Raw genomic sequence first — 109,990 nt, 5'->3', positions numbered from 1 at the left:
ACGACTCGGGGCTGATGAAGCCTTGGCGCGCCGCGAAGAAGCTGCCGGCAAAGCCGGCGAAGGCGGCGCCGATGGTGAAGGCGGTCAGCTTGATGATGGTGGGGTTGAGGCCGAGCGACTTGCAAGCGATCTCATCTTCACGCAGCGCCTCCCAGGCGCGGCCGAGCGGCATGCGCAACAGGCGGTTGATGACAATCAGAGTCACGATCACCAGCACCAGCGCCATCAGGTAGAGGAAGATCACCTTGTGGTTGGCGTTGTAGGCGATGCCGAAAAACTCGTGGAAGGTGCCGATGCCGCCGTCCTTGACGGTGCGGTTGAACTCCAGCCCACCCAGGCTTGGCTTGGGGATCCCCGAGATGCCGTTCGGGCCGCCGGTCAGGCTGGTCAGGTTGTTGAGCAGGATGCGGATGATCTCGCCAAAGCCCAGGGTGACGATGGCCAGATAATCCCCGCGCAGTCGCAGCACCGGGAAACCGAGGAGGAAGCCGAAGGTGGCGGCCATCAGACCGGCGATTGGCAGGCACTCCCAGAAACTCAGGCCAAAGTAGGTGTTGAGCAGGGCATAGCTGTAGGCGCCGACCGCGTAGAAGCCGACATAGCCGAGATCGAGCAGGCCGGCGAGCCCCACCACCACGTTGAGGCCGAGCCCCAGCATGATGTAGATGAAGGTGAGGGTGGCCAGATCCACCGCTCCGCGCGAGGCGAAGAAGGGGAAGGCGATGGCGCCGGCCAGCACCAGCACCGCCATGCCGTTGTAGAGGCGTGGCGCCTCTTCTTGGCTCGGCAACACAAACATCGGCACATGGGCGTGGCTGCGTCTGAACAGGCCGAGGATCTGGCTACGAAACAGTTGGAAGCCAAATACCAGGGCGGCGGCGCCGAGCAGCCAGCCGAGGGAGACCTCAAGGCGGCTGGCCACCACCAGGGTGGTGCCCTCGGCTTGCAGTCTGAAGCCGAGCAGCCAGAAGGAGAGCACCAGCAGCACCAGGGTGGCGACGCAGGCGTGGGTGAATTGACGCTTCATCATACCTTTTCGACCTCCGGGCGACCCAGGATGCCGGTGGGCATGAACAGCAGTACGCCGATCAGCAGGGCGAAGGCCATCACGTCCTTGTATTCGGTGCTGAGGTAGCCGGCGGTCATCGCCTCGACCACACCGAGCAGCAGGCCACCGAGCACGGCGCCGGGAATGCTGCCGATACCGCCCAGCACGGCGGCGGTGAAGGCCTTGAGGCCGGCCATGAAGCCGATGTAGGGGTTGATGACGCCGTAGTACATGCCGAGCAGCACGCCGGCCACGGCCGCCAGAGTGGCGCCGATGACGAAGGTCACGGCGATCACCACGTTGGTGTCGATGCCGAGCAGGTTCGCCATCTTGATGTCTTCGGCACAGGCGCGGCAGGCGCGGCCCATGCGCGAGCGACCGATAAACTGGGTCAGCACCAGCATGGTGATGAAGGTCACCACGAAGATGATGAGCTGCATCCAGGAGAGGGAGGCCTGGAAGCCATGATCGCTGCCAATCTCGATCCCGCCGCTGATGAGGGAGGGGATGGCGATGTCACGCGACCCCTGCGCCATGCGCACCAGGTTCTGCAAGAAGATCGACATGCCGATGGCAGAGATGAGGGGGATCAGCCGGTTACCACCGCGCAAGGGACGATAGGCGACCCGCTCTATGGTCCAGCCGTAGCTGCCGGTGATGATGATGCTGATGAGGAAGGCGGCGCCAAGCAGCAGCACAGTGCTGTCGATGCCCATCATCATCAGGGTGGCCATCACCATGAAGGCGACGTAGGAGCCGATCATGTAGACCTCGCCGTGGGCGAAGTTGATCATGCCGATGATGCCGTAAACCATGGTGTAGCCGATGGCGATCAGCGCGTAGGTACTGCCTATGGTCAGGCCGTTCAGCAACTGCTGAACAAAATACAGAAGGTGTTCGGACATACTGCGTTCCCTGTACGAGCCCGATCTTAAAAGAGGGGGTGACTGCTGCCACCCCCGTGTCGATGCTTATTTGATCTGGGTGGAGGTGCCGTCGGCGTGCCATTCGAAGATGCCGAACTGGAACCCTTCCAGATCCCCGTTCTTGGCCCACTTGAGCGGCCCCATCACGGTCTCGACCGGCGTCGCCTTGAGGGCAGCGGCCACGGCGGCCGGATCCTCATCGCCCGCCTTGGTGATACCGGCGGCCAGCGCTTGCACGGCGGCATAGGTGGTCCAGACGAACGGGCCGGAGGAGTCCTGGCCCTTAGCCTTGAAGGCCTCAACCAGCTTGGCGTTGGCCGGCTCCAGGTCATACTTCTTCGGCAGGGTGACCAGCAGCCCTTCGGAACCCTGACCTGCGATGGCCGAGATGTCCTTGTTACCCACCCCTTCCGGCCCCATGAACTTGGCCTTGAGCCCCTTCTCAGCGGCCTGGCGCAAGATCAGGCCAAGCTCAGGGTGGTAGCCACCGTAGTAGACGAAGTCGACGTTCTCTTTTTGCAGTTTGGCGATCAGGGCGGAGAAGTCCTTGTCGCCGGCGGTGATCCCTTCATAGGCCACCACCTTGACGCCAGCCTTGTCGAGCGCCGCCTTGACGCTGGAGGCAATCCCTTCACCGTACTGCTTCTTGTCGTGGATGACGGCCACGTTCTTCGGCTTGGCGGTCTCGATGATGTACTTGGCCGCGGTCGGGCCCTGGTCACTGTCGAGGCCGATGGTGCGCAGCACCAGCTGATAACCACGCTCGGTGATCTTGGGGTTGGTGGAGGCGGGGGTGATCATCAGGATGCCCTCGTCCTCATAGATGTCGGAGGCCGGCAAGGTGTTGTCGGAGCAGAGGTGGCCGACCACGAACTTGACGCCATCATTGACCACCTTGTTGGCGATGGCCACGGCCTGCTTGGGGTCGCAGGCATCGTCATAGATGACCGCCTCGATCTGCTTGCCATCGATGCCGCCGGCCTTGTTGATCTGTTCGACCGCCATGCGGCCGCCGGTGAACTCCATGTCGCCGTATTGGGCTACGGCACCGGTAACCGGGCCGGCGATGCCGATCTTGATGGTGTCGGCAGCCATGGCATAAGAGGATGCGCCAAACAGGGCCAGAGAAATGGCGGCGCGAATGGCTGATTTGCTCCAATTATTCATCGATTATTCCTTTAATCAGTGGATTATTTCGGGTCCGGCCGACATCCTCGCAGGTCGGACATGTCCCATGTTCTATCACTCCTACGACCCGTCTCACAAGTGGTTCAAGATGCTGTTACCGCTTGATTACTGCACAATAATTTGGAGTTAAATACTGTGTTTTTTGATTATTTTTAATTATTAATCTGTCTAGGTTCATATTAATTAAATGTTAATGCGGTGCGGAGTGGGCGATACCAGATAAAAAGCGGCCGGATTTTGGTCTGATAATGCTCTCATTTTGCCCAAAATCTGTTTGCGCAAATCCGGGCCTCGGACTAGATTGGCAACTTGCAAAAAATGCGTAGCAGATACGCCGAATTTCAAGCCTTTATGTAGGAAATCTGCTACTGTTCCGCCTTTGACAGACAGGAGACAGAGATGGCCACAATCAAGGATGTCGCAGCCAGAGCCGGCGTATCCATCTCCACCGTCTCACATGTGCTCAATCACACTCGCCGGGTTAGCGAAGACGCGACCCAGAAGGTGCTTGAGGCGGTGGCAGAACTGAACTACGCACCGAATTCGGTGGCGCGCAGCCTCAAGGTCAATTCGACCAAAACCATTGGCATGCTGGTCACGACCAGTGCCAACCCCTTCTTTGCCGAGGTGGTGCAGGGGGTGGAAGCCTATTGCTTCGAGCAGGGCTACAGCCTGATCCTCTGCAATACCGAAAACCAGCCGCCGCGTCAGCGTCATTATCTGAAGATGCTGATGGAGAAGCGGGTCGATGGCCTGCTGGTGCTGGGGACCGACATCGATAACACCCTGCGCGAGATGCTGCGCAGTCACAAGAGTGTGCCGCAGGTGGTGCTCGACTGGGGTACCGAGTGCGATTTTGCCAACGTCATCAACGATAACGCCCGCTCCGGTGCGCGTATGGCAACCCGCTACCTGCTCGAACAGGGTCACACTGACATTGCCTGCATCACGGGCCAGCTCGATAAGCAGACTACCCAGCAGCGCCTCGACGGGGTGCGTGATGCGCTCGGTGAGCAGGGTCTCTCCTTGACCGAGAGCCGTATCTTCGAAGGGGACTACGAGAGCCAGAGTGGCTTTGATCAGATGCAGCAGATCCTGGCCTTGACCCCGCGCCCGACCGCTGTGTTCGCCTTCGACGATCCGATGGCCATCGGTGCCATCTGCGCTGCTTGGGAAGCCGGTGTCAAGGTGCCGGACGATATCTCTGTCGTGGGTTATGACGACGTGGAGATGGCGCGTTTTGCCAGCCCACCGCTCACCACCATCCGTCACCCCAAGGCTGAGTTGGGTCAGTTGGCGGTGAAGCAACTGATGAGCCGCATCCGCAACAAGGAGTTGTCCGTCGAGTCGGTGACGGTACAGCCGGAACTGATTATTCGCCGTTCAGTCAAAGCCCGCCGTTAAGGCGGGCTTTTTCATGGTCAGTAGTTGATGCTGACGTACTCCACCTCGTCGACCCCCATCCCCGCCTTGACGTATACCGTCAGCACGAAGAAGAAGTTGGCCAGCAGGTTGGCAAACCGCCCCAGGATCGGATCCCAGCTCACACCGTTCTCTTCAAGCCGCACCAGCAGGCGTACCACCTTTTTGGCGCCACAGCGGCACAGATGCAGGGTGGGCACCGGCATGGGGCCGCGTGGTAGCACGAAACCGGTGACCCGGCCGTGGGTGGCTGCGTTGTAGTGATCGTAACGCCCCTTGAGCCACGTTAGATCGTCTTCGAAAATGCCGAGCCGTCCGCGCACCGATCCATTGAGGTTGTAAATGAGGCGTTGCAGCCGGTCGAGATCGGCCTGCACTTCGTCAAAGCCGGTCGGCAGTTGCGCCATCACCACCCCTACCTGGGAGCAGAGCTCGTCGGTGGCGATCTCGTAGTCACACTGCCACTTGGTCTCATAAATGAAGGGATAACAGAGTTCGCGCAGGTCGCGGGGGCGTTTCGGGTTCATGTGTGGCGGCCGCAGGTGGAGGGGCAGCCAGTGTGCCAGCGCCGGGCGGCGCTGGCAAACCGGGTCAGCCGAGCTGATGCAGGGCGTTGAGCAGGCGTTGGTTGAAGCCGTTGAAGCGTTGTACCTGGCTGTTGTCGTGCCCCTGGGCGGCGAGCACGGTCTGGGTCAGGTTTTGCTGGCTGGTGGGGGCGATGTTTGCATCGGCCTGCTGCTGCCAGTCCTTGAGCCGGGGCAGGTAGTCGGCCAGTGGCTTGAGGGCATCTTGCAGCGAGTTGCCCTGGTAGGCGGCGCTCAGCTTGCTGTGCTGCTTGAGCTTGAGGCTGAAACCGACCAGCTGGCTGTCATCGAGCTGTAGCTCGCCCACCTTGCCCATCAGTTGGTCGAGGTTGCCCGCGAAGAAGCTGCTGCCCAGCTCGTCGATATCCTTGACCAGTTTACCGATGGCGCTCATCTCGGTGTCGCTGAGATCCCCTTGCAGCGAGAAGCTGAAGCTCTGGCTGTTTTGGAAGCTCACCTTGCTGCCCCGGTCGCCTTGGCTGCTCTTGAACTGCCAACTGTCGCTAAAGCGCAGCACCACCTTGTCACCTTCTTTGGTTTCGATCTCGAGGGTGCCTTGCTGGCGGTTGGCCATCTTGGCGGCGCCGACCTCGCTGCTGGAGACGTCACCGAAGAACTCTTTCTCGAACTGGTCGAGCCCTTCTTGGATCAGCTTGTAGCTCTGGTCGATGCCGGTCTTGATGTCTTCGTTGTCGGTGGCGTAGCTGCCGAGCATCTTCCTGGCCTCGGCAAAGCCCATGTCGACCCCCTTGCGGGCCTGCTCCATCATCTTGGTCAGCGCATCGTCCTCCTTGCCATCGGCGCGGGCAGCCCCGAGCCGGCCGGTGACAAACTGCAATACGTTCTTGGCCACCTCTTCGTAGTCGAACAGGGTCTCAGGGGTCACCTCTTCGGCCTGCTTGGGGGCCTGGTACTTGCCCCCATTGATCTCGAGGCTGAACTGCAATGCCTGTTGCACCAGCACCTGTGCCCACTTGGGGCGGCTGTTTAGGGAGATATGATCCTGTTGCTCCTGGGTATCCTGAGGACGGGCCGCACTGCGCTGCGCCGCATTCTGGGCCACATCGGCCTTCTTCAGTTGACCCTGTCCTATGCTGTCGATTTGCATGCCTATTCCTCCACACATGCCCGGTATCAGGTTATCGGCCTGAGTGGATAATTCTTGACCAAAAAAACTGGACAACCGTCGATGGCCTCTTAAAATCGCCCCTTCGGGTTTGCCCCCGCTCCGTTTCCGGCTTCGTCCATGAGGTATTCGATGAGTCACACCCCGGCTGCCTACCAGCAGCAGCTCGACGCCAAGGCCGAGCGCCTGCGTGCCCTGTTTGCCGCCTTTAACCCGCCCGCCCTCGAGGTGTTCGCCTCGCCGGCCGAGTACTACCGCATGCGCGCCGAGTTCCGCGTTTGGCACGAAGGGGATGATCTCTACCACATCATGTTCGACCAGGAGACCCGCCAGCGGATCCGGGTCGATCACTTCCCGACGGCGAGCCGGCTGATCAACGATCTGATGCCCAAGGTGATTGAGGGCCTCAAGCCGCACCCTGTGCTGCGTCGCAAGCTGTTCCAGATCGACTACCTGTCGACCCGCTCCGGCCAGGTGATCGTCAGTCTGCTCTATCACCGCAAGCTCGATGAGCAGTGGCAGGCCGCTGCCGAGGCGCTGCGTGCCGACCTGCGCCAGCAGGGCTTCGATCTGCAACTCATCGGTCGGGCCCACAAGCAGAAGATCTGCCTAGAGCAGGACTTCGTGGATGAAGCGCTGGAGGTAGAGGGGCGCAGCTACATCTATCGTCAGGTGGAAAATAGCTTCACTCAGCCCAACGCCGAGATTAACCAGAAGATGCTGACTTGGGCGCGCGACGTGACCCGCGCCAGCGAGGGGGATTTGCTCGAGCTTTACTGTGGCAACGGCAACTTCTCCATCGCCCTGGCTGAGAACTTCGAGCGGGTGCTGGCGACCGAGATCGCCAAACCGAGCGTGGAGTCAGCCCAGTTCAACATTGCTGCCAACGGCATCGACAACCTGATCATCCTGCGCATGTCGGCCGAGGAGTTCACCATGGCGATGCGCGGTGAGCGCGAGTTCAACCGCCTCAAGGGGATCGATCTCTCCGACTACCGCTGCAACACCATCTTCGTCGACCCGCCGCGCGCCGGACTGGACCCGGCGACCGTCAAGCTGGTGCAGGAGTACGACCACATCCTCTATATCTCCTGCAACCCGGAGACCCTGCAAGAGAACATGGCGGTGCTCGGTGAGACTCACGAGATCGCCCGCTTCGCCCTGTTCGACCAGTTCCCCTGGACCCATCACATGGAAGCCGGCGTCTACCTGCGCCGCAAGGGCTAGGTCACGAGACGACACAGAGAGGGGCTGGCGCCCCTCTTTTTATTGCTGCCCCACCCAAACGCACCAGATCAACAGCGCAACGCTAGGAAGAGGGCCGACGCCGTGGCCAAGTCCGGCCAGATCAATGAGGCGTATCGCTCTTCAACCTCACTTGCCGCACCGCAGGGTCGCCACTTATGCCCAGATGAACTTCTTTATTGAGGTGCAGCCAGGTTCGAGCCTGCCGGGAACAGAGCATGAATCTGCATATTGGGCCGCAGCGGTGAAATATCACCGACCAGTGGTGTGACAACCCGTCGGCACTATTTCAGGCCGAGGCGCTGGGCCATGCGGTGCAAGTTGGCTGGGTCGAGCCGCAGCCGGCGGGCGGTGGCGGCCCAGTTGCCCCGTTCTGCCTCCAGTGTCTGGCGGATCAGCTCGCGCTGGAACTGCTCGGTTGCCTCCTTGAGCCCTTGTTGTGGCAGTCGCACGGGGTCAGGGCCGGCCAACGGCGCTGCCGGTTGGTCACCGAGTGCCAGATGGGCAGGGCGGATCACCGCTGTGCTGCCCCCCTGCTCGGCGCGTGCCAACACGGCGGCGCGGTGGATGGCGTGCTCCAGCTCGCGCACGTTGCCCGGCCATGGGTGGGCGGCGAGGCGTTGCAGGGTGGCCGGTTGCAGCGAAAGCGACTCCAACCCTAAGGTGGCGCGGCAGCGCTCGGCAAAATAGCCAGCCAGCAGGGGAATGTCCTCGCTACGCTCGCGCAAGGCGGGTGCATGTAACGGGAAGACGCTCAGGCGGTGGTAGAGATCGGCGCGAAAACGCCCAGCGATCACCTCCTGCCGGAGATCCCGGTTAGTGGCGGCGAGAATGCGCACGTCCACCTTGAGCTGGGTATCGTCCCCGATGCGTTGCAGATCTCCATACTGCAACACCCGCAGCAATTTGGCTTGCAACGGTAGCGAAAGCTCACCTATCTCGTCGAGAAACAGGGTGCCCTTGTCGGCCAGCTCAAACTTGCCCGCCCTATGGTGCACGGCGCCGGTAAAGGCCCCCTTTACGTGGCCGAACAACTCACTCTCGGCCACTGAGTCGGGCAGGGCGGCGCAGTTGAGGTAGATAAGCGGCTGCTTGGCGCGCGCCGAGCCTCGGTGGATGGCGCGGGCGATCAGCTCCTTGCCGACCCCGGTTTCACCGAGGATCAGCACGTTGAGATCGGAGGCGGCCACCACGGCGATCTCCTGCTTGAGCTGTGCCATGACCGGCGCCTCACCGATCATCTCGTCGCTCTCCCCTTCATCGGCCGCATCCTCCACCCTGGCAAGCGGGGTTGGATGCTGGCGTGCCAACTGCTCCATCAGTAGGGCGTTGGTGAGCGCGGCGGCGGCCAGCGCGCCGATGAGGCGCAGCTCCTTGTCCTTGATATCGTCGAACTGGTGCGGGTTGAGACCATCAATGGTGAGGGCGCCGATCAGGGTGTGGTTGCTCAGTAGCGGTAGACCCACACAGGCATGCACCTTGAGGGCATCATGGCCGGGGATCAGACCGTCATAAGGGTCGGGTAACGTGCTGTCGGTGGGGAAACGCACCACGTCGCCGGCACGGGCGATAGCCTCGAGGCGCGGGTGTTCAGTGACCCGGAAGCGGCGGCCAAGCACATCGCGGGAGAGGCCGTCGATGGCCAGCGGGACGAAGGTGCCGTTCTCATAGCGCAACAGCGCCGAGGCATCGGAGGCAAGCAGCTGGCGCACGCTGTGGATGAGACGCTGGAAGCGATCCCGGTGGGAGATGCCGTGTTGCAAGTCGAGGGCGATGCGGACGAGGGTATCGGTCGAGAGCATAATGGTCGTTATGACAATGTGATTGTGATATTGACCATAGCTAGGGATGGTTTAAATGACAATGCATTAAAATTAATTTGTTTAAAAACATGTAATTAAGTTATGGCACGAGACTTGCCCTTTCTCCTTCAGAGCGCACGATTCATTTTCGAAGGAGAGCAAGATGTCTATTTTGGTCAAAAACAACATTCACTGGGTTGGCCAACGTGATTGGGAGGTGCGCGATTTTCACGGCACCGAGTACAAGACCACCAAGGGGACCAGCTATAACAGCTACCTGATCCGCGAGGAGAAGACGGTACTTATCGACACGGTCGATCACAAATTCAGCCGTGACTTCGTGCTGAATCTGGCGGCCGAGATCGATCTCGCCTGCATCGACTATGTGGTGATCAACCATGCCGAGGAGGATCACGCTGGCGCCCTTTCCGAGCTGATGGCGCGCATTCCCGGTACCCCCATCTACTGCACTCACAATGCCATCGACTCCATCACTGGCCACCATCACCACCCGGAGTGGAACTTCCATCCGGTCAAGACCGGCGACAGTCTGGATCTCGGTAACGGTAAGCAATTGGTGTTTATCGAGACCCCCATGCTGCATTGGCCCGATAGCATGATGACCTACATGACGGGGGATGCGGTGCTGTTCTCCAACGACGCCTTTGGCCAGCACTATTGCGATGAGCACCTGTTCAATGACGAGGTGGATCAGACCGAGCTGATGGAGCAGTGCCTGCGTTACTACGCCAATATCCTCACCCCGTTCAGTCCGCTGGTGACCGCCAAGATCAAGGAAGTGCTCGGTTTCAACCTGCCGGTCGACATGATTGCCACCTCCCACGGCATCGTCTGGCGTGATGACCCGGCCCAGATCATCCGCCAGTACCTGGCTTGGGCCGACAGCTATCAGGAGGATCGCATCACCCTGTTCTATGACTCCATGTCCAACAACACCCGCATGATGGCGGACGCTATCGCTCAGGGGATCACCGAGGTTGACCCCGGTGTGGCGGTGAAGATCTATAACGTGGCGCGCCACGACAAGAACGAGATCTTGGCTCAGGTGTTCCGCTCCAAGGGGGTGCTGGTGGGCTCCTCCACCATGAACAATGTCATGATGCCCAAGGTGGCGGGCATGCTCGAAGAGATCACCGGCCTGCGTTTTCGTGGCAAGCGAGCCTCGGCGTTTGGCAGCTATGGCTGGACTGGCGGCGCGGTGGATCGGATCCAGACCCGGCTGATGGACGCGGGATTTGATATCAGCCTCTCTCTCAAGACCAAGTGGCGGCCGGATGGCTCGGCGCTGGCCGAGTGCCGCGAACATGGCCGCCAACTGGCGCGTCAGTGGGCGTTGCACCCGCTGGAGGCGCCCCGCCCGATCACCACAACTCAGGTGACGCCCGTTTCTGCGATGCCCGCTGCCGTGACGGCGGCGCCGCAAGCCGCCCCGGCGGCTGAATGGGACGACGATCAGGCCATGCTCTGTACCGTGTGCCAGTGGGTCTATGACCCGGCCCAGGGGGAGCCGGATCAGGGGGTGATACCGGGCACCCCTTGGGCGCAGGTGCCTGACAGCTTCCTCTGCCCCGGCTGTGGCATCGGCAAGGAGGTCTTCGAGCCGTGCGGCAAGGCCGAGGAGGCAGCATGAGCGCCGGTATCGTCATCGTCGGGGGTGGCTTTGCTGCCCAGCAACTGGTGCGTACCCTGCGTAAACGTGACGGGGCGGTGCCGATCCGCTTGGTCACCGCCGACAGCGGGGACGAGTACAACAAGCCGGATCTCAGCCATGTCGTGAGCCGGGCCAGCAGTAGTGCCGCCATGGTGCGCCTGCGTGGCAGCGAGTTTGCCGAGCAGCAGCGCATCGTGTTGCAGCCGCACTGCCGGGTGGAGGCCATCGATCGGGAGCGCGCCTGCCTGCGTACCCCCCAAGGGGAGATCCCCTACGGGCAACTGGTGCTGGCGACCGGTGCACGGGCACTACGTCCGGATATGCCCGGCAGCGAGCTGATGGTCACCCTCAACAGCCTGGCCGAGTATGCTGCCGTCGAGACGCGGTTGGCGCGGGCCCGCAGGGTGATGGTGCTGGGAGCGGGGTTGATCGGCTGTGAACTGGCGATGGATCTCGCCAGTGCGGGGCGGGAGGTGACCTTGGTCGATCTTGCCCCGAGTCTGCTGCCCTCACTGCTGCCGGCCCCACTGGCCCAGCCACTGCAACAGGCGCTGTTGGACGTCGGGGTCACACTGCGGCTAGGGCAGGGGATCGCCAGGCTCGATGCCCATGATGAAGGGGTGTTGGCCACCCTGACCGGGGGAGAGAGGAGCGAGCAGGATCTGGCGATCGCGGCTATCGGCCTGCGCCCGAACATCGAGCTGGCGGCGGCTGCCGGGCTGGAGGTGGGGCGTGGCATTCGGGTCGATGCCCTGCTGCGTACCAGCGATCCGCGCATCTTCGCCCTGGGGGACGGGGCGCAGTGGCAGGATCAGTGCCTGCCCTTCCTGCAACCCATAGTGCTGGGGGCCAACGCCCTGACGGGCACCCTGCTCGGCCACCCCACTGCGCTGGCGCTGCCGCCCATGCTGGTCAAGGTCAAGACCCCCGGTTATCCGTTACAGTTGGCCGGTCGAACCTTGGGCGAGGATCTGCGCTGGCAGATCGAATGGGACTGTCGTGGTTTGCAGGCGCGTGCCGAAGATGGCGCGGGTCAGGTGTGTGGCTTCGTGGTCGGCGGCGATCGCATGAGTGCCGCCTTCCCCCTGCTGCGCGAGCTGCCGCGCTGATCTGTTTCATCATCCATCGGCCGGGTGAGCCCGGCCCATCGAAGGAGAATGTCCATGTCCATGTCACTCATCCCCGCCCACTGGGTCGTTCGTCGCTCCACCCCCTTTTTCACTCGTGACAACGTGCCGGCAGCCCTGCTGACCCACCACAATACGGCGGCCGGTGTATTCGGCCAGCTCTGCGTGATGGAGGGGACGGTCACCTACTACGGCTTTGCCGACGAGCAGGCCGAGCAACCCGAACGGGTGCTCACCATCCGCGCTGGCGAGTTTGCCACCAGTCCACCTCAGTACTGGCACCGGGTTGAGCTATCGGAAGATGCCCGTTTCAACATCCATTTCTGGGCCGAGCAGGCCGAGTCGGATCAGCCGCTTTTTCACAGCCGCACGGCCTGAGAGGGGATCATGGCCAGTTTTGCTGAACCCGAGCGCCTGAGCCTGGTCTTTGACTCGGCTGAGCGCGAGCAGTGGCAGCGCAGCAGCGCCATCCTGGCACGCATGGCGCTCCCTCCCGATGCCGTGGTGGCCGATCTGGGGGCCGGCACCGGTTACTTCACCCAGCTGCTGCTCGAACAACTGCCGAAAGGTCGGGTGCATGCCATCGATAGCGAGCCGGCGATGGTGGACTATCTCGGCCGCCGCTTCGCCGGTGAGGGGCGGGTCAGCGTGCACCAGAGCCAGCCTGATGATCCCTGTCTGCCCGCCGGGGTTAGCCAGTTGCTGGTGGCCAATGTCTATCGCTTTATCGCCGCGCGCGGGCCGTTTCTGGCCCAGTTGCACCGGCAGATGGCCGTCGACTGCCGCGGTTTGCTGGTGGATCTCCACTCGCCCCAGGCGGCCGTCTCGGCAGAGCAGGCCGCCGCCGAGGTGACGGCGGCGGGATTCGTGGTCGACGAGCTGGAGTGCCGCACCTGTCCACACCACTATCTGCTGGCTTTTCACCGGCCATGAGCGGGCCAGATCAAAATAGTCGCCTGAAATGTCAGTTATGCTGCCGGCACGCTGTGAACGGGTGAGGAGGCGACGTGACCGGGATTGAGGCGCTGACGGTGGCGGCCGGGGTGAGTGCCCTGTGGTGGGGATTGCTGCGCCAGCGCGGCTGGGGGGGCCGCGTCGCCGCCCTGCTGGTGATGGCGGCTTGGGCTGTGGCGGCCGATGTGTGGCTGTGGGGCGCGCTGGCGTGGGTGACGCTGGTCGGCTGGGGGTGGCGCCGATGGCACCCGCATACGGGCTCGCCACGGGGGCAAGCTGGGCGGCTGCGCGAGGGGATGCGGCAACTGTTGCTGCTCTCTTGGACGCTGGTGGCGGCCCAGTACCTGCTCTATGTCTGGCAGCTTGGCCGTGGTGAGACGCCGCTGCTGGCGCGCCCTGATATCGTCGATGCCTTCTTGCCGATTGCCGGCGGCCTTGGATTGCGGGCGTGGGGAGCGCTGGGTCTCACCGATCCGCATCACCCCGCCGCGACCGTCACCCTGCTGGTCATCTCCCTGTCGGCCCTGCTGCTTGGGCGCAGTTTCTGCGGCTGGGCCTGCCCGCTCGGGCTCATCGGTGAGTGGCTGCACCGGCTACGCAGCCGCTGGCTGCCGGGGGAGTGGACGCCACCGCGCTGGCTCGACATGCTGCTGCGCGCCCAGAAGTGGCTGGTGCTGGGGTTCTTGCTCTTCATTATCTTGCTGGCGGTGCCGACGGCGGCGCTGCCCGGTTATCTTGCCAGCTCCTATCATCAGGCGGCCGACATGAAGATGGGCGCCTTCTTCTTCACCCTGACGCCACTGGCGGCCGGGTGCCTGGGTTGGGTGCTGCTGCTCACCGTGACCTTCCGTCAGGGATTCTGCCGCTATCTGTGCCCCTATGGCGCCTGGCTTGGCCTGCTCGCTGTGGTGGCGCCCCTGCGCATCCGTCGTGATAAGTCGCGCTGCCTGCGCAGCCAGGGTCATGACTGTGACAAGTGCAGCCGGGCCTGCCCGGCCCGTATCGAGGTACATCAGGTCATCGCGGTGCGCAGCCTGGAGTGCAGCGACTGTCGCCGCTGCATGGCGGCCTGCCCGAGCCGGGCCAATGCGCTGCACCTGGGGAGTGCCCGCCGGCGTCTGGGCGCCCCACTGCAACTGGCGCTGCTCTGCCTGTTCCTGTTTTTGCTGCCGCTGCTGGCCGATGGCCTGCTCGATCTCTGGGTCAGCCAGACCCCGCTTGCGGTGCGCCGGCACCTGCTGGCGCTGTTGCCTTACCTCTCCCATTGAGGCAAACGGGGTGAGCGAGGCATTTGCCCGCAGCGAAGGAGCAGGGTAAAGTCCCCCGACCCGGCCTAGCCGGGGGGATGGTCGGGCTGTACAGGTCGGGTTGTCCTGTCGTGTGCTGAACTGGTGCCTGCCCTGGCGCCGGCATGCCGACGGCAAGCGGGCCGCAGCCAGGGTGCTGGCGGCCCCCGGACGGACGGGCAGGGGCCCGCCGCTCCGCTTTCGAATCATCCGTCGTGGGGAAACGTTATGGAACACAAACCATCCTTGGTGGGCGGGGCATGCATCATTGCCGGCGTCTGTGTGGGAGCCGGCATGCTGGGGTTGCCGAGCGCGGGCGCGGGGGCATGGACTCTCTGGTCCATGTTCGCGGTGACGCTGACCATGGTGGTGATGACGGTATCGGGCTGGATGCTGCTCGAATCCTACAAGGGTTATCCGCTTCGCGTCTCATTTGATACGGTCACCCGCGATCTGCTGGGCAAGAGGGTCAATGCCCTCAACAACCTGAGCGTCTATTTCGTCGGCGGCATCCTGCTCTATGCCTATATCACCTCGTCGGGGCTCATCATCCAGGAGATGCTGGGGCTGGAGAGCCACTGGGGCTCGGTGCTGTTTACCCTGTTCTTCTCCGTCGTGGTGTGGCACTCCACCCGGGCGGTCGACCGCATCTCGGTGCTGTTGGTGATCCTGATGGGGCTGAGCTTTGCGTTCGGCATCTCGGGCATGTCGATGAACGTTCGCCTCGATCTGCTGCTCGATCGGATCGGCAGCGAGACCCACTACGCCCCTTATGCCCTCGGCATGTTGCCGGTGGCGCTCACCTCGTTCGGCTATCACCACTCGGTCTCTTCGATGCGGGCCTACTACGGCGAGGAGCGCCGCGCCAGCCGCGCCATTTTGGGGGGCACCGCCATCGCGCTCACCTTCTACCTGATTTGGCTGGCCAGCGTGTTCGGCAACCTGCCGCGCAGCGAGTTCGGCCCGGTGATCGAGCAAGGGGGCAATGTCGATGCCCTGCTCAAGGCGCTTGGCTCGGTGATCGAGTCCAAGGCGGTGGCAAGCGCCCTCAACGCCTTCTCCATGGCAGCCATCCTCTCCTCCTTTATCGGGGTCGGGCTCGGGGTATTCGACTATCTGGCCGATCTGTTCCAGTTCGATAACAGCCGAGGTGGCCGCGCCAAGTCGTGGGCCGTCACCTTCCTGCCGCCGTTGCTGCTCTCGCTGTTGTTCCCGTTTGGCTTCTTGGTGGCCATCGGCTATGCCGGCGCCGTCGCCACCCTGTGGACCTGCATCATCCCGCCGCTGCTGGCGTGGAAGGTGCGCCGCATGGGGAACAAGGAGGGGTTCCGTGCCCCCGGCGGGCTCCTCATGATAGTGCTGGTGATCGCCTTCGGCGTGCTGACCGCCGCCTTCCACCTGCTCAACATGGTCGATCTGCTGCCGGTCTATAAGGGCTGAACGCTGATAAGCTGATACAAAACGGCGCCTCGGGGCGCCGTTTTTGTTTAGGGAAAACAAATTGTCTGGGATGGCACACTATTCTATTACGTTGTTTAATTTACCCTCGTTAAGGCGACCTAATACCCTATATGTAATTTTTACATCATTCGTTATTACGTGGGGATGGGGGTGCCAGCAGTATGGCTGACTAGAAAGGATATTTTGGCTATGTGATTGGAGGGGAAACCCTAAAGTAACGTGTGTCATAGGGTTAATGATCACTAATGGCAATATGACTAATCTGGCGTGTCTTGCCGGGCTCATTGAGATCACTATTTTTGTCACGGAATGCTATGTGTATGTAAGATATTTCATCATTGCAAGTTAAAAATATAATATATCAATGGAGTCGATTGATATTGATAGTTAACTCTATTATATTTCTGCCAGATTTAATCTATAGGTGGATAAAATGAAAGTCAGTATCTCTGCGGTATTAATTACGGCCCTTCTTGGTTCCGGTGCGGTTCAAGCCTCTACCACCAACTGGTATGTTGGTGGAAAGGCCGGCTGGTCAAAGTTCCATAATGTCGATATGGAGCCGGCATTCAAGTATGGTGGTGATGAGGCGGACTCTGATGATGTTAGCTTTGGTGCCTTTATGGGTTATCAATTCCATAAAAATGTGGCAGTAGAGCTTGGCTATGATTGGCTAGGACAATACAAGAAAGAGAGCGTCTGGTCTGAAAGCAAGGTGAGTGCTCAGATGTTGCAAGCTACAGTTCGTCTGTCTGCCCCAATGAATTCAGAAGTGGATGTCTATACCCGTCTTGGCGGTGCGATGACCTGGACTGAACACAAGCTCTCTTCTATTGTCGGTTCGGCATCTCATGATGAAAATAAGGCTGCATTTGTAGGGGCCTTGGGGATGCAATACGCAATTGATAATAACTGGTCTGCTCGTATTGAATATCAATATGTCACCAAGCTGGGTGATTCTGATGTTGAAAACGGTGGTGTGTCCATGAGTAACAGCACGGTATCCATGGGGATGCTCTACCGCTTCTGAGCTTTTTAGTTCATCAGCATTGCTATCACATCTTGATAAGATAAAAACGGCGCCTTAGTGGCGCCGTTTTTATATCGGTAAACCCGAGTTTGATGTGTGTTGGCCGGGGTGATGATCCTGAACGCAGAGAAAGGCACGCTGTACACAGTGACCGAGCGCATGTAATCAGAAATATCGGCGAGGTTGTGATTCGGTGGGGGCTCGGCTTTGTTTTATGGTGGTTGTAATCGTTGGGCTTCGTAAAATCAGCCCAACCTACCACAGCCTGTATATCGGCGTAGGTTGGCGCTGAGCCTTGCGAAGCCCAACATACGAGATTCAATATCTCTCCAAGACTTTATATTGGCGTTGTTTCCCAAATCGATGCAGCTTGAATGGAACTAACAGAGGACTTGGTGATCTGATCACCACCATCCTCTTCAAGTCTGCATTATGGGCAAGTCGCTTCACCCCATCACCAATTGGCCTAAATACAACAAGTCTTTGATTAACCGAGGTTCACTCACCTTCTGGGTTGATGCCGAAGTCATGAACAACTGGCTCTACCACGACCATCATGGGCGGCGGGGCCGCAGCCAGCTTTACACTGACCAGACCATCTGTACCTTCCTGATGCTCAAGGGAATTTTCAACCTCACTCTGCGGGCTACTCAGGGACTATTCGACTCCCTGTTCGAGTTGATGAATGTGCCGTTGTGCGCACCGGACTATAGCTGTGTCAGCAAGCGGGCCCGCACGGTGACCGTGACCTATCGGCAGCCCAGCAAGGGGCGCATCACCGACCTGGTTATCGACTCGACTGGCCTGAAGGTGTTTGGCGAAGGCGAGTGGAAGGTTAGAAAACATGGCGCTGAGAAGCGGCGAGTGTGGCGCAAGTTGCATCTGGCGGTAGACCCGGTGAGCCACGATATCGTGGCGGCGGAAGTCTCGCTGGAAAATGTCCATGATGCTGAGGTGTTGCCCACCTTGCTTAACCCTCTGCGGCGTAAGCTGGGGCGTGTTTATGCAGATGGCGCCTATGACAGCAAGGCCAGCCATCAGCTTATCTCGCGCAAAGGGGCGATAGCCTGTATCCCGCCTCGCAAGAGTGCGGGGCTCTGGAAAAAGGGGCATCCAAGAAATGAGGCTGTGCTGGTGATGCGCAAGGAAGGGTTGGCGCACTGGAAGAAGATATCGGGGTATCACCGTCGCTCGCTGGCAGAGACGGCGATGTACCGGTTCAAACAGTTGCTGACGGGGAAAATCAGTCTGCGTAACTACAACGGTCAAGTGGGAGAGGTCATGGCCTACGTGTGTGCGATGAACAAACTGAATACCCTTGGCCTACCTGTCAGAAAGCCCCGAGTGTAGCGCTCACCCTGGGCTGGGAACGTCATGACTTGCTGGCTGATTTGGGAAACAACGCCCTTTATATTTAACAAGCTCAGTTGAAGAACCGTTACATTCTTAGTTGGCAATAAAAAACGGCGCCTTTCGGCGCCATTTTTAATATCACTTACCCAACCTAGATCACTGCAACAGGGAGATATCCGCCACTTGCAGGAACAGGTTGCGCAGGTTGTTGAGCAGCGCCAGACGGTTGGCCTTGAGGGCTTCGTCGTCGGCCATCACCATCACCTCTTCGAAGAAGGTGTCGACCGGCTCGCGCAGGGCGGCCAGACGGGTGAGGGCGGTCTGATAGTCACCGGCGGCAAACAGGGGGGCCAGTTCGCCTTGCAGTTCGGCCACCTGGGTGGCCAGCGCCTTCTCGGCGGCATCGACCAGCAGCTCCGGCTTGACGGTAGTCGGCAGCTCGCCTTCGACCTTAGCCAGGATGTTGCTCACGCGCTTGTTGGCGGCAGCCAGTGCCAGAGCGGCATCCAGGGTGCGGAAGTGGCTGACGGCCTTGACGCGGCGATCGAAGTCGAGCGGACGGGTCGGGCGACGGGCCAGTACGGCCAGCACCACGTCGGCGCCGATCCCTTCGTCCTGATAGGCGGCACGGAAGCGCCCCAGCATGAAGTCGACCACGTCGCTGACGACGGTCTTGTTGGTGAGCTTGTCACCGTAGACGCTGACGGCCTCTTCGACCAGCTCCACCAGATCCAAGTCCAGTTGCTTCTCGGTCATGATGCGCAGGGCACCGATGGCGGCGCGGCGCAGGGCGAACGGGTCCTTGTCACCCTTGGGCAGCATGCCGATGCCGAAGATGCCGGCCAGGGTGTCGAACTTGTCGGCCAGCGCTACGGCGCAGGAGACCAGGCCGGACGGCAGGGCATCGCCGGCAAAGCGCGGCATGTACTGCTCGTTGAGGGCCAGAGCCACTGCCTCGGCTTCACCGTCGTGGCGGGCGTAGTGCATCCCCATGACACCTTGGGTGTCGGTGAACTCGCTCACCATGTTGGTCAGCAGGTCGCACTTGGAGAGCAGGCCGGCGCGCTGGGCCTGGGCCACGTCGGCGCCAATCTTGGCGGCGATAAAGCCGGCCATGGCTTCGATGCGGGCGGCCTTGGCTCGCACGGTGCCGAGCTGCTGCTGGAACAAGACAGTCTCGAGGCGCGGCAGGTGGTCGGCCAGCTTCTGCTTGAGGTCGGTCTTGAAGAAGAACTCGGCGTCGGAGAGACGGGGGCGCACCACCTTCTCGTTACCGGCGATGATCTGGCTCGGATCTTTCGACTCGATGTTGGTGACGAAGATGAACTTGGGCAGCAGCTTGCCGCTCTTGTCATAGACCGGGAAGTACTTCTGGTCACCCTTCATGGTGTGCACCAGTGCCTCGGCCGGCACGGCCAGGAACTTCTCTTCGAAGTTGGCGGTCAGCACCACAGGCCACTCGACCAGGGCAGTGACCTCTTCCAGCAGGTCGTCGTCCAGATCGGCCACGCCACCGCAGGCGGCGGCAGCGGCTTCGACGTCCGCCTTGATCTTGGCCTTACGCGCCATGAAGTCGGCCATCACCATGCCCTTCTCCAGCAGGATTTGCGGATACTGGCTGGCGTTGTCGATGGTGAACTCGCTCTCACCCATGAAGCGGTGGCCGCGCAGGGTGCGGGCGGAGTCGATGCCCAGGATGTGGGCCGGCACCAGATCCCCATCCAGCAGCAGGGTCACGGTGAACACCGGACGCACGAACTGGATGGTCTTGTCGCCCCAGCGCATCATCTTGGGGATGGGCAGCTTGGCAAGCGCTTGGCTAACCAGTTCGCCCAGCAACTCTTTCGCCGGACGACCTTCGATCTGGGCGGTGTGCACCAGCCACTCACCCTTGTCGGTGACCAGACGCTCGGCCTGATCGACCGTGATGCCGTTACCACGGGCCCAGCCTTCGGCGGCCTTGGTCGGCTTGCCGTCGGCATCGAACGCCTGCGCCACGGCCGGGCCGCGCTTCTCGACGCTCTTGCTTGGCTGATCGCTGGCCAGCTCGCTCACCTTCAGCGCCAGACGGCGCGGGGAGGCAAACCACTCGACTCCGGCGAAGGCCAGATCGGCCTTGGTCAGCTCGCTCTTGAAGTTGTCTGCAAAGGCTTCAGCCAGGGAGCGCAGGGCCTTGGGGGGCAGTTCGGCGGTGCCGATCTCTACCAGAAAAGTATGTTGTGCCATGTCCGTTCCTTAACCTTGCTTGTTCTCTGCGCGCTGACACATGGGAAAGCCCAGCGCTTCGCGGGAGGCGTAATAGGCCTCGGCCACCGCCTTGGTCAGGGTGCGAATGCGCAGGATGTAGCGCTGACGCTCGGTGACTGAGATGGCCTTGCGGGCATCCAGCAGGTTGAAGGAGTGAGCGGCCTTGAGGATGCGCTCATAGGCCGGCAGCGGCAGCGGTTTTTCCAGTGCCAGCAGGGACTGGGCTTCCTTCTCGTACTGCTCGAAGCAGTGGAACAGGAACTCCACGTCGGCGTGTTCGAAGTTGTAGGTGGACTGCTCCACTTCGTTCTGGTGGAACACGTCGCCATAAGTGGTCTTGCCGAGCGGGCCGTCAGACCAGACCAGGTCGTAGACGCTGTCGACGCCCTGGATGTACATGGCCAGACGCTCGAGGCCATAGGTGATCTCGCCGGTGACCGGCTTGCACTCGAGGCCGCCCACCTGCTGGAAGTAGGTGAACTGGGTCACTTCCATGCCGTTGAGCCACACTTCCCAACCCAGACCCCAGGCACCCAGCGTCGGGTTTTCCCAGTTGTCTTCCACGAAGCGGATGTCGTGGATCTCGGGGTCGAGCCCCAGCTCTTTCAGGGAGCCGAGATAGAGTTCCTGAATGTTGTCGGGGGAGGGCTTGATGATCACCTGGAACTGGTAGTAGTGCTGCAGGCGGTTCGGGTTCTCACCGTAGCGGCCGTCAGTCGGACGGCGGGACGGTTGTACGTAGGCGCAGGCGATGGGCTCGGGGCCCAGGGCGCGCAGGCAGGTCATGGGGTGGGAGGTACCGGCACCCACTTCCATATCCAGCGGCTGAATGATGGTACAGCCCTGGCGGGACCAATAGTCCTGCAGCTGCAGGATCAGGCCCTGAAAGGTTTTGACATCGAATTTTTGCATAATTTTTTTCGCGCGAAATGAAATCAGAGCAAGATTTGCTGAATGTGAACCGAAGGAGTATACCGCCTGGCATGGTCGGATAATAGGCGAAATTACAGGGGATTAGTGTGATGACGCTGCGCCGGGCCTGGGCGGGAGGGGGAGCCGGCACTCGCATGTCCGGGTTGGAGCCGGTAGATTGGGGCGAGATGAAATGAGAGGAGTGAGGAAATGGAATTGCGTTGCGCCTGGGTGACCCGTGACCCGGCCTACATCGAATACCATGACAAACAGTGGGGGCGACCGGTCTACGATGCCCGCGAGCTGTTTGCCAAACTCTGCCTCGATGGCCAGCAGGCGGGGCTGTCGTGGATCACCATCTTGAAGCGCACCGAGAGCTACTATCGCGCCTATGCCGACTTCGACCCGGCACGTATTGCGCAGTTCGACGAGCAGGATGTGGAGCGGCTGATGCAAGACCCTGGCATCATCCGCAACCGGCTCAAGGTGCACTCGATCATCAAGAACGCCAAGGCGCTGCTCGCCATGGAGGCCGAGGGGATCGACTTTGCCGATTTCCTGTGGGGCTTCGTCGGGGGCGCCCCCATGGTCAACCAACGCCAGGGCAACGGCGACATTCCGGCGACGTCGCCCGAGTCGGATGCCATGTCCAAGGCGCTTAAGAAACGCGGTTTTACCTTTGTGGGTAGCACCATCTGTTACGCCTTCATGCAGGCGGTGGGGATGGTGAACGATCATCTGGTGACCTGCCCCTGTCATGAGCTGTGTCAGCGTGGCTAGGCGTGCGCTCACTCAAAGGGGGGCCTGAGCCCCCCCTTGTTGGTTGCTGAGTCAGCGACCTTAGCGAATACCGGCCTGTTGCATCGGCTCCCCATAGAGCTTGTCGGAACGAAAGATGTGGTCGAGCAGCCAGTTCTTGAGAAACGCGATCACCTCCAGGCTGTCCTCCTGTTCATCACCGCTGTGTTGGGCCAGTAAATGGCCCAGTTCATTCAATAATTTGGCATGTTCCTGCTTGTGACGTTGCAGGCCGGGGTAATGGGCCTGCTCCATGCCCCTCTCTTCATCGGCAAAGTGCTGGCGGGCCAGAAAGAGAAGTTCACTCAGCCTTTGCTCCCGCACGTGTGAAGGGGCCCTCTCTTGCACGGCCTGGTAGATCCGGTTCATGGCGTTAAACAGCCCTTGATGCTGTTCATCCATGCTCGGCACATGGACGGAGAAGCTGTCGTTCCAATGCATCAGATTGCGCTGATCGTCGCGTGCCTCTTGCGCGGTCACCTGGAACTGGCAACTGATGAGCCCAATCTCTTGGTTGGCGTGGTTCATGTCACGGGTCTGGTGGCGGGTTTGCCGTGCCAAGGTCAGGCTCTGGCGAGCAATCTCGGCCACATTCACCACATTACGGTTGGTCTCTTCGGTCACCAAGGCTTGCTGCTCTGCGGCCTCGGCAATCTGGCCATTCATGACATTGACCTGATTGATGACCTCCACGATGGACTCCAGTGTCTGACCGGTGCGCCCCACCTGGGCCACCGCCTGTTCACTGACTTGCTGTGTGGTGAGCATGGTTTGAACGGCGCGCTGGCTCTTCTCTTGCAGGATCTCGATGCGTTGCTGGATATCGATGGTGGCGGCCTGGGTTCTGCTGGCTAATTGGCGCACCTCATCTGCGACGACGGCAAAGCCACGGCCATGAATGCCGGCTCTGGCCGCCTCAATCGCGGCGTTCAGGGCCAACAGATTGGTTTGCTCCGAAATGAACTGGATCACCTGCACGATCGATTCGATTTGGCTGCTTTCATGCTTCAACTGATCCAATTCATGGGCCGAGCGTTCGACATGTTCTGCCACCTGACCCATGAGCGCGACCGCGCTCTCGACCTGATGCTGGCCAATATCGATGTTCCCCTTGGCTTTCGCGGTTTCGAGGCGGGCGTGCTCCGTGCTGTGTGCGATGTGGTGCACGGTCGATGTCATCTTGTTTAGCGCAGAGGCCAGGACGTCGGTGTTGTGTTGCACCTGATTCATGCTGGTCAGCGAGGTGTCGGTGTGTTCCATCAGGGTTTCCATCTTGTCGTGCGTCTTGAACGACACCGACTGTACTGTCCCGATCAGGCTATCGATGTTCTCGAGGAAGTGATTGAAGACCTTGGCCAGATAGGCGTATTCATCGCTCCCCTGCATCGTTAGACGAAAGGAGAGGTCATGGCTGTTCTGGGCAAGCTGCTGTACCTGTTCCATCAGGCTGCTCAGTGGGGTCAGGATCTTGCGTTGTAAGACGAACAGCACCAGCACGACCAGCAGGAGACTGAGGCTCAGGATGAGCCAGGTCTTCTGGTTGAGAGCGCGACTCTTGTGCAATACCGTCTGTTCCAGGTGTTTCAGTTGCTGCTCCTGCCGTTGCAGCGTGTGCGAGATGACTCTGGTGATGCGGTTGGAGAGATCGGTGTATCCCCCCGGCTGGGCCATCAGCTGCTTGCCGGCCTCGACCCCATGCTGCTGGTAGGCGGTGACGATGGCGTGGCCTGCCTCTCGTTGGCGTAGGAACAGGGCTGCCAGATCGTCTTTTAGCTCAGGTAGGGTATCGAGCAGCGCATCAGCTTCGTGGGCATGTTCATCGGCAAGGACCAAGTGCTGCGGGGTGCCGGTAAGGGCGGCATTGAGCCGCCAGCGCTGCTCTTGGGTGGTATGGTGATGCAGATGTTGCAGCTCCAGCAGGTTCTCCGTGTGTGCAATCAACTCTCCGGGCAAGGCCGCTAATTCGTCGGTGAGGCTGCTGCGCCATAGATTGCTCAATACCAAGCTCAGCACTATGGCTGAACTGGCCACCAGCATGATGTGGCGAATAGGGACATTGCGCAGGTGAAAGGACATGTAGTTGATGACTCCAAGTGGCATGCGGGATGAACCGGCCTATGTAAAAGGGCCTGTGGTGCCGAGGCGCTGATGGGGGCAGGTGCCAGGTCGCCACCGACTGTGCGTCAGACAATGGCGTTAAGCTGGGATACAATTCCTGCCCCGGTGTGATAGCCGATCGACTATTTTGAGGGTTTTCATGAATTTCAAAACACTGGTGCCGGCTCTGGCACTCACCATCGCCGTTTCCGGCTGTACCACCAACCCCTATACCGGCGAGCAGCAGACCTCCAAGGCGGTCTGGGGCTCCATGGCGGGCGCTGCGACGGGGGCTGCCGTGGGGGCGCTCTCCTCCAGCAAGGGGGATCGCAAGAAGGGTATCCTGACTGGCGTGGCAGCGGGCGCGGCGCTCGGCGGCGGCATCGGTTACTACATGGACGTGCAGGAGGCCAAGCTGCGTGAGAAGCTGCAAGGCACCGGCGTCAGCGTGACCCGTAACGGTGATCAGGTGATCCTCAACATGCCCAACAGCATCACCTTCGACAGCTCCAGTGCTCAGCTCAAGCCGGCGGGCGCCAACACCCTCTCTGGCGTAGCCACGGTCGTTGCCGAGTTCGACAAGACCCGCCTCAACGTGATCGGTCATACCGATAGCACCGGTACCCGTGAGTTGAACATGAAGCTGTCCAAGCAGCGTGCCGACGCGGTGGCCAACCAGCTGATTGCCAGCGGTGTGGCCGGTTCCCGTATCGTCACCGCCGGTGTTGGCCCGGATCAGCCGGTCGCCAGCAATAGCACCGAAGCGGGTAAGGCGCAGAACCGTCGCGTCACCATCACTCTGACCCCGTTGCAGTGAGCGTGATCCGTGTGCGAATGACGGAGGCCATGCGGCCTCCGTTTTTTTAGACTCGATAGAGTCATCGTTAGCAGATTAGCTTGATCCCCTTCAAAAAAATCGCTAAAGATCTGGCCGAACGCAGATTAATATTTGCATCCCACCCGATGGATCGGGTTATTTTTGGAATGTTGTTTTGTTGTGACAGGATGTCGAGAAATACCCCTTCCCGTTTACATCCTGTCAGTATGCTCTGGCATGCATCCCAATCACGTCTGCCCGCGCTCCCGCGGGGTCATCACTAAAATCACATCAACACAAAGGATGTACACATGAAGGGATTAACCTTGGCCTGCGCTGTTTCCGCTGCGTTATGCGGCTTATTGCCAGGTGCTCCAGTTCAAGCCGCCGAACGTTTTGTCACGATCGGCACAGGCGGTCAGACCGGCGTGTATTACGTTGCCGGCCAGTCCATCTGCCGTTTCCTTAACCAGGGAACCAAGACCCACGAGATCAAGTGCAACGCACCAGCCAGTGGCGGTGGCGTGGCTAACGTCAACGGCATCCGTTCCGGTGAGTTCAACTTCGGCATCATGCAGTCGGATCACCAGTTCAAGGCGCTGAAGGGGGTCGAGCCCTTCAAGGCTGAAGGGGCGATGGAGGATATTCGCGCCGTCTTCTCCCTGCAAAGCGAGGTGTTCACCATCCTGGCGCGCAAGGATGCCAAGATCGCCAGCTTCGACGATCTGAAGGGCAAGCGTGTCAACATCGGTAACCCCGGCTCCGGCCAGCGCGATACTTTCGATGAGGTGATGGCAGCGAAGGGATGGAACAAGTCGGCTTTCAGCCTGGTTTCCGAGCTGAAGCCGGCGGAGCAGGCCTCGGCACTGGGTGATAACAACATCGACGCCATGAGCTACTTCGTTGGGCACCCCAATGGGGCTATCCAAGAGGCCTCGATCACCACCGATACTGTGCTGGTGCCGGTGACCGGCCCCGAGATCGACAAGCTGCTGGCTGAAAAGAGCTACTACACCAAGGCCGAGATCCCCGGTGGCCTTTACAAGGGGAGCCCGGAGCCGACCCCCTCCATCGGTGGCAAGGCGGTGCTCTCGACCAGCGCCAAGACTGACCCGGAAGTGGTCTATCAGTTGACCAAGTCGGTGTTTGACAACCTGGCGCGTTTTAAGCGTCTGCACCCGGCTTTTGCCGAGCTCAAAGAGACCGACATGATCAAGGTGGGTCTGTCTGCGCCGCTGCATGAAGGGGCGCTGCGCTACTACAAGGAGCGCGGCTGGCTGTAACTGCCTGCTGATGGTTTCCTGATGTACTCCAGACTCGCTGCCTCATTAGGGGAGCGAGTCTGGCTTTATGGCTGTCGTCACCGAGTCACACTATGCAACAAGTACAACAACCCGAGGTGCGTTCGGCTGAAGAGCTGATCGCCCAGGATGTGGGTGCCCGCCTACCGCAGGGCAGCATGGGCTGGATCATTGCCGGTCTTGCCCTGCTTTGGTCCCTGTTCCAGCTCTGGATCGCTTCGCCACTCCCCTTCATCGTCGGGGTAGGGGTGCTCAACGATACCGAGACCCGCTCTATTCACTTGGCGTTTGCCATCCTGCTCGCCTATCTGGTGTTCCCGGCCCTGCGTAGCTCGCCGCGGGATCGGGTGCCTCTGCCTGATATCGCCCTTGGCGTCATCGGCGCCCTGGTCGCCGGCTACCTGTTCCTCGCTTATGCGCAATTGGCCCAGCGGCCGGGCAACCTGACCACCATGGATTTCACCGTGGCCTGCATCGGCATTCCGCTGCTGCTGGAGGCCGCCCGCCGCGCCCTCGGCCCGGCTCTGGCCGTCATCGCCTTGGTGTTTCTCGCCTATAGCTTGGCCGGTCCCTGGATGCCGGGGCTGCTGGCGCACCGTGGGGTGAGCCTCAATGCACTGGCCAACCACCAGTGGATCACCACTGAGGGGGTGTTTGGTATCGCCCTCGGGGTGTCCACCAGTTTTGTCTTCCTGTTCGTGCTGTTTGGTGCCCTGCTCGAGCGCGCCGGCGCCGGCCACTACTTCATCCAGCTTGCCTTCAGCCTGCTCGGTCACCTGCGCGGAGGCCCGGCCAAGGCGGCGGTAGTCGCTTCGGCACTGACCGGCGTTATCTCCGGTTCGTCGATCGCCAACGTGGTGACCACCGGCACCTTCACCATTCCCATGATGAAGCGGGTCGGTTTTTCCAAGGAGAAGGCCGGCGCGGTGGAGGTAGCCTCCTCGGTCAACGGCCAGATCATGCCCCCCGTGATGGGGGCGGCGGCCTTCCTGATGGTGGAGTACGTCGGCATTCCGTATGTGGAGATCATCAAGCACGCCTTCCTGCCGGCGGCCATCTCCTACATCGCCCTGCTCTACATCGTCCATCTTGAGGCGCTCAAACTCGGCATGCAGCCGATCGGCAATCGTCAGCCGCGCCCCTGGCTGCGCCGCCTGACCGGGTTTGCCTTTGGCGCCGCCCTCATCAGTGGCCTTTCGATGGCGGTTTACTACGGTCTGGGCTGGCTTAAGCCGGCGCTGGGTGACTATGCCCTGCCAGGGATCGCCGTGCTGCTGCTGGTCACCTACCTTGGCCTGCTCAAGATTGCCGCCAGCAACGCGCCGCTGCCGGCCGAAGATCCGGAGAAGGGGCTCGACGAGTTGCCCCAGACCCGCGCCGTGCTGCTCTCCGGTCTGCACTTCCTGCTGCCGGTGGTGGTGCTGGTATGGTGCCTGATGGTGGAGCGCCTCTCCCCTGGCCTGTCGGCCTTCTGGGGATCGGTGATGCTGATCGCCATCCTGCTGACCCAGCGCCCGCTGCTCAATTGGCTGCGCAACGATGGCAAGCATGACTATGGCTCCTTTACCGATGGCGTGGTGGACTTGCGCGAGGGGCTGATTGCCGGCGCCCGCAACATGATTGGCATCGGTATTGCCACCGCCACCGCCGGCATTATCGTGGGCGCGGTCTCCCAGACCGGGGTCGGCCTGGTGCTGGCGGATCTGGTGGAGATGCTCTCGATGGGCAACCTGCTGCTGATGCTGCTGCTGACCGCGTTGCTGAGTCTCATCCTCGGCATGGGGCTGCCGACCACTGCCAACTACATCGTGGTCTCCAGCCTGTTGGCCCCGGTGATCGTCACCCTGGGGCAGCAGAATGGCCTCATCGTGCCGCTTATCGCCGTGCATCTGTTCGTCTTCTATTTCGGCATCATGGCCGACGTGACGCCGCCGGTGGGACTGGCCTCGTTCGCCGCAGCCGCGGTTTCCAAGGGTGATCCCATCAAAACGGGTCTGACCGCCTTCTACTACAGCTTGCGTACTGCGGCGTTGCCGTTCCTGTTCATCTTCAACACCGACCTGCTGCTCATCAATGTGGACTTCGCCCACGGCGTGCTGATCTTCATCGTGGCGACCATCGCCATGTTGATCTTCGCCGCCGCCACCCAGGGCTATTTCCTGGTGAAGAACCGCTGGTACGAGAATGTCCTGCTGCTGCTGGTTGCGTTCACCCTGTTTCGTCCCGGTTTCTGGATGGACATGATCCATGATCCTTACCGTGATACGGCCCCTGCCGAGCTGGCCCAGACCATGGGCCAGGTAGAGGCCGAGAGCACGTTGCGGCTGCGGATCGAAGGGGAGGATGCGGTTGGCAAGTTACGTCGCTTCACCGTGCTGCTGCCGGTGCCGGAAGGAGAGAGTGGGGCGGCGCGCCTTGAGGCGCTCGGTATCACCCTCTACGAGCAGGATGGTAAGACCCTGATCGACAACGTCACCTTCGGCAGCCCAGCCGCCGATATGGGCCTGGAGTTCGACCAGCAGATCTTAAGTGTCAAGGCGCCGACCGAACGCTGGGACAAGGAGTGGATCTGGCTGCCGGGTCTGCTGCTGCTTGGCGGTATTGTGCTGCTACAGCGGCGACGTCAGTCGGCCTGAGTGGATACGTGAAGAGGAGGCGGCCTGTGGGCCGCCTCTTTCATTGCCAAGGGCTCACAAGGAGGCGGTGATGGCCATTTGTCTGCCAATTGAGTTTTTAGTGAAATAAAAATTTGAGCTGATGTGAAAATTCAAAATAAAAAATCAATAAATTAGCCTTTCACAGTTTCATGAATCCAGGTTTTTGCCGATCTGCCTGCACGCTGCACTGGCTGAGCGGCCAAATTGTAGCGAATTCTGTTACTTCCCATTTTTGAGAATTAAATGTTGATGGCACACAATCCACGCAGTTAAAAATATTGCGTTGATTGGATTGGCGATGGATATCTCTGTAGTTGAGGAAAAATGCCCGGCTGAGGTTCGGTCGAAGGCGGCACGGCGCTGGCAGCGCCATGATACCCAATGGGTCATCAGCCTGTTTGGAACCGCGGTCGGGGCCGGAATTCTGTTCCTACCCATCAACCTGGGTCTTGGTGGCATCTGGCCGCTGCTGCTGGTGGCGGTACTGGCCGGCCCCATGACCTATCTGGCTCACCTCGGGCTGGCCCGCTTCGTGCTCTCGTCATCGCGCCCCGGAGCCGATTTCACTGAGGTGGCCGAGCAGCACTTCGGCGTCGTGAGCGGCCGCCTCATCTCCATTCTCTATTTCCTCTCGATCTTTCCGATCCTGCTCATCTACGGGGTAGGGCTGACCAACACGGTGGAGAGCTTCATGGTGAACCAGCTCGGCATGGCCATGCCGCCGCGCGTGCTGCTCTCGGGCGTGCTGGTGTTCGTCATGGTGGCGGTGATGCTGGCTGGCGAGAAGGCGATGCTGCGAGCGTTTGCCGCCATGGTCTATCCGTTGGCGGCCATTCTGGCGGCTCTCTCCTGTTACCTCATTCCCGAGTGGCGTTGGCCGCAGGGGAGCGCCCTGACCGGCACCGACTTTGCCAAGACCGTCTGGCTGGCGCTGCCGGTGACGGTGTTTGCCTTCAGCCACGCGGCCGCTATCTCGGGCTTTGCCAACGTGCAGCAGCGCCACTACGGTGAGGCGGCCGGGGAGAAGAGCCGTCAGATCCTGCTTAGCACCAGCCTGATGCTGGTGGGGTTTGTGCTCTTTTTCGTCTTCTCCTGCGTGCTGGCCCTCTCGCCCGAGCAGTTGGCGGCGGCTAAGGCACAAAACGTCTCGGTGCTCTCCTATCTGGCCAACGTCACCGACAACCCGGTGATCATCACGCTGGGGCCGTTGATCGCCTTTATCGCCATCACCTCCTCCTTCCTCGGCCATTTCCTCGGTGCCCGCGCCAGCCTGCAAAATCTGCTGGCCAAGCAGGGGTTGTCGAGCGAGCGCGCCGACAAGGTGGGCATCGCCTTCATGTTCTTCGCCATCTGGGGGGCGGCGGTCGTCAACCCGAGCATCCTCGGCTTGATGGAGGTGCTCTCCGGCCCGGTTATCGCCATGATCCTCTTCATCATGCCGGTGGTGGCCATCTACAAGGTGCCGGCGCTGGCCCATCTGCGCGGCCAACGGCTGGCCAATGGCTTTATCTTGCTGACCGGCTCGCTGGCGGTCTCGGCCCTGCTGTTCAGCCTGTTGAAATAGGGCCCAGCCATGCAAAAGAGGCGACCCATGGGGTCGCCTCTTTGTGTGTTGGCAGAGTCGTGGAGCGAGCGCCTTATTCGGCGTCGTACTCCTCGATCTCCTTGCCCAGCGCCTGCATGATGGCGCGCGCCTCGGCTGGAATGCTGTCCGGCTGATCCTTGCGCAGATCTTCGTCGCACGGCAGCGGCTGGCCGGTAAAGGCGTGCAGGAAGGCCTCGCAGAGCAGCTCGCTGTTGGTGGCGTGGCGCAGGTTGTTGACCTGGCGGCGGGTGCGCTCGTCAGTCAGCACCTTAAGCACTTTGAGCGGGATGGAAACGGTGATTTTCTTGACCTGCTCACTCTTCTTGCCGTGCTCTGCATAGGGGCTGACATAGTCGCCGTTCCACTCTGTTCCCATGATCCACCTGTACTGGTTAAGCCGTGAGGCCGAATTTTAACCCTTAAGGAGGGTAATGGCAATCCAACAGCAAAGCCATTTGGACGTCTAGACATGTTGACGGCTTTTGCTGTTTGGCATACTGTGTAGCTTCGCCAGATGGGGCACAGACGAAACAGGGAAGGAGAGTGCAGATGAGTCATCAGGGAACCCACGCCGTACGGGTCGGCATCGAGAGCGACACCCAGCACGGGGCGGTCGTTCCTCCCATCTATCTCTCCAGCAACTACACCTTTGCCGACTTTGGCGAGCCACGTCAATACGACTATGCGCGCTCCGGCAACCCGACCCGCAGCAATCTGGCCGAGGCGCTGGCTGCCCTGGAAGGGGGGGCGGGGGCCGTCATCACCTCCACTGGCATGGGCGCGGTGCATCTGGTCAGTACCACCCTGCTCGCGGCGGGGGATCTGCTGATCGCCCCCCACGACTGCTATGGCGGTACCTGGCGCCTGTTCGAGCACCTCGCCGCCAAGGGGTGCTACCGGGTCAAGTTTGTCGATCTGGCCGATGACAAGGCGCTGGCGGAGGCACTGGCCGAGCAGCCCAAGCTGGTATGGATTGAGACCCCCTCCAACCCCCTGCTACGGGTGGTGGATGTGGCCGCCATCTGCACTGCTGCCCATGCCGCCGGTGCGCGGGTGGCAGTCGACAACACCTTCCTCACCCCCTTCTGGCAGCAGCCGCTGGCGCTGGGTGCCGATCTGGTGGTGCACTCCACCACCAAGTACATCAACGGTCACTCCGATGTGGTCGGCGGCGCCGTGGTGGCGGCCGAGGCCGCCCTGGCCGAGCAGCTCACCTGGTGGGCCAACTGCCTCGGGCTGACCGGCGGGGCATTCGACTCCTACCTTACCCTGCGCGGTCTGCGCACCCTGGGGGCGCGCCTGCGCTGTCATGCCGAAAACACCGAGCAGGTGCTGGCGTTTCTCCAGGCGCAGCCCAGGGTGACCCGCATCTATCACCCCTCCCTGCCCACCCATCCGGGGCATGAGATTGCGCGCCGTCAACAAGCGGGTTTCGGTGCCATGGTAAGTTTCGAGCTCAATCTGGGGGAGGCGGGGATCCGCGCCTTCCTGGCGGCCCTCGAGCTCTTCTCGGTGGCCGAGTCCCTCGGCGGGGTTGAGAGCCTAGTGGCCCACCCGGCCAGCATGACGCACCGCGCCATGACGCCGGAGGCACAGGCGCGCGCTGGCATCAGCAGTCAGTTGCTGCGTCTGTCGGTCGGTATCGAGCACGGCCCCGATCTGGTGGCCGATCTGGCCCGGGCGCTGGCCGTCGCCGAGGGAGTCGCGCAGTAATGGCAGCATTAAAGGGAGAGAGTGCGGTGGCAGAAGCAGTGGGTGTGAAGCGTCGTCATGTACACAAGTTTGGTGGCAGCAGTCTGGCCGATCCGGTCTGTTATCGCCGGGTCGCGGCCATCGTCGAGCAGCAGGTACACGGCAACGAGCTGGTGGTGGTCTCGGCGGCGGGCAAGACCACCAACCGCCTGATCCAGTTGGTGGATCTGGCGGTGGCAGGGGATGAAGCGGCCGCCGAGGCCCACTCCGCCCTGCATGCCTACCAGCAGAGCCTGATCGACGGTCTGCTCGAGGGGGCGCTGCATGACGAGTTGAGTGCGCAGTTGAACGAGGATGTGCGCGCCATCGCCCGCACACTGGAGCAGCAGTTCGATCGCTTCGATCGCAACGGCCTGCTGGCGTTTGGCGAGGTGTGGTCGGCGCGCCTGCTTGCCGCCCTCCTGACCCAGCGTGGTCACAAGACCCTGTGGCTTGATGCCCGCAGCTTCCTGCGTGCTGAGGATGGCCCGCTGATCCGGGTCGATCACGCCCTCTCCAGCGAACTGCTCAAGGCGCGCCTCGCCGAACATGAGGGGCGCATCGTGGTGACCGGCTTCATCGCCGCCGACATGGAGGGGCGCTCCCTGCTGCTCGGGCGCAATGGCTCGGACTACAGCGCCAGCCTGCTGGCGGCCCTGGCCGATGGCGAGTCGACCACCATCTGGAGCGACGTGGCCGGGGTCTACAGCGCCGATCCGCGCCGGGTGAAAGAGGCGCGCCTGCTCGAGCGCCTGAGTCTGGCCGAGGCCAACGAGCTGGCGCGGCTTGGCTCCTCAGTGCTGCATTCGCGTACCCTGCAACCGGTGCAAGACAGTCGTCAGCGCCTCACCCTGCGTTGCAGCTACAACCCGGACGAGGGCTGTACCCATATCCTGCGCCGGGCACCGCGCTCCGGCGGGGCGCGCATCGTCTCCTCGGTCGATCAGATAGCCCTGATCGAGCTCAAGGTGCTGCCCCAGAGCGACTTCGAGCAGGCGGCGGCCATCATCGAAGGCTATCTGGCGCGCCACCGCATTCAACCGCTTACCCTGCAACGCCAGCCGGATCGCCGCATGCTGCGTCTGGCCTACACCCTAGAGGTGGCAAGCGGCGCCTATGATCTGCTGCGCGACTTCCAGTTGGAGGGGGGCTTCACTGGCCTCATCCAGAAAGAGGGCTACAGCCTAGTGGCCTTGGTGGGGGCCGGCGTCACCGATAACGCCGAGCAGTGCCACCGCTTCTATCAATTGCTGACCGAGCAGCCGCTGGAGTTCGTTCAGGCCGCCAAAGATGGCCTGAGTCTGGTGGCGGTGGTGCGCCAGATCGTGCTCGAGCCCCTGCTCATCGCCCTGCACGGCGCCCTGTTCAGCCGTCCGACCCGGGTCGGGCTGGTGGTGTTTGGCAAGGGCAACATCGGCAGTCAATGGCTCGGCCTGTATGCCCGCGAGCAGGCGCGCCTCGAGCGCGAACTCAATCTGGCCCTGACCCTGTACGGGGTCTACAGCTCGGAAGGGGGGCGTCTCGACGAAGAGGGGCTCGACCCGCGCAAGGTGCAGGAGATCCGCCCTGAGCCGCTCATCTGGCCCGAGTTGCTCGGCCAGCTCGAGCAGCACAGCTTCGATGCCTTGATTGCCCTCGATCTCACCGCCAGCGAGACGGTGAGTCGCTACTACCCCGAACTGGCCCAGCTCGGCATCCATATCATCGCCGCCAACAAGTTTGCCGGTGCCGCCGACAGCGAGTTCTACCAGCGGGTCAAGCAGACCTGCCACGACCATCAGGTGCAGTGGCGCTACAACGCCACCGTGGGGGCCGGCTTGCCGATCCAGTCCAGCATCCAGATGCTGCGCCAGAGCGGCGATCGCATCCACGGGGTTTCCGGCATCTTCTCCGGCACCCTCTCCTGGCTGTTCCAGCAGTACGACGGCATCCGCCCCTTCTCCGAGCTGGTGGAAGAGGCGTGGCAACATGGCCTGACCGAGCCCGATCCGCGTGAGGATTTGTCGGGGCAGGATGTGCGTCGCAAGCTGCTCATTCTGGCGCGCGAGGCGGGCTATGAGCTCGACTCGAACGACATCGAGCTGGAGAATCTGGTGCCGGTGCCCCTGCGCAAGGTGGAGAGCGACCAGTTCATGGATCGGCTGCGCGAGCTGGATGGCCCGATCCAGACCGCCTTCGAGAGCGCGAAACGTCTCGGCAAGGTGCTGCGCTACGTGGCGCGTTTCGAGCACGACGGCAAGGCGCGGGTTGGCCTCGAGTGCCTCGAGCCGCATCACCCGTTCGCCAACCTGCTGCCGTGCGACAACATCTTCGCCATCGAGAGCGACAGCTACCGCACCAACCCGCTGGTGATCCAAGGGCCGGGGGCGGGGCGCGAAGTGACGGCGGCTGCCATCCAGTACGACCTGTGGCAGATCTGCGCCTCCCTGTGAGGGCGATGGGGTCAATTGAAAGGGGCGCCGATGGGCGCCCCTGGTTTTTGGCCGATTTCCTTACCCTGATGCATTAGAATCCTTCCATTCATGCTGATATGGCATGCAACGGAGGTGTCATGGATATTCGCGCCCTGCGCTACTTCGTCGAGCTGGTGCGCCAGCAGAGCTTCACCCGCGCCTCGGAGCAACTCTTCGTCACCCAGCCCACCATCAGCAAGATGGTGCGCAGCCTAGAGGACGAGCTGGGCCAGCCGCTGCTCAACCGTGAGGGGCGCCGCTTCACCCTGACCGACTATGGTCAGGTGCTCTATCAGCGCGCCCAGTCGATCCTCGCCGAACTGCACCAGCTTGAGGCCGAACTGGCCGACTTGCAGAGTCTGCAACGCGGCAAGCTGGTGCTCGGCATTCCACCCATGGTCGGCCACGTGGTGGCCGATCTCATCCGCAGCTACCGGGCGCGCTGGCCAGGGGTTGAGCTTTCTATCGTCGAGTACGGCGGGCGGCGCATCGAGCAGGCGGTGCTGGAGGGGGAGGTGGATCTGGCCATCACTATGCTGCCGACCCGCCACGAGGAGGGGCTCGGCGCCCTTGAGCTGGCCGCCTACCCGATGCAGGTGGTGCTGCCGGAGCGGCCCGAGTGGCAGGGCAGTGAACCGCTGCCCATCACGGCGCTGCGCGAGCAGCCGCTCTTGCTCTACACCCAGGCCTTCACCTTGAGCGAGCGGCTCGAGCAGCTGTGCGCCGAGGCGGGCTTCACCCCTCAGGTGGCGGCGCGCAGCAGCCAGTGGGACTTTCTGGTCGCCATGGTGCACAGCGGCATGGGGGTGGCTTTTCTGCCCGAGCCGCTGTGCCAGCGTCTGACCCGCGACGGCCTGCTGATCCGCCCGTTGGCGCCGGCGCTCTCTTGGCGGCTCGGGGTGATCTGGCCGACCGGGCGCTACCTGTCGCGCACCGCCCAGGCCTGGCTCGAGATCTGCCCTCAGGGTTGAAGGCCGAAGGCGTCGCGGGCGGGATCGTAGAGGTAGGGAAGAAAGGGGCGCCCGCCATCGGGCAGGAAGGGGTTGTCGAGGCGGATGAGGCGGCGCTGGCAAAGGCCGGCCGTGTCGATGGAGGCCTGGAAGTGCTGGCGCCACAACTGAGGTAGCGACCCATCCTGCCAGGCCCGGCGCAGCCCGAGCTCGATGCGGGCCAGCTCTTCTTTATGGCTGACGTGGCTGTAGAGCAGGTGAACCTGCGGATAGTAGAGCGCCAGATGCTGCTCGATCGCCAGACCGGGCACCCGTGGCTGATGCGACTGCCACTCCGGAGCTATCTCGTTGATACCGCGACAGAAGAGGTCGACCCGGCCACGGGCCACCATACGGAACATCGCCTCGTAGTTTTCCACCTCATACACAGTCAGACCGGCGTGGCGCAGTATGTCGACATCCTGCCAACCGCGCCCCTGCACGTGACTGAAGGGTTGCAGTTGTGCCAGCGTCTCGACCCGATCGAGTGCGCGTTGGCGTCCAGGTGCGACGAAGCAGACCCGATAGCTGAGGATACCGAGATCAAATGGGAAGGCGGCGAATCCCACCTGTTCCATGCTCTTGTGAGGGGGCCAGCTATCGATGGTCACCAGATGATCGGCAGAGGGTCTCTGCACCTCGAGACGCATCCGCACCTTGTTCATCGGCGGTGCGGTGCGCAGTTCATAGTCACCATAGTCGGCGCGGGTCTTCTCCAATGCCAGTTGCAACGCCGCCCGGTAGTAGCGCAAACGGTCATCATAGGGATTATCCGGGCTGAGCAGGGTAAAGCGGGTGGTGGCCAGCAGTGGCCAAGAGAGCAACAGAAGCAGGAGCAGGGAGTGGCGCATGGTACAGACACCCAAGAGGAAACGCTGCCTCCGAGTATAGTGACCCGCCGTTCCTACCAGAAGAGCTGACCGAGCAGCGGCGCCAGCAGCACGGTCACCATGCCAGCGATCATCATCGCCATGCTCGAGACCACCCCCTCCGAATTGCCAAGCTGATAGGCCTTGGCGGTGCCGGCACCGTGGGCCGAGGCGCCGAACCCCGCCCCCTTGCCGAGCCGGCTGCGGATCGCCAGCAGGGTGAGAACCGTCTCGCCGACTGCCATGCCGATCACCCCGGTCAGCACCACAAACAGGGCGGTGAGATCGGCGTTGCCGCCGACCGAGCGGGTCGCCTCGACGGCGAACGGTGTGGTGATGGAACGCATGGCGAGGCTGCGTTGCAACAGTTCAGGCAGGGCAAACCAGCGCGCCAGCAGCACGCTGCTGGCCACGGCGACCAGCACCGAGGCCAGCACGCCGACCCCGAGCGAGAGCCAGTGGCGGCGGATTAGCTGGCGCTGCTCATAGATAGGGATGGCAAAGGCGACCGTGGCCGGGCCGAGCAGCCACAGCAGCCAGTGGGACTCGGCCATGTAGTCGGCGTAGGGGATGTGAAACAGCACCACCACGGCGATCAGCAGGGTGGGGGCCAGCAGCAGCGGCATCAGCGGCAGGATGCGCTTGCGCCGGTAGAGCCACTTGCTGGCGTAGTAAAACAGCAGGGTCAGGGCGAAGCAGAGCACGCCGAGCAGGGTATCAGACATGGCGGCGGCTCCGGCGGGCGAGGTACAGCTCGAGGCGGTAGAGGCGATCGACCACCAGTGCCGTGGTGCCGAGCACCAGCACAGTGCTCAGCACCAGCACCACCCCGATGCGCCACCCCTCGGTGAGCAGCAGCTCCTGATAATTGATCACCGCCACCACGGCCGGTACGAAGAACAGCAGCATCTCGGCCAGCAGCCAGTTGGCCCCGGCCTTGAGCCAGTGCGGGCGCACCACCTTGAGCAGGATGAGGGCGAGCAACAGCAACATGCCGGTCAGGTTGGCCGGCAGCGGCAGATGCAGGGTGAGCACGGCCAGATCGGCAACCCACCAGATGGCCGCCAACAGGCTGACCTGAAGGGGGATGAGCAGCAGGGGGCGCAAGCGGGAAAGCATGGGGTGAGCCTCGAAATCGTGAACTGGCTCACAGTATAAGAAGTCGCTTAACCGTCGGAAAATGAATTCCAATCATGGATTTCATGCCAATAAGGCATGAAATCAGGTCTCGCGCAGCAGCCGGCCTAGGGTGCGGCAGAGCCGCTGCTGGGTGCCGTTGTCGAGCCCGGCATAGCCGAGCAGCCACCCCTCCCGATCCGGCTGGCCCAAGTAGAACTGGCTCAATGGACGCAGCCCCAACCCGAGCCGATTGGCGGCGCTTGTCCAGCGCGCCTCGCCCCCCGCCGGCAACAGGGCGGTGCACTGCAACCCGGCTCCGCAGTGGATCGGGGTGAGCTGGGGACAGTGTTCGGCCAGCTGGGCTCGCAGCTGATCGCGCCTAGCGCGATAGAGCAGCCGCATCTGGCGCAGATGGGCGGCGAAGTGGCCCCCTTGCAGGAACTCGGCGGTCACCGCCTGCATCAGTTGGTTACTGTGGCCGTCGCTGGTGGCGCGGGCATGGGCAAAGGGAGCCAGCAGGGCGGGCGGCAGCACCAGATAGGCCAGGCGCAGCGAGCCGAAAAGCACCTTGCTGAAGGTACCCACATAGATGACCCGGCCACCGCGATCCAGCCCCTGCAACGAGGGCAGCGGTCGCAGGTCATATTGAAACTCCCCGTCGTAGTCATCCTCCAGCACCCAGGCGCCGTGTCGTTCGGCCTCGGCCAGCAGCGCCATACGCCGGGGCAGGCTCATCGCCATGCCGAGCGGATACTGATGGGAGGGGGTGGTATAGATGAGGCGGGGCGGCGGGTGATCGCCGGAGGGCACGAGCCCCTGCTCATCCACCGGCACGGGATGGAGGTGGGCTCCGGCGCTTTGCATGGCGTGGCGGGCACCGAGATAGCCCGGCTCCTCGAGCCAGACGGTATCGCCCGGATCGAGCAGGAGCTGGGCGGCGAGCTGGATCCCCTGCTGGGAGCTGGTGAGGATCAGCACCTGCTCGGGACGGCATACCAGCCCGCGCGACTGGGCCAGATAGGCGGCGATGGCCTGGCGCAGCGCCGGCAGGCCGGCCGGATCGCCGTAGCGCATCAGCGCCTCGCCGTGCTGGCGCCACTGCTGCTGAAGCAACCGGCCCCACAGCTCGCGCGGGAAGGCAACTGGATCGGCCTGACCACTGGCAAAGCTCGATGCCGGGCCGGTCTCCTCCTGACAGGCCCCCTCGAGCAGGCTGCGTTCGCCGTGCCGCGAAAGGGGGGCGTGCCCGGCCACCGGAGGTGGCGGCGGAGTGACGGCGGCGATGGCCACAAAGCTGCCCCTGCCCACCCGGCGCACCAGATAGCCCTCGGCCTCCAGCCGCCCATAGGCCTGCTCGACCGTGCCGCGTGAGAGGGAGAGATCGCGCGCCAGGGTGCGGCTGGCAGGCAGGCGGCTCCCTTGTGACAGATGGCCGCCGAGGATGGCGCTGCGCAGCGTGCGCACCAGCCGCTCTTGCAGTGGGAGGGTGGGGTCGTGATCGGCAAACAGGGTTGGCAGGGCGCTCATTGGTCCATTCTCTAGAGCGAAATTGGTTCACATTTGTAGACCATTATCCCGGTAGAGTGAAGCCATTCCCCAGACAAGGAGTCACAACATGAGTGCTGTTCTCGCTACTGGCCTGGTGTCACCCGACCTCGCCGCCACCTTCTTCGAAGCCCAACTGGCCTGCCGCACCGATCCGGCCGATCTCGCCGCCGATCTGGTCGCTGGGGTGGCGGGGATCGTGGTCATCGACACCCGCTCCGCCGAGCGTTATGCCGCCGGCCACATCCCTGGCGCCGTGTCACTGCCGCAGCGGGAGATGAGCGCCGAGCGGGTGCGCGATCTCGACCCCGAGGCGGTCTATGTCTGCTATTGCGACGGCATCGGCTGCAACGGCTCGACCCGGGGAGCCTACCAACTGGCGCGCCTCGGTTTTCGGGTCAAGGAGCTGATCGGCGGCCTGCACTGGTGGCAGCAGGATGGCTATCCGCTGGCGCTTGGCACGGCGCCCGGCGTGCTGGTGGCGGAGGTGGAGTGTGGCTGCTGAGATCAACCATTTTGGCCAGCCGCTCGGCCCGCCGGTGAGCGAGTGGCAAGGGGCGCCCTTCCCCGAGCCAATGGTGCTCGCGGGGTGGGGCTGCCGGGTTGAACCACTCGATTTGGCGCGCCACGAGGCGAGCCTGTGGCAGGCGTTCGGTGAGGATGATGGCCGGCTCTGGACCTACCTCAACAGCGGCCCGTTTGCGGGGCGCAGCGAGTGGCAGGCTTGGCTGGAGAGCATGGCGGCGGCGCGCGATCCCCAGTTCTACGCCATCGTGGAGGCGGCCAGCGGCCGCGCCCTCGGGCTGGCGAGCTTCCTGCGCATCGACCCTCAGGCCGGCAGCATAGAGGTGGGCTGGCTGCACTTTGCTCCCACCCTGCGCCGTACCCGGATCGCGACGGCCGCCATGGCGCTGATGATGGCGCGCGCCTTTGGTCTCGGCTATCGCCGCTACGAGTGGAAGTGCAACGCCCTTAATCTGCCTTCGCGGCAGGCGGCGCTGCGTTTGGGGTTTACCTTCGAGGGCGTCTTTCGTCAGGCGCGGGTCGACAAGGGGCGCTCGCGCGACACCGCCTGGTTCTCGGTGATCGACGGGGAGTGGCCGGCCCTGCGGGCCTGTTTCGAGCGCTGGCTCGATGAGGCCAACTTCGACGACGCGGGGCGTCAGCGGCTCTCCCTCTCGGCCCTCACTGCCGCCGCGCGCGGCCACTGAAACGAGCAGGGCGGCCCCGCCCTGCTGCTTATTCGCCGATGGGGGCGATCAGCCAGCCCATCTTCTCCTGCATGTCGCGCGGCGATACCCCGACCGAGAGGCCACGCTTGCCGCCGCTTACCAGCACCCGGTCAAATTGCAGCGCCGAGGCGTCGAGCACGGTCGGCAGCCGTTTCTTCTGGGCCAGCGGGCTGATGCCCCCCACCTTGTAGCCGGTCAGCTTCTCCGCCTCGGCGGGGGCGAGCATCTCCACCTTCTTGAGGCCGGTGGCCTTGGCCAGCTGCTTGAGGCTGCACATGCCGGAGGAGGGGACGATGGCCACCACCGCCTGCTTGTCGTGATGGGCGATCAGGGTCTTGAACACCTGCGCCTCGGGCAAGCCCAGCTGGCTCGCCGCGTGCTTGCCGAAGTCATCGTGGGCCTCGCACTCATAGGGGTGCAGGGTAAAGGGGATCTTGAGCTTCTCGAGCAGCTTGATGGCGGGTGTCATGACGGGTCTCCTTGGGGCAAGACAAGGCCAAATAGTCTGCGCCTGCCCGGCGGGGGTGGCAAGCCCGGCTTATTCCTCGCTGGCGTCACGCCATGCGCGTCTATATATGCGGCGTATTTCCTTTTTACGGCTCGGGTGGGTATGGATGAGTGAGTTGGAATTCCGCGTTGTTAGCAATAAGGCTGTCGCTGTCGCTGTCGCTGTATTTTTATGAATGTTATTATGCATGCCCCTTATAACTCGGTGAGAGGAATCGATCTTGAAGAAAATAGGCGTATTGATATTGCTTGTCGCCTCGGCACTCTATTTTTATATGGGTGAGGATAAGACCAATAAGCTGAATGTTATTGCACAAAATAGAATTCTGGCCGTCGCGATGGATTATGACATTTCTGCCATGGGCGATATCCGTGAACATCACGACATTGATGCGGTCGTGACCGTCAGTAATGCATACATGATGGATGATGAGCATTACCTTGCTGAGGGGGTGTTCCGTCTTGGGGCGGTCTGCAAGAATATCGTCGTTAAATGGAAGAAAGATGCGTTATTTACCCCGGAAAATCGGCTCATCATGAAGAATGAAAAATGTTAGCCATGAGGATAGATGGAATTGCCGTCTGAGGGTGTCTCGGCTCGATTCGGGGCTTTAGATCGTTGCAAAAGGGGATGATTCTTTATCCGACGACATTATTGCAGAATAAACCGTGTGTTTATTTTTCCTGCTTTTCGTCACAGCGATAATCCAAGTGTTGCCTGATATTCCCTTCATCCTATGCCATCGGATAAAGCAAAGGGCGCCAGATTGGCGCCCTTGGTCTATTCGAGGCAGGGGATCCCTATCAGCCGGTGTTGCGCATCCCGGCGGCGATGCCGGCGATGGTGACCATCAGCGCCTGATCCAGCTCGGGGTGCAGTGACTCAGGGTCACGGCGCGAGCGGCCGAGCAGCTCGGCTTGCAGCACGTTGAGCGGGTCGGTGTAGGGGTTGCGCAGCTTGATGGACTCCTGGATCCAGGGTTGGTCATCGAGCAGGCCGCCTTGCGGACGCAGCTTCAGCACCAGCTCGATCGACTCGGCCAGTTCGGCGCGCAGCTGTTGGCCGAGGGGCCACAGCTCCTTGGGTACCAGACGGGTGTCGTAGTACTCGGCCAGCCAGGCGTCGGCCTTGAGGAACACCATCTCCAGCATCTCGAGGCGGGTGCGGAAGAAGGGCCACTGACGGCTCATCTCGCTCAGTACCTCGAGCTTGCCTTCCGCGATCGCCTTCTCCAGCCCCTTCTGGGCGCCGAGCCAGGCCGGCAGCATCAGGCGGTTCTGGGTCCAGGCGAAGATCCAGGGGATGGCGCGCAGACTCTCGACGCCGCCGTTGGGCTTGCGCTTGGAGGGACGGGAGCCGAGCGGCAGCTTGCCCAGTTCCATCTCGGGGGTGGCAGCACGGAAGTAGGGGACGAAGTCCTGATGGCCGCGTACCACGCTGCGATAGTGCTCGCAGGAGACATCGGCCAGCAGCTCCATCACCTCGCGCCAGCACTCCTTGGGCTTCGGCGGGGGCAGCAGGTTGCCCTCCAGCACGGCGCTGGTGTAGAGGCTGAGGCTGTTGATGGCCACCTTGGGCAGGCCGAACTTGAAGCGGATCATCTCCCCTTGCTCGGTCACCCGCAGGCCACCGCGCAGGGAGCCGGGGGGCTGGGAGAGCAGGGCCTGGTGGGCCGGCGCACCGCCGCGACCGACTGTACCGCCACGGCCGTGGAACAAGGTCAGGCGCAGGTTGTTGGCCTCGGCCAGGGCGACCAGGGACTCCATGGCGGCGTACTGGGCCCAGCCGGCGGCCATCATGCCCGCGTCTTTGGCCGAGTCGGAGTAGCCGATCATGATGTACTGGCGGCCTTGGATGTAACCGCGGTACCAGTCGATGGAGAGCAGACGCTCCATGACGGCGGTGCCCGCCATCAGGTCTTCCTGGGTCTCGAACAGGGGGGCGACCGGCATGCGGAACTTGCACCCGGCGGCCTTGAGCAGCAGTTGCACGGAGAGCACGTCGGAGGAGGCGCCGGCCATCGAGATGATGTAGATGCCAAAGGCATCCGGGTCGCTCTCGGCGATCACCTTGCAGGTGTCGAGCACTTCGCGAGTCTCTTCGCTTGGCTCCCAGTCGGCCGGGATCAGCGGGCGGCGCGAGTTGAGCTCGGTCAGCAGGAAGGTCTGCTTGTCCTCTTCGCTCCACTCCATGTAGTCGCCGAGGCCGAGGTGGCGGGTCAGCTCGGAGAGGGCCAGGGCGTGGCGCTCACCATCTTGGCGGATGTCGAGCTTGACCAGATGCACACCGAAGCAGGCCACCTTGCGCAGCACGTCGAGCAGCATGCCGTCGGCGATGTTGCCCATGCCGCAGGCGTGCAGGGAGTGGTAGCAAAGCTCAAGCGGCTCGCGCAGCTGGGCGGTGGAGCGCACCAGATCACGGCTCTCAGTCTGATGACCCTGCACCTTGGCGGTGAGGTGCTCCTTGGTCTCGCGAAGCTGCTCGCGCAGCTCGCGTACCAGGGCGCGGTAGGGTTCGGGATTGTCGCCGACCACGGCGCGCAGCTCGTCGGTGCAGTCGCCCATCGAGAGCTCGGAGGTGAGCTCCTTGATCTCCTGATAGAACAGGTTGATGGCCATCCAGCGGCCCAGTTCGAGCACCTTGGCGGTCACCTTGGCGGTGACGAAGGGGTTGCCGTCACGGTCGCCCCCCATCCAGGAGGTGAAGCGCACGGGGGCAGCATCGAGCGGCAGGCGCACGCCGAGGTGCTGTTGCAGCTGCTCGTCGAGGTGGCGCATGAATTCGGGGATGGCCGGCCACAGGCTGTTCTCGATGACGGCAAAGCCCCACTTGGCCTCGTCGACCGGCGTCGGGCGCTGTTCGCGGATCTCGTTGGTGTGCCAGGCCTGATTGATGAGCTGCTCGATGCGATCGATGATGCGGTCACGCTCTTTGGGCAGCAGATCGGAGAGTTCCAGTGCTTCGAGGCAGTCGTTGAGCTGGACGTGCTTGTGGATCAGGGTGCGACGGGTCACCTCGGTGGGGTGAGCGGTCAGCACCAGATCGATGTCGAGCTCGCGCACGGCGTTGACGATCGCCTCTTGGGAGAGATCGGAGGCCTTGAGCTTGGTAAACAGTTGCTCGAGCGGGTCGGACGCGCCGGTCTGATCGGCGAAGTTACGCGAGATGGTGTGGAACTGCTCCGCCACGTTAGCCAGATTGAGGAACTGGCTGAAGGCGCGGGCCACCGGCAGCAGCTCTTCGTCACTCAGGGTCTGCAAGGTATCGATCAGGGTCTGGCGATCGTTCTCGTTACCTTGGCGGGAGGATTTGGCCAGGCGGCGAATCGTCTCGATCTTGTCGAGGAAGACCTGGCCTTTGTGATCCTTGATAGACTTGCCGAGCAGTTGGCCTAGCAGGTTCACGTTGGCGCGTAGCGCAGCGTATTTCTCGTTCATTCCACATCCTTATTGCTGATGGCTCCGTCGCTTCCGGGCGGAGTCCGCTCATCGACAATGTTGTAATCACACAACATTCGTTCCGTCATCTTATGGGCACAATCTACTCGCGTCTCCTGCGCAAGGTCAAATAACGCCTCGATAGTGAAGATGTATTTAAGTTCCGATTAAGCCCGTGTTCTGTTTTGTAGGTTTTTTACATACAAAAACGCTGGATCAGGTGGCGTAGCACCTGCTTGGTTGGCTCCACGAAGGAGAGATCCAGGTATTCATCCGGCTGGTGTGCCTGAGCGATATGGCCGGGGCCGAGCACTATGGTCTCGCAACCAAGCTGCTGAATAAAGGGGGCTTCGGTGCAATAGTTGACGCTTTCGGCACGCCGGCCGCTGGCCCGCTCCGCCTCGCGCACCAGAACGGCATCGTCTGGGCAGGCATAGGGCGGGATCGGCTCGTGCAAGTGTTGCAGGTGCAGGCAACCGGGCTGGTGGATCTCGATGGGGGAGAGCGCCTCTTTGAGCATGCCCATCAACTCCTCCGGGCCCACCTGCGGGGTGGGGCGCATATCGATGTGCAGCTCGCAGCAGCCGCAGATGCGGTTCGGGCTGTCGCCCCCCTGAATGTAGCCAAGGTTGAGGGTCGGCTGGGGCACGGCGAAGCGCGGATCGGCGTACTGCTCCTTGAGGCGGCGTTGCAGACCGAGGATCTGCCCCATGGCCTGGTGCATCAGCTCCAGCGCGTTGACGCCGTTGGCCGGGTCCGAGCTGTGGCCGCTCTTGCCTGTGATGCGAATGGCCTCGGACATGTGTCCCTTGTGGGCCAGCACGGGCACCAGCCCGGTTGGTTCGCCGATCACTGCGTAGTCGGGTTTGAGCTCGGCCGCCGCCGCGATGGCACGGGCACCGGCCATGGTGGTCTCTTCGTCGGCGGTGGCCAGGATGCGCAGCGGTTTTTTGAGCTGCGTGGGATCGATCTCTTTGAGCGCCTCGACGATAAAGGCAAAGAACCCCTTCATGTCGATGGTGCCGAGGCCATAGAGGCGGTTGCCCTCTTCGGTGACCTTGAACGGGTCCTTGTTCCATGCCCCCTCGTCGAACGGCACCGTATCGGTGTGGCCGGCCAGCAGCAGCCCGCCTTCTCCCTCACCCAGGGTGGCGACCAGGTTGAACTTACCGGGCAGATCCGGCAGGGCGGTGACCTCGATGCGAAAGCCGAGCCCGCTGAACCAGTCCGCCAGCAGGCGAATCACCGCCTCGTTGCTCTGATCCCATTTGGGATCGGTACTGCTGATGGAGGGAATCGCAATGATATTCTTGTAGAGTGAAAAAAAATCCGTGCTGGCCATAAAACCTCCTTGCGCCCCCTCCGGGATTTTGGTAGAACATGTTCATGCACTGCGAGTGAATTTATATTCCATTCATCTCCAGCGATTAAGGCACTAGTTGTAAGGGAAACACCATGTTCTGTCACCTGTTTATCAACCGACGACGCACCAACGCCTGAATCGCCCTCCTATTTTGGGGCGCTTCCTCGTCCCGACATCCTTATGCAGCACCCGCTGCCAAGTTTCACGCTATAAAACGGATCAGGATCCATGCTCAATACCGTTATCGTCGGTGCCAGTGGCTACGCAGGAGCCGAGCTGGCCGCTCTGGTACAGAACCATCCTCAACTGCAACTGACCGGACTCTATGTCTCTGCTGGCAGCCAGGATGCCAACAAGAGCCTCTCCGCTCTTTATCCCCAACTGCTTGGCAAGGTTGATCTGCCGTTGCAGCCGCTCGATGAAGCCGCGCTGGCCGCTATCCCGGCACAGGCTGAGATCGTGCTGCTGGCCACCGCCCATGAGGTGAGCGCCGCTCTGGCCCCCGACCTGTTGGCGCAAGGGGTGACCGTGTTCGATCTCTCCGGCGCCTTCCGGGTGCAGCAGGAGGGGTTCTACGAGCAGTACTACGGCTTCTCCCATGAGGCTCCCGAGTGGCTGGAACAGGCGGTCTATGGCCTGGCCGAGTGGAATGCCGAGAAGATCCCGGCCGCTCAACTCATTGCCGTGGCCGGTTGCTATCCGACCGCCTCGCTCACCGCCCTCAAGCCGCTGATGGCCAAGGGACTGATTGCCGCCGGCAGCCAGCCCATCATTAGCGCTGTCTCCGGGGTCTCCGGCGCCGGACGCAAGGCGGCCATCAACACCAGCTTCTGCGAGGTGAGCCTCAGCCCCTACGGCACCTTTACCCATCGGCACCAGCCCGAGATCGGTCATCACCTCGGCTGCCCGGTTCTGTTCCAGCCGCACCTTGGCAACTTTGTGCGCGGCATCCTGGCCACCATTTATGTGCAGCTGGGCGAGGGGGTGACGCCGGAGCAGGTCGATGCCGCCTATCACGAGGCCTATACCGGCAAGCCGCTGGTGCGTCTGGCCAAGGGGATGCCCTCGATCCGCGGTGTGGCGGGGACGCCTTACTGTGATGTGGCCTGGCAGCAGCAGGGCAATACCTTGGTGGTGTTCAGCGCCATCGACAACTTGCTCAAGGGCGCCGCCTCTCACGCGATTCAATGTATCAACATCAAGTTCGGTTTCGAGGCGGGTTGCGGCCTGCTCTAAGGAAGAATCACATGGAAAAGCAGACTCTGGTTATCAAGCTGGGCGGTGCCCTGCTGGAGAGTGACGAGGCGCTGAGCGCCCTGTTCGCGACCCTCAAGGACTTCCTCGATGAGCAGCACCGCCCTCTGGTGCTGGTGCACGGTGGTGGCTGTTTGGTCGATGACCTGCTCAAGGGGTTGGGGCTCACATCGACCAAGAAAAACGGCCTGCGGGTCACCCCGTTCGAGCAGATCCCCTACATCGCCGGCGCGCTGGCAGGCACGGCCAACAAGCAGATGATGGGCAAGGCCATCGCCACCGGAATTCCGGCGGTGGGGCTCTGCCTGGCCGACGGTGGTCTGTGCCAGGTGACCCAGCTCGATCCGGATCTGGGCGCCGTGGGCGACTGCCAACCGGGTAACCCGGCCCTGCTGCAAGGCATTCTCGGCCAGGGTTTCCTGCCGGTGGTAAGCTCCATCGGCATCACTGCCGAAGGTCAGTTGATGAACGTCAACGCCGATCAGGCCGCCACGGCGATTGCCGAGGCGCTCGGTGCCGATCTGGTGATGCTCTCCGACGTGAGCGGCATTCTCGATGGCAAGGGCAAACTGGTGCCTGCCCTCGACAAGGCCACCGCGCTGGATCTGATGGAGAAAGGGGTCATCGCCGATGGCATGGCGGTCAAGGTAAAGGCGGCGCTGCACGCGGCCGAAACCCTTGGCAAGCCGGTCTGTGTTGCCAGCTGGCGCTATCCGGATCAGTTGCTCAAACTGCTGGCGGGCGGCGCCGTCGGCACCAAGGTCACCCTGTAAAAGGAGCACTCCCATGCAGCATCTTCTGACCGGTACCGAATTCGACCAGGCTCAGCTCCTGGCCCTCATCAAGCTCGGTAAGGCCATCAAGGCCGATCCGAAAAAGTACAGCCAGTCCCTGGCGGGCAAGAGCCTGGTGACCCTGTTTGAGAAGCCCTCTTTGCGCACCCGGGTCACCTTTGACATCGGCATCGCCAAATTGGGCGGCCACAGTGTCTACATGGATCAGCAGAACGGGGCCCTTGGCAAGCGCGAGTCGGTGAAGGATTTCGCCGGCAACCTGTCGCGCTGGTGTGACGGCATTGTGGCCCGGGTGTTTGATCACCAGACCTTGGTCGAGATGGCCGAGCACGGCAGCGTGCCGGTGGTGAACAGCCTGTGCAACCTCTATCACCCGTGTCAGGCCTTCGCCGACTTTATGACCATCTCGGAAAACTATTCAGATCTGAGCAAGGTGAAGTTGGCTTATCTGGGGGATGGCAACAATGTCAGCCACTCCCTGCTGCTGACCGGCGCCATTCTCGGTACCGATGTCACCCTGGTCTGCCCCAAGGGGCATGGCCCGGATGTGCAGATCTTCCAGCAGGCTCAGGCCCTGGCCGCCCAGAGCGGCGCCACTCTGGCGGTGAGCGATGACATCGCGGCGATCGAAGGCTTCGATGTGGCCTACACCGATACCTGGGTATCGATGGGGGACTCCACCCCGATGGAGCAGGTCATGGAGCTCTTCATGCCCTACCAGATTAATCAGGCGCTGCTGGATCGTACCGGCATCCGCCACGTGCTGCACTGCCAGCCGGCCCATCGCGATCTCGAGATCACCTCGGAAGTGATGGACGGCCCCGCCTCTCTGATCCTCGACGAGGCGGAGAACCGCATGCACATCCAGAACGCTATTCTGCTGACCCTGCTGGGCGGCCAACACTGATTTAAATTGTCACGGAGAGAAAGATCATGAGTGGAATCAACAAGATTGTATTGGCCTATTCCGGCGGACTGGACACCTCGGCCATCATCCCCTGGCTCAAAGAGCACTATGACGCCGAAATCATCGCTTTCGTTGCCGACGTGGGCCAGGAGCGTGACGACCTGGAAGGGATCGAGCAGAAGGCCCTCGCCTCCGGCGCGGTCAAGTGCATCATCAAGGATCTGCGCGAAGAGTTCGTCAAAGAGTACGTCTACCCGACCCTGAAGACCGGCGCCATCTATGAAGGCACCTATCTGCTGGGTACCTCCATGGCTCGTCCTGTGATCGCCAAGGCGATGGTGGAAGCGGCCCTGGCCGAAGGGGCGGATGCCATCTCCCACGGCTGTACCGGCAAGGGCAACGATCAGGTGCGTTTCGAAGGCGCCGTGGCCGCCCTGGCTCCGCAGCTCAAGGTGATCGCCCCGTGGCGGTTGTGGGACATGCGCTCCCGTGAAGATCTGCTGGCCTACTTGGAAGCGCGCAACATCCCCTGCAAGGCAACCCTGAAGAAGATCTACAGCCGCGATGCTAACGCCTGGCACATCTCCACCGAGGGTGGCGAGCTGGAGAGCACCTGGAACGAGCCGTCCGAAGCCGTGTGGCAGTGGACTGTCTCTGCCGAGCAGGCTCCGGATCAGCCCGAGTACGTCAAGCTGACCGTCGCCAAGGGCGAAGTGGTGGCCGTGGATGACCAGAAGCTGACCCCGCACCAGATCCTGACCACCCTGAACGAGCGTGCCGGCAAGCACGGCGTTGGCCGGGTCGACATCACCGAGAACCGCATGGTGGGCATGAAGTCCCGCGGTTGCTACGAGACCCCGGGCGGTACCGTCATGGTGGCGGCCCTGCGCGCCGTGGAAGAGCTGGTGCTGGACAGACCGACCCGCGCTTGGCGTGAGAAGCTCGGCGCCGAGTTCTCCCACCTGGTGTATGACGGCCGCTGGTTCACCCCGCTGTGCAAGGCGATCCTCGCCTCCGCCAACGCCATCGCCGAGGATCTCGACGGTGAAGTGGTGCTGAAGATGTACAAGGGTCAGGTCACCGCGACCCAGAAGAAGTCGCCCAACAGCCTCTACTCCGAAGACTTCGCGACCTTTGGGGCCGACGAAGTGTACGACCAGAGCCATGCTGACGGCTTCATCCGTCTCTACACCCTGGCCAGCCGGATCCGCGCCATGAAGGAGCAGAACCAGGCTATCGGTGGTGATCACACTCACGGTTAAGGTGTGACGGGGTGGCCACGATGCGGGCCACCCCCGTAAATAGACAGAGACAGGATCGACGTAAGGAGTAACGAGATGGCACTTTGGGGTGGGCGCTTTAGTCAGGGCGCGGACGCAAGATTCAAGCAGTTCAACGATTCACTGCGCTTCGATTACCGCCTGGCGGAGCAGGACATCCAGGGCTCCATGGCCTGGGCCCGCGCCTTGGTCAAGGTCGGGGTGCTGACCGCCGCCGAGCAGGCCAGCCTGCAACAGGCGATGGAAACCCTGCTGGCCTCGGTGCAGCAGGACCCGCAGCAGATCCTGAGCTCGGATGCCGAAGACATCCACTCCTGGGTCGAGGGCAAGCTCATCGCGGCGGTCGGCGATCTCGGTAAGAAGCTGCACACCGGGCGTTCCCGTAACGATCAGGTCGCCACCGATCTGAAGCTCTGGTGCAAGGCGCAAGGGGAGCTGCTACTCGCCTCCATTACCGCCCTGCAACAGGGGCTGGTCGGTTGTGCCCGGGCGCATCAGCACACCGTGCTGCCCGGCTACACCCACTTGCAGCGGGCCCAGCCGGTCACCTTCAGCCACTGGGCGCTGGCCTATGTGGAGATGCTGGAGCGGGACTACAGCCGGTTGCAGGACGCCCTTAAGCGTCTCGATACCAGCCCGCTCGGCTGTGGTGCCTTGGCAGGCACCGCGTATGCCATCGATCGGGAGGCGCTGGCCCACGATCTCGGCTTTGTCGGGGCGACCCGCAATAGCCTGGATTCGGTCTCGGATCGGGATCACGTGGTCGAGCTGATGCACGTGGCCTCGCTCTCCATGGCCCACCTGTCGCGTCTGGCCGAAGATCTCATCTTCTACAACACCGGTGAGGCGGGGTTCCTCGAGCTCTCCGATGCGGTCACCTCGGGCTCCTCCCTGATGCCGCAGAAGAAGAACCCGGATGCGCTGGAGTTGATCCGTGGCAAGGCTGGCCGGGTGGCCGGTGCCCAGATGGCCATGCTGATGACCCTCAAGGCGCTGCCGCTGGCCTACAACAAGGACATGCAAGAGGATAAAGAGGGGCTGTTTGACGCCCTCGATACCTGGCATGACTGCCTGGACATGGCGGCGCTGGTGCTGGTCGATCTCAAGGTCAACGGCGAGCGCACCAAGGCGGCGGCCCAGGGCGGCTACGCTAACGCGACCGAGCTGGCCGACTACCTGGTGGCCAAGGGCATACCGTTTCGCGAGGCGCACCACATCGTCGGTGAGGCCGTGGTCTACGCCATCGGGGTGCAAAAACCGCTGGAAGGGCTGAGCCTGGACGAGTTCGCCCGCTTCAGCCCGCTCATCGCGGCGGATGTCTATCCGAACCTGGAGCTGGAGGCAACCCTGGCCAAGCGGGTTGCCAAGGGGGGTGTGGCACCGCAGCAGATCGCGGCGGCGCTGGAGGCGGCCGAGGCCCTGTTGGCCGGACGCGGCTGATCCCTTTTCTGTTTTAGCGACGTGGTGGCGGCAACTCTCGGGTTGCCGCCTTTTTTTATTCAGGCCCGGGTGGCGAGCAGGCCGCCGACCCCCTCACCACGACCGCGTGGCAGGGTGGTGGCAAAGGTATCGAGAAAGGCACCGAGATCGGCCGGGCTCAGGTTGAGCTGGCTCTTGAGGCTGGTGTAGGCCTGCTGCAACGCCTCACCTTCGGCGCCTGCGCTGCCGCTGGCCAACTGCTGTTGCAGGGTGCCGACCGCCCCTTGCAGCGATTGCTCCGGGGCCAAGTTTTTAAGCCCCGCCATCAACTGGGTCATGAACTGCTCGATAGCGCCCTGTTGCCCCTCATCGTTGGGGTTGCTGGCGCCGAGCCGGCGAAACAACCCTTGCAGGGTGGGCGCCAGGGCGCGTTCATTGCTCTCGGAGCGGGGGGCGGCCTTGGGGGACTCGGTGTGGCTCGATAGCAAGGTGCCCCCGAGCTTGAGCGCCAGTGAGGCGAGAGGGAGTAGAGCGGTGATGGACATGGCCTCGATCCTCTGAGGAAGTAACCCTCGAACGGTTGCAGTGTTCAGGCCACTTTTTGTCCAAAAAGCTCGCAAGAGACTAACTTGCTGAGCCGCCAACTGATTTATTCCTGCCGGGTGATGCGTGCCACCGCATGGGGGATGTCGCAGGCGGCAAAGTGCTGCAACCAGCGGCGCTGGTGGGATTGCAGCTCGTCGCCCGGCCCCTTCACCTCGACCAGGCAATACTCTCCCTCCCTGAACAGGGCCAGATCGGGTTGGCCGCTACGGTTGCCGCGCAGATCGAAGCTGAGCCGCTCCAGCATGGCTAGCCGCTGGGCGAGGGGGATGGTGGTCAGCGCCAGCTCCAGCAGCTCGCGTGGTAGCCGCTCCCATTCGACCCAAGCGTTGAGGGTGCCTAGCTTTTCGTCATAGCGATCGAGCAGGGCGAGCCAGCTTGCCGGGGTGGCCAGTTCTTGCCACCTCGCGTCGAACTGCGCTTGGCGCCGCTGTATGAAGTTGGCCGAGAACATGTCGGCCGGCGCGCGTTGGTAGCGGTTGAAGAAGACGCCGGGCTGGGGGCTGAAGATGATCTCCCAGAAGGCGAGGCCGAACAGGCCGTTGATGAGGGCGTTCTCACACCAAAACCCCTGCCACCCCTCGGCGGCGAGGGCCTCGAGGGCGGCCTCTTCAACCCGGCCCGGCCAGTCGGGCAGGGTGAGGTGCCAGGTGGGGGGAAGGGGGTGACGGTGGCGCGCCACCTTGTGCCCGCGCTGGCGTGCCAGTTTATCGGCGAGCGGCCGGCGGACCTCGCGCTCCTCTTCATCGAGCGGAGCGGCCAGCATGGTGTGGAGTAAGGTCTCGGCTGCGCCAAGATCGCCTGCCTCCAGCAGCAGGCGCACCTGCCGCTCCCGCGCAGGGGGGCGCTGGCAGGTGCGGTAGAGGGTGAGGGCGGCAGCGGGTTCACCGGCGCGTTCCAGATCCCGAGCCAGCGCGAGACGCAGCCGCTCGTGGCGACCTTGCAAGGCGGGCCACTGGGGTTCGGCGGGCAGTGTCGCCTGCCATTCGCTGGCCGCTGCCGGCCCCTGTGCCTCGCGAGCCTGTTGCCAGGCGTCGTGCCACTGGTCGAGGGCAAGCCTAGTATCGAGCTGGGCGCGGCTCTGGAACAGGCGATCGTCGGCGCCGATGGGGTAGGGCTCGTAGCGGTAGTGGCCGAGATCGAGCAACACAAACTCGGTGAGGCTCTGCTCCCGGTTGCCGAAAAACAGCAGCAGGAAGCGCTCGAGCAGGGGGCGGTCTACGACCTGCAAGGTGCGAAAGGCAAGAGCGGGGAGGGGGGCCTCGGCGAGACGCGCCAGCAACTGATCCTTGCGGGCACTGCGGGGTTGCTCGGGGGCGAGGGCGTGCAGCTCGGGCTTGGTGAGCAGGAGACCGAGTTCGGGCCAGGAGGGGGTGGCGAGCCGGATAAAGCCGGCGTCGGCCAGTTCATCGAGCGGCAGTGCACCGATCTCGGGGTAGTGCAGCTTGTCGGCGCGAAACCACTCTCCCTTGCGTGAAAGCAGGCGCACCAGCAGGCAGGCCGCCGGGTGGGAGAGGGAGGTAAAGCGCGTCAGCCAGCCCCGCTCCTCGGCGATGAGCAGATCGCCATAGCGCTCCTCGACCCACCCCAGCAGCAGGCGGAAGTTGCCGAGGTAGTAGTCGGGGGCCAGCTCAACCGGGCTTGTCATCACGGACGACCTTGCGATAGCGCTTGCCATACTTGAGCTGCTGGATCAGTAGGGCGGCGATGATGAGCGTCAGCCCCACCGGGGTGGCGGGATGGATCTCCTCTCCGACCAGCAGGCGTAGTAGCAGCAGGGAGGCAAACGGCGAGATGAAGATAAGGTTGCTGATGGGGGCCGTGTTGGTGGCGTGGCGCAGAGCCAGTAGCCAGAGCACGAAGGCAAACCCCATCTCGAACAGTCCCACATAGATGGCGCCCACCCACCCCTGCCAGGCGGTCATGTGGAAATCGGCCAGCAGGGCGGTGGCCAGTATAATCCAAGGAATACTGATGAGAAAACCGAGCAACAGGCTGACCACGGGGTCACCCTGGTTGCGGGTGTTGAGGATCCAGTAGCCGGCCCAGATCAGGGTTGAACCGAGCGCCAGCGTGACCCCGAGCGGGCTGTCGAATTGCAGGCCAAAGAGATCCCCCTTGGTGGCGATCACCAGGGCGCCGAAGTAGCCGAGCACGATGGCGACGCCGTCGCGGCGGCGCAGTGTCTGACCGAGGAAGGGGACCGCCAGCAGGGAGAGGGTGATGGCCCAGGTGTAGTTGAGGGTCTGTGCCTGTTGGGCCGGCAGCAGATCATAAGCCTTGAACAGCAGCAGGTAATAGAGAAAAGGGTTGAGGGTGCCGAGGGTTAGGTAATAGAAGGGGCGCGCCTTCAGGTACTCCCAAAGCAGCGCCAGCTTGCCTTGACGAGCGACGATGCCCAGTAGGGCCAGTGCCGAAGTACAGGCCGCGATCAACAGCAGTTGCACCGGTTGGAAGTACTGTAGCGAGAGCTTGAAGGCGGTGGCGACGGTCGACCACATGGCTACGGTCGCCAGGGCGAACAGGTAGGCCTTTTTCTGATCTTTCATGGGGGAATAGACATCCGTGTGATTCCTGCGCGGAACCGGCAGTCTAACAGAGTTGCCATGTCATCAGCAGCGGGAACAAAACTGCACAATATCTGTACTTACCCGGTTGCACCCCCGCTGAAAATCGGTATAATCTTCTGCGCTCTCCCTCGAGGAGAGCCGAACTAAGGTTCGTCTGCCGAGATATTCGGCCATACAGTCCTCCCGATCTGTGGAGGAAACGTTAAAAATCACACCTCTGGCGGGAGTAATCTCGGTCGGGCGGTGTTGATTTATGTTCTTTATATACTCTTGGAGCTCTGGTCCATGCAGAACCAAAGAATCCGTATCCGCCTGAAGGCTTTCGATCATCGTTTGATCGATCAATCCACCGCGGAAATCGTAGAAACTGCCAAGCGCACTGGCGCCCAGGTACGCGGTCCGATCCCGCTGCCGACTCGCAAAGAGCGCTTCACCGTGCTGATCTCTCCGCACGTAAACAAAGATGCTCGTGACCAGTACGAAATTCGTACTCACAAGCGTCTGGTTGATATCGTCGAGCCGACTGACAAGACCGTTGACGCCCTGATGCGTCTGGATCTGGCTGCTGGTGTCGACGTACAGATCAGCCTGGGTTAATTACGGAAAGGGGTTGATAACAATGACAATCGGTCTTGTAGGTCGCAAAGTGGGTATGACCCGCATCTTCACCGAAGATGGCGTTTCTATCCCCGTGACCGTTATCGAAGTTGAAGCTAACCGTGTAACTCAGGTCAAGTCTGTTGAAACCGACGGCTACAACGCTATCCAGGTTACCACTGGCGCCAAGAAAGCCAGCCGTGTAGCCAAGCCGGAAGCTGGCCACTTTGCCAAAGCTGGTGTTGAAGCCGGCCGCGGTCTGTGGGAATTCCGCCTGAACGACGGTGACACTTTCACCGTTGGCAGCGAGCTGAAGGTTGACATCTTCTCTGAAGTTAAGCTGGTAGACGTTACCGGTACTTCCAAGGGTAAGGGCTTCGCCGGTACTGTTAAGCGCTGGAACTTCCGTACCCAGGATATGACCCACGGTAACTCCCTGTCCCACCGTGTACCTGGCTCCATCGGTCAAAACCAGACCCCGGGCCGCGTATTCAAGGGCAAAAAGATGGCTGGCCATCTGGGCAATGAGCGTGTAACCACTCAGAACCTGGAACTGGTCCGCGTCGACGTTGAGCGCAACCTGCTGCTGGTCAAAGGCGCAGTTCCGGGTGCTACCAACGCTGACGTGATCGTTAAACCCGCCGTCAAAGCGTAACGTCTGAGGAGATAGTAATGGAATTGGTAATGAAAGACGCCCAGAGCGCTCTTCAAGTTTCCGAAACTACCTTCGGGCGTGAATTCAACGAAGCCCTGGTTCACCAGGTCGTCGTTGCCTACGCAGCTGGTGCTCGTCAGGGTACCCGTGCGCAGCTGACTCGCTCCGAAGTGTCTGGCGGCGGCAAGAAGCCGTGGCGTCAGAAGGGTACCGGTCGTGCCCGTGCTGGCTCTATCCGCTCCCCGATTTGGCGTTCCGGTGGTGTGACTTTTGCTGCTAAGCCGCAAGATCACAGCCAGAAGGTCAACAAGAAGATGTACCGCGGCGCAATCCGCAGCATCCTGTCCGAGCTGGTCCGTCAGGACCGTCTGATCGTGGTCGAGAAGTTCGCTATCGACGCACCGAAGACCAAGGCTCTGACCGCCAAGCTGAAAGAGATGGAACTGTCCGACGTTCTGATCGTGACCGCTGAAGTCGATGAGAACCTGTTCCTGGCTGCTCGCAACCTGTACAAGGTCGACGTGCGTGATGTTGCCGGTATCGACCCGGTCAGCCTGATCGCTTTCGACAAGCTTCTGATGACTGCTGACGCAGTTAAGCAAATCGAGGAGATGCTGGCATGATCCGTGAAGAGCGTCTGCTGAAAGTTCTGAAGGCTCCGCACATCTCTGAAAAGAGCACCATGGTCGCCGAGCACCAGAACACTATCGTGTTCAAGGTTGCTACCGACGCTACCAAGGCGGAAATCAAAGCCGCAGTTGCGAAACTGTTCGAGGTTGAAGTTGAGACCGTCCGTACCCTGAACATGAAGGGTAAGACCAAGCGCACTGGTGCGCGCGTAGGCCGTCGTTCCGATTGGAAAAAGGCTTATGTGACCCTGAAAGCTGGTCAGGACATCGACTTCATGGGCGCAGCCGAGTAAGAGGAGTTCTGAAAAATGGCAATCGTTAAGTGCAAGCCTACTTCTCCGGGCCGCCGCCACGTCGTCAAGATCGTCAACCAGGATCTGTACAAGGGTAAGCCCTTCGCAGCCCTGCTGGACAAGAAAGAAAAGAGTGGTGGTCGTAACAACAACGGCCGTATCACCACCCGTCATATCGGTGGTGGCCACAAGCAGCACTACCGTATCGTTGACTTCAAGCGCAACAAAGACGGTATCCCTGCCAAGGTTGAGCGTCTGGAATACGACCCGAACCGTACCGCTAACATCGCCCTGGTGCTGTATGCAGACGGTGAGCGTCGTTACATCCTGGCTCCGAAGGGTCTGAAGGCTGGCGACGCCATCGCCTCCGGTTCCGACGCCGCCATCAAGGTGGGCAACACCCTGCCGATGCGCAACATCCCGGTTGGTACTACCGTACACGCCGTTGAGATGAAGCCGGGCAAGGGCGCTCAGCTGGCTCGTTCTGCTGGTGCTTTCGTTCAGATCCTGGCTCGTGAAGGCAACTACGTCACCCTGCGTCTGCGCTCCGGCGAAGTACGTAAGGTGCTGTCTGAGTGCCGTGCCACCATCGGCGAAGTCGGCAATGCCGAGCACATGCTGCGTCAACTGGGTAAGGCTGGTGCCAACCGCTGGCGTGGTATTCGTCCGACCGTTCGCGGTATGGCGATGAACCCGGTCGACCACCCGCATGGTGGTGGTGAAGGTCGCAACAAGGGTATCCAGCCGGTATCTCCTTGGGGCCAGAAGGCCAAGGGCTTCAAGACCCGTAAGAACAAGCGCACCGACAAGTACATCGTACGTCGTCGTAACAAGTAATTGTTAATTTAGAGGAATCACCATGCCACGTTCTCTCAAGAAGGGTCCATTTATTGACCTGCACTTGCTGAAGAAGGTAGAGAAAGCGGTGGAAAGCGGGGATAAAAAACCGGTTAAGACCTGGTCCCGTCGTTCAATGATCATCCCGAACATGATCGGTTTGACCATCGCTGTCCATAATGGTCGTCAGCACGTACCTGTGTTTGTTACCGAAGAAATGATCGGTCACAAACTGGGTGAATTCGCACCGACTCGTACTTATCGCGGTCATGCCGCTGATAAGAAGGCCAAGAAGCGCTAAGGGGTAAATGATGGAAGCTATCGCTAAACACCGTTTCGCCCGTACTTCTGCACAGAAGGCTCGCCTGGTCGCTGATCAAGTACGTGGTCTGCCGGTAGACAAGGCTCTGAACATCCTGGCTTTCAGCCCGAAAAAGGCTGCTGTGCTGGTGAAGAAGGTGCTGGAATCTGCCATTGCTAACGCCGAGCACAACGAAGGTGCCGACATTGATGCACTGCGTGTTGCCACCATCATGGTTGACGAAGGTCCGACCATGAAGCGCATCCGTCCTCGTGCTAAAGGTCGCGCGGATCGTATCCTGAAGCGTACCGCTCACATCACTGTAGTGGTATCCGACGCTAAGGCTGGGAGATAAGCAATGGGTCAGAAAGTTCATCCTAATGGCATTCGCCTGGGTATTACCAAGCCTTGGAATTCTACCTGGTACGCGAACTCCAAAGACTTCGCTGACAACCTGTACAGCGATTTCCAAGTACGCCAGTTCCTCACCAAGGAACTGAAGAACGCTTCTCTGTCCAAGATCACCATCGAGCGTCCGGCCAAGAGCATCCGTGTGACCATTCACACCGCTCGTCCGGGTGTCGTGATCGGCAAGAAGGGTGAAGACGTTGAGAAACTGCGCAAGGCTGTTGCCGCTATCGCTGGCGTGCCTGCTCAGATCAACATTTCCGAAGTCCGCAAGCCGGAGCTGGATGGCAAACTCGTTGCCGACAGCATCACTTCCCAGCTGGAACGCCGTGTAATGTTCCGTCGCGCCATGAAGCGCGCCGTACAGAACGCCATGCGTTTGGGTGCCAAGGGCATCAAGGTGGAAGTTTCCGGTCGTCTGGGCGGCGCTGAAATCGCGCGTACCGAATGGTACCGTGAAGGTCGTGTGCCCCTGCACACCCTGCGTGCCGACATCGACTATGCAACTTCTGAAGCCCACACCACCTACGGTGTGATCGGCGTTAAGGTTTGGATCTTCAAGGGTGAAGTTCTGGGTGGTCTGGCTGCCGTTAACGCCGCCGCTGCTCAAGAGCAAGCTCCTGCAAAGCCCAAGCGCGAAAACAAACGCCGCGGTAAGTAAGGAGATTCGGTAAATGTTGCAACCTAAGCGTACTAAATTCCGCAAGATCCATAAGGGTCGTAACCGCGGTATGGCCACCTCTGGTAACGAAGTTTCCTTCGGTTCCTTTGGCCTGAAAGCGACCACTCGTGGCCGTCTGACTGCCCGTCAAATCGAAGCAGCTCGTCGTGCTATGACTCGTCACGTTAAGCGTCAAGGCAAGATCTGGATCCGTGTGTTCCCGGACAAGCCCATCACCGAAAAGCCCCTCGAAGTTCGTATGGGTAAAGGTAAGGGTAACGTGGAATACTGGGTCGCTCAGATCCAGCCGGGCAAAGTCCTGTACGAGATGGACGGTGTTCCTGAGGCTCTGGCACGCGAAGCGTTCGCCCTGGCCGCAGCCAAGCTGTCTGTTCAGACCACTTTCGTAACTCGGACGGTGATGTGATGAAAGCACAAGATCTGCGCGAAAAGAGCGTCGAAGAGCTGAACCAGGAACTGCTGGCTAAGCTGCGTGAGCAGTTCAACCTGCGTATGCAAGCCTCCACCGGTCAACTGGCTCAGACTCACACTCTGAAACAAGTGCGTCGCGACATCGCGCGCATCAAGACTGTACTGACTCAGAAGGCAGGTGCGTAATGACTGACAAGATCCGTACTCTGCAGGGTCGTGTAATCAGCGACAAGATGGACAAGTCCATCACTGTGGCTATCGAGCGCAAGGTAAAGCACCCGATCTACGGTAAGATCATCAAGCGCACTACCAAGCTGCACGTACACGATGAAAACAACGAGTGCAAGGCTGGCGACCTCGTGGAAATCCGCGAGTGCCGTCCGCTGTCCAAGACCAAGTCCTGGACCCTGGTTGGTATTGTAGAAAAGGCCTAATTTAGGTTCTTGCTAGCCCAAACGGCCCCTGGTGGGGCCGTTTGTTTTTTAGGCTACCTTTTCGAAAATACCTGTGTTATAGTTTCGCGCCTTTCAAAGGCAGCCAGATCCCGAGAGGGATAAGAAGTAAACAAAGCGGAGCACTAAGATGATCCAGATGCAAAGTATGCTGGATGTTGCCGATAACTCCGGCGCACGCAGCGTAATGTGTATTAAGGTTCTGGGTGGTTCGCACCGCCGTTACGCCGGCATCGGCGACATCATCAAGGTTTCTATCAAAGAAGCCATTCCTCGCGGTAAAGTGAAGAAAGGTGATGTGTACAACGCGGTGGTCGTACGCACCCGTAAAGGCGTTCGTCGTCCGGACGGCTCTGTCATCCGTTTCGACAATAACGCGGCTGTGTTGCTTAACAACAACCAGCAGCCGATCGGTACTCGTATTTTTGGCCCGGTGACTCGTGAACTGCGTAATGAGAAGTTCATGAAGATTGTGTCCCTGGCACCTGAAGTACTGTAAGGAGTCGAACGATGGCAGCTAAAATCCGTCGCGAAGACGAAGTAATCGTCCTGACCGGCAAAGACAAGGGCAAGCGTGGCAAAGTCACTCAAGTCCTGGCCTCTGAAGGTAAGGTCGTTGTGGAAGGCATCAACCTGGTTAAGAAGCACCAAAAGCCGGTACCCGCTCTGGGTCAGGCCGGTGGCATCGTAACCAAAGAAGCCCCGATCCACGTATCTAACGTAGCGCTGTTCAACTCTGCCTCTGGCAAGGCTGACCGCGTAGGTTTCCGGATTGAAGACGGCAAGAAAGTGCGTGTTTTCAAATCCACCGGCGAACTTGTGAAGTAATTGGAGTTTAACGATGGCGAAACTGCATGATTACTACAAAGCAAATGTAGTAAATGAACTGAGTAAGCAGTTCGGTTACAAGACTATCATGCAAGTCCCTCGGATCGAGAAAATCACCCTGAACATGGGTGTTGGTGAAGCGATTGCTGATAAAAAACTGCTGGAAAATGCCGTTGCCGATTTGGCAGCCATTTCCGGTCAGAAGCCGCTGGTCACCAAAGCTCGTAAATCCGTTGCGGGCTTCAAGATTCGTGAAGGCTACCCGATAGGTTGCAAAGTAACCCTGCGTGGCGAGCGTATGTGGGAGTTCCTGGAGCGCCTGATCTCTATCGCTGTACCCCGTGTCCGTGACTTCCGTGGTCTGAACGCTAAGTCGTTCGATGGCCGTGGTAACTACTCCATGGGTGTGCGTGAGCAGATCATCTTCCCGGAAATCGACTATGACAAGGTCGATCGCGTTCGTGGTCTGGATATCACCATCACCACCTCCGCGCAAACCGATGATGAAGGCCGTGCTCTGCTGGCTGCCTTTAACTTCCCGTTCCGCAAGTAAGGTGTAGGGTTATGGCAAAACTTTCCATGAAAGCACGCGACGCGAAGCGTGCCAAGCTGGCAGCCAAGTACGCTACCAAGCGTGCCGAGCTGAAAGCTCTCATCGTAGATATGAATGCTTCTGACGAAGCGCGTTGGGATGCTGTTCTGAAGCTGCAACAGCTGCCCCGTGATTCCAGCCCGATCCGCCAGCGTAACCGTTGTGCCATTACTGGCCGTCCGCACGGTTTCCTGCGCAAATTTGGCCTGTGCCGCATCAAGGTGCGTGAGCATGCCATGAAGGGTGAAATTCCGGGCCTGAAAAAGGCCTCTTGGTAAAGAATCTCGGGAGTTAAACTATGAGCATGCAAGATCCGATCGCGGATATGCTGACCCGCATCCGTAACGGTCAGGCGGCTAGCAAAGTTGCGGTTTCCATGCCCTCTTCCAAGCTGAAGGTAGCGATTGCCGAAGTGCTGAAAGAAGAAGGTTACATCACTGGCTACAAAGTAGCTGGTGACGTGAAGCCGGAACTGGAAATCGAACTTAAGTATTTCCAAGGCCAGCCGGTTGTAGAACTGATCCAACGCGTAAGCCGTCCCGGCCTGCGTATTTACAAGCGTACCTCTGATCTGCCGAAAGTAATGGGTGGTCTGGGTATCGCTGTTGTGTCCACTTCGAAAGGTGTGATGACTGACCGTGCTGCCCGTAAGGCTGGCATGGGCGGTGAGATCATCTGCTACGTCGCTTAAGGAGGTAGGAAATGTCTCGTGTTGCTAAGGCACCCGTCGCGATTCCTGCTGGCGTAGAGGTGACTCTGAATGGCCAAGAGCTGACCGTAAAAGGTTCCAAGGGCTCTCTGGTTCGTTCCATCAACGCGGCTGTTGAAGTGACCAAGGAAGAAGGCGTACTGAAGTTTGCTCCGCGTGCCGGCTTTGCCGGTGCCAATGCTCAAGCTGGTACTGCTCGCGCCCTGGTCAACAACATGGTCATCGGTGTTACCCAAGGCTTCGAGCGCAAGCTGCAGCTGGTTGGCGTAGGCTATCGTGCCTCCGTCAAGGGCAATGCTGTTGCGCTGGCGCTGGGCTTCTCCCACCCGGTTGAGCATGCTCTTCCGGCTGGTATCACCGCTGAATGCCCGTCCCAGACCGAGATCGTTCTGCGTGGCGTTGACAAGCAGGTGATCGGCCAAGTTGCCGCGGATATCCGTGCTTACCGCGCTCCGGAGCCCTACAAGGGCAAGGGTGTACGCTATGCCAATGAGCAGGTGCGTACTAAAGAAGCTAAGAAGAAGTAAGGTAACACTATGGACAAGAAAGCAGCTCGTCTCCGTCGTGCTACTCGTGCACGTAAGAAGATGCAGGAACTGGGTGCGACTCGTCTGGTTGTTCACCGTACTCCGCGTCATATCTACGCGCAGGTTATTGCAGCCAACGGTTCCGAAGTCCTGGCCTCTGCTTCCACTGTAGAGAAGGCTATCAGCGAGAGCATCAAATACACCGGTAACGCCGACGCGGCTGCCGTTGTAGGTAAAGCTATCGCCGAGCGCGCCATCGCCAAGGGCGTACAGAACGTGTCTTTTGACCGTTCCGGTTTCAAGTATCACGGTCGTGTAGCCGCTCTGGCTACCGCTGCTCGTGACGCTGGTCTGCAGTTCTAAGGTAGGAGTCGAAGATGGCTAAAATCGAATCTCAAGCCGGTGAACTGCACGAGAAGCTCATTGCGGTAAACCGTGTTTCGAAAACTGTTAAGGGTGGTCGTATCATGTCCTTCACCGCACTGACCGTAGTGGGTGATGGCAACGGCCGTGTAGGTTACGGTTACGGTAAGGCCCGTGAAGTTCCGGCTGCCATTCAAAAGGCAATGGAACAGGCCAAGCGCAACCTGAAGAAGGTAGAACTGAACAATGGCACTCTGCACCACCCGGTGAAGGGTATCCACTCTGGTTCCACCGTATTCATGAAGCCGGCTTATGAAGGTACTGGTATCATCGCTGGCGGTGCCATGCGTGCCGTTCTGGAAGTAGCTGGTGTTCACAACGTGCTGGCCAAGACCTACGGTTCCACTAACCCGATCAACGTGGTTCGCGCCACTGTAGACGCTCTGGTTCACGGTCAATCTCCGGAACAGATCGCTGCGAAGCGTGGTTTGCGCGTTGAAGAAATTCTGGGGTAATGCGACATGGCTAACAAGACTGTAAAAGTAACTCAAACCCGCAGCTCTATCGGCCGCTTGCCCAAGCATAAGGCTACTCTGCGTGGCCTGGGTCTGCGTCGCATTGGTCACACCGTTGAGCTGGAGGACACTCCTTGCGTTCGCGGTATGATCAACCAGGTGTACTACATGGTTAAGGTGGAGGGCTAAGCATGCGTCTGAACACTCTGTCTCCGGCCGCTGGCTCTAAGCCTGAGAAGGCTCGTCGCGGTCGTGGTATCGGCTCTGGTCTGGGTAAGACTGGTGGTCGTGGTGTTAAGGGCCAGACCTCCCGTTCCGGTGGTGGCAAGGTCCGTCGCGGTTATGAAGGCGGTCAGATGCCGCTGAAAATCCGTCTGCCGAAGTTCGGTTTCACTTCTCGCAAGTCTCTGGTTTCCGCCGAGGTTCGCCTGAACGAGATCGCCAAGGTAGAGGGTGATGTGGTCGATCTGAGCACCCTGAAGCAAGCTGGTGTTGTTACTAAGAACATCGAGTTTGTTAAGGTTGTCCTGTCTGGCAACATTGACCGTGCTGTAACCGTTCGTGGTCTGCCCGTCACCAAGGGTGCACGTGCAGCCATCGAGGCCGCTGGCGGCAAAATCGAGGAATAATCAGTACAATGGCTAAGAAACCAGGATTGGATGTTAAGGCACAAGGTGGTCTGAGTGAGCTGAAGAGCCGTCTGCTCTTCGTTCTCGGAGCGATTATCGTATTCCGCGCAGGCTCTTATGTGCCGATTCCTGGTATTGACGCCGCCGTACTGGCCGAACTGTTCCAGCAACAGAAGGGCACCATCATTGAGATGTTCAACATGTTCAGTGGTGGTGCACTTGCCCGTGCCTCTATTCTTGCGCTGGGGATCATGCCGTATATTTCGGCATCGATTATCATCCAGTTGTTGACTGTGGTTCATCCTACTCTTGCTGAACTCAAGAAAGAGGGTGAGTCTGGTCGCCGCAAGATCAGCCAATATACGCGCTGGGGTACGTTGGTATTGGGAACTTTCCAGGCCATTGGTATTGCAACCGGCTTGCCGAATATGATGCAGGGGCTCGTGACTAATCCGGGCTTCGGTTTCTATTTCACAGCGGTTGTGAGTCTGGTTACCGGAACCATGTTCTTGATGTGGTTGGGTGAGCAGATTACGGAGCGTGGCATTGGTAATGGTATCTCGCTGATTATTTTCACGGGTATCGTTGCTGGGCTGCCCCATGCCATTGGCGCTACGGCCGAACAGGCACGTCAAGGGGAATTGCACATCCTGCTGTTGCTGTTGCTGGGCTTGATTGTTTTCGCTGTAACTTACTTTGTGGTCTTTGTGGAGCGTGGTCAGCGTCGTATCGTCGTCAACTATGCAAAGCGTCAACAGGGCCGTCAGGTATTTGCAGCGCAAAGCACGCACCTGCCGTTGAAAGTTAATATGGCTGGTGTGATTCCTGCGATTTTCGCATCCAGTATCATCCTCTTCCCGGGGACCATTACCTCTTGGTTTGGTCAGGGAGAGGGCAAGGTTGCGGATGTCCTGCAGCAGATCTCTATGGTTCTGCAGCCGGGTCAGCCCTTGTATGAGATGCTGTATGCAGCAGCCATTATCTTCTTCTGTTTCTTCTATACTGCGCTGGTGTTTAATCCGCGTGAGACAGCAGACAACCTGAAGAAGAGTGGAGCCTTTATCCCGGGGATTCGCCCGGGCGAGCAGACAGCACGTTACATCGATAAGGTTATGACTCGCCTGACTCTTGCCGGTGCACTGTATATAACCTTTATCTGTCTGGTACCGCAGTTCTTGATGACTGCCTGGAACGTACAGTTCTATTTCGGTGGCACCTCGCTGCTGATTATCGTGGTAGTTATCATGGACTTCATGGCTCAGGTTCAGACCCATATGATGTCTCATCAGTATGGTGATGTCCTGAGGAAGGCCAACCTGAAGGGCTACGGCCGCTAAGGTCGGCGTAGTTACGGAGTTAAGCAATGAAAGTTCGTGCTTCCGTTAAGGCAATCTGCCGTAACTGCAAAATCATCAAGCGTCACGGTGTGGTGCGTGTGATTTGCAGCGAGCCTAAGCATAAGCAACGCCAAGGCTAATTAAGTTACGGTTAGTACTTGCAACAAATAGTTGAGCTGGCTAAGATAGCCAGCCAACTTTTGTTGTGTAATGGTTGACCGCCACGTATCCGCTCACGGGCTTTGTGGTGGTCGTAATCTACTTTATGTAGGAGTGAATAGTGGCCCGTATCGCTGGCATTAACATTCCTGACCATAAGCATGCAGTCATCGCTTTGACTGCGATTTATGGCATCGGTCGTACCCGCTCCAAGGCCATCTGTGCCGCAGCCGGTATCGCTGAGAATGTAAAAATTAAAGACCTGGATGAAGCTCAGGTAGAGACTCTGCGCGAGCAAGTAGGTAAGTACACTGTAGAAGGTGACCTGCGTCGTCAGATTTCTATGAACATCAAGCGCTTGATGGACCTGGGTTGCTACCGTGGTTTGCGTCACCGTCGTAGCCTGCCTGTTCGTGGTCAGCGCACCAAGACCAACGCACGTACCCGTAAGGGTCCGCGCAAGGCTATCAAGAAGTAACGGGAAGGTAGAAAATGGCTAAAACTCCGACTCGTGCTCGCAAGCGCGTTAAAAAGCAAGTGAGCGACGGTATCGCACACGTACACGCCTCTTTCAACAACACAATCGTGACTATCACTGACCGTCAGGGCAACGCTCTGTCTTGGGCCACTTCCGGTGGTTCTGGTTTCCGTGGTTCTCGTAAGTCCACCCCGTTCGCTGCCCAGGTTGCAGCTGAGCGTGCCGGTGAGATGGCCAAAGAATATGGCCTGAAGAACCTGGAAGTCATGGTCAAGGGTCCGGGTCCCGGTCGTGAGTCTTCCATCCGCGCTCTGAACGCGGCTGGTTTCCGCATCACGAACATCACTGATGTGACTCCGATCCCGCACAACGGTTGTCGTCCTCCCAAGAAGCGCCGCGTGTAACGCGTTTCGCTACTTGGTCTAGGATTGTTGGAGAAAGAAGATGGCAAGATATATCGGTCCTAAGCTTAAGCTTAGCCGTCGTGAGGGCACCGACCTTTTCCTGAAGTCTGGTGTTCGTGCGATTGATTCTAAGTGCAAGATTGACACCGCCCCGGGTCAACATGGTGCTCGTAAAGCGCGCCTGTCCGACTACGGTGTTCAACTGCGCGAGAAGCAAAAAGTTCGCCGTATTTACGGCATTTTGGAAAAACAGTTCCGCAACTACTACCGCAATGCTTCCCGTCAAAAGGGGAACACCGGTGAAAACCTGTTGCAGCTGCTGGAAGGTCGTCTGGACAACGTCGTTTATCGCATGGGCTTCGGCGCCACTCGTGCTGAAGCACGTCAGCTGGTTAGCCACAAGTCCATCATGGTCAACGGCCGCGTTGTGAACATTCCTTCTTTCCAGGTTTCCCCTGAGGACGTGGTCTCTGTTCGTGAGAAGGCCAAGAAGCAGGCTCGTATCAAGGCTGCTCTTGAAATCGCTGCTCAGCGCGAAAAGCCGACTTGGGTAGAGGTTGACGCTGCCAAGATGGAAGGTGCCTTCAAGCGCCTGCCGGAGCGTTCCGACCTGTCTGCCGACATTAACGAACAGCTGATCGTCGAGCTTTACTCCAAGTAAAGCTAGCTTCTAAGAGAGGACACAATGCTGGGTTCTGTAACAGATTTTCTTAAGCCGCGGCTAGTTGATATTGAGCAAGTTAGCCCGACTCACGCAAAAGTGACTCTTGAGCCGCTTGAGCGTGGCTTTGGTCACACGCTGGGTAATGCCCTGCGTCGTATTTTGCTTTCTTCTATGCCCGGTTGTGCAGTCACTGAAGTTGAAATCGATGGTGTTCTGCATGAGTACAGCAGCAAGGAAGGTGTTCAGGAAGACGTTCTCGAAATCCTGCTGAACCTGAAAGGCATCGCTGTGAAGCTGGAAGGCAAGGACGAGGTTACTCTGTCCCTGACCAAGTCTGGAACAGGCCCCGTTACCGCAGGTGATATCACTCACGGTGATGAAGTCGAGATCGTAAACCCGGAGCATGTAATCTGCCACCTGACCAGTGCAAATGCTGAAATCAGCATGCGTCTGAAGATTCAGCGTGGTCGTGGTTACGTGCCCGCTTCCGCCCGCGTCCACAATGACGATGAAGAGCGCCCGATTGGTCGTTTGCTGCTGGACTCCGCGTTCAGCCCGATCGTTCGCATCGCCTACAACGTAGAAGCGGCTCGTGTGGAACAGCGTACCGACTTGGACAAGCTGGTCATCGAAATGGAGACCAACGGCACTCTGGATCCGGAAGAGGCCATCCGTCGTTCCGCCACTATCCTGGCAGAACAGCTGGAAGCCTTCGTCGATCTGCGTGACGTAAGCGTGCCCGAGAAGAAGGAAGAAAAGCCCGAGTTCGATCCGATTCTGCTGCGTCCTGTCGATGATTTGGAGCTGACAGTTCGTTCCGCGAACTGTCTTAAGGCAGAAGCTATCCACTATATTGGTGATCTGGTACAGCGTACCGAAGTCGAGTTGCTTAAGACTCCGAACCTCGGTAAGAAGTCCCTGACTGAGATCAAGGACGTGTTGGCCTCCCGTGGTCTGTCTCTGGGCATGCGCCTTGAGAACTGGCCGCCCGCCAGCATCGCTGACGAGTAAATCCAGATTACGGGTTCACAGATTTAGTTAGAAGGATAAGGTCATGCGCCATCGTTTGAGTGGTCGTCAACTGAACCGGAACAGCAGCCATCGTCAGGCTATGTTCCGCAACATGGCCAGCTCCCTGGTTCGTCATGAGATCATCAAGACGACTCTGCCGAAGGCAAAAGAGCTGCGTCGTGTAGTTGAACCGCTGATCACCCTTGCCAAGACTGATAGCGTTGCTAACCGTCGTCTGGCATTCGCCCGCACTCGTGATAACGAAGTCGTGGCAAAACTGTTCAACGAACTGGGCAAGCGCTACCAAGAGCGCGCCGGTGGTTATACTCGCATCCTGAAGTGCGGGTTCCGTGCCGGTGACAACGCTCCGATGGCTTACATCGAGCTGGTAGACCGCCCGGCAGCTGCTGAAGCAGCTGCTGAGTAAGATAGAAAAAGCCGGGCTTGCCCGGCTTTTCTTTTTCCTGCATTTTTTCACACCCGCACACCCGCACACCCGCACACCCGCACACCCGCACACCCGCACACCCGGTAAACCACCTTATTCGTCTATCTACTCGTCGTATCCCGATTCGGTTTGAATCTGGCGCAGAAGGGCCGCCGACAAGCAATGTGAGCTTGACCCCATGAAGGGGCTGCATACGCTCTGCTGGCGTGGCTGGCGTGGCTGGCGTGGCTGGCGTGGCTGGCGTGGCTGGCGTGGCTGGCGTGGCTGGCGTGGCTGGCGTGGCTGGCGTGGCTGGCGTGGCTGGCGTGGCTGGCGTGGCTGGCGTGGCTGGCGTGGCTGGCGTGGCTGGCGTGGCTGGCGTGGCTGGCGTGGCTGGCGTGGCTGGCGTGGCTGGCGTGGCTGGCGTGGCTGACGTGGCTGGCGTGGCTGGCGTGGCTGGCGTGGCTGGCGTGGCTGGCGTGGCTGGCGTGGCTGGCGTGGCTGGCGTGGCTGGCGTGGCGTCAGAAAGGGCCACCCAGTGTGGCCCTTTGATGTTGTTAAGTCTCGGCAGCCACTACCGAGCGAGAGCTGGGTTGTGGCCTGGGTGACTTAAGTAGCAGCATCAAGGCGCTGGCCAGCAGCAGGAACAACCCCATCAGAAAGAAGATCTGGTTATAGGCCATGATAGCGGCATCGCGTTGCATGGTCTGGCTGAGTAGGGCCCTAGCCTGTTCGGCTGCACCGACAGGGTCTCCGCTCTGCATTGCCAATACTTCGGTCGTTTGTATCAGCCATGCCTGGCCTGCCGCACTGCTGGCTGGCAGGGCGCTGGAGATGTAAGTCAGGTGGGTTCGAGTCTCATTGTCGAGCATGGTGGCGATGATGGCGATGCCGAAGGCTCCGCCCAGATTGCGCAGCACGTTGAGCAGGGTTGACGAGCTGGGGATGTCACCCGGGGTGAGGCTGGCAGTTGCGACCATGGAGAGCGGCACCATGATAAAAGGCTGCCCAAGCGCTCGCACGATCAGCGATTCGGTCAACTGTGGGCCGGCAAAATCCATGCTCATACCAGTGTTCATGAAACAGCTGATGGCGAACACCAGAAAACCGAAACTGACCAGATAACGCGGGTCCACCGAGCGAGTGAGCTTGGGCACCAGCGGCAGCACCAGCAGTTGTGGCAGCCCCATCCACATCAGTACCTTGCCAATCTCCAGCGCGTTGTAGTGGTGGATCTGGGTCATATAGAGGGGCAGCACATAGATTGATCCCATCAACGCCATGCCGAGGATGAGATAGGCAAAGCAGGCCAGTGCGAAGCGGGGATTGCCGAGCAATCGCAGATTGACCAGTGGGTGGCGGCGTAGCAATTGGCTGATGACGAAGAACACCATGGCGATAGCCGAGAGCACGGCGAGACGCACAATAAACGCCGAGCCGAACCAGTCTTCCCGGTTGCCCTCTTCCAGCACGACCTCCAGTAACCCCAACCCCATGGCCATGGTCAGAATACCGACCAGATCCACCCGGCGGATGATCTTCCAATCGATCGGCTGGCGCTCCAGTCCGTGGGCTAGCATGGCCAGAACCACTAGGCCGGGCGGCACGTTGAGGTAGAAGATGTAGTGCCAGGAGAGCTGTTCGGTGAGCCAGCCACCCAGCGTCGGCCCGATGGCCGGGGCAAAGGTGGTGCAGAGCCCGAACAGCGCCATGCCGGTGGCCCGCCTCTCCATGGGCAGCAGCATGACGATCAGGGTGAAGGCGAGCGGGATCAGGGCGCCACCGGTGAATCCTTGCAAGGCGCGAAACACGATCATGCTGGCCAGATTCCAGCTAAAGGAGCAGAGCACCGAGGCAATGATGAAGGCGGTGGTGGTCCACAGCAGATAGCGGCGCACACTCAACCCCCGGCTGAGCCAGCCACTAAGAGGGATGGCAATCATCTCTGCCACCAGATAGGAGGTAGAGATCCATGAGCTTTCGCTCAGAGTGGCCGAGAGCGCCCCTTGAATATCTTTCAGAGAAGCGTTGGTGATCTGGATGTCGAGGATCGCCATGAAGGCGCCAAGCAGGCCCCCCAATACGGCGATCCAGTGGCGGCGTGGGACAGGCTGGCTCATTGCTCGGCAGCCAGTAGGCCAGAAGCATCGCTGGCGCTGCGGGTATCGACAGTGACCTCGCTGGAGAGGCCGGGCAGCAATTTTCCTGCCAGCGGGCCCGGTTCGGGAATGTGGATCTTCACCGGTACCCGCTGCACGATTTTGGTGAAGTTGCCGGTGGCATTCTCCGGTGGCAGCAGAGCGAACTTGGCGCCGGTCGCCGGTGCCAGGCTGTCGATGATCCCCATGACGGGCTGATCTGGATAGGCATCGAGTACAACCTCGACCTGTTGCCCTGGCTGCATATGGGCCAGCTGGGTTTCCTTGAAGTTGGCCTCGACCCATACCTCGCGCAGGGGAACCAGACTGGCCACCTGCATCCCTGATTGTACATACATGCCGGCGCGCAGGGCTCGGCGCCCGATGATGCCATCAGCCGGCGCCTTGATCTCGGTATAGGCCAGATCCAACTTGGCCTGTGCCAGCGCGGCCTTGCTCTGGGCGATACGGGCTACCGCCTCCTGTTGTTCGGCATCGAGCACCTTGAGGTTATCGCGGGCGGCCTGTAGGGCGGAGCGCGCTTCCAGTAGCTGTGCCTGGGCCACTTTCTGATTGGCCTGCGCCTCATCCAGGCTGTCTTGGGAGGAGTAGTTATGCTGTTTCAGTTGGGCCAGCCGACTGACCTGCTGGCCAGCGCGCAGAGCCTCGGCCTCGACGGAGGCGACTTTGGCTTCAGCCTGGTGGATAAGACTCAGCTGCTGGGTGCGGGTCGCCTCGAGATGGCTAGCACTAGCCTGCTCTAGCTGGAGCGAGGCTTCGGCCTTGGCAAGGTTGTTGCGAAACTCCCTTTCGTCGAGAAGGGCGATGATCTGGCCGGCTTGCACGCGCTGGTTATCGGTCACCCGTACCTCGCGTACATAGCCGGAGAGACGCGAGCTGATGCCCGTCACCTCGCTCTGTAGATAGGCGTTGTCGGTGTGTTCGAAATAGCGGCCATAGCCATACCAGTAGAGGCTGAAGACGAGGGCGCAGAGCGCCATGATGAGGGCCGCCAGCAGGGGGATCTTCTTCTGTTTGCTCATGATCTGATCCTGTTAATAGAGGCGGGAGGCTATCATTGTCTTGTTTCCCACATTAGTCTGCTCGTTTGAGAAAAACTGTTTCATAGGCAAGACAATGGACCTGAATGCTGCTCTGATTTTCGTCCGCATCGTAGAAAAGGGCTCCTTCACGGCTGCGGCCGCCTCCCTTGGTATGACCAAGGCCACGGTCAGTCGCCGCCTGATCGATCTGGAGAAACGCCTCGGTGTCCGTCTGTTGTACCGCTCTACCCGTCAGTTGACCCTGAGCGAGGAGGGGGAGCACTATTTTCAGCGTTGTAGCAAGGCGCTAGAGGAGTTGGCTGAGGCTGAGCTGCAGTTAAGTGCCAGCCAGCAGGAGCTGACAGGAACGCTCAAGATGGCGGTGCCCATCGAGACGGGGCAGCTGGTGATGGCGCGTATGGTGGCAGATTTCCTGCAAACCTATCCCGGACTCAAGGTTGAGATGGAGCTGACCAACCGGGAGGTAGACCCCATCAGCGAGGGGCTCGACTGCATAGTGCGGATCGGCGAGCCGGCGGACTCCAGTCTGGTGGCTCGCCGATTATGGCGTACCGACCGTCTGCTGTGTGCCGCCCCCTCTTATCTGGCGCGATGTGGCGTGCCGGAACATCCCGAGCAGCTGACTCACCATGAGCGGGTGGCGGTGCGTTCGACGTTTCTACGCGGTAGCTGGGACTTCAGCCGTGGGGAGCAGCGAATTCGCGTCGAGCCTGAATCCCGTTTTCGGGTCAACAATATTACCTGTGCCCGCGAAGCGGCCAAGGCGGGCCTAGGGCTGGCGGCCCTGCCAGCCATGCTGTGCCGGGAGGAGCTGGAGCGTGGTGAGTTAGTAAGCGTATTACCCCAGTGGCGGCTGGAGACAGTCCCCATTTACCTGTTGTTTCCTGAGCGCCGTTTCATGCCACGTAAGCTCAGGGTATTTATCGACTTTATGGCCGAGCATGCACAACGCTATGCGATCGACCGCTTGATCTGAGGAGAGATAATGGAGCAATGGATCAATCTGTATCGAGCCTCGCATGTGCTGGAAGCGCATGCGATCAAGGGGGCGCTGGAGGTTTCGGGGATCCGGGTCAGGCTCAATGGCGACGGGTTGCAGAGCCTCATCGGTGAGTTGCCCGTCGATCTGTTGCAGGTGACGCTGATGGTGCCGGAACACCAACAGCATCAAGCTGCACGGGTCATCGAACGTTATCAGCAGCGTCAGGGCAACGGTTGGCTGTGTGGGCGTTGTGGTGAGGAGAACGGCGCCAACTTCGATATCTGCTGGCACTGCGGCAACGATCCCCAGGAGGAGTAGCCGGGGCTAGCGCTCACCAAGCTCGGGATCATCTCCCGCGTCCGGATCGTGATAGGTGGCCAGATCCAGCTCCCCCTCCCGCTTGGCGATGAGCACAGAGACCAGGATGTCGCCCGATACGTTGACCGTGGTGCGCGCCATATCGAGGATGCGGTCGATGCCCGCGATGAGGGCCACCCCCTCCAGTGGCAAGCCGACCGAGGTGAGCACCAGGGTCAGGGTCATCAGTCCGGTGCCCGGAGCCCCAGCGGTGCCGATGCTGGCCAGCACCGCGATGACGATGATGGTCAGGTAGTCGAACAGATGCAGATCGATGCCGAAGGCTTGGGCCACAAACAGCGCTGTAACCCCTTGGTAGAGCGCGGTGCCGTCCATATTGATGGTGGCCCCGATGGGCAGCACAGTGTTGGTGACCCGCTGGGAGACCCCGAGGCGTTGTTCGGCACATTGCATGCTTAGGGGCTGGGTGGTCGCGCTCGAGCTGCTGGTAAAGGCCAGCGCCTGAGCGTCGAGGATGCTGCGAAAATAGTGCCACGGGTTAAGGCGGGCGAGTAGGAGCAGCATGCCGCTGTAGACACCGAGTACGTGCAGCAGGCAGCCAAGATAGACGGCACCGATCACCTTGAGCAGCGGAAGCAACAGTTCCAGCCCGTAGCGGGCCGCCAGCCACGCCATCAGGGCGCACACCCCATAGGGGGCCAGCAGCATCAACACCTGGGTCAGCTTGTTCATGGCCGCCGCCAGTGAGGCAAACAGCCGCTCGGCGGGCTCGCCCTGCGTGCCGATGGCATTGATGGCCAGCCCCAGCGCCACCGCAAACACCACCACCTGTACCACCTTGCCTTCGGCCATCGCCTGTAGCGGATTCGCCGGCATCAAATCGCCGAGTACCTGTTCCAGGGTGGGGTGACCGGGGGCGATGAAGACGATGGAGTTATGCAGCGCGGCCCCGGTGCCGGGTTCCAGCAGCCAGCCCATCAGCAGGCCGATACAGATGGCCAGCGTGGTGGAGCCGAGATAGAGGCAGACGGCCTTGACGCCGGTGTGATCCAGGTGGCGTTTGCCGAGGGTGCAGATACCGGTAATCACCGAGCAGAAAATGAGGGGCACCATCAGCATCTTGATGGTGTTGACGAACAGGGTGCCGAATGGCTTGAACAGCAATGCCTGTTCCGGCATGCCGAGGCCGAGTGCGATGCCAGCCAGCATGCCGAGCAGGGTTTTGAACCAGAGGGAGCGACGGGTCCAGATCCGCCAGGGTGCAAACACCATTCCTTGGAACTGCATGAGTTGTGCGGAGCCTCGAATTCTGAGCAGGTAAAAAAAGGGCGCCAGTGTAGCGGTTACCCCTGCGGGTTACCAGATTATCGGTAAAGGGAGGGGGTAGAACCAGAACTTGTGGACAAAAAGCAGCGGTTTCTTGGCCTGCATCAAGAAGCAGGGCCGCTGACGGCGCTCTAATGTGCTTCTTAATTGTTTATTTGTGAGGTTGTCATGCCCATGTCGATTCATGGCCACGAAGTGATGCAGATGATGCTCGAACGCGGTGGTCTGTTTACCCGGGAGAGCCTGCGCCAGGCCATCGTAGAGGCGTTCGGTTCCGATGCCCGCTTCCATACTTGCAGTGCCGAAGGCATGGATGCGGATCAACTGATCGACTTTCTGGAGCGCAAAGGCAAGTTCGTTGCTGCCGCAGAGGGATTCCAGACCCGCGCTGATCGTATCTGTAACCACGGTTGACCGTTCAGGTGGGCCGCTGTGACGGCCCCCTCGTCCCCCATTCCCCGAATCTGCTATATTGCCGCCTCTCTTCCTCTGCCGTTGGTCGCGCCATGGACACCTTTTCCGCCGCCGTCATGCTGTTTCTGATCATGGATCCCTTGGGTAATCTGCCGGTCTTTCTCTCGATCCTGAAGCACATCGATCCCAAGCGCCGGCGCAAGGTGATGATCCGCGAGCTGCTCTTCTCGCTGGCGATCATGATGGTGTTCCTGTTTGTCGGTCAGCAGATCTTAAGCTTCCTCAACTTGCGTCAGGAGGCGGTCAGTATTGCCGGCGGCATCATACTGTTTCTCATCGCCATCAAGATGATCTTCCCCGGCCCCGGTGGCGTGACCGGGTTGGCCGCCGGTGAGGAGCCTTTCCTGGTGCCGATGGCGATCCCCATGATTGCGGGCCCCTCGATCCTTGCTTCACTGCTGCTGCTGGCCAACCAGGCGCCGGGGCGGATGCTCGACTGGTCGCTGGCCCTGTTGATGGCCTGGGGGGCCAGTGCCGTCATCCTGATGTTCTACGAGGTGTTCAATAAGTTGCTCGGCGAGCGCGGTTTGACTGCGGTCGAGCGGCTGATGGGCATGCTGCTGGTGATGATTTCGGTGCAAATGCTGCTCGATGGGGTGCACCACTACCTAGCTGTCGTGCAGTAGTGCCGTCGATCTACTACGGGCTAATCAGTCCGAGCAGGGTGTCACGCAACCAGCGGTGGCCGGGGTCTTGCTCACGCCCCTGATGCCAGATCAGCAGGTGCGAGATGCTGTCGAGCCGGATCGGCAGCGGCAGCGGCTCGAGAGGATAGACCTGCACCGCATGCCGGGCGTAGAGGCTCGAGACCGTGACTATCATGTCCGAGTGCATGCCCATGCGCAGCGCCGCCTCGAAGCTCGGCACGCTGGCGGCGATGCGCCGCGCTACCCCCATCTGTAGCAGGCGATAATCGAGCATCCAGCGATCGCGCCCCTCACAGTAGGTCTGCACGTGGGGATGGCTACTAAAGGCGGCCAGATCCCACTCCTCCCGCAATACCGGATGATCGCGCCGTACCAGGCAGGTCAGGTTGTCAACCGCCAGCAACCGCTGCTCCATGCTGCCGGGTAAGTCGTCCATCCGCATGTCCGAATCCTCGCTGTTCTCCCGCACCGTGAAGGCCAGATCTGTACCCCCTTGTGCCATCTTTCCCAGGCTGTCTTGATCCCACTCCACGTAACGCAGGGTGAGTCCGGGGGCGAGGCGGGTCAGGGTCGGCAGGTAGAGGGGGGCGAACAGGGTGAAGGCGCTGTCCATGCTGGCAATGACAAACTCGCGCTCTGAGCTGGCCGGGTTGAAGCGGGGTGGTTGCAGCACGCCATCGAGCCCATGCAGTAGCGGGATCAACTCCTGCTGTAGTTGCAGCGCGCGCGGTGTGGGCTCAAGCCCGTGCGAGGTGCGCAGGAACAGGGGATCGCCGAGGGCATCGCGCAGCCGGCCGAGCGCCTTGCTGACGGCCGACTGGCTCAGGTGCAGGCGCAGGGCGGCCCGGCTGCCGTTGCGCTCTTCCAGCAGCACATGCAGCACGATGAGCAGGTTGAGATCGAGGCGGTTGAGCAGTTCCAGACGCATGGTGGTCTCTCGTGGCAAAGCGAGCCCCCCATGATACGGGAAGCGTGAGGGCTAGGGCAGCGGGATTAATTTTCCATCGCAGATGGCGATTTACTACAGACTTGATTTCGACCAACAATAAAGAGATTTAAATCTGCTACAACAATGCGGTTTTCACTCAAGATGGAGGTCTTCCATGGGACTCGGTGGCATTCATATCTGGCACATGCTGATCTTGCTTCTGGTCGTGGTTCTGGTCTTTGGCAGCAAGCGTCTTGTCGGAGCCGGCGAGGATCTGGGCACCACCATCCGCGATTTTCGCAAGGCGATGCGTGATGATGACGCATCCAAACAATAGGAGTAGACAGCATGTCGGTTGAAGAGAAAGTTCAGGAAACCTGCGACGCCTGTGGTTGCTATGCCGAGATCGGCACCATCATCGGTGAAGGTGATGATGTCCTGGATCTCGAAGTTTCTGCCGCCAGCGAAGCGGACGCCCGCGCCAAACTGGCCGAGTATCGTGCCCTGGCCGTGCAGGTGAGCCCGGAGTCCCGCATCCAGGAACAACTGGAGCAGGCGGAACAAGGGGTGATCCTCAAGGCCCGCATCCAGTTCAGCTGCACCGCTGAAAAATTGATCTTCGAAATGCGCGCTCGCTCTCTGGGCTGAGTCGTTCTTCACGGCAGGGGTGACCCTGCCGTATCGACCCGTCGGCTGTGGGTCTCTGATTCTGGTGGGGCGCCTTCTGGCGGCCCGGATACCCGGTATGACCGGATAGCACGAGGCAAGCAGATGCAGCGATGGGTATGGGTCTGGTTGGCCCTCTTCTCTCTTCCCCTCATGGCCGCGCCTGTCAAACCGCAGGTGTTACCACAACCGGGCGATCTCGATCACATCCTTGAGCAGCGGGTGCTACGGGCGCTGGTGGTCTACGAACGCGGCTTCTTCTTTCTCGACAAGGGACATCAGAAGGGCATTCTGGTGAACCAGTTGCAGGGATTCGAAAACTGGCTCAACCGCACCTATCTGGCGCACGACAAGGTCAAGCTCAGGATTATCTACATTCCGGTGCGCCAGGATCGTTTGCTCGATTACCTCGAGGAGGGGCGTGGCGATCTGGTGGTGGCCAATCTGACGGTGACCCAGGATCGGCGCGACCGGGTGCGTTTCTCACACCCCGTGGTTTCTCCCCTTGAGGAGTGGGTGGTGAGTGCTGACTCACTTCCGGCCTTCAATCGCATTACCCAACTCTCTGGCCGGCGCATCTGGGTGCGGGCCAGTTCGAGTTATCACGAGAGCCTGCGTCGGCTCAACCGCCTGTTTCGTGATCTTGGTCTGCCACCGGTCTATGTCGAGACGGTGCCCGAATACCTGCAAGATGGCGATCTGCTGGAGATGGTGGCCGCCGGTTTGATCCCGCTGACCGTCACCGACAGTTTCAAGGGTCGCCCCTGGTTGGGGACGCTACCCGGTCTCAAGGCCCATCGCCTCATTCCACTGCGCGATCACGGCCATACCGCATGGGCGCTGCGCCCCGATGCCCCCAAGTTGCTGACGGCGGTCAATCGTTACCTGGCGCAGGCCCCTAAAAACCAGCTTTACAGCGATCTGAGCCTGCGTCAGTACCTGCTGCAAAGCGATTCACTGAGCAACATACTGGCACCGGAACGGGTCGGCAGGCTAAACCAGATCCGCCAAGTGTTGCAAAAGTACGCCAAGCGCTATGACCTCGACTGGCTGATGCTGGCGGCCATGGCCTACAAGGAGTCGGGGTTAGACCCCACGGCCCGCTCCCCAGGGGGCGCGGTGGGGCTGTTGCAGCTACTGCCGACGACCGGCAAGGCGGTGAATATCACGGGCGAGAGGCTAGCCTCGCTGGACGGGAATGTGGAGGCGGCCTGTCGCTACCTGCGACACATGCTCGACACCTATTTCAACGACCCCAAGCTCGATCGCCTGAACCGGCATCTGATGGTGTTCGCCGCCTACAATGCGGGGCCGAACCGGATCCAGCGGCTGCGCAGTAAGGCGGCAGCCCAAGGGCTAGACCCGGATCAGTGGTTTGGCAATCTGGATCAGCTGGTGGCCAACGAGGTGGGCCAGATCCCCATCACCTATGTCGGCACCATCTACAAGTACTACGTGGCCTACCGCTTCAGCCTGCAACAGATTGAGGGCAAGCAGGAGGCGCTGCGTCGGGTGCAGTGAGGCGGGGGAGGTCAGGGTGAACAAGAAACCAGGGTGGCGGGGTTTTCTCGCCTGAACCGCGCTGGCGCCGCTCTGCTTGCTGATACATGATGGACTCCGATCCCGACTGCGATGGAGAAGAGGGTGCCGCGGCAAGATGACAATCGTATGGAAGCGGTGGAATGTTCCCTACTCACCGAGCCCGAAGCGGCGCTGGCATGGCGCCGGGCGCTGATCCGCCAGGCGCGCCACGCCATCGATGCCCAGTATTACAGCTGGGCGGAGGACGATAGCGGCAGCCAGCTGCTGGCCGAGCTGCTGGCTGCCGCCCGCCGTGGTGTGCAGGTGCGCCTGCTGGTGGATGACATGTACGTTGTCACCTCGGGCTGGCTGGCTCTGCTGGCCGGCGAGCCGAATGTGGCGGTGCGCCTGTTCAACCCGTTCCGTTTTCGCCTGTGGCGTCCGCTTGCCCTGCTGCTCGAGATACTGCTGCGCTTTCGCCGCCTCAACCACCGCATGCACAACAAGCTGCTGCTGATCGACGGCCGGTTCGCCATCGTTGGTGGACGCAACATGGGTGATAGCTACTTCGATCGCTCTGCCTCCACCGCTTTCATCGATCTCGATCTGCTCTGTCGCGGCATCTTGTGCCGCCAGCTCGAACAGGGGTTTGTGCGCTTCTGGCGCAGTCGCTGGAGCCGCTCCTTACTACGATTGCACCCCGAGTTAGGCACTATGTCTACCGATGAGCGGGCTCGCCGCTGCGCGGCGCTATTGTCATTGACGGGGCAGGAGGGAGAGCCCCCAGCCCCCATCTGGTGGCAGGGGGAGGGGCGGGTGTTGTTTGATGTGCCCGGCAAGGGGATTTTGCGTCCGGGCCGGGTGGCAGGCTGGATCGATCGCGCCTTGCAGCAGGCCGGCCCCCGTTTAGTGCTGGTCTCTCCCTATCTGCTATTACCGCCGCGTTTCATGAGGCGATTGCGACGGCTAGCGCGGCGTGGCTGCGAGATCTCCGTGCTGACCAATTCCATGGCCACGACCGACGTGCCCTTGGTTCAGGCGACCTACGAACAGCAGCGTGAGCGGCTGCGCCGGCTCGGGATCGCTCTGCATGAGTTGCGACCGGACAGAGGGCGCAGCCTACATGCCAAGCTGGTGCTGACCGGATCAGGCGAGATCCTGCTTGGCAGCTTCAATCTCGATCCTCGTTCCCTGTTTCTCAACACCGAGTTGGTGGTGCGGCTGCGCTGTGAGCCCTTGCAGGAAGCCTTGCAGCAGTGGGTGGCCGGTTGGCAGCAGGAGAGCTGGCCTCAGCACAGGCAGGCCCATCCCCCCTTACCCTGCTGGCGCAGGGCATGGCGCTGGCTGGCGGGACGGCTGCCCATCCAGCGCTGGCTTTGAGTCGAAAGGAAAACGTTTGTGCGATATGTCGCAAGCGGTCGTGCGTCATTGGCGGTGCCATGCATGGCACAAAGATGAGGGGTTAAGGTCTACTTCAATGATTTTTAAGGCTATTTTCACTATTTATCACCTAGCGCGTAGATGATGGTGCATGTTTTGTCCAACCCAATGCTTTTTTATACAGGTTGCCCCCATAAGATGAGGGGGCAAGGACAACACGTCTCTCACCTGGGATGTGTTAGGCGTTCCTCGCCCCCCTCGGTGTAGACCGGGATGTTCGTGTCACGGAACGACGCGTGCGGACGGAGCCATCCGGCCGTATTCATCAGGAGCGGGGGGGGGGGAGCGCCAGAAATGGAACATGCCTTTTGCGAGGGGGTGATCGACGATCACCCCGTTTTTTTTGTCTTCAGAAAAGCCGGCTCGCGGTAAGGCTGCGCAGTTGCCAGCCATCGGGTATGATCCCTGTCCAAAAGCGTGAGGTGGTTTTGTGGGAATCCGTGCACAACAGAAAGAAAAGACCCGGCGTAGCCTGATCGAGGCCGCCTTCAACCAGCTGAGCTGTGAACGCAGTTTCTCCAACCTGAGCCTGCGCGAAGTGGCGCGCGAGGCTGGTATCGCCCCCACCTCTTTTTATCGCCACTTCCGCGACATGGAGGAACTCGGCTTGACCTTGGTGGACGAGGGCGGGCTGACCCTGCGCCAGCTGATGCGCCAGGCACGCCAGCGTATCGCCGGTGGGGGCAGCGTGATCCGCACCTCGGTACAGACCTTCATGGAATTTGTCGAGAACAACCCCAATGTATTCCGGTTGCTGCTGCGGGAACGCTCCGGTACCTCGGTGGCCTTCCGTCAGGCGGTGGCGCGCGAGATCCAGCACTTCATCGCCGAGCTGACCGATTATCTTGAGGTGACCTCGGGCAGCAGCAGAGATGATGCCTGTATCCAGGCCGAGGCCATTGTCACCATCGTCTTCAACGCCGGGGCCGATGCCCTCGACCTGACCCGTGAAGAGTGCCGGGCCCTGAGTGAACGAACCATCCGCCAGCTGCGCATCATCGCGGCCGGCGCCGAAGTCTACCAACAGCGCCGGCAGGCGCATGCAGAAGGAGAGTGCGATGAGTGAGCCGACCCCGATCCCCAAGGGTATCTTGCTGCTGGCCTTTCTGGTCGGTTTGTGCGGACACGCCACGCTGGCGGTGCTGACTGACAGCCAGGTGCCCTTCTCCCTGTTTCCCCTGATTGCCCTGGTACTGGCGGCCCGTCAGCTCTACCAGCACTATGCCAGCGAGCCGATGGAGGGCAACACCCCTGCCTGCTGCGTCATCAGCTTCTTCATCGGTATCTTCGGCCACTCCGCCTTCCTGCGGGTGCAGTATCCCGAGCTGGGCAGCAACTTCGTCCCGCTCATCATTGCCCTGCTGCTGGCAGCTTGGCTGTCGGTCAAGCTCGGTATCATGGTCGGCAAGCAGAAGTAAGCACACCAATAAAACGCCCGGCATCAGCCGGGCGTTTTGTTTTATTCCTTGGGAGTGATGATGGCGTTGAGCCGCTCCCGTATCCCCTGAGTGGCGAAGACCCCGAACAAGATGATCTGCCAGTACTCGGCACGGGTCACGGCGAAGTAGCGCTCGCACGCCTTGCGGATCATGCTGGCTTGCGCCCAGTGCATCAGCAGCACGATAAGGCCGCAGGGGGGCAGGAAGCCGTTCAGCTTGCCCGGCAGCAGCTTGGCAAGGGCGGCCAGTACGCCAAGCCAGAACAGCAGGATGATGACCTTAGCCAGCAGGTTAAACAGGCGCTTCATGGGCGGTCTCCCTCAGGTAGAGTTGGTAGCAGACCTGTCCGGCCTGCTTGTCCTTGAGCAGGTGCCAAGTAGCAGGCAGGGCGGGCGGCGTGGCCTCTTTTTCTCGCTCCAGATAGATGAGGGCCCCCTCGGCCAGCCAGCCACCCTGCTCCAGCAACTGACAGGCGCTGAGCAGCAGCTCTTGGCGGAACGGAGGATCGAGGAACACCAGATCGAAGGGGCGGGCGGGCCCCTGCAACCAGCTCAGGGCATCGGTTTCGATCACTTCGGCCGCCGAGCTGCCGAGCAGGGCCAGGTTGGCGCGCAGCTGCTGCGCCGCGCCGCGGTCACGCTCGATCATGGTCACCTGGCTGGCGTAGCGGGAGAGGGCCTCTAGGCCCAAGCCACCACTGCCGGCAAACAGGTCGAGGCAGCGGGTGTCGCGGATGTGGGGGGCGAGCCAGTTGAAGATGGTCTCCTTGACCCGATCCGTGGTGGGCCGCAGCCCTTCCACGTCACGAACCGGCAGTTTGCGCCCACGCCATTGGCCGCTGATGATCCGCACAAAGCCCGATTTTCCCGGTCGGGAAGGGCCATTACGGCTGTTTTTCGCTCTGGGCATCGCGTTTCGTCGTCAGAAAAGAAAGTGGTAGTATAAGGCGGTTCATTTTTGTGCCGAACCCCTGCGGAACGGCCATTTTAGCAGTCCGCCGATCAAGTGAGTATTTATTAGATGGCAAAAGGTTTGTTTTCCTGGCTGGGATTCGGCCGCAAGAAAGATGAGGCAGAGACCCAACCCGCTTCCGAGGCCACCACTCCGACCACTGTCGAACCGGCCAGCCCGTCCGAGGTAGAGGCCGAGCGCGCCGATGCCGGCATAGTGGTGGACGATGCCTGCTGTGCGCCGTTGCCGGAGCCGGATGATGCGCCCATGGTGCTGGAGGAGTGTGCCTCTGAGCTGGAGCCAGTGATCGTCAACGATCTGGTGGCTGAAGAGAAAGCCCGTCAGGCTGAAGCCGCTCGCCTGGCGGCCGAAGAGGCCCGTCAGGCTGAAGCCGCCCGCGTGGCTGCCGAAGAGGCCCGTCAAGCTGAAGCCGCTCGCCTGGCAGCCGAAGAGGCCCGTCAAGCTGAAGCCGCTCGCCTGGCAGCCGAAGAGGCCCGTCAAGCTGAAGCCGCTCGCCTGGCAGCCGAAGAGGCCCGTCAGGCTGAAGCCGCTCGCCTAGCTGCCGAAGAGGCCCGTCAAGCTGAAGCCGCTCGCCTGGCAGCCGAAGAGGCCCGTCAAGCTGAAGCCGCCCGTCTTGCAGCCGAAGAAGAGGCCCGTATCGCGGCAGAGGCGGATGCCGCCGCGCTGGCTGCCTTGCCGCTGGCCGCCAAGGTTGATGACGATACCCAGGAAAAGCCCCAGCGTGAGGGGCTGTTCGCCCGCCTCAAGCGCAGTCTGGTACGTACCCGTGAGAATATCGGTTCCGGCTTTTTTGGCTTGTTCCGTGGCAAGAAGATTGACGACGAGCTGTTCGAGGAGCTGGAGACCCAGCTGCTGAGTGCGGATCTCGGGGTCGAGACCACTACCCGCATCATTGATGGGCTGACCCAGCATGCCAGCCGCAAGCAGCTCAAGGATGCTGAGGCGCTCTATGGCCTGCTCAAGCAGGATATGGGCGAGATGTTGACCCAGGTCGAGCAGCCGCTGGCGATCGATGCCAGCAAGAAGCCCTATGTCATCCTGATGGTCGGTGTGAACGGGGTGGGCAAAACCACCACCATCGGCAAGCTGGCCAAGCAGTTTCAGGCCGAGGGCAAGAGCGTGATGCTGGCGGCCGGCGATACCTTCCGCGCCGCTGCCGTGGAGCAGTTGCAGGTGTGGGGTCAGCGCAACAACATCCCGGTGATTGCCCAGCACACCGGTGCCGATTCGGCCTCTGTCATCTATGATGCCATCGAGGCGGCCCGCTCACGCGGAGTGGATGTGCTGATTGCCGACACCGCCGGTCGTTTGCAAAACAAGAACAACCTGATGGAAGAGCTCAAGAAGGTCGTGCGGGTGATGAAGAAGCTCGACGAAGAGGCGCCGCACGAGATCATGCTCACCGTCGATGCCGGCACCGGCCAGAACGCCTTGAGCCAGGCCAAGTTGTTCAACGATGCGGTGGGGATCACCGGCATCACCCTCACCAAGCTCGATGGCACCGCCAAGGGTGGCATCATCTTCGCCGTGGCGGACAAGTTCCAGATCCCGATTCGTTACATCGGGGTCGGCGAGGGGATCGACGATCTGCGCCCCTTCGTGGCCAATGACTTCATCGAGGCGTTGTTCAGCCGCGACGAGTGATCGAGATCGCGGGCTCCCTCGGGGGCCCGTGCAGTTATCGGGAACCACACATGATTCGTTTTGAACAGGTCAGCAAGGTCTACAGTGGCGGCCACCAGGCCCTGCAGAAGGTGAATTTTCACCTGCGCAAGGGGGAGATGGCCTTTCTTACCGGCCATTCCGGCGCGGGCAAGAGTACCCTGCTCAAGCTCATCAGCGTGATGGAGCGGCCCAGCGACGGTCGTATCTTCTTCCATGGTGACGACGTGACCCGTCTCGACCGTCGTTATATCCCCTATGTGCGCCGCCAGATCGGCATGATTTTTCAGGATCACCGTCTGTTGATGGATCGCACCGTATTCGACAACGTGGCCCTGCCGCTGGTGATCGATGGATACGGACACGGCGACATCGTCAAGCGGGTGTCGGCGTCGCTCGACAAGGTGGGGCTGCTCGGCAAGGAGCGCTATCAGCCGCGCATGCTCTCCGGCGGGGAGCAGCAGCGGGTGGGGATCGCCCGGGCCATCGTCAACAAACCCCCCCTGCTGCTGGCCGATGAGCCGACCGGCAACCTCGATCCCCAGCTCTCGATGGACATCATGCGTCTGTTTGAGGAGTTCAACCGGGTCGGTGTCTCGGTGCTCATCGCCACCCACGATCTTGGTTTGATTGCCCGCATGCGCTACCGCACCCTGACGCTCAAGGCCGGGCGCATGTACTCGCAGGAGAGGGAGGCATAATGGGGGTCGTCCGTCATAAGCAGCCTCTGTTGCGTCGCTTCGTCATGTACTGGGTGGATCATGTCCGTCAGGCTTTCGCCAGTCTGGGTGAACTGTGGCGCTATCCGCTCGCTACCATGATGACGCTTGGCGTGCTTGGTGTAAGCCTGGCGCTGCCCTCCTGCTTTCATGTGCTGCTGAAAAATGCCGAGCGGGTGGAGAGTGGCTGGCAGAATAGCTCGCAGATCACCCTCTACCTGCGCAAGGATCTGCCACAGGCAAGCATTGATGCGTTGCAAGAGCGGATCTTGATGTATCCCGAAGTGGATCGGGTTGAGTACCTTAGTCGTGAGCAATCCCTCACCGAATTTCGTGAATACTCGGGCTTTGGCGACGCACTCGACTACCTCGACAGCAATCCGCTGCCGCCCGTGCTGATCGTGGTTCCTGACACCGCTTGGCGCACGCCCAACGGGGCCAGTGAGCTGCTTGGCAAGCTCAACAACGAAAGCGGGGTCGAGCAGGGCAAGCTGGATTTGCAGTGGCTGGAGCGCCTGCAAGGGATCATCAAGTTGCTGCGCCACACCATCACCGGCATCGCCGTGCTGCTGCTGTCGGCGGTGCTGTTGATCGTCGGTAACACGCTGCGGCTGAATATCCTCAACCAGCGCTCCGAGATTGAGGTGCTCAAGCTGGTGGGGGCCACGGACTCCTTCATTCACCGCCCCTTTCTCTATACCGGGGTGTGGTTTGGCGTCATTGGCGGCATGCTGGCCTGGTGGCTGACCGAGGTGATGGTGCTGTGGAGCGAGGGGGTCGTGAGCGAGCTGGCAGGCCTCTATGAGAGCCAGTTCCGGTTAGCCGGGCTAGGGCTGGTTGACGGCCTCAATCTGATACTGCTAGGTGCCCTGCTGGGGCTGATCGCCTCCTGGTTTTCGGTGCATCGCCATATCCGCGATATCGAGCCCTCCTGATCACGGAATGAGCGGGAAAATTCGCTGGATTTTGCGATCTGGATCAAGTACAAGGGGGGCCTTTGCTGGCGGGCTGCCTGTAGCCGTTATACTCTGGGCGATGGAGCAGCGCTGATCCAAGGATCGTCAGGATCCGCGAACTTTACGATGAAACTATTGTCTTAGTTAGAGATTTATACGGGTGTGGCAAAGGGCCCTGCCTGTGCCGGCTTGGCAAGCATGTGAAGGTTGCGAGCTCCGCAACAATGGACTTAGCATGCTACTTTTCAGGGGTCCTTCACTGTGACCCCTTTTTTTATGTGTATTCACACTGGGTTCACGCCACTTCCTTATCATCGGCTCCTTGTGGCCAAAGTGTCTGCTAACTTGCTGACGCGGGCCCACAGATTGAATGGGTGACGGTGGACAGCCCGAATGCGGGTGATACACTGCCCTGGTTGACATGAATAGAGGTATTCGATGGGAACTTCATTGCAGCGCACCATGTCCTTGATTCCGCAGGGCAGCCTGGAGGGTTACATCCAGGCGGTGAACTCGATCCCTGTGCTCAGCGCAGAGGAGGAGCGTGCTCTGGCCGAGCGGCTGCAGCAGGATGGGGATCTCGAGGCTGCCCGCCAGCTAGTTATGTCCCACCTGCGTTTTGTCGTTCACGTAGCCAAGAGCTATGCCGGTTATGGCCTGCCCCAGGCCGACCTGATCCAGGAGGGCAACATCGGCCTGATGAAGGCGGTCAAGCGTTTTGACCCCTCGGTCGGTGTGCGGCTGGTCTCCTTCGCGGTGCACTGGATCAAGGCTGAAATCCACGAATATGTCCTGCGCAACTGGCGCATGGTCAAGGTGGCGACCACTAAGGCTCAGCGCAAGCTCTTCTTTAACCTGCGTAAGAGCAAGAAGCATCTCGGCTGGTTCAGCCAGGAAGAGGTGCGTGCGGTGGCCGACGATCTCGGCGTCTCCCCGGCGGAGGTGGTTGAGATGGAGGCTCGCATGAGCGGCCAGGATCAGGCCTTCGATCTGGTTGACGATGATGACGAAGGGTTTGCCCCGGTGCACTACCTCGAAGATAAGTCGTCCGATCTTGCCAGCAACATCGAAAGCGATAACTGGGACGATCACGCCTCCACCCGTCTGGCATCGGCGCTGGCTACTCTCGACGAGCGCAGCCAGCACATCATTCGTGCCCGCTGGTTGGATGAAGAGAACAAGTCCACCTTGCAGGAGCTGGCCGATACCTATGGCGTCTCTGCCGAGCGGGTGCGTCAGCTCGAGAAGAACGCACTCAAGAAACTCAAGGATGCCATGGACGTTTAAGCGTCATGGAGTGAACAAGCAGGGCCTGATGGCCCTGTTTTTGTGTCTGGTCTCAGCACAGGTCGCACCTGTGAAATGCAGGGTTGCTTCGCCCTCAGCCCACTGTGGTAAGGTGCGCAACAGCAACGACAGGGAGAAATTTCGTGAAACTGTTGAATCAACTGTTCATCAACAACCGGGAGTGGGCCGAGCAGATCAAGGCCGAGGATCCTAATTTCTTTACCCAGCTTTCCGCTCAGCAGGCGCCGGAATATCTCTGGATCGGTTGCTCTGACAGCCGGGTGCCTGCCAACCAGCTGATGGGGCTGCTGCCCGGTGATGTTTTCGTCCATCGCAATGTGGCGAACCTGGTGGTGCACACCGATTTCAACTGCCTCTCAGTGTTGCAGTACGCGGTCGAGGTGCTCAAGGTCAAGCACATCATCATCTGTGGCCACTACGGCTGTGGTGGCGTCAAAGCGGCGATGCAGAATCAGGAGCTGGGCCTCATCGACAACTGGCTGCGCAACATCAAGGATGTCTACTTCAAGTATCAAGAAGAGATCGACGCGGTCGAGGATGAGCATGAGCGTTTTGATTACCTGTGCGAGCTTAACGTCGCCGAGCAGGTGTCCAATGTCTGCCACACCACCATCATCCAGAATGCCTGGCGGCGTGGCCAAGAGCTGGCTGTACACGGCTGGATCTACGGGATCAAGGATGGTCTGTTGCAGGATCTCGGCGTCTGTATCAGTGGCCCCGAGCAGATCCCCGACGTCTATCGCACCTGGCTCGATATCAAGCCCCGCCAGCGCCGATAAGCGTTGACCAGAGGCTATTACACAGAGCGGGCGCCCTCAGGGCGCCCGCTCTTTTACCAGAGAAAAAAGCCCGGCACAGCAAGGCTGGGCCGGGTGGAAGTATGGAAGTTAAGCCGGAGATTAGAAGTCGTAACGGGCGGCCAACTGGAAGTCATCCTTCACGTTGAGCTTGCCGCTGTCGCTGCGGTCGAGATTGTTGATGCGGTATTCGCCGATGACGCGCAGGTTCTTGTTGAACTTGTACTGGGCACCCAGGGTGTAGTAGTCGATGGAGTCGAAGTCAGCACCGCCGCTCTGCTCGATCTTCTGCTTGTTCCACAGCGCCATCAGGCCGAAGCCGTTGGAGAAGTTGTAGCCCAGCGCCGCTTCCCAACCGGTGTGATCCTGACCACTCTTGATGAAATCGGAGCCATCGGCATAGCTCAGGGCTGCGTAAACGGCCTTGTCGTCATACTTGGCGGAGATGAGCCACAGCTTGGCGTCTTCTTCATCTTCCTGCTGACGCAGACCCACGTTATAGGCGGTACCGATGGAGAGGTTGAACGGGAAGGTATAGGCGATGGCCGCACCATAGGCCGGATCGCTGTTCTTGTTGCCCACGTCTTCGGTGTCACCACCGTCAAACTTGTAGCTGGCGTCGAACTGCAAACCGTTGAACAGGCCGGAGTACTTCAGCACCGAGCCGGCACGGTTGGTGGCGAAGGTATCGGTTTTGGCGCCCAGCGCTTCGTTGCCATAGCCATCGGAGAGGGAGACGTCAGTCCAGTCAGCCAGGATACCGGGGGCCCCCTTCTGACGGCCGAAGGTCACTGTGCCCCAGTCGCCGCCTAGGCCGGCGAAGGCCAGACGGGTACGCAGGTTGTCGGAGTTGTCGCTGACGGTCTTTTCACTGTCGTTGACGTAGAACTGCAGCTCGTACTGAGCGACGGCTTTCAGGCCACTTTGGATCTGGCTCTCGGCCTTGGCACCGATGCGCGCAAACTGGTTGGCGCCCTGCTTGTCGCTGTACTCGCTCTTGATCTTGCCATCAGCGTCCAGCTCCTTCTTGTCGCCGAAGAAGTGGCCGGCGTAGATGCGGCCATACAGATCCAGCGCTGTGGTGTCATTCTTGAATACTTCGGCAGCTTGGGCCTGGAAGGCGCCAGTCAGTGCCAGTGCCACTACGGTCAGCTTTTTCATTGTCATCCCTTGGGTTGTAAGCATTGGTGTTAACAAGCGAGGCCATGCTAGGCAGGTGGGATGACGGCGGGGTGACTGAAACATGAAAGATGGATGTCACTTTTTGTTATTTTTCATGAAGCTGGCCGCTTTATATCCGGCACTGCATGAGTTTTGCACGCAAAGGTTTGCCTATGTGGTAGAATGTCGCGCGTTTTTTTAGGTTTTAGTGTGTTGGTGATGCGATGAGACGTGAACTGGCAATCGAATTTTCCCGAGTGACTGAGGCCGCCGCTCTGGCTGGCTACAAGTGGCTTGGACGGGGCGACAAGAACATCGCCGATGGCGCGGCCGTCGCCGCCATGCGCCACATCCTCAACCAAATCCGTATCGATGGCGAAGTGGTCATCGGCGAGGGTGAAATCGACGAGGCACCGATGCTGTATATCGGTGAGAAGGTGGGTACCGGTGAGGGGGATGCGGTGGATATCGCCGTCGACCCGATCGAAGGTACCCGCATGACGGCGATGGGCCAGGCCAATGCCTTGGCCGTGCTCGCCGTGGGTGACAAGGGCTCCTTCCTCAAGGCGCCTGACATGTATATGGAGAAGTTGATCGTCGGCCCGCAGGCCAAGGGCGCCATCGACCTCAACCAGGCGCTCGAGCTGAACCTCAAGGCCGTGGCCAAGGCGCTCGGCAAGCCGCTTTCGCGTCTGACCGTGATCACCCTGGCCAAGCCGCGCCACGACAAGGCGATCAAGGAGATGCAAGGACTCGGTGTTCGGGTGTTTGCCATTCCTGACGGTGACGTGGCCGCCTCTGTGCTGACCTGTATGCCGGACAATGAGGTGGACATGCTCTACGGCATCGGCGGCGCACCGGAAGGGGTGATTTCGGCAGCGGTGATCCGTGCCCTTAATGGTGACATGCAGGCCCGCCTGATCCCGCGCCATCTGGTCAAGGGAGACAGCCCCGAGGTTCGGGCGCTGGGTGAGCAGGAGATCGCCCGTTGCGAGGCGCTTGGCCTCAAGGTGGGTCAGGTGTTGCAACTCAACGATCTGGTGCGCGATGACAACGTCATCTTCTCTGCCACCGGGATCACCAAGGGCGATCTGCTCGACGGCATCACCAGTAACGGGGTGCTGGCCACCACCGAGACCCTGTTGATCCGCGGCAAGTCCCGCACCATCCGCCGCATCAAGTCGACCCACTATTTGGATCGCAAGGATGAAGTGGTTCGCGACATCATACTGTAAGCTGTTGCCGACCCTTTGAAACAGAGACGGCCCATCCTGTGATGGGCCGTCTCTTTATGTGGAGCCGACCATGGAATGTCGCCCCGGCTGTGCGGCCTGCTGCATCGCCCCCAGTATCTCCTCGCCCATTCCGGGAATGCCGGATGGCAAGCCCGCCGGCATCCCTTGTGTGCAACTCGACGAGCAGTTTGGCTGTTTGCTGTTTGGTCTGCCCGAGCGCCCTGCCGTGTGCGGCGGTTTCCAGCCGTTGCCCGATGTATGTGGCAGCCATCGCGATGAGGCGCTCTGGCTCATCGGCGAGCTGGAGCGACTGACGGGCTAGCGCCGATCGCGTGTCACCACCTGGTGAGGGCGCGGTATGGAAGAGGGGGCTAGCACTGAGCTGCGGTGTGGTATTGCGCCGCGATCCGCTGGCTGGCGCCCACTATTGGCGGATGACGTCGTCAGATTTAAGCGCAAAACGTGATCCGAAAGAGGTCAAAGCGGCAATTGCCTTTGAATTGCCGGGCATGCTCCTTATACTGGGTTCACCTGTTTCCAGCCGTGGACCCATCACTATGGAATACAACACCTCCGAACTGTGCGACATCTATCACGACATGGTGGATGTGCTCGAACCCATGCTCTCCTCCTTTGGCGGCCGTAACTCCTTTGGCGGCGTCATCACAACGGTCAAATGCTTCGAATCTAACGGCCTGATCCGTGAGCTGGTGCAGGAGAGTGGCGTCGGCCGCGTTCTGCTGATCGACGGTGGTGGCTCCCTGCGGCGAGCCCTCATCGATAGCGACATCGCCGGCACCGCAGCCGAGAACGGCTGGGAGGGGATTGTCTGCTACGGCTGTGTGCGTGAGGTCGATCAGCTCGAAGAGCTGGATATCGGCATCCAGGCGCTGGCCGCGATCCCGGTTGGTGCCGATGACAAGACGGTGGGAGAGACCGATCTACCGGTTAACTTCGGTGGCGTGACCTTCCTGCCGGACGATCACCTCTATGCCGATACCACGGGGGTCATCCTCTCGCCGGAGCCGCTCGATATCGAGTAATACAGCGCTGAGTAGAAAACGGGAGCCATCGGCTCCCGTTTTTACATCCGTATTAGCGATGATCTTCCACCTGGGTATCGGGCGGTACCCGCTTGCTGCCGGTCACCATGGCGCGCAGCAGATCGCTTTGGGTGAGGCGGTCGATGAGCAACACGGCGGCGGCATGCAGACCGGCCAGCGCCAGCAGGCTGTTGGCCAGCGTACCGTGCAGCGCTTCCAGCCAAGCCTCGTCTGCAAGGCTATCCCAACCGGTCAGCACCGAGCCGCCCAGCAGGGTCATCAGCGCCAGGATCATCAATGCGCCCACCGGGTTGTGGCCGAGGTAGTAGGGGTGATGGCCATCGCGCAGCCGGCGAAAGAAGTGACGCAGTCGGGCCGGGGAAGGGAACCACTGGCCGAAGCGGGCGTAGTGGCTGCCGGCAAATCCCCACAGCAGACGGAGCAGCAGCAAGCCCCCCACCGTATACCCGACCAGCCGGTGTGGCCGGCTCCCCTCTTCCAGCACAAACCCGTTGAGTGAGCAGAGCAACACCGTGCTCCAGTGAAACAGGCGGATCAGCAGATCCCAGACGTGCCATGTACGGGGTGGGGTCATCCTGCCCTCCTGCGGGGACAGGCGGGCAGCAGGGGCATTTGTTGCATGTGTGTGGCTCCTCCATATGGCTTGTATCGAGGAGCAGTGTGGCGGGGGAGTCTTAAGCGGGCATTAAGCCCACTAAGCGAGACGGCCCCGCTGCAACCAACGATCGAGGGCATTGGCGAAGCGCTGCCGGTCAGCTTGGTTGAAAGGCGCCGGCCCCCCGGTTTGCATCCCGGCCGAACGCAGCTCCTCCATGAAGTTGCGCATGCCGAGGCGGGCCTTGATGGTCTCACGGGTGTAGATCTCGCCGCGCGGGTTGAGCGCCTCGCCACCGGCTTCAATCACCAGATCGGCCAGTGGAATATCGGCGGTGATCACCAGATCCCCCGGCGTGACTGAGGTGGCGATGAGATGGTCGGCCACATCAAACCCCTTGGGCACCTGGCGGCTGACCAGCCAGGGGGAGGGAGGCAACCGCAATGCCGAGTTGGCCACGAAGATGGCCATAGTTTCGGTGCGGTGGGCGGCACGGTAGAGGATCTCCTTGATGGGCACGGGGCAGGCGTCGGCATCGACCCAGATGGTCATGGTGGTCTCCTGATGACAAGGGGGGGCACATGATAACATGGGGGCGGCTGAGGCTGGCGCCGCTTTGGTGTAAGCTGGGGGCTTGCCGATGAAGGAGGAGTCATGGATCGCGTTCCGGCTGACACGATTTACAGCCTGCAATTTGATGGTCAGGGGGGCATGCAGCCGCTACCGGAAGGGCGTGAGTTGCCGACGGAGGCACCGAGCTGGGTGCATCTCGACTATGGCGATCCTGCGGTGGCCCGCTGGTTGTTGCAGACGCCCCTGCTGGGGGAGGCCGCCCGTGAGGCGCTGCTCGGCCAGAGTAGTCGCCCCAAGCTGGTCAAACTGGGCGAGACCATACTGCTGATCCTGCGCGGGGTGAACCATAACCAAGGGCACAGACCGGAGGAGATGGTGGCGCTGCGTATCTATATCACGCCGGATCTCATCATCAGCAGTCGGCGTCGCCCGCTGCTCTCGGAGCAGGATGTGTTTGGCCAGCTCTGTCAGGGCGTCGGGCCGGCCAATCCGGCCAACTGGCTGGTGGAGATCTGCGATGCCCTCACCGACCGGGCCGGTGAGTTTGTCGAAGAGCTGCACGATGAAATCCTCGAACTCGAAGAGCTGGTGCTGACCCGCCAGATGCCGGGTAATGGCCGGCTGGCCCGCATTCGCAAGCAGCTCATCATGATCCGCCGCTACCTTTCTCCGCAGCGGGATCTGGTGGCCCGCCTCGGTAATGAGAAGATCAGCTGGCTGGAAGAGGATGATCGTCGGCGCCTGCTCGATATTGCCGACCGGTTGCGACGCTGGCTCGATGATCTCGATGCCGGCATTGCCCGTAGCGCTGTGTTGGCCGATGAGATGAATAACTTGATGGCCGAGGCCACTAACCGGCGAGCCTACCAGATGTCGGTGATGGCGCTGCTGTTTCTGCCCGCCACCTTCCTCACGGGTCTGTTTGGCATCAACCTCGGCGGTATTCCTGGTGCCGAGAGCCCGCTCGCCTTCTGGATCTTTACTGGTTTGTTGCTGACCCTGGCGCTGGTGCTGGCTGTCTGGCTCAAACTGCGACGCTGGTGGTAGGAACGACATGACTTTCTGGTTCTCTTTTGGACTGACCCTGGCCATCATTGCCGCCCATCTGCTGCTGCGCAGCCTGATCCACCGCAGTTTGATGGCCATCGGCCACGTCCGCCAGGTGAGTGAGACCCGGGTGCTCTATGTGGAGCACGTGTTCCACTTCCTGCTTGGCTGCGCCACCCTGATGGTACTGGCAGGGGTGTGGGGGCTCGACTTCGCCCGGCTGGTGGTGCTGGCCTCCTCTTTCTTTGCCGTGCTGGGGGTGGCCATGGTGGCCCAGTGGTCGATCCTCTCCAACATCACCGCCAGCATCACCATCTTCTTCGCCTTCCCTTACCGCATCGGCGATCGCATCCGCATCATCGACAAGGACGACTCGGTTACTGGGGTCATCAGCGAGATCGGTCTCTTCTATGTGCGGATCCGCGATGACAATGGCGACAGCGTGACCTATCCGGCCAACCTGATCTTGCAAAAACCGGTGCGCAAGCTAGAGGGGAAAGCGCCGGACGAGCAGCCCGAATAACAGCAAGGCTCCCGTGGGAGCCTTGTTCGTTCTCAGCGCTCGAAGAAGCGGTAGAGGTGATCTTCCTGAATGGGACAGTCGGCGATCGTGTGAATGAACTCGCGAGCGTCGCTAACCGACGAGAAGCTGAGCGGGCAGCCTAGGGTGTCGGTCAGCTCGAACGCGACCCCATCTTCGTCGCGAAACTCGACGATCCAGCCGGGTAGCATGGGATCGTGCAGGATTTCTGCCGCATGCAGCCGTCCTTTGCGATAGAGGGCCTGTAATTCGCTTCGGGTCATGGTGGCCTCCTGATGATGCGGTGTGCCTCACTCCTTGAGTGTAGGGCGCCCGCTGGCGGCGCGTTCCCAAGCCAGCCGCAACCGGATGAAGGTGGCCGCATCGCCGCCCCGATCTGGATGGTGGCGTAGTGCCAGCTCACGCCAGCGGCGGCGTAATGTCCGCTCATCCACGTCGGCGGCAAGCCCCAGCTCGGCCAGTGCCCTTCGCCGCTCCTCATCGCTGCGCTGGCCCGCATAGCTCAGCCAGAATGTCTCCAGTAGGTGGGCGATTTCGGCGGCGTCTGTGCTCCAGAAGGTGTCCCAATCCAGGTAGTAGTCACGTAGCGGTGCATCGGTGGTGGGTCGCAGTTCGGCGCCGGCCGGTTGCAGCCCGATGGCCATGCTGTCGAGCTGTAGCCACCACCCTGAACCGCGCCACTCCTCTTGTAGTTGGTAGAGCGCATTCATGATGAGGAAGTTGCTGCGATAGAGCTGTATGGCCGGGTCATCAGCCAGCCGGGGGAGGGCGTTGGCTGCACTGAGATCGGCGTAGAGCTCGTTGAGTTTCCACAGGCGGCCGGGGTGTCCCAGCCGCTCAAGCAGTGGTGCCAGCAGCGGATTCTCTTGCATTACTCCTCGCTGCGGGCCGGTTGCAGCGCGATGACCACCTCGCCGGGTTGGGGAGCTGGAACCTCAGTGGCGGTGACGATGCGCGGGGTTTTGCCCGGCTGCATTACAAACAGCGGCTGGGCGCCCGGGTTTGCTTCTTGGTACGAGGCCCAGTCGAAGGTCTCAGAGAGGCGGGTGGCACGGATCTGGCCACCGCGCGCCAGCATACCGCCGAGTCGGGCGAAGGTGATATCGGCACCAAACAGGTTCTGGCGGGCGCGGAAGGTGGCGCTCTCCTTGTTGGCTTTACCGTGCTGCTCGCTAGAGCGCAGCGAGTAGACCTTCTCCTCCCCCAGCAGGTGAGCAAAATGCAGGACTCCGAGCGCGTTGTTGTGGCGATCTGGGGAGAGGGCAAGCACAGTGCTGAGGCTGGTGAGTGGCAGATGCAGTTCGGCATGCTCCGACTGGGGGGTACCGAAATAGCAAGGCAGGTTGCTCATCCGTGCCAGCTTGCAGTGCTCCCAGGCCGGGTCGGTCAGGTGCACGCTCACCCCCTGCTCGGCCAGCGCCTTGCCGATGGCGCGGGCAACCGAGTTAGCCCCGATGATGAGCCAGGTATCCGGCGCTTTCTGGCGCTGATCGAGCAGCTCGGCCAGCGGCGTGGCCGTCAGGCTCTGTAGTACCACGGTGGCAATGATGACTGCGAACACCAGCGGCACCAGTTTGTCGGCGTCGGGGATGCCGGCCTCGGTCAGGCTCAGGGCGAAAGTGGAGCTGACGGCGGCTGCGACAATGCCACGCGGGGCGATCCATGACAGCAGAGCGCGGGAACGCCAGGGGAGATCAGTGCCCCAAGTGGAGACCATGATACAGAGGGGGCGGGCGACGAACTGCACGACAAGCAGCAGTACCAGCACCATGGGCCCCATGGCCCACAGCTGACTCAGCTCGAGACGGGCGGCCAGTAGGATGAAGAGCGACGAGATGAGGATGACCGCCAGGTCCTCTTTGAAGGTGAGCACCTCCTCGAGATCCAGCCCCTCCTGATTACCCAGCCAGATGCCAAACACAGTGACCGCCAGCAGGCCGGATTCGTGCCCGAGCCAGTTGGAGAGGGCAAACGAGGCCAGCACCATGGCTAGCACCCCGAACTTGTGTAGGCTGATGGGCAGCCAGTCCCTACGGATGAGTTGGGTGGTAAGCCAGCCAGCGGCCACCCCAATGGCACCGCCCACCACGACGGTATTGAGCAGGGCGAGCAGGGTGTGGCCAAGCAATCCCCCCTTGCTACCCAGCATGATGGCTTCAAAGATCAACACGGCAAACAGAGCGCCGATGGGGTCGATGACGATCCCCTCCCAACGCAGGATCTTGTCGACCTCTTTGACCGGACGGATCACGTTGAGCATAGGGGCTATCACGGTCGGCCCCGTCACGACCAGCACGGCGCCCAGGATGAGCGCGACCCTGCCATCGAGGCCAAGTAGGAAGTAACCGGCGGAGGCGATCACTGCGAAGCTGGCCAACATGCCGGTGGAGCAGAGGTTGCGTACTACTTTGCCAATGCCCTTGAGTTCGGCCAGATGCAGGGTGAGGGCTCCTTCGAACAAAATCACCGCGACCGAGAGTGAGACCAGGGGAAACAGTAGGTCCCCGAGTAGGGCATCGGGGTCAAGGATGCCGCTAATAGGGCCGAGTGCGAGACCGGTCAATAGCAGGAACAAGATTGCGGGCACTCGTAGCGCCCAGGCCAGCCACTGGGCCAGCACCGACACCAGCGCTACGCCGGCAAGAAAGAGAGCGGTCATGATGAGATGTCTCCTGCGAATCTTTAAGAAAATACTAGTAGTAGAGGTTGTATGTTAATGTCCTCTACATAAAAAAGATAAGGAATTAATAAAACATTTTCGTTTCATATTTACTTTTTATATAAAATAAATAATAGGTGTCGGGCTGTTATTTAAAAAATACCATTAATATATGGGGCAGGGTAAAAATATAGACTTTAATTAAGTCTCGGTGTTGACATATTACTCATTAGTGTTATAATTTGGCCTATTGGCCTATTGGCCTATTGGCCTATTGGCCTATTGGCCTATTGGCCTATTGGCCTATTGGCCTATTGGCCTATTGGCCTATTGGCCTATTGGCCTATTGGCCTATCCTTTCCTGATCTGCGTCTGAGCGCAGAATCTCGTTGTGACATTAGGCTATTTTTACGCTAAGAATCAGTGTCATATCTTTCTTTGCTAAGCAATAATGAGTAATTAATGAAAAAAATTAGTTTTGAAAGAAACTTAGATAGATATTTCATTGCCCTTATTTGTGGTTTGTTAATATTGTTCTCTGCTTGTGTACTATTTTTTGTATCTGACAAAGAAAGAAGAGATCGAAAAAAGTATGCTTTCCTTTATTAGCAATCTTGGTGTGCTTATTACAGAGCAATCTATCAAGCCAGTAGAAACATTGGTTAGTGCTGTGCACCGTGTCGCATCAAGAGACTCAATCGAGCGGTTAGTTGAACATCGCAGTGATGAGGATGTTAGGCGGTTGTTGTCGTCGATGTTAAACTCCACTTATGGCGTTAAGTCTGTGTTGCTGTCAGATCGGTATGGGCATTCTGTCACCATCCCTGATCTGGCTGCCAAGATAACGGATAATGCTAAGGATAGGCCTTGGTTTAGTAATGACAGCTCTGGTCGAGATACCAATTTTTTTACGCCATTATATAAAGACATTAGGGATGAATCGGCTGTCATCACCATATCACGCCCTATGTTTGATTTTCGTGGTGACTTTATTGGCGTTGTCGGGGCAGATCTAAATTTAATTGCACTCAGCATGCCTCTGCGTTCTCTTTCCCATGGCATTCCTGGTAAGGCGTTTGTCATCGAAAGAACAGGGAAGATAATCCTTAGTGGTGATCCCAATGATATTCGTAATGGTTCTGTTGAGTATGATCTAGTCAGAGGGATGACCAACCTCAATGGGGTCGTTTCTAGTGAGTTAGATAATGATCACTTCTATTATTATGTATCATTTACCCATCCAGACTGGTTTGTTCTTTATCAGGTAAAGAAACAAGATGTATATAATATTGTGTGGAACTTTATTCAGCCTGCACTTGTCTTGTTCTTTGTGAGCTTGGTTCTTATAAATATAGTCTGGTATTTGTTAAGAACATCATATAATACGTTAATGCTAGACCTCTTCTCTGAAATTACAGTAGGGCGTTCTAGTGGTTCTATTTCATATAATGAAATAAAAGAAAATATTCAAAAAACACAAGAGAACTATAAGGTTGTTAAAGAGCGTTCGACTCGAGATATGTTGACTGGATTGCTGAATCGTGGGCAATTTGATCAAGACCTTAGTACCTTGATTGATAGCAAAGAGCCATTTGTATTATCTATTATAGATATAGATGATTTTAAGCAAGTGAACGATACGTACGGACATGTCGTCGGTGATGAAGTGTTAAAGGCAGTTGCATCCTCAGGGATAAAATTGCTGGGTGATTATGCCAGTATTTATCGCTATGGTGGAGAGGAACTAGCCGTTCTCTTTAAAAATAGCGAAATGATGAGTGCTTTCTCGTTAATTAATGCGTGGAGAGAATTTGTTGAAAATAAAGAATGGAGAGAGCCTGGTTTGAGCATCACTTTTAGTGCCGGGTTGCATCGTGGTGGATATGAAAATTCTCATGAAGTAATTAGTAAGGCTGACTCTTTGTTATATACAGCGAAGAAAAAAGGGAAAAACATGGTATTAATGGAGGATTAAGTAATCCGATAATGCTATTGTGGATATGATTGTTATCAATGAATTGAGAGTCATGTATGTTGTGTCATTGGTGTGTTCTATAAAATGCGTACAGGTAAAACCACAGCCCATCGATACCGTGAATATATAAGGGATATATCGGTAATTTTTGTGATGCTATTGCCTTTGGCTGTATGCCAGGCAATATTATTGCTTATTATTCGTTTGCTGGGTGTGGGAGAGTATGGATATATCTCCAGTTTTTTCAAACAATTATTGGATGTGTTCCATAGTTTTTATCCTATCGCACTGTGTATCGCGACGGCATACCATTTTTCTTATAAAAAGGGGATTGCAAGCGTCGGTACTGTTATCTATACCTTGGTGATGTACTATCTCATATCCATGGCCAGTATAGATATGAAAAAAGGTATATTCATACCTGATGATGCTCTGATGGCTATCTTTTCTGGTGGAGTGACAGTTTATTACTGCACCTTGTTTCCATTAAGAGAGTTGCACCCATTACGTTTGGATTTTGCAACGAATCTTCTGTGGAATACACTTAACTTTTTCTGCTTCATTATCTTATCTCTGCTGGTTTCTTTAGCATTCCACTCAACGGGGGAATATTTAACAAGCTGGTCATTATCTGAGTTTGTTAACCCGATGAGTTTTGGTGGTAGTTTAATCTATGAGTTCAGCCGCGGTGCGATGTGGTCCATAGGTATCAATGCACACCAGCTGATGTCTTTTTTAAAAGATAGCCTTGACTCAAATACGATTGAGAACATCGCTGCATGGAAAGGTGGCTATGCAAACATTTCCATCATTAATAGCATGTTTTACTACATATATGCTGGTATCGGTGGGGCAGGGAATACACTTAGCTTATTGTTAGTGATCCTGCTGTTGGCAAAAGATAAAAAGCATATGGCCTTTGCTTTAATGGCATTGCCATTAGCATTTTTCAATATCAATGAGCTTATCTTGTTTGGGTTGCCTGTCATCTTTAACCCCATCATGATCATTCCATTTATTTTGGTTCCTCTATTATCTATCACCATTGCCTATGAGGTGATTGAGATTGGGATGGTTCCTGCTGCGACCCATATCACTGATTGGATTTTACCGCCATTATTAAATGCCTATATTGCTTCAGAGGGAAGCATCTCCGCCGTCGTTCTTCAGGTGTTACTGATTATGATGGGGATGGTGGTATATGCCCCATTCTATATGAAATACATTGGTGTCATGACCGCCTCGGATGGCAAGCCGGTTATCCAACCCATCATGGAGAAAGTGACATTTGTGGAGATGCTGGAGGAGATCCAGCATGAGGCACAAGAGAGTATGTGCAGGGTTGAAGCTCGCAATCTCATTCACAAAATGATGAATGAGGGGGAGTTCACCATGATGTATCAACCTCAGTTTGATATGGCAAATAATCATTTCTGTGCTGAGGCGCTGGTTCGCTATCGGGATGTTGACGGTAAGCTACATCCACCCACATTCATTAATGCTTTCTTGAAGGTAGGGGCTATCGAGCAACTAGATTCCATCGTGCTTGATTGTGTATTGGAAGACATGTCAAAAATGTCACTTCATGCCGATGATCGAGTATCTATTAATATCTCCACAGAGACATTTAGTAGCCCGACATTCTTGGATATGTTGCAAGATAAAATTAAAGGATGGGGCGTTGACCCAAGAAACATTGAGATAGAAATTACCGAAGAAGCCATCCTGGAACATGAGTATCAGGTACATAAAAATATTGATACCTTGCATCAGATCGGTATTACGGTAGCGATGGATGACTTTGGGTCCGGTTATGCCTCTTTCCCCCATCTTTTACAGTATCCTTTCGACAAGGTGAAATTTGATCGCTCTCTCTTGCTGGAAACAGAGACCAAAAAAGGGCGTCATTTGTATCAGTTGTTGTCTCAAATCAGTTCATTGGGCCAGTGTAAGATTGTGGCTGAAGGGGTCGAGACGGAGCAGCAGAAGGAGTTTGTGCACAGCTGTGGCATCACCTCGATTCAGGGATTCTATTTTCAGCGGCCGGTCTTTTTTGCTGAGATAAAGCGCTTGATAGAAGCCAGACGGAACGAAGAAAAGCGCTGAGCCATCCGTGTGTATGAACCGAAAAGCCCCTTTGAGGGGCTTTTTTGTTGCCTTGAATGCATGAGGCAAGGTCTGAGTGAATCCTTTTTTGTCGATTTAACCTTGGCTATGGAGTCATTGGGAAAGGGATGATAAAAAAACAATAAATTACTTACACCGATGAAACCAAAGCCATAGGCTGGGGTCTTAACGCTACACAATAACAATCGACATCTCTCTCTTGGATGAAAGAGATGACTCAGGATTATCAGGACACCGTATGCTCCGTTTTCGAAACTGGCTCGGGCCATTTTGGCCCGTCTGCTGTTTTGCGCTGATCGCGCTCTGCACCCTCTCTCTGAGCCGCGTCGGTCTGGCGCTGTGGTTGTCGGAGCGGGTGACCGACGTATCCGGTTGGCTACCCGTGCTGCTACAGGGGGTTCGCGTGGATGTGGCCACCTTGTGCTGGCTGTGGGGGATCCCGACCCTGCTGACCATGTTGCTGGGTGGGGAGCATGCTATTGGCCGTTTGTGGCGGGGGCTGCTGCGGCTGTGGTTGACCCTCGGGCTGTGGCTGCTGCTGTTTATGGAGCTCTCCACGCCCACCTTCATCAATGAATACGGGCTCAGACCGAACCGGCTGTTCATCGAGTATCTCATCTACCCGAAAGAGGTGCTCAGTATGCTCTGGAGCGGACGCCCGCTCGAGCTGATCGGTTCCCTGCTGGCTTCCTGCTTGCTACTCGGTGGTGGGTGGTGGCTCTCCGGGCGGGTCACCCGTGATCTCGCCATGCCGCGCTGGGGCTGGCGACCGCTGCTGGGGCTGCTGGTTATCGCGCTGGCGATTTTAGGGGGGCGTTCCACCTTGGGGCACCGGGCGCTCAACCCGGCCATGGTGGCCTTCTCCACCGATCCCCTTGTCAACACCTTGCCGCTCAACTCGGCCTATTCCGTCATTTTTGCGCTCAAGCAGCTTAAAAATGAGGAAGATCCCAGTCAGTACTACGGCAAGCTGCCTGAGGATCGCATTGTCGCGCTGATGCGTGAAGCCAGCGGCCGGCCAGCCTCCGCCTTTATCTCTTCCGATATCCCCTCGCTTAGCCGCAATCAGGCCAGCTATCAGGGGAAGCCGAAGAATCTGGTGATTATTTTGCAAGAGAGCCTGGGGGCTCGCTATGTGGGGTCGCTCGGTGGCCTGCCGTTGACTCCCAACATCGATGCTCTCAGCCGCGAGGGGTGGGCATTTGACCGGCTCTATGCCACCGGAACGCGTTCTGTGCGCGGCATCGAGGCGGTAGTGGCCGGTTTTACACCGACTCCGGCCCAGGCGGTGGTCAAGCTCGACAAGAGCCAGACCGGCTTTTTCACCCTGGCCGAGCTGCTGCGCGATCGGGGTTATGACACCAGCTTCCTCTACGGTGGAGAGAGCCACTTCGACAACATGCGCAGCTTCTTCCTTGGCAATGGTTTTAGCCGCATTGTCGAGCAGAAGGACTTCAAGAACGCAGCTTTTGTCGGTTCGTGGGGCGCCAGTGATGAGGATTTGATGCGCAGGGCCAACCAGGAGTTTTCCCGCCTGCACCAGGCCGGTAAGCCCTTCTTCAGTCTGGTGTTTAGCTCGAGCAACCACGATCCGTTCGAGTTTCCGGACGGGCGCATCCAGCTCTATGAGCAGCCCAAGGCGACCCGTAACAACGCGGCCAAGTATGCCGACTATGCGGTGGGCGAGTTCTTCAAGGCGGCCAAGGCCTCGGATTATTGGAAAGACACCCTCTTCCTGGTCATCGCCGACCATGACAGCCGAGTCAGTGGGGCCGAGCTGGTGCCTATCGAGCACTTCCGGATCCCGGGGGTCATCGTCGGTGGCGGGATTGCCGCGCGTAAGGATCAACGGATCGTGAGCCAAATCGACATGGCGCCGACCCTGCTCTCCCTGATGGGGATCAATGCGGACTACCCCATGCTGGGGCGCGATCTGACCCGTACCCCAGCGGATTGGCCGGGGCGGGCGCTGATGCAATACGACAAGAACTTCGCCCTGATGGAGGGCAATCAGGTGGTGGTGCTGCAACCCGAGCACACGCCGCAGGGGTTCGTCTATGACAGGGCTAAGGAAGATCTGGTGCCGGCCGAGCAGAGCGCGGCGTTCAAGGAGCGGACGCTAGGCTGGTCACTGTGGAGCGGAATGGCTTATCAGAAGGAGCTATTCCGGCTGCCGCGACAGTGATGGGAAGGCGGAGTTCGACTCCGCCTTTTTCTTGCGCGTCACGGGGGGATATAATGCGCCCCCTTGCAACAAGGTGACCAAGATGACTCCTGAGTATCAGCAACGTTTCGGCGGGATTGCCCGCCTCTATGGCCTGGCGGCCCTGACCTCCTTTCACCGCGCCCACGTCTGCGTGGTGGGCATCGGCGGGGTTGGCTCCTGGGCGGCCGAAGCGCTGGCCCGCTCTGGTATCGGTCGAATCACCCTGATCGACATGGATGATGTCTGTATCACCAACAGCAATCGTCAGATCCATGCCATGCGAGGGACGGTCGGGCGCCTCAAGACCGAGGTGATGGCCGAGCGCATTCGCCTCATCAACCCGGAGTGTGAAGTGACTGAGGTGGATGACTTTGTCACCGCTGATAACCTCGCCGAGCACATTCACGACGGGTTTGACTACGTCATCGATGCCATTGACTCGGTCAAGGCCAAGGTGGCCCTCATCGCTTTTTGCAAGCGGCGCAAGATCCCGATCATTGTCGCCGGCGGTGCCGGTGGACAGATGGACCCGACTCAGGTGCAGGTGGCGGATCTGGCCAAGACCATCCAGGACCCATTGGCCGCCAAGGTGCGCAGCGACCTGCGCCGGCTGCACCACTTCAGCAAGAACCCAGCCCGTAAGTTCGGGGTGGAGTGTGTCTTCTCTACCGAGCAGCTCACCTACCCGGATGGTCGTGGTGGTACCTGCCAGGCTAAGGCGAGCAGCGATGGCACCATGAAGATGGACTGTGCCTCGGGTTTTGGGGCCGTGACACCGGTGACGGCCACCTTCGGTCTGGTGGCCACCTCAAGGGTGCTCAAGAAGATCGCCGAGCGTGGGGCTCGCAGTGAAAGAGCGGCGCCAGGCGGCGAATAAGCGTGCGATACCAGCGAGCAGGGCAGCCCATGGGCTGCCCTGCTGCTATGTGAGTCAGAGAAAGGCTGCGCCATGTCTCAGGATGTGAATAAACGTCTGGGGGAGCGTTGATCAATCCAGGCCGGCACGATAGGTTGAGACGGTAGATGTGATGACGATCTAATTAATAGTCAGTTCCCCGATTATTAACCCAATAACGATGAACTTGTGCGGCCTCTTGCGGTCTATCGAAGGCTATTTTCTCTATTGGTGCTGTGTATGTATCAGATCAGACTTCGTCAGTGTTTGAGTGCGCTGCTGTTTCTTTTTTTCTGGCTCACCCTGCTCTCGATGATGACCCGTCTGGTCATGTTTTATACATTTGTCGATGCGGAACAACTCATCGGCAAGGGGGAAGATGTACTGCGTATGTGGGGCACCGGTTTACGCTACGATATGCGTATTGCCGGTATGGTGGTGGCCCCTCTGCTGCTGCTGTCATTGCTGTTTGCGGTCAGGGAAAGAGGCTGGGCGTTATTCAAAGCGCTGCTGACCCCATTGTCTGCCTTATTTTCATTTATTGTTGCCTGCGTCTCTATCGGTAATTATTTCTATTACCAGACGTACCATAATTATATTGATGTGTTTGCCTTTGGGGTATTTGATGATGATACCAAGGCGGTACTTTCCAATATATGGCAGGATTATCCTTTACTTAAAAGCATGATTGCTGCCGGCCTCCTCTCATTACCCCCTGTCTGGTATTGCTATCGCAGCCATCGGCGCCGTATTACGCCTTGGCCAAGGGGGGTATTTTACAGCGTGCTGTTACTTTCCCTGATTATGGTGGCGATCGGTGCCAGAGGCAGTGTCGGTACGTTTCCGCTGCGCCGTGGTAATGCTCAGGTCTCCGAGCTGACCATCCTCAACAAGTTGACGCCCAATGGGGTGATGGCGATCGACTGGGCTATCAAGGACTATCGCGATGATATGCGTCTGCACAAGGTGAGCAAAACCGAGGGTGACCGACTATTGACGCAGGTGGGATTGAACGCGCTGGAGGAGCAGAGCCCGGTCAACCCCTGGCTGGCGCAGCACAAGCCCCACGTGGTGATGAACCTGATGGAGAGCTTTGGCAGTAACTTGCTGGCGCTCGACGATCCACAACGCAATGATTTGTTGGGTAATTTAAGAGCGCATTTCCAGCAGGACTTCGTATTCAAGCGGTTTGTCTCACAGGGTAATGGCACGGCCCCTTCGCTGGCGGCGCTGTTTTTCCACAGCCCGATGGAGAACATCAGCCACTCATCGGCGCAAACCAAGCCGATAGCGGGCACGCCGTTTGCCACTTATAAACAGGCGGGCTATCGCACCCTCTTTATCTCGTCGGGCAACATGATGTGGCGCAATCTGGTGGCCTATTTGCCTGTGCAGGGGGTGGATAAGGTCTATGACCAGAATTCGCTGATGGAGCGTTATCCCGAGTCGGCGGCCGAGCTGACCGATTGGGGTGTCCCTGACGAATACGCTTATCGCCTGGCCGAAGAGTTGTTGGCCGAGGCGACGCAGCCGCTGTTTATCGCCCTCCTGACCATCACCAACCATCCGCCCTATGTGGTGCCCTCCCACTATGTGGCGAGGCCGGTAGCGCTGACAGATGAGGTCAAACGGCACGCCGAAGGGGGGCAGATCGAGCAGGTCAGCCTGCTGCAAACCTATCAATATGCCGCCAATGCCTTCGGCAACTTCTTAACGAACATCAAGTCTTCGCCACTGGGTGAGAGAACCGTGATCGCCGCCACCGGGGATCACCAGATGCGCCGGATCAAGGCCTACTACCCCACCGAGCAGGTACTGGATCACGCAGTGCCCTTCTATCTCTACGTCCCTGAGCCCATTCGGCAGCAGGTGGCTTTGCGCTTCGAGCCCAACCGGGTGGGCTCGCACAAGGACATTTTCCCAACCCTGTATGCCTTTAGCCTCTCCGGTGCGACCTATCACACCTTGGGAGGGCGCAACCTGCTGGCCGAGCAAGACGACCCGAGCCGAGCGTTCGGTTACAACGAGGAGATCTGGATCGATGAGCGGGGCGCCACGCCACTGGCGGGTGGCAAGAGTCGCTATCCGTGGAAGCAGGCGCTTTACCTTGAGGAGCGCGCCGAGCCGATTGAAACGAGGACGATGCAACGCGTGCAGGCGTATCCCCAACTGCTGCGCTGGCAGATTAACGCCAGTGTCATGGGGATGGAGGCGCCCTAGCAGGGGGCGGTTCAGCGAAAAAGGCAGCCCATAGGCTGCCTTTTTCGTGTTAGGCGACTCGCTCGCGGATGGCCTGAATGATGGCGTTTAGGCCATTGCTACGCGAAGGCGAGAGGTGCTTGTCCAGGCCAAGGTCGGCCAGATACGCCGCCATGTCAAAGGAGCGGATGGCCGCCGAGCTTTGACGATTGAGGGCGGCCAGGACGATGACGATGAGGCCGCGCACGATGCGGGCATCCGAATCACAGGCGAAATGCCACAGGCCTCCTCGCTCCTCAGCCAGCAGCCAGGTATGACTCTCGCAACCATGTAGGCGATGATCTTCGGTCTGCCACTCGACAGGAAGGGGGGGTAGCTGTTTGCCGAGCTGGATGAGCAAACGGTACTGCTCCTCCCACCCCTGAGTGGCGGCAAAAGATGCACGGATTGTCGTGGCATTGGGATCCCGCCCGATTTGGGTGTAGCTGTCGAGCATCAGAAGAACTCCTTTAACTTTTGAATTGCCCCGATCAGGGTGTCGATGTCGGTATGGGTTGAATAACAGGCAAGCGATGCCCTTATGGTGCCCCCGATGTTGAAGCTCTCCATCAGGGGCATGGCACAGTGGTGACCCACCCGCACCGCCACTCCCTGCATATCGAGCAGGGTGCCGGCATCTTGGGGGTGGATCTCATCGAGCAGGAAGGAGACAGCACCAAGCCGCTGCTGCGGCGCTCCCACCAGGCGCACGCCAGGCGTGGCGCGCAGCTGGTCGGCCAGATAGGTGGTCAGGGTCTGCTCGTGGGTCAGCAGGGCGGGACGATCCTGCTCCTGCAAGAAATTGATGGCGGCCGCCAAGCTGACGGCGCCGGCGATGTGCGGGGTTCCCGCCTCGAATTTGAATGGCAGGCGATTGAAGGTGGTGCCGGCGAAGCTCACCCGCTCGATCATCTCGCCACCGCCCTGCCAGGGCGGCATTTTTTCCAGCAGCTCACGGCGGCCCCACAGGACGCCAATGCCGGTGGGGGCATACATCTTGTGACCGGAGAAGGCATAAAAATCGCAGCCGAGGCGCTGTACATCCACCGGTAGGTGGGCCACCGCTTGTGCTCCGTCGACCAGCACCAGCGCTCCGGCTGCCTTGGCCAGCGACGTGATCGTCGCCACCGGATTAACAGTGCCAAGCGCATTGGAAACGTGGCCCACGGCTACCAGTCGGGTGCGCGGGCCGAGCAAGGCGCGGTAGGCGTCCAGATCGATGTCACCATGGGCGTCGAGCGGAATGGGGACGACCTTGGCCCCCTTGCGCTCGGCCGCCAACTGCCAGGGCACGATATTGGCGTGGTGCTCGAGGGTGCTGACCAAGATCTCGTCACCTGCTTGCAGGCTCTGGCCCCAGCTCTGGGCCACCAGGTTGATCGCCTCCGTGGTGCCTCGGGTCCAGATCACCTCGCGGCTGTCCCAGGCATTGATAAAACGCGCCACGGTTTCGCGCGCCGCCTCGAAGGCTGCCGTTGCGCGCGTGCTCAGCACATGGGAGGCCCGATGTACGTTGGCGTTGTCGCTGCGATAGAACGCGCTCATGGCCTCCAGTACCGCCAGGGGTTTCTGGGTGGTGGCGGCATTGTCGAGGTAGACCAGCGGGTGGCCGTTGACCTCCTGATGCAGAGCAGGAAACTGGCGGCGGAGCGTGGGCAGGCAGAGGCTCATGACAGGCTCGTCGATGTGGAAAGGGGCAACATGATCCAGAAAATAGCCGCAAAGCACAAGTTTGCTGCGGGCATGGGGGGGATGCTTTCTGTTACAATCTTGCCCCTCCTTTTGCTGCGGAGTCCTCCATGAAGCTCAACCCCAATCAGAATGAAGCGGTCAAGTATGTGTCCGGCCCCTGCCTGGTGTTGGCCGGAGCGGGCTCCGGCAAGACCCGCGTTATCACCAACAAGATCGCCTATTTGGTGCAGCAGTGCGGTTACAACGCCCGCAACATCGCGGCGGTGACCTTCACCAACAAGGCGGCGCGGGAGATGAAGGAGCGGGTGGGCCAGACCCTGGGCCGTAAGGAGGCGCGTGGGCTCATGGTCTCCACCTTCCACACGCTGGGGCTCGAGATCATCCGCCGCGAACATAAGACGCTCAACCTCAAGGCCAACTTCTCCCTGTTTGACGATACCGATCAGCTGGCCCTGCTCAAGGAGCTGACGGAGGCGGAGCTGGATAACGATAAAGACAGCCTTTCGGCGCTGATCACCCAGATCTCCAATTGGAAGAACGATCTGGTGCTGCCCGCGCGGGCCATGCGCATTGCCCGTGGCCCGGACGAAGTGTTGCAGGCCCAGCTCTATGAGCGTTATCACCGGCAGATGGTGGCCTATAACGCCCTCGATTTTGACGATCTCATCGTGATGCCGACCCTGCTGCTCAAGACCAATGAAGAGGTGCGAACCCGCTGGCAGGCCAAGATCCGCTATCTGCTGGTGGACGAGTACCAGGACACCAACACCAGCCAGTACGAGCTGGTGAAGCAGCTGGTGGGGGAGCGGGCCCGCTTCACCGTGGTGGGGGACGACGATCAGTCGATCTACTCCTGGCGTGGGGCCAAGCCGCAGAACCTGGTGTTGCTCGGCCAGGACTTCCCGCAGTTGAAGCTCATCAAGCTGGAGCAGAACTACCGCTCCAAGAAGCGCATCCTCAAGTGCGCCAACATACTGATCGCCAACAACCCCCACGTCTATGACAAGGCGCTCTTCTCCGATCTCGATGAGGGGGTGAAGCTCAAGGTGCTGTTTGCCAAGAACGAGGAGCACGAGGCGGAGCGCATCGCCGCCGAGCTGATGGGTCACAAGTTCATGAACCGCACCCGCTTCAAGGACTACGCCATCCTCTATCGTGGCAACCATCAGTCGCGCATCTTCGAGAAGGCGCTGATGCAAAACCGCATCCCCTATCGCATCTCGGGCGGTACCTCGTTTTTCTCGCGCACCGAGATCAAGGACATCATGGCCTACCTCAAGCTGCTGGTGAACCCGGACGAGGACACGGCGTTTTTGCGGGTGGTCAACCTGCCGCGCCGCGAGATTGGCCCCACCACGCTGGAAAAACTCGGCCAGTATGCCAACCAGCGCGGCAAAAGCCTGTTTGCTGCCAGCTTCGAGCTGGGGCTCGAACAATCCCTCTCCGGCCGCGGCCTGGTGGCCCTGCGCGCCTTCACCGAGTGGCTGGTGCGTCTGGGCGACAACGCCGCCCGCGGCAATCCCGTCGAGGCGGTGCGCGACATGATCAAGGAGATCCACTACGAGGAGTGGCTCTACGAGACCTCACCCAGCCAGCGGGCGGCCGAGATGCGGATGCAGAACGTCTCGACCCTCTATCGCTGGATCACCGAGATGCTGGAAGGGGGAGAGATGGATGAACCCATGACCCTGTCCCAGGTGGTGACCCGCCTCACGTTGCGCGACATGATGGAGCGCAATGAAGGGGAGGATGAAGTAGATCAGGTGCAGCTGATGACCCTGCACGCCTCCAAGGGGCTGGAGTTTCCCTATGTCTACATGGTGGGCATGGAGGAGGGGTTGCTGCCCCACCAGACCAGCATCGACGAAGACAACGTGGAGGAGGAGCGGCGTCTGGCCTACGTGGGGATCACCCGTGCCCAGAGCGAGCTCACCTTCACCCTGTGCCGCGAACGGCGCCAGTTTGGTGAGACGATGCGTCCGGAGCCGAGCCGCTTCCTGCTCGAG

115 protein-coding genes (2 of these 115 only partly in view) are annotated in these 109,990 nt (G+C 59.9%); 81 read left to right on the top strand and 34 right to left on the bottom strand.

The window, feature by feature from the left end; genetic code table 11:
- From FE240_RS17385 to FE240_RS17375, 3 genes are all read right to left on the bottom strand, one after another.
- A protein-coding gene (locus tag FE240_RS17385) for a high-affinity branched-chain amino acid ABC transporter permease LivM (RefSeq protein WP_193004593.1) crosses the window boundary here: on the bottom strand, positions 1–1,027 show its 5' portion. It extends 230 nt beyond the left edge of the window; only the first 1,027 of its 1,257 coding nucleotides appear in the window; its start codon is at positions 1,025–1,027; its stop codon lies beyond the left edge, outside the window.
- The gene (gene livH, locus FE240_RS17380; RefSeq protein WP_042044912.1) at positions 1,027–1,953 is read right to left on the bottom strand and encodes a high-affinity branched-chain amino acid ABC transporter permease LivH; all 927 of its coding nucleotides are present in this window, start codon (positions 1,951–1,953) and stop codon (positions 1,027–1,029) included. Before livH ends, FE240_RS17385 begins: the two co-directional genes overlap by 1 nt.
- Positions 1,954–2,019: 66 nt before the next feature.
- A complete protein-coding gene (locus FE240_RS17375) occupies positions 2,020–3,141 on the bottom strand; it encodes a branched-chain amino acid ABC transporter substrate-binding protein (RefSeq protein ID WP_193002746.1) in 1,122 nt (373 codons plus the stop codon).
- Between the two features lie 420 nt (positions 3,142–3,561).
- On the opposite strand from FE240_RS17375, the gene FE240_RS17370 reads away from it, so the two are divergent.
- Positions 3,562–4,566, top strand: coding sequence for a substrate-binding domain-containing protein (locus FE240_RS17370; RefSeq protein ID WP_193002744.1), 1,005 nt, complete (start codon positions 3,562–3,564; stop codon positions 4,564–4,566).
- Between the two features lie 17 nt (positions 4,567–4,583).
- On the opposite strand, the gene FE240_RS17365 is transcribed toward FE240_RS17370, so the two are convergent.
- Together FE240_RS17365 and FE240_RS17360 are read right to left on the bottom strand one after the other, a co-directional pair.
- Positions 4,584–5,111, bottom strand: a complete 528-nt coding sequence (locus FE240_RS17365) for an ATP:cob(I)alamin adenosyltransferase (RefSeq protein WP_193002742.1) — start codon at positions 5,109–5,111, stop codon at positions 4,584–4,586.
- A 64-nt stretch (positions 5,112–5,175) separates the two neighbouring features.
- Positions 5,176–6,276, bottom strand: coding sequence for a DUF5610 domain-containing protein (locus FE240_RS17360; RefSeq protein WP_193002740.1), 1,101 nt, complete (start codon positions 6,274–6,276; stop codon positions 5,176–5,178).
- Between the two features lie 150 nt (positions 6,277–6,426).
- Between FE240_RS17360 and trmA the strand changes: the two genes are divergently transcribed.
- Positions 6,427–7,521, top strand: a complete 1,095-nt coding sequence (gene trmA / locus FE240_RS17355; protein ID WP_193002738.1) for a tRNA (uridine(54)-C5)-methyltransferase TrmA — start codon at positions 6,427–6,429, stop codon at positions 7,519–7,521.
- Positions 7,522–7,823: 302 nt separating this feature from the next.
- Here the strand turns inward: trmA and norR are convergent, their stop codons facing one another.
- Positions 7,824–9,341: a nitric oxide reductase transcriptional regulator NorR gene (gene norR, locus FE240_RS17350; RefSeq protein ID WP_193002736.1), complete on the bottom strand. Its 1,518-nt coding sequence runs from the start codon at positions 9,339–9,341 to the stop codon at positions 7,824–7,826.
- A 163-nt stretch (positions 9,342–9,504) separates the two neighbouring features.
- On the opposite strand from norR, the gene norV reads away from it, so the two are divergent.
- The 8 genes from norV (at position 9,505) to FE240_RS17310 (ending at position 18,221) form a co-directional block, all read left to right on the top strand.
- A complete protein-coding gene (gene norV, locus FE240_RS17345) occupies positions 9,505–10,992 on the top strand; it encodes an anaerobic nitric oxide reductase flavorubredoxin (RefSeq protein WP_193002734.1) in 1,488 nt (495 codons plus the stop codon).
- Positions 10,989–12,122, top strand: a complete 1,134-nt coding sequence (gene norW, locus FE240_RS17340) for an NADH:flavorubredoxin reductase NorW (RefSeq protein WP_193002732.1) — start codon at positions 10,989–10,991, stop codon at positions 12,120–12,122. Before norV ends, norW begins: the two co-directional genes overlap by 4 nt.
- Before the next feature lie 54 nt (positions 12,123–12,176).
- Positions 12,177–12,518: a DUF1971 domain-containing protein gene (locus FE240_RS17335; RefSeq protein ID WP_042044903.1), complete on the top strand. Its 342-nt coding sequence runs from the start codon at positions 12,177–12,179 to the stop codon at positions 12,516–12,518.
- Positions 12,519–12,527: 9 nt separating this feature from the next.
- The gene (locus FE240_RS17330; protein ID WP_193002730.1) at positions 12,528–13,073 is read left to right on the top strand and encodes a class I SAM-dependent methyltransferase; all 546 of its coding nucleotides are present in this window, start codon (positions 12,528–12,530) and stop codon (positions 13,071–13,073) included.
- 74 nt (positions 13,074–13,147) lie between these two features.
- Positions 13,148–14,362, top strand: coding sequence for a 4Fe-4S binding protein (locus FE240_RS17325; protein WP_193002728.1), 1,215 nt, complete (start codon positions 13,148–13,150; stop codon positions 14,360–14,362).
- Positions 14,363–14,608: 246 nt separating this feature from the next.
- Positions 14,609–15,820, top strand: a complete 1,212-nt coding sequence (locus FE240_RS17320; protein WP_193002726.1) for an aromatic amino acid transporter — start codon at positions 14,609–14,611, stop codon at positions 15,818–15,820.
- A 454-nt stretch (positions 15,821–16,274) separates the two neighbouring features.
- Entirely contained in the window at positions 16,275–16,871 is a 597-nt protein-coding gene (locus FE240_RS17315) for an outer membrane beta-barrel protein (RefSeq protein WP_193002724.1), read from the top strand.
- A 432-nt stretch (positions 16,872–17,303) separates the two neighbouring features.
- Complete coding sequence (locus tag FE240_RS17310) at positions 17,304–18,221, top strand: IS5 family transposase (RefSeq protein WP_193000518.1); 918 nt, start codon at positions 17,304–17,306, stop codon at positions 18,219–18,221.
- Positions 18,222–18,380: 159 nt separating this feature from the next.
- Here FE240_RS17310 and glyS read toward each other — a convergent pair whose 3' ends face one another.
- Together glyS and glyQ are read right to left on the bottom strand one after the other, a co-directional pair.
- Positions 18,381–20,450, bottom strand: coding sequence for a glycine--tRNA ligase subunit beta (gene glyS, locus FE240_RS17305; RefSeq protein WP_193002722.1), 2,070 nt, complete (start codon positions 20,448–20,450; stop codon positions 18,381–18,383).
- Positions 20,451–20,459: 9 nt separating this feature from the next.
- Positions 20,460–21,383 carry a glycine--tRNA ligase subunit alpha gene (gene glyQ, locus FE240_RS17300; RefSeq protein WP_042044895.1) on the bottom strand — a complete coding sequence of 308 codons (924 nt, stop codon included), beginning with the start codon at positions 21,381–21,383 and terminating at the stop codon, positions 20,460–20,462.
- A gap of 210 nt (positions 21,384–21,593) precedes the next feature.
- Between glyQ and FE240_RS17295 the strand changes: the two genes are divergently transcribed.
- A complete protein-coding gene (locus tag FE240_RS17295) occupies positions 21,594–22,163 on the top strand; it encodes a DNA-3-methyladenine glycosylase I (protein WP_193002720.1) in 570 nt (189 codons plus the stop codon).
- Positions 22,164–22,223: 60 nt separating this feature from the next.
- On the opposite strand, the gene FE240_RS17290 is transcribed toward FE240_RS17295, so the two are convergent.
- Positions 22,224–24,257, bottom strand: a complete 2,034-nt coding sequence (locus FE240_RS17290; RefSeq protein ID WP_193002718.1) for a bacteriohemerythrin — start codon at positions 24,255–24,257, stop codon at positions 22,224–22,226.
- Positions 24,258–24,438: 181 nt separating this feature from the next.
- Between FE240_RS17290 and FE240_RS17285 the strand changes: the two genes are divergently transcribed.
- The 4 genes from FE240_RS17285 (at position 24,439) to FE240_RS17270 (ending at position 30,617) form a co-directional block, all read left to right on the top strand.
- Positions 24,439–25,095, top strand: a complete 657-nt coding sequence (locus FE240_RS17285) for an OmpA family lipoprotein (RefSeq protein WP_042044893.1) — start codon at positions 24,439–24,441, stop codon at positions 25,093–25,095.
- Positions 25,096–25,406: 311 nt separating this feature from the next.
- On the top strand, positions 25,407–26,378 hold the full coding sequence (locus FE240_RS17280) for a TAXI family TRAP transporter solute-binding subunit (protein ID WP_193002716.1): 972 nt from the start codon (positions 25,407–25,409) through the stop codon (positions 26,376–26,378).
- Between the two features lie 92 nt (positions 26,379–26,470).
- On the top strand, positions 26,471–29,032 hold the full coding sequence (locus tag FE240_RS17275; protein WP_193002714.1) for a TRAP transporter permease: 2,562 nt from the start codon (positions 26,471–26,473) through the stop codon (positions 29,030–29,032).
- Between the two features lie 319 nt (positions 29,033–29,351).
- Complete coding sequence (locus FE240_RS17270; RefSeq protein ID WP_193002712.1) at positions 29,352–30,617, top strand: aromatic amino acid transport family protein; 1,266 nt, start codon at positions 29,352–29,354, stop codon at positions 30,615–30,617.
- Between the two features lie 73 nt (positions 30,618–30,690).
- On the opposite strand, the gene metJ is transcribed toward FE240_RS17270, so the two are convergent.
- Positions 30,691–31,014 carry a met regulon transcriptional regulator MetJ gene (gene metJ / locus FE240_RS17265; RefSeq protein WP_193002709.1) on the bottom strand — a complete coding sequence of 108 codons (324 nt, stop codon included), beginning with the start codon at positions 31,012–31,014 and terminating at the stop codon, positions 30,691–30,693.
- A 173-nt stretch (positions 31,015–31,187) separates the two neighbouring features.
- Between metJ and metB the strand changes: the two genes are divergently transcribed.
- The 3 genes from metB (at position 31,188) to FE240_RS17250 (ending at position 35,793) form a co-directional block, all read left to right on the top strand.
- Entirely contained in the window at positions 31,188–32,351 is a 1,164-nt protein-coding gene (gene metB / locus FE240_RS17260; protein ID WP_193002707.1) for a cystathionine gamma-synthase, read from the top strand.
- A complete protein-coding gene (locus tag FE240_RS17255; protein WP_193002705.1) occupies positions 32,351–34,801 on the top strand; it encodes a bifunctional aspartate kinase/homoserine dehydrogenase II in 2,451 nt (816 codons plus the stop codon). The genes metB and FE240_RS17255 overlap by 1 nt, the downstream gene beginning before the upstream one ends.
- A 119-nt stretch (positions 34,802–34,920) precedes the next feature.
- Entirely contained in the window at positions 34,921–35,793 is an 873-nt protein-coding gene (locus FE240_RS17250; RefSeq protein ID WP_193002703.1) for a LysR family transcriptional regulator, read from the top strand.
- On the opposite strand, the gene FE240_RS17245 is transcribed toward FE240_RS17250, so the two are convergent.
- The 4 genes from FE240_RS17245 to pdxR form a co-directional block, all read right to left on the bottom strand.
- Positions 35,784–36,662: a hypothetical protein gene (locus tag FE240_RS17245; RefSeq protein ID WP_193002701.1), complete on the bottom strand. Its 879-nt coding sequence runs from the start codon at positions 36,660–36,662 to the stop codon at positions 35,784–35,786. The two genes, FE240_RS17250 and FE240_RS17245, sit on opposite strands and share 10 nt — an antisense overlap.
- 53 nt (positions 36,663–36,715) lie before the next feature.
- Positions 36,716–37,405 (bottom strand): LrgB family protein, encoded by a 690-nt coding sequence (locus tag FE240_RS17240; RefSeq protein ID WP_193002699.1) that lies wholly within the window; start codon positions 37,403–37,405, stop codon positions 36,716–36,718.
- On the bottom strand, positions 37,398–37,799 hold the full coding sequence (locus FE240_RS17235; RefSeq protein ID WP_193002697.1) for a CidA/LrgA family protein: 402 nt from the start codon (positions 37,797–37,799) through the stop codon (positions 37,398–37,400). The genes FE240_RS17240 and FE240_RS17235 overlap by 8 nt, the downstream gene beginning before the upstream one ends.
- A gap of 102 nt (positions 37,800–37,901) precedes the next feature.
- Positions 37,902–39,326 (bottom strand): MocR-like pyridoxine biosynthesis transcription factor PdxR, encoded by a 1,425-nt coding sequence (gene pdxR, locus FE240_RS17230; protein ID WP_193002695.1) that lies wholly within the window; start codon positions 39,324–39,326, stop codon positions 37,902–37,904.
- 88 nt (positions 39,327–39,414) lie between these two features.
- Between pdxR and FE240_RS17225 the strand changes: the two genes are divergently transcribed.
- Both FE240_RS17225 and FE240_RS17220 read left to right on the top strand, forming a co-directional pair.
- Positions 39,415–39,849: a rhodanese-like domain-containing protein gene (locus tag FE240_RS17225; RefSeq protein ID WP_042046250.1), complete on the top strand. Its 435-nt coding sequence runs from the start codon at positions 39,415–39,417 to the stop codon at positions 39,847–39,849.
- Entirely contained in the window at positions 39,839–40,555 is a 717-nt protein-coding gene (locus FE240_RS17220; protein WP_193002693.1) for a GNAT family N-acetyltransferase, read from the top strand. The genes FE240_RS17225 and FE240_RS17220 overlap by 11 nt, the downstream gene beginning before the upstream one ends.
- A gap of 28 nt (positions 40,556–40,583) precedes the next feature.
- On the opposite strand, the gene ybaK is transcribed toward FE240_RS17220, so the two are convergent.
- Positions 40,584–41,045 carry a Cys-tRNA(Pro) deacylase gene (gene ybaK, locus FE240_RS17215; protein ID WP_042046247.1) on the bottom strand — a complete coding sequence of 154 codons (462 nt, stop codon included), beginning with the start codon at positions 41,043–41,045 and terminating at the stop codon, positions 40,584–40,586.
- 259 nt (positions 41,046–41,304) lie between these two features.
- Here ybaK and FE240_RS17210 point away from each other — a divergent pair, with 259 nt between their 5' ends.
- Complete coding sequence (locus FE240_RS17210) at positions 41,305–41,640, top strand: hypothetical protein (RefSeq protein ID WP_193002691.1); 336 nt, start codon at positions 41,305–41,307, stop codon at positions 41,638–41,640.
- A gap of 247 nt (positions 41,641–41,887) precedes the next feature.
- Here the strand turns inward: FE240_RS17210 and ppc are convergent, their stop codons facing one another.
- Both ppc and argE read right to left on the bottom strand, forming a co-directional pair.
- On the bottom strand, positions 41,888–44,521 hold the full coding sequence (ppc, locus tag FE240_RS17205) for a phosphoenolpyruvate carboxylase (RefSeq protein WP_193002689.1): 2,634 nt from the start codon (positions 44,519–44,521) through the stop codon (positions 41,888–41,890).
- 196 nt (positions 44,522–44,717) lie between these two features.
- Complete coding sequence (argE, locus tag FE240_RS17200; RefSeq protein WP_193002687.1) at positions 44,718–45,863, bottom strand: acetylornithine deacetylase; 1,146 nt, start codon at positions 45,861–45,863, stop codon at positions 44,718–44,720.
- Between the two features lie 249 nt (positions 45,864–46,112).
- On the opposite strand from argE, the gene argC reads away from it, so the two are divergent.
- From argC to argH, 5 genes are all read left to right on the top strand, one after another.
- Positions 46,113–47,120 (top strand): N-acetyl-gamma-glutamyl-phosphate reductase, encoded by a 1,008-nt coding sequence (gene argC / locus FE240_RS17195; RefSeq protein ID WP_193002685.1) that lies wholly within the window; start codon positions 46,113–46,115, stop codon positions 47,118–47,120.
- A gap of 11 nt (positions 47,121–47,131) precedes the next feature.
- Positions 47,132–47,911: an acetylglutamate kinase gene (gene argB / locus FE240_RS17190; RefSeq protein ID WP_193002683.1), complete on the top strand. Its 780-nt coding sequence runs from the start codon at positions 47,132–47,134 to the stop codon at positions 47,909–47,911.
- A 13-nt stretch (positions 47,912–47,924) separates the two neighbouring features.
- Positions 47,925–48,839 (top strand): ornithine carbamoyltransferase, encoded by a 915-nt coding sequence (locus tag FE240_RS17185; RefSeq protein WP_193002681.1) that lies wholly within the window; start codon positions 47,925–47,927, stop codon positions 48,837–48,839.
- 26 nt (positions 48,840–48,865) lie between these two features.
- On the top strand, positions 48,866–50,101 hold the full coding sequence (locus tag FE240_RS17180; protein WP_042046239.1) for an argininosuccinate synthase: 1,236 nt from the start codon (positions 48,866–48,868) through the stop codon (positions 50,099–50,101).
- 75 nt (positions 50,102–50,176) lie between these two features.
- Positions 50,177–51,559 carry an argininosuccinate lyase gene (argH, locus tag FE240_RS17175; RefSeq protein WP_193002679.1) on the top strand — a complete coding sequence of 461 codons (1,383 nt, stop codon included), beginning with the start codon at positions 50,177–50,179 and terminating at the stop codon, positions 51,557–51,559.
- A gap of 59 nt (positions 51,560–51,618) precedes the next feature.
- Here argH and FE240_RS17170 read toward each other — a convergent pair whose 3' ends face one another.
- From FE240_RS17170 to FE240_RS17160, 3 genes are all read right to left on the bottom strand, one after another.
- A complete protein-coding gene (locus FE240_RS17170; RefSeq protein ID WP_193002677.1) occupies positions 51,619–52,083 on the bottom strand; it encodes a hypothetical protein in 465 nt (154 codons plus the stop codon).
- Between the two features lie 104 nt (positions 52,084–52,187).
- The gene (locus tag FE240_RS17165) at positions 52,188–53,789 is read right to left on the bottom strand and encodes a VRR-NUC domain-containing protein (protein WP_193002675.1); all 1,602 of its coding nucleotides are present in this window, start codon (positions 53,787–53,789) and stop codon (positions 52,188–52,190) included.
- Positions 53,773–54,690, bottom strand: a complete 918-nt coding sequence (locus FE240_RS17160) for a DMT family transporter (RefSeq protein WP_193002673.1) — start codon at positions 54,688–54,690, stop codon at positions 53,773–53,775. Before FE240_RS17160 ends, FE240_RS17165 begins: the two co-directional genes overlap by 17 nt.
- A 306-nt stretch (positions 54,691–54,996) precedes the next feature.
- On the opposite strand from FE240_RS17160, the gene rpsJ reads away from it, so the two are divergent.
- The 29 genes from rpsJ to FE240_RS17015 all read left to right on the top strand — a co-directional run bounded on the left by rpsJ (position 54,997) and on the right by FE240_RS17015 (position 69,052).
- On the top strand, positions 54,997–55,308 hold the full coding sequence (gene rpsJ, locus FE240_RS17155) for a 30S ribosomal protein S10 (RefSeq protein WP_005307944.1): 312 nt from the start codon (positions 54,997–54,999) through the stop codon (positions 55,306–55,308).
- Positions 55,309–55,330: 22 nt separating this feature from the next.
- Positions 55,331–55,963 (top strand): 50S ribosomal protein L3, encoded by a 633-nt coding sequence (gene rplC, locus FE240_RS17150; RefSeq protein ID WP_193002671.1) that lies wholly within the window; start codon positions 55,331–55,333, stop codon positions 55,961–55,963.
- Positions 55,964–55,980: 17 nt separating this feature from the next.
- Positions 55,981–56,586: a 50S ribosomal protein L4 gene (gene rplD / locus FE240_RS17145; RefSeq protein ID WP_193002669.1), complete on the top strand. Its 606-nt coding sequence runs from the start codon at positions 55,981–55,983 to the stop codon at positions 56,584–56,586.
- Positions 56,583–56,885: a 50S ribosomal protein L23 gene (gene rplW / locus FE240_RS17140; RefSeq protein ID WP_005350165.1), complete on the top strand. Its 303-nt coding sequence runs from the start codon at positions 56,583–56,585 to the stop codon at positions 56,883–56,885. The genes rplD and rplW overlap by 4 nt, the downstream gene beginning before the upstream one ends.
- A 15-nt stretch (positions 56,886–56,900) precedes the next feature.
- Positions 56,901–57,722: a 50S ribosomal protein L2 gene (rplB, locus tag FE240_RS17135; protein WP_042046229.1), complete on the top strand. Its 822-nt coding sequence runs from the start codon at positions 56,901–56,903 to the stop codon at positions 57,720–57,722.
- A gap of 22 nt (positions 57,723–57,744) precedes the next feature.
- Entirely contained in the window at positions 57,745–58,023 is a 279-nt protein-coding gene (gene rpsS / locus FE240_RS17130; RefSeq protein ID WP_005307960.1) for a 30S ribosomal protein S19, read from the top strand.
- A 10-nt stretch (positions 58,024–58,033) separates the two neighbouring features.
- Positions 58,034–58,378: a 50S ribosomal protein L22 gene (gene rplV, locus FE240_RS17125; RefSeq protein ID WP_005350163.1), complete on the top strand. Its 345-nt coding sequence runs from the start codon at positions 58,034–58,036 to the stop codon at positions 58,376–58,378.
- Positions 58,379–58,381: 3 nt separating this feature from the next.
- Complete coding sequence (gene rpsC, locus FE240_RS17120) at positions 58,382–59,092, top strand: 30S ribosomal protein S3 (RefSeq protein WP_042046228.1); 711 nt, start codon at positions 58,382–58,384, stop codon at positions 59,090–59,092.
- Between the two features lie 13 nt (positions 59,093–59,105).
- Entirely contained in the window at positions 59,106–59,519 is a 414-nt protein-coding gene (rplP, locus tag FE240_RS17115) for a 50S ribosomal protein L16 (RefSeq protein WP_005350161.1), read from the top strand.
- On the top strand, positions 59,519–59,710 hold the full coding sequence (gene rpmC, locus FE240_RS17110; protein WP_042046227.1) for a 50S ribosomal protein L29: 192 nt from the start codon (positions 59,519–59,521) through the stop codon (positions 59,708–59,710). The genes rplP and rpmC overlap by 1 nt, the downstream gene beginning before the upstream one ends.
- Positions 59,710–59,958 (top strand): 30S ribosomal protein S17, encoded by a 249-nt coding sequence (gene rpsQ, locus FE240_RS17105; protein ID WP_042046225.1) that lies wholly within the window; start codon positions 59,710–59,712, stop codon positions 59,956–59,958. Before rpmC ends, rpsQ begins: the two co-directional genes overlap by 1 nt.
- Positions 59,959–60,106: 148 nt before the next feature.
- Positions 60,107–60,475, top strand: a complete 369-nt coding sequence (gene rplN / locus FE240_RS17100) for a 50S ribosomal protein L14 (RefSeq protein ID WP_042046223.1) — start codon at positions 60,107–60,109, stop codon at positions 60,473–60,475.
- Between the two features lie 11 nt (positions 60,476–60,486).
- Positions 60,487–60,804, top strand: a complete 318-nt coding sequence (rplX, locus tag FE240_RS17095) for a 50S ribosomal protein L24 (RefSeq protein WP_042046222.1) — start codon at positions 60,487–60,489, stop codon at positions 60,802–60,804.
- A gap of 13 nt (positions 60,805–60,817) precedes the next feature.
- Positions 60,818–61,357 carry a 50S ribosomal protein L5 gene (gene rplE, locus FE240_RS17090; protein ID WP_042046221.1) on the top strand — a complete coding sequence of 180 codons (540 nt, stop codon included), beginning with the start codon at positions 60,818–60,820 and terminating at the stop codon, positions 61,355–61,357.
- A gap of 11 nt (positions 61,358–61,368) precedes the next feature.
- A complete protein-coding gene (gene rpsN, locus FE240_RS17085; RefSeq protein ID WP_193002667.1) occupies positions 61,369–61,674 on the top strand; it encodes a 30S ribosomal protein S14 in 306 nt (101 codons plus the stop codon).
- A 20-nt stretch (positions 61,675–61,694) separates the two neighbouring features.
- The gene (gene rpsH, locus FE240_RS17080; protein ID WP_042046218.1) at positions 61,695–62,087 is read left to right on the top strand and encodes a 30S ribosomal protein S8; all 393 of its coding nucleotides are present in this window, start codon (positions 61,695–61,697) and stop codon (positions 62,085–62,087) included.
- Between the two features lie 11 nt (positions 62,088–62,098).
- On the top strand, positions 62,099–62,632 hold the full coding sequence (gene rplF, locus FE240_RS17075; RefSeq protein ID WP_042046216.1) for a 50S ribosomal protein L6: 534 nt from the start codon (positions 62,099–62,101) through the stop codon (positions 62,630–62,632).
- A gap of 9 nt (positions 62,633–62,641) precedes the next feature.
- Positions 62,642–62,995 (top strand): 50S ribosomal protein L18, encoded by a 354-nt coding sequence (gene rplR / locus FE240_RS17070; RefSeq protein WP_042046214.1) that lies wholly within the window; start codon positions 62,642–62,644, stop codon positions 62,993–62,995.
- A gap of 14 nt (positions 62,996–63,009) precedes the next feature.
- Complete coding sequence (gene rpsE / locus FE240_RS17065) at positions 63,010–63,510, top strand: 30S ribosomal protein S5 (RefSeq protein ID WP_042046213.1); 501 nt, start codon at positions 63,010–63,012, stop codon at positions 63,508–63,510.
- Between the two features lie 6 nt (positions 63,511–63,516).
- Positions 63,517–63,699, top strand: coding sequence for a 50S ribosomal protein L30 (rpmD, locus tag FE240_RS17060; protein WP_005350132.1), 183 nt, complete (start codon positions 63,517–63,519; stop codon positions 63,697–63,699).
- Positions 63,700–63,701: 2 nt separating this feature from the next.
- On the top strand, positions 63,702–64,139 hold the full coding sequence (rplO, locus tag FE240_RS17055) for a 50S ribosomal protein L15 (RefSeq protein WP_042046211.1): 438 nt from the start codon (positions 63,702–63,704) through the stop codon (positions 64,137–64,139).
- Between the two features lie 8 nt (positions 64,140–64,147).
- Positions 64,148–65,476 carry a preprotein translocase subunit SecY gene (gene secY / locus FE240_RS17050; protein WP_042046210.1) on the top strand — a complete coding sequence of 443 codons (1,329 nt, stop codon included), beginning with the start codon at positions 64,148–64,150 and terminating at the stop codon, positions 65,474–65,476.
- Positions 65,477–65,502: 26 nt separating this feature from the next.
- Entirely contained in the window at positions 65,503–65,616 is a 114-nt protein-coding gene (gene rpmJ, locus FE240_RS17045; protein ID WP_005319705.1) for a 50S ribosomal protein L36, read from the top strand.
- Between the two features lie 140 nt (positions 65,617–65,756).
- Positions 65,757–66,113 carry a 30S ribosomal protein S13 gene (rpsM, locus tag FE240_RS17040; RefSeq protein WP_042046209.1) on the top strand — a complete coding sequence of 119 codons (357 nt, stop codon included), beginning with the start codon at positions 65,757–65,759 and terminating at the stop codon, positions 66,111–66,113.
- Positions 66,114–66,127: 14 nt separating this feature from the next.
- Positions 66,128–66,517 (top strand): 30S ribosomal protein S11, encoded by a 390-nt coding sequence (rpsK, locus tag FE240_RS17035; protein ID WP_042046208.1) that lies wholly within the window; start codon positions 66,128–66,130, stop codon positions 66,515–66,517.
- A gap of 40 nt (positions 66,518–66,557) precedes the next feature.
- Positions 66,558–67,178 (top strand): 30S ribosomal protein S4, encoded by a 621-nt coding sequence (rpsD, locus tag FE240_RS17030; protein ID WP_042046207.1) that lies wholly within the window; start codon positions 66,558–66,560, stop codon positions 67,176–67,178.
- Positions 67,179–67,202: 24 nt separating this feature from the next.
- Positions 67,203–68,192 carry a DNA-directed RNA polymerase subunit alpha gene (locus FE240_RS17025; protein ID WP_042046206.1) on the top strand — a complete coding sequence of 330 codons (990 nt, stop codon included), beginning with the start codon at positions 67,203–67,205 and terminating at the stop codon, positions 68,190–68,192.
- Positions 68,193–68,235: 43 nt separating this feature from the next.
- Positions 68,236–68,619 carry a 50S ribosomal protein L17 gene (gene rplQ, locus FE240_RS17020; protein ID WP_005350112.1) on the top strand — a complete coding sequence of 128 codons (384 nt, stop codon included), beginning with the start codon at positions 68,236–68,238 and terminating at the stop codon, positions 68,617–68,619.
- 199 nt (positions 68,620–68,818) lie between these two features.
- Entirely contained in the window at positions 68,819–69,052 is a 234-nt protein-coding gene (locus FE240_RS17015) for a hypothetical protein (protein ID WP_193002665.1), read from the top strand.
- A gap of 124 nt (positions 69,053–69,176) precedes the next feature.
- Here FE240_RS17015 and FE240_RS17005 read toward each other — a convergent pair whose 3' ends face one another.
- Positions 69,177–70,739 (bottom strand): DHA2 family efflux MFS transporter permease subunit, encoded by a 1,563-nt coding sequence (locus FE240_RS17005; RefSeq protein ID WP_193002661.1) that lies wholly within the window; start codon positions 70,737–70,739, stop codon positions 69,177–69,179.
- Positions 70,736–71,800 carry an HlyD family secretion protein gene (locus FE240_RS17000; protein ID WP_193002659.1) on the bottom strand — a complete coding sequence of 355 codons (1,065 nt, stop codon included), beginning with the start codon at positions 71,798–71,800 and terminating at the stop codon, positions 70,736–70,738. Before FE240_RS17000 ends, FE240_RS17005 begins: the two co-directional genes overlap by 4 nt.
- A 94-nt stretch (positions 71,801–71,894) precedes the next feature.
- On the opposite strand from FE240_RS17000, the gene FE240_RS16995 reads away from it, so the two are divergent.
- Both FE240_RS16995 and FE240_RS16990 read left to right on the top strand, forming a co-directional pair.
- The gene (locus tag FE240_RS16995; protein WP_193002657.1) at positions 71,895–72,797 is read left to right on the top strand and encodes a LysR family transcriptional regulator; all 903 of its coding nucleotides are present in this window, start codon (positions 71,895–71,897) and stop codon (positions 72,795–72,797) included.
- Positions 72,798–72,806: 9 nt separating this feature from the next.
- Entirely contained in the window at positions 72,807–73,121 is a 315-nt protein-coding gene (locus FE240_RS16990) for a putative signal transducing protein (RefSeq protein WP_042046202.1), read from the top strand.
- A gap of 6 nt (positions 73,122–73,127) precedes the next feature.
- Here the strand turns inward: FE240_RS16990 and FE240_RS16985 are convergent, their stop codons facing one another.
- Complete coding sequence (locus tag FE240_RS16985) at positions 73,128–74,408, bottom strand: dicarboxylate/amino acid:cation symporter (RefSeq protein ID WP_042046201.1); 1,281 nt, start codon at positions 74,406–74,408, stop codon at positions 73,128–73,130.
- Between the two features lie 207 nt (positions 74,409–74,615).
- Between FE240_RS16985 and FE240_RS16980 the strand changes: the two genes are divergently transcribed.
- Entirely contained in the window at positions 74,616–74,861 is a 246-nt protein-coding gene (locus tag FE240_RS16980) for a YecH family metal-binding protein (protein WP_193002655.1), read from the top strand.
- Between the two features lie 92 nt (positions 74,862–74,953).
- Positions 74,954–75,547, top strand: coding sequence for a YhgN family NAAT transporter (locus tag FE240_RS16975; protein ID WP_042046198.1), 594 nt, complete (start codon positions 74,954–74,956; stop codon positions 75,545–75,547).
- Positions 75,548–75,560: 13 nt separating this feature from the next.
- Here the strand turns inward: FE240_RS16975 and FE240_RS16970 are convergent, their stop codons facing one another.
- Positions 75,561–76,496 carry a LysR substrate-binding domain-containing protein gene (locus FE240_RS16970; RefSeq protein ID WP_193002653.1) on the bottom strand — a complete coding sequence of 312 codons (936 nt, stop codon included), beginning with the start codon at positions 76,494–76,496 and terminating at the stop codon, positions 75,561–75,563.
- Positions 76,497–76,671: 175 nt separating this feature from the next.
- Between FE240_RS16970 and tatA the strand changes: the two genes are divergently transcribed.
- The 6 genes from tatA (at position 76,672) to FE240_RS16940 (ending at position 81,541) form a co-directional block, all read left to right on the top strand.
- Positions 76,672–76,833, top strand: coding sequence for a twin-arginine translocase TatA/TatE family subunit (tatA, locus tag FE240_RS16965; RefSeq protein WP_193002651.1), 162 nt, complete (start codon positions 76,672–76,674; stop codon positions 76,831–76,833).
- An 11-nt stretch (positions 76,834–76,844) separates the two neighbouring features.
- Positions 76,845–77,144 (top strand): YfcZ/YiiS family protein, encoded by a 300-nt coding sequence (locus FE240_RS16960; RefSeq protein ID WP_193002649.1) that lies wholly within the window; start codon positions 76,845–76,847, stop codon positions 77,142–77,144.
- 123 nt (positions 77,145–77,267) lie between these two features.
- Positions 77,268–78,683, top strand: coding sequence for an MltF family protein (locus FE240_RS16955; RefSeq protein ID WP_193002647.1), 1,416 nt, complete (start codon positions 77,268–77,270; stop codon positions 78,681–78,683).
- 123 nt (positions 78,684–78,806) lie between these two features.
- Positions 78,807–80,063 (top strand): phospholipase D-like domain-containing protein, encoded by a 1,257-nt coding sequence (locus FE240_RS16950; RefSeq protein ID WP_193002645.1) that lies wholly within the window; start codon positions 78,807–78,809, stop codon positions 80,061–80,063.
- Positions 80,064–80,553: 490 nt separating this feature from the next.
- Entirely contained in the window at positions 80,554–81,189 is a 636-nt protein-coding gene (gene fabR / locus FE240_RS16945; protein WP_193002643.1) for an HTH-type transcriptional repressor FabR, read from the top strand.
- Positions 81,182–81,541 carry a YijD family membrane protein gene (locus FE240_RS16940; RefSeq protein ID WP_042047985.1) on the top strand — a complete coding sequence of 120 codons (360 nt, stop codon included), beginning with the start codon at positions 81,182–81,184 and terminating at the stop codon, positions 81,539–81,541. Before fabR ends, FE240_RS16940 begins: the two co-directional genes overlap by 8 nt.
- A gap of 41 nt (positions 81,542–81,582) precedes the next feature.
- Here FE240_RS16940 and FE240_RS16935 read toward each other — a convergent pair whose 3' ends face one another.
- Together FE240_RS16935 and rsmD are read right to left on the bottom strand one after the other, a co-directional pair.
- Positions 81,583–81,870 (bottom strand): DUF1145 domain-containing protein, encoded by a 288-nt coding sequence (locus FE240_RS16935; RefSeq protein WP_042047986.1) that lies wholly within the window; start codon positions 81,868–81,870, stop codon positions 81,583–81,585.
- A complete protein-coding gene (gene rsmD, locus FE240_RS16930) occupies positions 81,854–82,471 on the bottom strand; it encodes a 16S rRNA (guanine(966)-N(2))-methyltransferase RsmD (protein ID WP_193002641.1) in 618 nt (205 codons plus the stop codon). The genes FE240_RS16935 and rsmD overlap by 17 nt, the downstream gene beginning before the upstream one ends.
- Before the next feature lie 111 nt (positions 82,472–82,582).
- On the opposite strand from rsmD, the gene ftsY reads away from it, so the two are divergent.
- From ftsY to can, 5 genes are all read left to right on the top strand, one after another.
- Positions 82,583–84,178: a signal recognition particle-docking protein FtsY gene (ftsY, locus tag FE240_RS16925; RefSeq protein WP_193002639.1), complete on the top strand. Its 1,596-nt coding sequence runs from the start codon at positions 82,583–82,585 to the stop codon at positions 84,176–84,178.
- Between the two features lie 50 nt (positions 84,179–84,228).
- On the top strand, positions 84,229–84,897 hold the full coding sequence (ftsE, locus tag FE240_RS16920) for a cell division ATP-binding protein FtsE (protein ID WP_193002637.1): 669 nt from the start codon (positions 84,229–84,231) through the stop codon (positions 84,895–84,897).
- Entirely contained in the window at positions 84,897–85,850 is a 954-nt protein-coding gene (ftsX, locus tag FE240_RS16915; RefSeq protein WP_193002635.1) for a permease-like cell division protein FtsX, read from the top strand. The genes ftsE and ftsX overlap by 1 nt, the downstream gene beginning before the upstream one ends.
- A gap of 459 nt (positions 85,851–86,309) precedes the next feature.
- A complete protein-coding gene (gene rpoH / locus FE240_RS16910) occupies positions 86,310–87,158 on the top strand; it encodes an RNA polymerase sigma factor RpoH (protein WP_193002633.1) in 849 nt (282 codons plus the stop codon).
- A 143-nt stretch (positions 87,159–87,301) separates the two neighbouring features.
- Positions 87,302–87,958 (top strand): carbonate dehydratase, encoded by a 657-nt coding sequence (gene can, locus FE240_RS16905; RefSeq protein WP_193002631.1) that lies wholly within the window; start codon positions 87,302–87,304, stop codon positions 87,956–87,958.
- Between the two features lie 120 nt (positions 87,959–88,078).
- Here can and FE240_RS16900 read toward each other — a convergent pair whose 3' ends face one another.
- On the bottom strand, positions 88,079–89,137 hold the full coding sequence (locus FE240_RS16900; protein WP_193002629.1) for a porin: 1,059 nt from the start codon (positions 89,135–89,137) through the stop codon (positions 88,079–88,081).
- Between the two features lie 224 nt (positions 89,138–89,361).
- Here FE240_RS16900 and glpX point away from each other — a divergent pair, with 224 nt between their 5' ends.
- From glpX to rraA, 3 genes are all read left to right on the top strand, one after another.
- Positions 89,362–90,372 carry a class II fructose-bisphosphatase gene (gene glpX, locus FE240_RS16895; RefSeq protein WP_042047996.1) on the top strand — a complete coding sequence of 337 codons (1,011 nt, stop codon included), beginning with the start codon at positions 89,362–89,364 and terminating at the stop codon, positions 90,370–90,372.
- Between the two features lie 70 nt (positions 90,373–90,442).
- Positions 90,443–90,694, top strand: a complete 252-nt coding sequence (locus tag FE240_RS16890; RefSeq protein WP_193002627.1) for a YkgJ family cysteine cluster protein — start codon at positions 90,443–90,445, stop codon at positions 90,692–90,694.
- Positions 90,695–90,929: 235 nt separating this feature from the next.
- Complete coding sequence (gene rraA, locus FE240_RS16885) at positions 90,930–91,415, top strand: ribonuclease E activity regulator RraA (RefSeq protein WP_042047998.1); 486 nt, start codon at positions 90,930–90,932, stop codon at positions 91,413–91,415.
- A gap of 52 nt (positions 91,416–91,467) precedes the next feature.
- On the opposite strand, the gene FE240_RS16880 is transcribed toward rraA, so the two are convergent.
- A complete protein-coding gene (locus FE240_RS16880; RefSeq protein ID WP_193002625.1) occupies positions 91,468–92,010 on the bottom strand; it encodes a cytochrome b/b6 domain-containing protein in 543 nt (180 codons plus the stop codon).
- Between the two features lie 120 nt (positions 92,011–92,130).
- Positions 92,131–92,583 (bottom strand): YaiI/YqxD family protein, encoded by a 453-nt coding sequence (locus FE240_RS16875; protein WP_193002623.1) that lies wholly within the window; start codon positions 92,581–92,583, stop codon positions 92,131–92,133.
- Positions 92,584–92,685: 102 nt separating this feature from the next.
- Between FE240_RS16875 and zntB the strand changes: the two genes are divergently transcribed.
- Both zntB and FE240_RS16865 read left to right on the top strand, forming a co-directional pair.
- Positions 92,686–93,651: a zinc transporter ZntB gene (zntB, locus tag FE240_RS16870; protein ID WP_193002621.1), complete on the top strand. Its 966-nt coding sequence runs from the start codon at positions 92,686–92,688 to the stop codon at positions 93,649–93,651.
- Positions 93,652–93,658: 7 nt separating this feature from the next.
- On the top strand, positions 93,659–94,174 hold the full coding sequence (locus tag FE240_RS16865; protein WP_193002619.1) for a mechanosensitive ion channel domain-containing protein: 516 nt from the start codon (positions 93,659–93,661) through the stop codon (positions 94,172–94,174).
- A gap of 32 nt (positions 94,175–94,206) precedes the next feature.
- On the opposite strand, the gene FE240_RS16860 is transcribed toward FE240_RS16865, so the two are convergent.
- From FE240_RS16860 to FE240_RS16850, 3 genes are read right to left on the bottom strand one after another with little or no spacing between them, the layout of a single operon-like run.
- Complete coding sequence (locus tag FE240_RS16860; protein WP_193002617.1) at positions 94,207–94,455, bottom strand: hypothetical protein; 249 nt, start codon at positions 94,453–94,455, stop codon at positions 94,207–94,209.
- A gap of 27 nt (positions 94,456–94,482) precedes the next feature.
- A complete protein-coding gene (locus FE240_RS16855) occupies positions 94,483–95,064 on the bottom strand; it encodes a DNA-J related domain-containing protein (RefSeq protein WP_193002615.1) in 582 nt (193 codons plus the stop codon).
- The gene (locus FE240_RS16850) at positions 95,064–96,851 is read right to left on the bottom strand and encodes a cation:proton antiporter (protein WP_193002613.1); all 1,788 of its coding nucleotides are present in this window, start codon (positions 96,849–96,851) and stop codon (positions 95,064–95,066) included. Before FE240_RS16850 ends, FE240_RS16855 begins: the two co-directional genes overlap by 1 nt.
- 592 nt (positions 96,852–97,443) lie before the next feature.
- Here FE240_RS16850 and FE240_RS16845 point away from each other — a divergent pair.
- The 5 genes from FE240_RS16845 to FE240_RS16825 all read left to right on the top strand — a co-directional run bounded on the left by FE240_RS16845 (position 97,444) and on the right by FE240_RS16825 (position 106,274).
- On the top strand, positions 97,444–98,826 hold the full coding sequence (locus FE240_RS16845) for a sensor domain-containing diguanylate cyclase (protein ID WP_193002611.1): 1,383 nt from the start codon (positions 97,444–97,446) through the stop codon (positions 98,824–98,826).
- An 84-nt stretch (positions 98,827–98,910) separates the two neighbouring features.
- Positions 98,911–100,932 carry an EAL domain-containing protein gene (locus FE240_RS16840; RefSeq protein WP_193002609.1) on the top strand — a complete coding sequence of 674 codons (2,022 nt, stop codon included), beginning with the start codon at positions 98,911–98,913 and terminating at the stop codon, positions 100,930–100,932.
- Between the two features lie 259 nt (positions 100,933–101,191).
- On the top strand, positions 101,192–103,138 hold the full coding sequence (locus tag FE240_RS16835; RefSeq protein ID WP_193002607.1) for an LTA synthase family protein: 1,947 nt from the start codon (positions 101,192–101,194) through the stop codon (positions 103,136–103,138).
- 82 nt (positions 103,139–103,220) lie between these two features.
- The gene (gene tcdA / locus FE240_RS16830) at positions 103,221–104,036 is read left to right on the top strand and encodes a tRNA cyclic N6-threonylcarbamoyladenosine(37) synthase TcdA (RefSeq protein ID WP_193002605.1); all 816 of its coding nucleotides are present in this window, start codon (positions 103,221–103,223) and stop codon (positions 104,034–104,036) included.
- A gap of 207 nt (positions 104,037–104,243) precedes the next feature.
- Positions 104,244–106,274, top strand: coding sequence for an LTA synthase family protein (locus FE240_RS16825; RefSeq protein ID WP_226798885.1), 2,031 nt, complete (start codon positions 104,244–104,246; stop codon positions 106,272–106,274).
- Positions 106,275–106,323: 49 nt separating this feature from the next.
- On the opposite strand, the gene FE240_RS16820 is transcribed toward FE240_RS16825, so the two are convergent.
- Both FE240_RS16820 and FE240_RS16815 read right to left on the bottom strand, forming a co-directional pair.
- Positions 106,324–106,749 carry a SufE family protein gene (locus FE240_RS16820; protein WP_193002603.1) on the bottom strand — a complete coding sequence of 142 codons (426 nt, stop codon included), beginning with the start codon at positions 106,747–106,749 and terminating at the stop codon, positions 106,324–106,326.
- Complete coding sequence (locus FE240_RS16815) at positions 106,749–107,963, bottom strand: aminotransferase class V-fold PLP-dependent enzyme (protein ID WP_193002601.1); 1,215 nt, start codon at positions 107,961–107,963, stop codon at positions 106,749–106,751. Before FE240_RS16815 ends, FE240_RS16820 begins: the two co-directional genes overlap by 1 nt.
- 128 nt (positions 107,964–108,091) lie before the next feature.
- Between FE240_RS16815 and rep the strand changes: the two genes are divergently transcribed.
- Positions 108,092–109,990: the 5' portion of a DNA helicase Rep gene (rep, locus tag FE240_RS16810; RefSeq protein ID WP_193002599.1), read on the top strand. The gene runs 114 nt beyond the window's last position; only the first 1,899 of its 2,013 coding nucleotides appear in the window; it begins with the start codon at positions 108,092–108,094; its stop codon lies beyond the right edge, outside the window.

It is taken from the genome of Aeromonas simiae (genome assembly GCF_014892695.1).
Lineage (GTDB): Bacteria > Pseudomonadota > Gammaproteobacteria > Enterobacterales > Aeromonadaceae > Aeromonas > Aeromonas simiae.
The sequence above is the reverse complement of the archived record's forward strand: the minus strand, read 5'-3'. Positions and strand labels throughout refer to the sequence as shown.

Excerpts from the sequence above, each read along its gene's own strand:
- glpX (WP_042047996.1), top strand. The coding sequence starts at position 89,362 with ATGAGACGTGAACTGGCAATCGAATTTTCCCGAGTGACTGAGGCCGCC.
- rsmD (WP_193002641.1), bottom strand. The coding sequence starts at position 82,471 with ATGCCCAGAGCGAAAAACAGCCGTAATGGCCCTTCCCGACCGGGAAAA.
- rpsE (WP_042046213.1), top strand. The coding sequence starts at position 63,010 with ATGGCTAAAATCGAATCTCAAGCCGGTGAACTGCACGAGAAGCTCATT.
- FE240_RS16835 (WP_193002607.1), top strand. The coding sequence starts at position 101,192 with ATGCTCCGTTTTCGAAACTGGCTCGGGCCATTTTGGCCCGTCTGCTGT.
- FE240_RS17250 (WP_193002703.1), top strand. The coding sequence starts at position 34,921 with ATGGATATTCGCGCCCTGCGCTACTTCGTCGAGCTGGTGCGCCAGCAG.
- FE240_RS17330 (WP_193002730.1), top strand. The coding sequence starts at position 12,528 with ATGGCCAGTTTTGCTGAACCCGAGCGCCTGAGCCTGGTCTTTGACTCG.
- ppc (WP_193002689.1), bottom strand. The coding sequence starts at position 44,521 with ATGAACGAGAAATACGCTGCGCTACGCGCCAACGTGAACCTGCTAGGC.
- rpmD (WP_005350132.1), top strand. The coding sequence starts at position 63,517 with ATGGCTAACAAGACTGTAAAAGTAACTCAAACCCGCAGCTCTATCGGC.
- rpsC (WP_042046228.1), top strand. The coding sequence starts at position 58,382 with ATGGGTCAGAAAGTTCATCCTAATGGCATTCGCCTGGGTATTACCAAG.
- FE240_RS16850 (WP_193002613.1), bottom strand. The coding sequence starts at position 96,851 with ATGACCGCTCTCTTTCTTGCCGGCGTAGCGCTGGTGTCGGTGCTGGCC.
- FE240_RS17235 (WP_193002697.1), bottom strand. The coding sequence starts at position 37,799 with ATGCTTTCCCGCTTGCGCCCCCTGCTGCTCATCCCCCTTCAGGTCAGC.
- FE240_RS16975 (WP_042046198.1), top strand. The coding sequence starts at position 74,954 with ATGGACACCTTTTCCGCCGCCGTCATGCTGTTTCTGATCATGGATCCC.
- argB (WP_193002683.1), top strand. The coding sequence starts at position 47,132 with ATGGAAAAGCAGACTCTGGTTATCAAGCTGGGCGGTGCCCTGCTGGAG.
- FE240_RS17000 (WP_193002659.1), bottom strand. The coding sequence starts at position 71,800 with ATGAGCAAACAGAAGAAGATCCCCCTGCTGGCGGCCCTCATCATGGCG.
- rplC (WP_193002671.1), top strand. The coding sequence starts at position 55,331 with ATGACAATCGGTCTTGTAGGTCGCAAAGTGGGTATGACCCGCATCTTC.
- FE240_RS17335 (WP_042044903.1), top strand. The coding sequence starts at position 12,177 with ATGTCCATGTCACTCATCCCCGCCCACTGGGTCGTTCGTCGCTCCACC.
- rpsD (WP_042046207.1), top strand. The coding sequence starts at position 66,558 with ATGGCAAGATATATCGGTCCTAAGCTTAAGCTTAGCCGTCGTGAGGGC.
- FE240_RS17285 (WP_042044893.1), top strand. The coding sequence starts at position 24,439 with ATGAATTTCAAAACACTGGTGCCGGCTCTGGCACTCACCATCGCCGTT.
- FE240_RS17185 (WP_193002681.1), top strand. The coding sequence starts at position 47,925 with ATGCAGCATCTTCTGACCGGTACCGAATTCGACCAGGCTCAGCTCCTG.
- rpmC (WP_042046227.1), top strand. The coding sequence starts at position 59,519 with ATGAAAGCACAAGATCTGCGCGAAAAGAGCGTCGAAGAGCTGAACCAG.
- rplX (WP_042046222.1), top strand. The coding sequence starts at position 60,487 with ATGGCAGCTAAAATCCGTCGCGAAGACGAAGTAATCGTCCTGACCGGC.
- livH (WP_042044912.1), bottom strand. The coding sequence starts at position 1,953 with ATGTCCGAACACCTTCTGTATTTTGTTCAGCAGTTGCTGAACGGCCTG.
- ftsE (WP_193002637.1), top strand. The coding sequence starts at position 84,229 with ATGATTCGTTTTGAACAGGTCAGCAAGGTCTACAGTGGCGGCCACCAG.
- secY (WP_042046210.1), top strand. The coding sequence starts at position 64,148 with ATGGCTAAGAAACCAGGATTGGATGTTAAGGCACAAGGTGGTCTGAGT.
- FE240_RS16970 (WP_193002653.1), bottom strand. The coding sequence starts at position 76,496 with ATGCGTCTGGAACTGCTCAACCGCCTCGATCTCAACCTGCTCATCGTG.
- FE240_RS16815 (WP_193002601.1), bottom strand. The coding sequence starts at position 107,963 with ATGAGCCTCTGCCTGCCCACGCTCCGCCGCCAGTTTCCTGCTCTGCAT.
- FE240_RS17160 (WP_193002673.1), bottom strand. The coding sequence starts at position 54,690 with ATGAAAGATCAGAAAAAGGCCTACCTGTTCGCCCTGGCGACCGTAGCC.
- FE240_RS16865 (WP_193002619.1), top strand. The coding sequence starts at position 93,659 with ATGACTTTCTGGTTCTCTTTTGGACTGACCCTGGCCATCATTGCCGCC.
- pdxR (WP_193002695.1), bottom strand. The coding sequence starts at position 39,326 with ATGAGCGCCCTGCCAACCCTGTTTGCCGATCACGACCCCACCCTCCCA.
- FE240_RS17005 (WP_193002661.1), bottom strand. The coding sequence starts at position 70,739 with ATGAGCCAGCCTGTCCCACGCCGCCACTGGATCGCCGTATTGGGGGGC.
- rplO (WP_042046211.1), top strand. The coding sequence starts at position 63,702 with ATGCGTCTGAACACTCTGTCTCCGGCCGCTGGCTCTAAGCCTGAGAAG.
- rpsQ (WP_042046225.1), top strand. The coding sequence starts at position 59,710 with ATGACTGACAAGATCCGTACTCTGCAGGGTCGTGTAATCAGCGACAAG.
- rplQ (WP_005350112.1), top strand. The coding sequence starts at position 68,236 with ATGCGCCATCGTTTGAGTGGTCGTCAACTGAACCGGAACAGCAGCCAT.
- FE240_RS16985 (WP_042046201.1), bottom strand. The coding sequence starts at position 74,408 with ATGCAGTTCCAAGGAATGGTGTTTGCACCCTGGCGGATCTGGACCCGT.
- FE240_RS16900 (WP_193002629.1), bottom strand. The coding sequence starts at position 89,137 with ATGAAAAAGCTGACCGTAGTGGCACTGGCACTGACTGGCGCCTTCCAG.
- FE240_RS17225 (WP_042046250.1), top strand. The coding sequence starts at position 39,415 with ATGAGTGCTGTTCTCGCTACTGGCCTGGTGTCACCCGACCTCGCCGCC.
- FE240_RS17365 (WP_193002742.1), bottom strand. The coding sequence starts at position 5,111 with ATGAACCCGAAACGCCCCCGCGACCTGCGCGAACTCTGTTATCCCTTC.
- FE240_RS17240 (WP_193002699.1), bottom strand. The coding sequence starts at position 37,405 with ATGTCTGATACCCTGCTCGGCGTGCTCTGCTTCGCCCTGACCCTGCTG.
- norW (WP_193002732.1), top strand. The coding sequence starts at position 10,989 with ATGAGCGCCGGTATCGTCATCGTCGGGGGTGGCTTTGCTGCCCAGCAA.
- FE240_RS17245 (WP_193002701.1), bottom strand. The coding sequence starts at position 36,662 with ATGCGCCACTCCCTGCTCCTGCTTCTGTTGCTCTCTTGGCCACTGCTG.
- rplW (WP_005350165.1), top strand. The coding sequence starts at position 56,583 with ATGATCCGTGAAGAGCGTCTGCTGAAAGTTCTGAAGGCTCCGCACATC.
- rpmJ (WP_005319705.1), top strand. The coding sequence starts at position 65,503 with ATGAAAGTTCGTGCTTCCGTTAAGGCAATCTGCCGTAACTGCAAAATC.
- FE240_RS16990 (WP_042046202.1), top strand. The coding sequence starts at position 72,807 with ATGGAGCAATGGATCAATCTGTATCGAGCCTCGCATGTGCTGGAAGCG.
- glyS (WP_193002722.1), bottom strand. The coding sequence starts at position 20,450 with ATGGCACAACATACTTTTCTGGTAGAGATCGGCACCGCCGAACTGCCC.
- zntB (WP_193002621.1), top strand. The coding sequence starts at position 92,686 with ATGGATCGCGTTCCGGCTGACACGATTTACAGCCTGCAATTTGATGGT.
- FE240_RS16940 (WP_042047985.1), top strand. The coding sequence starts at position 81,182 with ATGAGTGAGCCGACCCCGATCCCCAAGGGTATCTTGCTGCTGGCCTTT.
- rplP (WP_005350161.1), top strand. The coding sequence starts at position 59,106 with ATGTTGCAACCTAAGCGTACTAAATTCCGCAAGATCCATAAGGGTCGT.
- FE240_RS16880 (WP_193002625.1), bottom strand. The coding sequence starts at position 92,010 with ATGACCCCACCCCGTACATGGCACGTCTGGGATCTGCTGATCCGCCTG.
- FE240_RS17275 (WP_193002714.1), top strand. The coding sequence starts at position 26,471 with ATGCAACAAGTACAACAACCCGAGGTGCGTTCGGCTGAAGAGCTGATC.
- ftsY (WP_193002639.1), top strand. The coding sequence starts at position 82,583 with ATGGCAAAAGGTTTGTTTTCCTGGCTGGGATTCGGCCGCAAGAAAGAT.
- ftsX (WP_193002635.1), top strand. The coding sequence starts at position 84,897 with ATGGGGGTCGTCCGTCATAAGCAGCCTCTGTTGCGTCGCTTCGTCATG.
- FE240_RS16875 (WP_193002623.1), bottom strand. The coding sequence starts at position 92,583 with ATGACCATCTGGGTCGATGCCGACGCCTGCCCCGTGCCCATCAAGGAG.
- FE240_RS16820 (WP_193002603.1), bottom strand. The coding sequence starts at position 106,749 with ATGCTCGACAGCTACACCCAAATCGGGCGGGATCCCAATGCCACGACA.
- FE240_RS16855 (WP_193002615.1), bottom strand. The coding sequence starts at position 95,064 with ATGCAAGAGAATCCGCTGCTGGCACCACTGCTTGAGCGGCTGGGACAC.
- rraA (WP_042047998.1), top strand. The coding sequence starts at position 90,930 with ATGGAATACAACACCTCCGAACTGTGCGACATCTATCACGACATGGTG.
- FE240_RS17270 (WP_193002712.1), top strand. The coding sequence starts at position 29,352 with ATGGATATCTCTGTAGTTGAGGAAAAATGCCCGGCTGAGGTTCGGTCG.
- argC (WP_193002685.1), top strand. The coding sequence starts at position 46,113 with ATGCTCAATACCGTTATCGTCGGTGCCAGTGGCTACGCAGGAGCCGAG.
- FE240_RS17170 (WP_193002677.1), bottom strand. The coding sequence starts at position 52,083 with ATGTCCATCACCGCTCTACTCCCTCTCGCCTCACTGGCGCTCAAGCTC.
- FE240_RS17295 (WP_193002720.1), top strand. The coding sequence starts at position 21,594 with ATGGAATTGCGTTGCGCCTGGGTGACCCGTGACCCGGCCTACATCGAA.
- FE240_RS16840 (WP_193002609.1), top strand. The coding sequence starts at position 98,911 with ATGCGTACAGGTAAAACCACAGCCCATCGATACCGTGAATATATAAGG.
- FE240_RS17370 (WP_193002744.1), top strand. The coding sequence starts at position 3,562 with ATGGCCACAATCAAGGATGTCGCAGCCAGAGCCGGCGTATCCATCTCC.
- rplB (WP_042046229.1), top strand. The coding sequence starts at position 56,901 with ATGGCAATCGTTAAGTGCAAGCCTACTTCTCCGGGCCGCCGCCACGTC.
- FE240_RS17290 (WP_193002718.1), bottom strand. The coding sequence starts at position 24,257 with ATGTCCTTTCACCTGCGCAATGTCCCTATTCGCCACATCATGCTGGTG.
- rplV (WP_005350163.1), top strand. The coding sequence starts at position 58,034 with ATGGAAGCTATCGCTAAACACCGTTTCGCCCGTACTTCTGCACAGAAG.
- FE240_RS16980 (WP_193002655.1), top strand. The coding sequence starts at position 74,616 with ATGCCCATGTCGATTCATGGCCACGAAGTGATGCAGATGATGCTCGAA.
- tatA (WP_193002651.1), top strand. The coding sequence starts at position 76,672 with ATGGGACTCGGTGGCATTCATATCTGGCACATGCTGATCTTGCTTCTG.
- metB (WP_193002707.1), top strand. The coding sequence starts at position 31,188 with ATGAGTCATCAGGGAACCCACGCCGTACGGGTCGGCATCGAGAGCGAC.
- FE240_RS17180 (WP_042046239.1), top strand. The coding sequence starts at position 48,866 with ATGAGTGGAATCAACAAGATTGTATTGGCCTATTCCGGCGGACTGGAC.
- norR (WP_193002736.1), bottom strand. The coding sequence starts at position 9,341 with ATGCTCTCGACCGATACCCTCGTCCGCATCGCCCTCGACTTGCAACAC.
- FE240_RS17315 (WP_193002724.1), top strand. The coding sequence starts at position 16,275 with ATGAAAGTCAGTATCTCTGCGGTATTAATTACGGCCCTTCTTGGTTCC.
- ybaK (WP_042046247.1), bottom strand. The coding sequence starts at position 41,045 with ATGACACCCGCCATCAAGCTGCTCGAGAAGCTCAAGATCCCCTTTACC.
- trmA (WP_193002738.1), top strand. The coding sequence starts at position 6,427 with ATGAGTCACACCCCGGCTGCCTACCAGCAGCAGCTCGACGCCAAGGCC.
- rplR (WP_042046214.1), top strand. The coding sequence starts at position 62,642 with ATGGACAAGAAAGCAGCTCGTCTCCGTCGTGCTACTCGTGCACGTAAG.
- rpsJ (WP_005307944.1), top strand. The coding sequence starts at position 54,997 with ATGCAGAACCAAAGAATCCGTATCCGCCTGAAGGCTTTCGATCATCGT.
- rplD (WP_193002669.1), top strand. The coding sequence starts at position 55,981 with ATGGAATTGGTAATGAAAGACGCCCAGAGCGCTCTTCAAGTTTCCGAA.
- rplN (WP_042046223.1), top strand. The coding sequence starts at position 60,107 with ATGATCCAGATGCAAAGTATGCTGGATGTTGCCGATAACTCCGGCGCA.
- FE240_RS16845 (WP_193002611.1), top strand. The coding sequence starts at position 97,444 with ATGCTTTCCTTTATTAGCAATCTTGGTGTGCTTATTACAGAGCAATCT.
- argE (WP_193002687.1), bottom strand. The coding sequence starts at position 45,863 with ATGGCCAGCACGGATTTTTTTTCACTCTACAAGAATATCATTGCGATT.
- FE240_RS16960 (WP_193002649.1), top strand. The coding sequence starts at position 76,845 with ATGTCGGTTGAAGAGAAAGTTCAGGAAACCTGCGACGCCTGTGGTTGC.
- rpsH (WP_042046218.1), top strand. The coding sequence starts at position 61,695 with ATGAGCATGCAAGATCCGATCGCGGATATGCTGACCCGCATCCGTAAC.
- FE240_RS16955 (WP_193002647.1), top strand. The coding sequence starts at position 77,268 with ATGCAGCGATGGGTATGGGTCTGGTTGGCCCTCTTCTCTCTTCCCCTC.
- FE240_RS16890 (WP_193002627.1), top strand. The coding sequence starts at position 90,443 with ATGGAATGTCGCCCCGGCTGTGCGGCCTGCTGCATCGCCCCCAGTATC.
- rpoH (WP_193002633.1), top strand. The coding sequence starts at position 86,310 with ATGGGAACTTCATTGCAGCGCACCATGTCCTTGATTCCGCAGGGCAGC.
- metJ (WP_193002709.1), bottom strand. The coding sequence starts at position 31,014 with ATGGGAACAGAGTGGAACGGCGACTATGTCAGCCCCTATGCAGAGCAC.
- argH (WP_193002679.1), top strand. The coding sequence starts at position 50,177 with ATGGCACTTTGGGGTGGGCGCTTTAGTCAGGGCGCGGACGCAAGATTC.
- FE240_RS17025 (WP_042046206.1), top strand. The coding sequence starts at position 67,203 with ATGCTGGGTTCTGTAACAGATTTTCTTAAGCCGCGGCTAGTTGATATT.
- rplF (WP_042046216.1), top strand. The coding sequence starts at position 62,099 with ATGTCTCGTGTTGCTAAGGCACCCGTCGCGATTCCTGCTGGCGTAGAG.
- rpsK (WP_042046208.1), top strand. The coding sequence starts at position 66,128 with ATGGCTAAAACTCCGACTCGTGCTCGCAAGCGCGTTAAAAAGCAAGTG.
- FE240_RS17360 (WP_193002740.1), bottom strand. The coding sequence starts at position 6,276 with ATGCAAATCGACAGCATAGGACAGGGTCAACTGAAGAAGGCCGATGTG.
- rpsS (WP_005307960.1), top strand. The coding sequence starts at position 57,745 with ATGCCACGTTCTCTCAAGAAGGGTCCATTTATTGACCTGCACTTGCTG.
- FE240_RS17255 (WP_193002705.1), top strand. The coding sequence starts at position 32,351 with ATGGCAGCATTAAAGGGAGAGAGTGCGGTGGCAGAAGCAGTGGGTGTG.
- norV (WP_193002734.1), top strand. The coding sequence starts at position 9,505 with ATGTCTATTTTGGTCAAAAACAACATTCACTGGGTTGGCCAACGTGAT.
- FE240_RS17280 (WP_193002716.1), top strand. The coding sequence starts at position 25,407 with ATGAAGGGATTAACCTTGGCCTGCGCTGTTTCCGCTGCGTTATGCGGC.
- FE240_RS17165 (WP_193002675.1), bottom strand. The coding sequence starts at position 53,789 with ATGACAAGCCCGGTTGAGCTGGCCCCCGACTACTACCTCGGCAACTTC.
- rpsN (WP_193002667.1), top strand. The coding sequence starts at position 61,369 with ATGGCAAAACTTTCCATGAAAGCACGCGACGCGAAGCGTGCCAAGCTG.
- FE240_RS17320 (WP_193002726.1), top strand. The coding sequence starts at position 14,609 with ATGGAACACAAACCATCCTTGGTGGGCGGGGCATGCATCATTGCCGGC.
- tcdA (WP_193002605.1), top strand. The coding sequence starts at position 103,221 with ATGACTCCTGAGTATCAGCAACGTTTCGGCGGGATTGCCCGCCTCTAT.
- FE240_RS17310 (WP_193000518.1), top strand. The coding sequence starts at position 17,304 with ATGGGCAAGTCGCTTCACCCCATCACCAATTGGCCTAAATACAACAAG.
- FE240_RS17015 (WP_193002665.1), top strand. The coding sequence starts at position 68,819 with ATGAAGGGGCTGCATACGCTCTGCTGGCGTGGCTGGCGTGGCTGGCGT.
- FE240_RS16860 (WP_193002617.1), bottom strand. The coding sequence starts at position 94,455 with ATGACCCGAAGCGAATTACAGGCCCTCTATCGCAAAGGACGGCTGCAT.
- rplE (WP_042046221.1), top strand. The coding sequence starts at position 60,818 with ATGGCGAAACTGCATGATTACTACAAAGCAAATGTAGTAAATGAACTG.
- FE240_RS16935 (WP_042047986.1), bottom strand. The coding sequence starts at position 81,870 with ATGAAGCGCCTGTTTAACCTGCTGGCTAAGGTCATCATCCTGCTGTTC.
- glyQ (WP_042044895.1), bottom strand. The coding sequence starts at position 21,383 with ATGCAAAAATTCGATGTCAAAACCTTTCAGGGCCTGATCCTGCAGCTG.
- FE240_RS16995 (WP_193002657.1), top strand. The coding sequence starts at position 71,895 with ATGGACCTGAATGCTGCTCTGATTTTCGTCCGCATCGTAGAAAAGGGC.
- FE240_RS17375 (WP_193002746.1), bottom strand. The coding sequence starts at position 3,141 with ATGAATAATTGGAGCAAATCAGCCATTCGCGCCGCCATTTCTCTGGCC.